At 69.4% G+C, this 113676-nt stretch carries 104 protein-coding genes, 1 tRNA gene and 1 pseudogene (2 of these 106 cut by a window edge); 57 read left to right on the top strand and 49 right to left on the bottom strand.

Going from position 1 to position 113676, the window contains the following annotated elements:
- Both POL67_RS15215 and POL67_RS15210 read right to left on the bottom strand, forming a co-directional pair.
- Positions 1-427, bottom strand: partial view of a pyridoxal phosphate-dependent aminotransferase gene (locus tag POL67_RS15215; RefSeq protein WP_271918080.1) — the beginning only. 776 nt of this gene lie to the left of the window's left edge; the window shows 427 of its 1203 coding nt (coding positions 1-427); it begins with the start codon at positions 425-427; its stop codon lies beyond the left edge, outside the window.
- A 129-nt stretch (positions 428-556) separates the two neighbouring features.
- Positions 557-1093, bottom strand: coding sequence for a chalcone isomerase family protein (locus tag POL67_RS15210; protein WP_271918079.1), 537 nt, complete (start codon positions 1091-1093; stop codon positions 557-559).
- Between the two features lie 240 nt (positions 1094-1333).
- Between POL67_RS15210 and POL67_RS15205 the strand changes: the two genes are divergently transcribed.
- The 3 genes from POL67_RS15205 to POL67_RS15195 are packed head-to-tail and all read left to right on the top strand — an operon-like array spanning position 1334 to position 4947.
- The gene (locus tag POL67_RS15205) at positions 1334-1594 is read left to right on the top strand and encodes a MoaD/ThiS family protein (RefSeq protein ID WP_271918078.1); all 261 of its coding nucleotides are present in this window, start codon (positions 1334-1336) and stop codon (positions 1592-1594) included.
- A 9-nt stretch (positions 1595-1603) separates the two neighbouring features.
- Entirely contained in the window at positions 1604-3442 is a 1839-nt protein-coding gene (locus tag POL67_RS15200; RefSeq protein WP_271918077.1) for an aldehyde ferredoxin oxidoreductase family protein, read from the top strand.
- Positions 3439-4947: an alpha-amylase family glycosyl hydrolase gene (locus POL67_RS15195; protein ID WP_271918076.1), complete on the top strand. Its 1509-nt coding sequence runs from the start codon at positions 3439-3441 to the stop codon at positions 4945-4947. The genes POL67_RS15200 and POL67_RS15195 overlap by 4 nt, the downstream gene beginning before the upstream one ends.
- On the opposite strand, the gene POL67_RS15190 is transcribed toward POL67_RS15195, so the two are convergent.
- Complete coding sequence (locus POL67_RS15190; protein WP_271918075.1) at positions 4948-5754, bottom strand: hypothetical protein; 807 nt, start codon at positions 5752-5754, stop codon at positions 4948-4950.
- A 117-nt stretch (positions 5755-5871) separates the two neighbouring features.
- On the opposite strand from POL67_RS15190, the gene POL67_RS15185 reads away from it, so the two are divergent.
- On the top strand, positions 5872-6129 hold the full coding sequence (locus tag POL67_RS15185; protein ID WP_271918074.1) for a hypothetical protein: 258 nt from the start codon (positions 5872-5874) through the stop codon (positions 6127-6129).
- 183 nt (positions 6130-6312) lie between these two features.
- On the opposite strand, the gene POL67_RS15180 is transcribed toward POL67_RS15185, so the two are convergent.
- From POL67_RS15180 to POL67_RS15170, 3 genes are read right to left on the bottom strand one after another with little or no spacing between them, the layout of a single operon-like run.
- Positions 6313-7704, bottom strand: coding sequence for an ABC transporter permease (locus POL67_RS15180; protein WP_271918073.1), 1392 nt, complete (start codon positions 7702-7704; stop codon positions 6313-6315).
- A complete protein-coding gene (locus POL67_RS15175) occupies positions 7701-8399 on the bottom strand; it encodes an ABC transporter ATP-binding protein (protein WP_271918072.1) in 699 nt (232 codons plus the stop codon). The genes POL67_RS15180 and POL67_RS15175 overlap by 4 nt, the downstream gene beginning before the upstream one ends.
- A complete protein-coding gene (locus POL67_RS15170) occupies positions 8396-9286 on the bottom strand; it encodes a ferritin-like domain-containing protein (RefSeq protein ID WP_271918071.1) in 891 nt (296 codons plus the stop codon). Before POL67_RS15170 ends, POL67_RS15175 begins: the two co-directional genes overlap by 4 nt.
- 176 nt (positions 9287-9462) lie before the next feature.
- Here POL67_RS15170 and POL67_RS15165 point away from each other — a divergent pair, with 176 nt between their 5' ends.
- Complete coding sequence (locus tag POL67_RS15165) at positions 9463-10983, top strand: HAD-IG family 5'-nucleotidase (RefSeq protein WP_271918070.1); 1521 nt, start codon at positions 9463-9465, stop codon at positions 10981-10983.
- 128 nt (positions 10984-11111) lie between these two features.
- Here the strand turns inward: POL67_RS15165 and POL67_RS15160 are convergent, their stop codons facing one another.
- On the bottom strand, positions 11112-11867 hold the full coding sequence (locus tag POL67_RS15160) for an SUMF1/EgtB/PvdO family nonheme iron enzyme (RefSeq protein ID WP_271918069.1): 756 nt from the start codon (positions 11865-11867) through the stop codon (positions 11112-11114).
- A gap of 116 nt (positions 11868-11983) precedes the next feature.
- Between POL67_RS15160 and truD the strand changes: the two genes are divergently transcribed.
- The 8 genes from truD (at position 11984) to POL67_RS15120 (ending at position 19382) form a co-directional block, all read left to right on the top strand.
- Positions 11984-13087, top strand: a complete 1104-nt coding sequence (truD, locus tag POL67_RS15155) for a tRNA pseudouridine(13) synthase TruD (RefSeq protein ID WP_271918068.1) — start codon at positions 11984-11986, stop codon at positions 13085-13087.
- A gap of 98 nt (positions 13088-13185) precedes the next feature.
- Entirely contained in the window at positions 13186-13992 is an 807-nt protein-coding gene (locus POL67_RS15150; RefSeq protein ID WP_271918067.1) for a MotA/TolQ/ExbB proton channel family protein, read from the top strand.
- Entirely contained in the window at positions 13992-14453 is a 462-nt protein-coding gene (locus POL67_RS15145; protein WP_271918066.1) for an ExbD/TolR family protein, read from the top strand. The genes POL67_RS15150 and POL67_RS15145 overlap by 1 nt, the downstream gene beginning before the upstream one ends.
- Before the next feature lie 75 nt (positions 14454-14528).
- On the top strand, positions 14529-15452 hold the full coding sequence (locus tag POL67_RS15140) for an energy transducer TonB (protein WP_271918065.1): 924 nt from the start codon (positions 14529-14531) through the stop codon (positions 15450-15452).
- A gap of 61 nt (positions 15453-15513) precedes the next feature.
- On the top strand, positions 15514-15984 hold the full coding sequence (locus tag POL67_RS15135) for a cyclic nucleotide-binding domain-containing protein (protein ID WP_136933370.1): 471 nt from the start codon (positions 15514-15516) through the stop codon (positions 15982-15984).
- A 74-nt stretch (positions 15985-16058) separates the two neighbouring features.
- Entirely contained in the window at positions 16059-16784 is a 726-nt protein-coding gene (locus POL67_RS15130) for a cytochrome c3 family protein (protein WP_271918064.1), read from the top strand.
- A 114-nt stretch (positions 16785-16898) separates the two neighbouring features.
- A complete protein-coding gene (gene purF / locus POL67_RS15125) occupies positions 16899-18362 on the top strand; it encodes an amidophosphoribosyltransferase (RefSeq protein ID WP_271918063.1) in 1464 nt (487 codons plus the stop codon).
- Between the two features lie 60 nt (positions 18363-18422).
- On the top strand, positions 18423-19382 hold the full coding sequence (locus tag POL67_RS15120; RefSeq protein ID WP_271918062.1) for a hydroxymethylglutaryl-CoA lyase: 960 nt from the start codon (positions 18423-18425) through the stop codon (positions 19380-19382).
- A 4-nt stretch (positions 19383-19386) separates the two neighbouring features.
- Here POL67_RS15120 and POL67_RS15115 read toward each other — a convergent pair whose 3' ends face one another.
- From POL67_RS15115 to POL67_RS15105, 3 genes are all read right to left on the bottom strand, one after another.
- Positions 19387-21012: a putative metal-binding motif-containing protein gene (locus POL67_RS15115; protein ID WP_271918061.1), complete on the bottom strand. Its 1626-nt coding sequence runs from the start codon at positions 21010-21012 to the stop codon at positions 19387-19389.
- Complete coding sequence (locus POL67_RS15110; protein WP_271918060.1) at positions 21003-21554, bottom strand: hypothetical protein; 552 nt, start codon at positions 21552-21554, stop codon at positions 21003-21005. The genes POL67_RS15115 and POL67_RS15110 overlap by 10 nt, the downstream gene beginning before the upstream one ends.
- A 66-nt stretch (positions 21555-21620) precedes the next feature.
- On the bottom strand, positions 21621-22448 hold the full coding sequence (locus POL67_RS15105) for a peptidylprolyl isomerase (protein ID WP_271918059.1): 828 nt from the start codon (positions 22446-22448) through the stop codon (positions 21621-21623).
- Positions 22449-22526: 78 nt separating this feature from the next.
- Here POL67_RS15105 and POL67_RS15100 point away from each other — a divergent pair, with 78 nt between their 5' ends.
- The gene (locus POL67_RS15100) at positions 22527-23153 is read left to right on the top strand and encodes a DUF192 domain-containing protein (RefSeq protein ID WP_271918058.1); all 627 of its coding nucleotides are present in this window, start codon (positions 22527-22529) and stop codon (positions 23151-23153) included.
- Positions 23154-23495: 342 nt separating this feature from the next.
- On the opposite strand, the gene POL67_RS15095 is transcribed toward POL67_RS15100, so the two are convergent.
- Complete coding sequence (locus POL67_RS15095; RefSeq protein WP_271918057.1) at positions 23496-23981, bottom strand: hypothetical protein; 486 nt, start codon at positions 23979-23981, stop codon at positions 23496-23498.
- 167 nt (positions 23982-24148) lie between these two features.
- Here POL67_RS15095 and POL67_RS15090 point away from each other — a divergent pair, with 167 nt between their 5' ends.
- From POL67_RS15090 to POL67_RS15075, 4 genes and pseudogenes are all read left to right on the top strand, one after another.
- Complete coding sequence (locus POL67_RS15090; RefSeq protein ID WP_271918056.1) at positions 24149-25054, top strand: lysophospholipid acyltransferase family protein; 906 nt, start codon at positions 24149-24151, stop codon at positions 25052-25054.
- A complete protein-coding gene (locus POL67_RS15085; RefSeq protein WP_271918055.1) occupies positions 25051-26427 on the top strand; it encodes a hypothetical protein in 1377 nt (458 codons plus the stop codon). The genes POL67_RS15090 and POL67_RS15085 overlap by 4 nt, the downstream gene beginning before the upstream one ends.
- Before the next feature lie 104 nt (positions 26428-26531).
- Positions 26532-26717 (top strand): annotated as a pseudogene (locus POL67_RS15080) (Rdx family protein); the annotation flags it as partial.
- A 64-nt stretch (positions 26718-26781) separates the two neighbouring features.
- Positions 26782-28362: a hypothetical protein gene (locus tag POL67_RS15075; protein ID WP_271918054.1), complete on the top strand. Its 1581-nt coding sequence runs from the start codon at positions 26782-26784 to the stop codon at positions 28360-28362.
- Between the two features lie 357 nt (positions 28363-28719).
- Here POL67_RS15075 and POL67_RS15070 read toward each other — a convergent pair whose 3' ends face one another.
- Positions 28720-31230, bottom strand: coding sequence for a DUF5916 domain-containing protein (locus tag POL67_RS15070; protein WP_271918053.1), 2511 nt, complete (start codon positions 31228-31230; stop codon positions 28720-28722).
- Positions 31231-31307: 77 nt separating this feature from the next.
- Positions 31308-32360, bottom strand: a complete 1053-nt coding sequence (locus tag POL67_RS15065) for an NAD-dependent epimerase/dehydratase family protein (RefSeq protein ID WP_271918052.1) — start codon at positions 32358-32360, stop codon at positions 31308-31310.
- Between the two features lie 98 nt (positions 32361-32458).
- On the opposite strand from POL67_RS15065, the gene POL67_RS15060 reads away from it, so the two are divergent.
- Positions 32459-33391, top strand: a complete 933-nt coding sequence (locus tag POL67_RS15060; RefSeq protein WP_271918051.1) for a lysophospholipid acyltransferase family protein — start codon at positions 32459-32461, stop codon at positions 33389-33391.
- A 33-nt stretch (positions 33392-33424) separates the two neighbouring features.
- Here POL67_RS15060 and POL67_RS15055 read toward each other — a convergent pair whose 3' ends face one another.
- The 4 genes from POL67_RS15055 to POL67_RS53605 form a co-directional block, all read right to left on the bottom strand.
- Entirely contained in the window at positions 33425-38566 is a 5142-nt protein-coding gene (locus POL67_RS15055; RefSeq protein WP_271918050.1) for a hypothetical protein, read from the bottom strand.
- Positions 38553-39701, bottom strand: coding sequence for a serine/threonine-protein kinase (locus POL67_RS15050; RefSeq protein ID WP_271918049.1), 1149 nt, complete (start codon positions 39699-39701; stop codon positions 38553-38555). Before POL67_RS15050 ends, POL67_RS15055 begins: the two co-directional genes overlap by 14 nt.
- Positions 39701-39976: a hypothetical protein gene (locus POL67_RS15045; protein ID WP_136971488.1), complete on the bottom strand. Its 276-nt coding sequence runs from the start codon at positions 39974-39976 to the stop codon at positions 39701-39703. Before POL67_RS15045 ends, POL67_RS15050 begins: the two co-directional genes overlap by 1 nt.
- A gap of 67 nt (positions 39977-40043) precedes the next feature.
- Positions 40044-40982 (bottom strand): thioredoxin family protein, encoded by a 939-nt coding sequence (locus POL67_RS53605; RefSeq protein ID WP_271918048.1) that lies wholly within the window; start codon positions 40980-40982, stop codon positions 40044-40046.
- Between the two features lie 127 nt (positions 40983-41109).
- On the opposite strand from POL67_RS53605, the gene POL67_RS15035 reads away from it, so the two are divergent.
- Complete coding sequence (locus tag POL67_RS15035; RefSeq protein ID WP_271918047.1) at positions 41110-42288, top strand: AAA family ATPase; 1179 nt, start codon at positions 41110-41112, stop codon at positions 42286-42288.
- Positions 42289-42378: 90 nt separating this feature from the next.
- On the opposite strand, the gene POL67_RS15030 is transcribed toward POL67_RS15035, so the two are convergent.
- Together POL67_RS15030 and POL67_RS15025 are read right to left on the bottom strand one after the other, a co-directional pair.
- On the bottom strand, positions 42379-43725 hold the full coding sequence (locus tag POL67_RS15030; protein WP_271918046.1) for a hypothetical protein: 1347 nt from the start codon (positions 43723-43725) through the stop codon (positions 42379-42381).
- A gap of 143 nt (positions 43726-43868) precedes the next feature.
- Positions 43869-43952, bottom strand: a tRNA-Leu gene (locus POL67_RS15025).
- A 366-nt stretch (positions 43953-44318) separates the two neighbouring features.
- Between POL67_RS15025 and POL67_RS15020 the strand changes: the two genes are divergently transcribed.
- From POL67_RS15020 to POL67_RS14975, 10 genes are all read left to right on the top strand, one after another.
- Positions 44319-44696 (top strand): response regulator, encoded by a 378-nt coding sequence (locus POL67_RS15020; protein ID WP_271918045.1) that lies wholly within the window; start codon positions 44319-44321, stop codon positions 44694-44696.
- Positions 44696-46975 (top strand): amylo-alpha-1,6-glucosidase, encoded by a 2280-nt coding sequence (locus POL67_RS15015; protein ID WP_271918044.1) that lies wholly within the window; start codon positions 44696-44698, stop codon positions 46973-46975. The genes POL67_RS15020 and POL67_RS15015 overlap by 1 nt, the downstream gene beginning before the upstream one ends.
- 139 nt (positions 46976-47114) lie before the next feature.
- Positions 47115-47948, top strand: coding sequence for a hypothetical protein (locus POL67_RS15010; RefSeq protein WP_271918043.1), 834 nt, complete (start codon positions 47115-47117; stop codon positions 47946-47948).
- Positions 47949-48010: 62 nt separating this feature from the next.
- Complete coding sequence (locus POL67_RS15005; RefSeq protein ID WP_271918042.1) at positions 48011-48697, top strand: tetratricopeptide repeat protein; 687 nt, start codon at positions 48011-48013, stop codon at positions 48695-48697.
- Positions 48698-48749: 52 nt separating this feature from the next.
- Entirely contained in the window at positions 48750-51140 is a 2391-nt protein-coding gene (locus POL67_RS15000) for an efflux RND transporter permease subunit (RefSeq protein ID WP_271918041.1), read from the top strand.
- A 13-nt stretch (positions 51141-51153) separates the two neighbouring features.
- Positions 51154-51858, top strand: a complete 705-nt coding sequence (locus POL67_RS14995; protein WP_271918040.1) for a dienelactone hydrolase family protein — start codon at positions 51154-51156, stop codon at positions 51856-51858.
- A 546-nt stretch (positions 51859-52404) separates the two neighbouring features.
- On the top strand, positions 52405-52647 hold the full coding sequence (locus POL67_RS14990; RefSeq protein WP_271918039.1) for a hypothetical protein: 243 nt from the start codon (positions 52405-52407) through the stop codon (positions 52645-52647).
- A gap of 138 nt (positions 52648-52785) precedes the next feature.
- Positions 52786-53832, top strand: a complete 1047-nt coding sequence (locus tag POL67_RS14985) for a type III polyketide synthase (protein ID WP_271918038.1) — start codon at positions 52786-52788, stop codon at positions 53830-53832.
- A gap of 68 nt (positions 53833-53900) precedes the next feature.
- Positions 53901-54854 carry an aldo/keto reductase gene (locus POL67_RS14980; protein WP_271918037.1) on the top strand — a complete coding sequence of 318 codons (954 nt, stop codon included), beginning with the start codon at positions 53901-53903 and terminating at the stop codon, positions 54852-54854.
- A complete protein-coding gene (locus tag POL67_RS14975) occupies positions 54851-55288 on the top strand; it encodes a nuclear transport factor 2 family protein (RefSeq protein WP_271918036.1) in 438 nt (145 codons plus the stop codon). The genes POL67_RS14980 and POL67_RS14975 overlap by 4 nt, the downstream gene beginning before the upstream one ends.
- A 28-nt stretch (positions 55289-55316) precedes the next feature.
- On the opposite strand, the gene POL67_RS14970 is transcribed toward POL67_RS14975, so the two are convergent.
- Positions 55317-56012 (bottom strand): hypothetical protein, encoded by a 696-nt coding sequence (locus POL67_RS14970; RefSeq protein WP_271918035.1) that lies wholly within the window; start codon positions 56010-56012, stop codon positions 55317-55319.
- A 145-nt stretch (positions 56013-56157) separates the two neighbouring features.
- Here POL67_RS14970 and POL67_RS14965 point away from each other — a divergent pair, with 145 nt between their 5' ends.
- On the top strand, positions 56158-57444 hold the full coding sequence (locus tag POL67_RS14965) for a hypothetical protein (RefSeq protein ID WP_271918034.1): 1287 nt from the start codon (positions 56158-56160) through the stop codon (positions 57442-57444).
- Here POL67_RS14965 and POL67_RS14960 read toward each other — a convergent pair.
- The 3 genes from POL67_RS14960 to POL67_RS14950 are packed head-to-tail and all read right to left on the bottom strand — an operon-like array spanning position 57434 to position 60557.
- Positions 57434-58564, bottom strand: coding sequence for a dipeptide epimerase (locus POL67_RS14960; protein ID WP_271918033.1), 1131 nt, complete (start codon positions 58562-58564; stop codon positions 57434-57436). The two genes, POL67_RS14965 and POL67_RS14960, sit on opposite strands and share 11 nt — an antisense overlap.
- 23 nt (positions 58565-58587) lie before the next feature.
- A complete protein-coding gene (locus POL67_RS14955) occupies positions 58588-59874 on the bottom strand; it encodes a HAMP domain-containing sensor histidine kinase (RefSeq protein ID WP_271918032.1) in 1287 nt (428 codons plus the stop codon).
- Positions 59871-60557 carry a response regulator gene (locus POL67_RS14950; protein WP_271918031.1) on the bottom strand — a complete coding sequence of 229 codons (687 nt, stop codon included), beginning with the start codon at positions 60555-60557 and terminating at the stop codon, positions 59871-59873. Before POL67_RS14950 ends, POL67_RS14955 begins: the two co-directional genes overlap by 4 nt.
- 402 nt (positions 60558-60959) lie before the next feature.
- Here POL67_RS14950 and POL67_RS14945 point away from each other — a divergent pair, with 402 nt between their 5' ends.
- The 3 genes from POL67_RS14945 to POL67_RS14935 all read left to right on the top strand — a co-directional run bounded on the left by POL67_RS14945 (position 60960) and on the right by POL67_RS14935 (position 63648).
- On the top strand, positions 60960-61439 hold the full coding sequence (locus POL67_RS14945; protein ID WP_271918030.1) for a hypothetical protein: 480 nt from the start codon (positions 60960-60962) through the stop codon (positions 61437-61439).
- 134 nt (positions 61440-61573) lie between these two features.
- Complete coding sequence (locus POL67_RS14940) at positions 61574-62089, top strand: hypothetical protein (RefSeq protein ID WP_271918029.1); 516 nt, start codon at positions 61574-61576, stop codon at positions 62087-62089.
- On the top strand, positions 62086-63648 hold the full coding sequence (locus POL67_RS14935; protein WP_271918028.1) for a GMC family oxidoreductase N-terminal domain-containing protein: 1563 nt from the start codon (positions 62086-62088) through the stop codon (positions 63646-63648). Before POL67_RS14940 ends, POL67_RS14935 begins: the two co-directional genes overlap by 4 nt.
- Before the next feature lie 67 nt (positions 63649-63715).
- On the opposite strand, the gene POL67_RS14930 is transcribed toward POL67_RS14935, so the two are convergent.
- From POL67_RS14930 to POL67_RS14915, 4 genes are all read right to left on the bottom strand, one after another.
- Entirely contained in the window at positions 63716-64675 is a 960-nt protein-coding gene (locus POL67_RS14930) for an alpha/beta fold hydrolase (protein WP_271918027.1), read from the bottom strand.
- 100 nt (positions 64676-64775) lie between these two features.
- Positions 64776-67103 (bottom strand): hypothetical protein, encoded by a 2328-nt coding sequence (locus POL67_RS14925; protein ID WP_271918026.1) that lies wholly within the window; start codon positions 67101-67103, stop codon positions 64776-64778.
- A 200-nt stretch (positions 67104-67303) separates the two neighbouring features.
- Positions 67304-68149 (bottom strand): nucleotidyltransferase family protein, encoded by an 846-nt coding sequence (locus tag POL67_RS14920; protein ID WP_271918025.1) that lies wholly within the window; start codon positions 68147-68149, stop codon positions 67304-67306.
- 180 nt (positions 68150-68329) lie between these two features.
- On the bottom strand, positions 68330-68878 hold the full coding sequence (locus tag POL67_RS14915) for a hypothetical protein (RefSeq protein ID WP_271918024.1): 549 nt from the start codon (positions 68876-68878) through the stop codon (positions 68330-68332).
- A 60-nt stretch (positions 68879-68938) separates the two neighbouring features.
- On the opposite strand from POL67_RS14915, the gene POL67_RS14910 reads away from it, so the two are divergent.
- The gene (locus POL67_RS14910) at positions 68939-69259 is read left to right on the top strand and encodes a PilZ domain-containing protein (protein WP_136971527.1); all 321 of its coding nucleotides are present in this window, start codon (positions 68939-68941) and stop codon (positions 69257-69259) included.
- Positions 69260-69302: 43 nt separating this feature from the next.
- Here the strand turns inward: POL67_RS14910 and POL67_RS14905 are convergent, their stop codons facing one another.
- The 3 genes from POL67_RS14905 to POL67_RS14895 form a co-directional block, all read right to left on the bottom strand.
- The gene (locus tag POL67_RS14905; RefSeq protein ID WP_271918023.1) at positions 69303-70529 is read right to left on the bottom strand and encodes a FecR family protein; all 1227 of its coding nucleotides are present in this window, start codon (positions 70527-70529) and stop codon (positions 69303-69305) included.
- Positions 70526-71323 carry an RNA polymerase sigma factor gene (locus POL67_RS14900; protein ID WP_271918022.1) on the bottom strand — a complete coding sequence of 266 codons (798 nt, stop codon included), beginning with the start codon at positions 71321-71323 and terminating at the stop codon, positions 70526-70528. The genes POL67_RS14905 and POL67_RS14900 overlap by 4 nt, the downstream gene beginning before the upstream one ends.
- Before the next feature lie 289 nt (positions 71324-71612).
- Positions 71613-71966: a hypothetical protein gene (locus POL67_RS14895; RefSeq protein ID WP_271918021.1), complete on the bottom strand. Its 354-nt coding sequence runs from the start codon at positions 71964-71966 to the stop codon at positions 71613-71615.
- Between the two features lie 204 nt (positions 71967-72170).
- On the opposite strand from POL67_RS14895, the gene POL67_RS14890 reads away from it, so the two are divergent.
- Positions 72171-73034 carry a purine-nucleoside phosphorylase gene (locus tag POL67_RS14890; RefSeq protein ID WP_271918020.1) on the top strand — a complete coding sequence of 288 codons (864 nt, stop codon included), beginning with the start codon at positions 72171-72173 and terminating at the stop codon, positions 73032-73034.
- A complete protein-coding gene (cdd, locus tag POL67_RS14885) occupies positions 73031-73477 on the top strand; it encodes a cytidine deaminase (RefSeq protein WP_271918019.1) in 447 nt (148 codons plus the stop codon). Before POL67_RS14890 ends, cdd begins: the two co-directional genes overlap by 4 nt.
- 21 nt (positions 73478-73498) lie before the next feature.
- Here the strand turns inward: cdd and POL67_RS14880 are convergent, their stop codons facing one another.
- From POL67_RS14880 to POL67_RS14865, 4 genes are all read right to left on the bottom strand, one after another.
- Positions 73499-76291: a response regulator gene (locus tag POL67_RS14880; protein WP_271918018.1), complete on the bottom strand. Its 2793-nt coding sequence runs from the start codon at positions 76289-76291 to the stop codon at positions 73499-73501.
- A gap of 84 nt (positions 76292-76375) precedes the next feature.
- Positions 76376-77299 carry a PEGA domain-containing protein gene (locus tag POL67_RS14875; RefSeq protein ID WP_271918017.1) on the bottom strand — a complete coding sequence of 308 codons (924 nt, stop codon included), beginning with the start codon at positions 77297-77299 and terminating at the stop codon, positions 76376-76378.
- Positions 77296-78441 (bottom strand): 6-phosphofructokinase, encoded by a 1146-nt coding sequence (locus POL67_RS14870; RefSeq protein ID WP_271918016.1) that lies wholly within the window; start codon positions 78439-78441, stop codon positions 77296-77298. Before POL67_RS14870 ends, POL67_RS14875 begins: the two co-directional genes overlap by 4 nt.
- Before the next feature lie 19 nt (positions 78442-78460).
- A complete protein-coding gene (locus tag POL67_RS14865; protein WP_271918015.1) occupies positions 78461-79426 on the bottom strand; it encodes a DMT family transporter in 966 nt (321 codons plus the stop codon).
- Between the two features lie 134 nt (positions 79427-79560).
- On the opposite strand from POL67_RS14865, the gene POL67_RS14860 reads away from it, so the two are divergent.
- Positions 79561-80031: a hypothetical protein gene (locus POL67_RS14860; RefSeq protein ID WP_271918014.1), complete on the top strand. Its 471-nt coding sequence runs from the start codon at positions 79561-79563 to the stop codon at positions 80029-80031.
- 13 nt (positions 80032-80044) lie between these two features.
- On the opposite strand, the gene POL67_RS14855 is transcribed toward POL67_RS14860, so the two are convergent.
- Entirely contained in the window at positions 80045-81526 is a 1482-nt protein-coding gene (locus POL67_RS14855) for a 2OG-Fe(II) oxygenase (protein WP_271918013.1), read from the bottom strand.
- 49 nt (positions 81527-81575) lie between these two features.
- On the bottom strand, positions 81576-83099 hold the full coding sequence (locus tag POL67_RS14850; protein WP_271918012.1) for a Do family serine endopeptidase: 1524 nt from the start codon (positions 83097-83099) through the stop codon (positions 81576-81578).
- 188 nt (positions 83100-83287) lie between these two features.
- On the opposite strand from POL67_RS14850, the gene proC reads away from it, so the two are divergent.
- Both proC and POL67_RS14840 read left to right on the top strand, forming a co-directional pair.
- On the top strand, positions 83288-84142 hold the full coding sequence (gene proC / locus POL67_RS14845) for a pyrroline-5-carboxylate reductase (protein ID WP_271918011.1): 855 nt from the start codon (positions 83288-83290) through the stop codon (positions 84140-84142).
- Between the two features lie 164 nt (positions 84143-84306).
- A complete protein-coding gene (locus tag POL67_RS14840) occupies positions 84307-85350 on the top strand; it encodes a Ca2+-dependent phosphoinositide-specific phospholipase C (RefSeq protein WP_271918010.1) in 1044 nt (347 codons plus the stop codon).
- A gap of 54 nt (positions 85351-85404) precedes the next feature.
- Here the strand turns inward: POL67_RS14840 and POL67_RS53600 are convergent, their stop codons facing one another.
- Entirely contained in the window at positions 85405-86970 is a 1566-nt protein-coding gene (locus POL67_RS53600; RefSeq protein WP_271918009.1) for a DUF2961 domain-containing protein, read from the bottom strand.
- Positions 86971-87181: 211 nt separating this feature from the next.
- Here POL67_RS53600 and POL67_RS14830 point away from each other — a divergent pair, with 211 nt between their 5' ends.
- The 4 genes from POL67_RS14830 to POL67_RS14815 all read left to right on the top strand — a co-directional run bounded on the left by POL67_RS14830 (position 87182) and on the right by POL67_RS14815 (position 91940).
- A complete protein-coding gene (locus POL67_RS14830; RefSeq protein WP_271918008.1) occupies positions 87182-89107 on the top strand; it encodes a serine/threonine-protein kinase in 1926 nt (641 codons plus the stop codon).
- A 21-nt stretch (positions 89108-89128) separates the two neighbouring features.
- A complete protein-coding gene (locus tag POL67_RS14825) occupies positions 89129-89959 on the top strand; it encodes a metallophosphoesterase family protein (RefSeq protein ID WP_271918007.1) in 831 nt (276 codons plus the stop codon).
- Positions 89956-90714, top strand: coding sequence for a 4'-phosphopantetheinyl transferase family protein (locus tag POL67_RS14820; RefSeq protein WP_271918006.1), 759 nt, complete (start codon positions 89956-89958; stop codon positions 90712-90714). The genes POL67_RS14825 and POL67_RS14820 overlap by 4 nt, the downstream gene beginning before the upstream one ends.
- A gap of 173 nt (positions 90715-90887) precedes the next feature.
- Complete coding sequence (locus POL67_RS14815) at positions 90888-91940, top strand: hypothetical protein (RefSeq protein ID WP_271918005.1); 1053 nt, start codon at positions 90888-90890, stop codon at positions 91938-91940.
- Here POL67_RS14815 and POL67_RS14810 read toward each other — a convergent pair.
- The 3 genes from POL67_RS14810 to POL67_RS14800 are packed head-to-tail and all read right to left on the bottom strand — an operon-like array spanning position 91909 to position 94858.
- On the bottom strand, positions 91909-92841 hold the full coding sequence (locus tag POL67_RS14810; protein ID WP_271918004.1) for an alpha/beta fold hydrolase: 933 nt from the start codon (positions 92839-92841) through the stop codon (positions 91909-91911). The genes POL67_RS14815 and POL67_RS14810 overlap by 32 nt on opposite strands.
- A 1-nt stretch (position 92842) precedes the next feature.
- The gene (locus POL67_RS14805; RefSeq protein ID WP_271918003.1) at positions 92843-93232 is read right to left on the bottom strand and encodes a hypothetical protein; all 390 of its coding nucleotides are present in this window, start codon (positions 93230-93232) and stop codon (positions 92843-92845) included.
- Positions 93233-93286: 54 nt separating this feature from the next.
- Positions 93287-94858 carry a L,D-transpeptidase gene (locus POL67_RS14800; RefSeq protein WP_271918002.1) on the bottom strand — a complete coding sequence of 524 codons (1572 nt, stop codon included), beginning with the start codon at positions 94856-94858 and terminating at the stop codon, positions 93287-93289.
- A 998-nt stretch (positions 94859-95856) separates the two neighbouring features.
- Here POL67_RS14800 and POL67_RS14795 point away from each other — a divergent pair.
- A complete protein-coding gene (locus POL67_RS14795; RefSeq protein WP_271918001.1) occupies positions 95857-96495 on the top strand; it encodes a sensor histidine kinase in 639 nt (212 codons plus the stop codon).
- A gap of 85 nt (positions 96496-96580) precedes the next feature.
- Complete coding sequence (locus tag POL67_RS14790) at positions 96581-97213, top strand: ribosome-inactivating family protein (protein WP_271918000.1); 633 nt, start codon at positions 96581-96583, stop codon at positions 97211-97213.
- Positions 97214-97215: 2 nt separating this feature from the next.
- Here the strand turns inward: POL67_RS14790 and POL67_RS14785 are convergent, their stop codons facing one another.
- From POL67_RS14785 to POL67_RS14775, 3 genes are all read right to left on the bottom strand, one after another.
- Positions 97216-98475 carry an outer membrane protein assembly factor BamB family protein gene (locus POL67_RS14785; protein WP_271917999.1) on the bottom strand — a complete coding sequence of 420 codons (1260 nt, stop codon included), beginning with the start codon at positions 98473-98475 and terminating at the stop codon, positions 97216-97218.
- 2 nt (positions 98476-98477) lie between these two features.
- The gene (locus POL67_RS14780; RefSeq protein WP_271917998.1) at positions 98478-100334 is read right to left on the bottom strand and encodes a zinc ribbon domain-containing protein; all 1857 of its coding nucleotides are present in this window, start codon (positions 100332-100334) and stop codon (positions 98478-98480) included.
- A 149-nt stretch (positions 100335-100483) separates the two neighbouring features.
- Positions 100484-101737, bottom strand: coding sequence for an alkaline phosphatase PhoX (locus tag POL67_RS14775; protein ID WP_271917997.1), 1254 nt, complete (start codon positions 101735-101737; stop codon positions 100484-100486).
- Between the two features lie 307 nt (positions 101738-102044).
- On the opposite strand from POL67_RS14775, the gene POL67_RS14770 reads away from it, so the two are divergent.
- The 10 genes from POL67_RS14770 (at position 102045) to POL67_RS14725 (ending at position 109108) form a co-directional block, all read left to right on the top strand.
- Complete coding sequence (locus POL67_RS14770) at positions 102045-102977, top strand: LysR family transcriptional regulator (protein ID WP_271917996.1); 933 nt, start codon at positions 102045-102047, stop codon at positions 102975-102977.
- Between the two features lie 206 nt (positions 102978-103183).
- On the top strand, positions 103184-104248 hold the full coding sequence (locus POL67_RS14765) for an NAD(P)-dependent alcohol dehydrogenase (protein ID WP_271917995.1): 1065 nt from the start codon (positions 103184-103186) through the stop codon (positions 104246-104248).
- A gap of 192 nt (positions 104249-104440) precedes the next feature.
- Entirely contained in the window at positions 104441-105136 is a 696-nt protein-coding gene (locus tag POL67_RS14760; protein WP_271917994.1) for a dihydrofolate reductase family protein, read from the top strand.
- 81 nt (positions 105137-105217) lie between these two features.
- The gene (locus POL67_RS14755) at positions 105218-105997 is read left to right on the top strand and encodes an SDR family oxidoreductase (protein ID WP_308789531.1); all 780 of its coding nucleotides are present in this window, start codon (positions 105218-105220) and stop codon (positions 105995-105997) included.
- Between the two features lie 106 nt (positions 105998-106103).
- Positions 106104-106652: a cyclophilin-like fold protein gene (locus tag POL67_RS14750; protein WP_271917992.1), complete on the top strand. Its 549-nt coding sequence runs from the start codon at positions 106104-106106 to the stop codon at positions 106650-106652.
- A gap of 419 nt (positions 106653-107071) precedes the next feature.
- Positions 107072-107302 carry a hypothetical protein gene (locus tag POL67_RS14745; protein WP_271917991.1) on the top strand — a complete coding sequence of 77 codons (231 nt, stop codon included), beginning with the start codon at positions 107072-107074 and terminating at the stop codon, positions 107300-107302.
- Positions 107299-107625 carry a hypothetical protein gene (locus POL67_RS14740; protein ID WP_271917990.1) on the top strand — a complete coding sequence of 109 codons (327 nt, stop codon included), beginning with the start codon at positions 107299-107301 and terminating at the stop codon, positions 107623-107625. Before POL67_RS14745 ends, POL67_RS14740 begins: the two co-directional genes overlap by 4 nt.
- Entirely contained in the window at positions 107622-107894 is a 273-nt protein-coding gene (locus POL67_RS14735) for a hypothetical protein (RefSeq protein ID WP_271917989.1), read from the top strand. The genes POL67_RS14740 and POL67_RS14735 overlap by 4 nt, the downstream gene beginning before the upstream one ends.
- Entirely contained in the window at positions 107891-108487 is a 597-nt protein-coding gene (locus POL67_RS14730; protein ID WP_271917988.1) for an RNA polymerase sigma factor, read from the top strand. The genes POL67_RS14735 and POL67_RS14730 overlap by 4 nt, the downstream gene beginning before the upstream one ends.
- A 177-nt stretch (positions 108488-108664) precedes the next feature.
- A complete protein-coding gene (locus POL67_RS14725) occupies positions 108665-109108 on the top strand; it encodes a hypothetical protein (RefSeq protein WP_271917987.1) in 444 nt (147 codons plus the stop codon).
- Between the two features lie 281 nt (positions 109109-109389).
- Here POL67_RS14725 and POL67_RS14720 read toward each other — a convergent pair whose 3' ends face one another.
- A complete protein-coding gene (locus tag POL67_RS14720; protein WP_271917986.1) occupies positions 109390-110142 on the bottom strand; it encodes a hypothetical protein in 753 nt (250 codons plus the stop codon).
- A gap of 112 nt (positions 110143-110254) precedes the next feature.
- Between POL67_RS14720 and POL67_RS14715 the strand changes: the two genes are divergently transcribed.
- Complete coding sequence (locus POL67_RS14715; RefSeq protein ID WP_308789530.1) at positions 110255-110560, top strand: helix-turn-helix domain-containing protein; 306 nt, start codon at positions 110255-110257, stop codon at positions 110558-110560.
- Here POL67_RS14715 and POL67_RS14710 read toward each other — a convergent pair.
- The 5 genes from POL67_RS14710 to POL67_RS14690 form a co-directional block, all read right to left on the bottom strand.
- Complete coding sequence (locus tag POL67_RS14710; RefSeq protein ID WP_271917985.1) at positions 110533-111666, bottom strand: IS1 family transposase; 1134 nt, start codon at positions 111664-111666, stop codon at positions 110533-110535. The genes POL67_RS14715 and POL67_RS14710 overlap by 28 nt on opposite strands.
- A gap of 251 nt (positions 111667-111917) precedes the next feature.
- Positions 111918-112310: a hypothetical protein gene (locus POL67_RS14705; RefSeq protein ID WP_271917984.1), complete on the bottom strand. Its 393-nt coding sequence runs from the start codon at positions 112308-112310 to the stop codon at positions 111918-111920.
- Positions 112311-112347: 37 nt separating this feature from the next.
- The gene (locus POL67_RS14700) at positions 112348-112581 is read right to left on the bottom strand and encodes a hypothetical protein (protein WP_271917983.1); all 234 of its coding nucleotides are present in this window, start codon (positions 112579-112581) and stop codon (positions 112348-112350) included.
- A 43-nt stretch (positions 112582-112624) separates the two neighbouring features.
- Positions 112625-113017: a hypothetical protein gene (locus POL67_RS14695; protein WP_271917982.1), complete on the bottom strand. Its 393-nt coding sequence runs from the start codon at positions 113015-113017 to the stop codon at positions 112625-112627.
- A 147-nt stretch (positions 113018-113164) separates the two neighbouring features.
- A protein-coding gene (locus tag POL67_RS14690) for a M4 family metallopeptidase (RefSeq protein ID WP_271917981.1) crosses the window boundary here: on the bottom strand, positions 113165-113676 show its final stretch. Its footprint extends 1840 nt past the window's final position; only the last 512 of its 2352 coding nucleotides appear in the window; the start codon falls outside the window, past its right edge; it ends in the stop codon at positions 113165-113167.

Below are 113676 nucleotides of genomic sequence, written 5' to 3'. Positions count from 1 at the left end.
GGTACGTGGCGAGCTCGACGTCTTCGAGCCGGGCGAGGAACTCGAAGAGCGGGTACGAGGGCGCCGGGACGAGCACCCGATCGCCGCGCTCGCAGAGCAGCTTGAAGAGCCACGTGTACGCCTCGCTGGTGCTCGCGCTGAGGACGACGCGGTCCTCGCGGGCAGGCAGGCCGCGCTCGTGGAAGGAGGCGGCGACGGCCGCGCGGGCCTTCGGGTGGCCGAGCGGAAGCGGCGCGTACGTCGCGCCGCGGGGATGGCCGAGCAGGGCGACGAGCGGCGTGGTGTCGACGATCCCGGCGCGCGTGGGGTTTGACTCCGTGAGGTCGATGAGCTCGCGGCCCGAGCGCGCGGCGGCGGCGAGCAGGGTGGTCAGCGGATTTTCGGTGCGATCCCAGTCGGTTCGTCGGGTGAAGGGGGCGGGGGCCATGCGAGGCGCGGAGCTTGTCGCCGGGGGCCGTGGCGGGCAAGGACGCCAGGAAAAACGAAGGCCGGCGTCGTCCTTGTCGTGACGAGCAGCCGGCCTATGCGTGCGGAGCCGAGGGCGCCGCGTCTTCGTTCACAGCTTGCTGATGAGCGCGTCGCCGAGCTTCGGCTGGTCGATCTTGCCGAACCAGATGCTCCAGACGCCCTTCATGAAGTCGACGCCCTCGACCGACGCGCTGCCGCCGCCGCCCACGCTGACCGTCGTGGTCTTCTTCGCGGCGTCGTAGACGATCGAGATCTTGGAGTTCTCCTTGAGCTCGCGGGAGAAGGCGGCGAGGAACTTGTCGATCTTGCCCTTGTCCGCGTAGCCGTTCATCGCGAACGCGTCGCGCAGCGTCTGCACGACCTTCTCGTGATCCACGTCGCGCTTCATCGACCACTCGAACTTCTTGTCGATGTCCGCGTCGATCACGGCCTTCTTCGACTTCTCGACCGCGCCCTTGATGAAGTGCGAGATCTGGTAGACGTTCACGTCGACGAGGACCACGGTCTTGACCCGGATCCCGCTGCCCGTGAGTTTCCAGTCCTCGGCGAAGGCGCTCCCGCCGAACAGGAAGAGAGCCGCGAGGATCGAGAGGAAGAGGGGAAGCTGTCGCCTACGAAGTTGCATCGCGCTGACCTCCGCCGATGGGGGTGGTGGCTTTCATGACCGCCCCGGCCCGCGAAAACGCGTGCGCGGGCTGCCGGAATGACCCACGGCCTTCGTTTGACGTGAAACCATGAGAAGCCACGCACCGTCAAGCGACGAATTTCAAAGGATGTTCGTGACGGGATGCGTCAAAGGTCTAGGCGAGGAAAAACCTCGTGGGATTCGAGGGGCGCGCGTGCAGTGTGCTGGTAGGTTTGCCGCGTGGTGACCATCGAGCTTTACGGCGTGGCTCGTCTGCGCGCTGGACGCGCGGCGATCGAGGTCGCCGCGTGCTCGCTCGGCGAAGCGCTCGCCGCCCTGGGCGTCGCGTGCCCAGCGCTCGAGCCCCTCATCGTCGCGGGCGGACGCCTCGCGCCGGGCTGGCTCGTGGCTCTCAATGGGGCGCAGATCACGGCCGATCCGGAGATGGCGCTCGGCGAAGGGGACGTCGTGGTGCTGGTGTCCGCGGACGCAGGCGGTTAGAAACCGTGCATGGGGCGCGGCGGTTTCTTCGAGCGATATCTGCGCGTCGACCTCGGCCGCCGGACCGCAGAACACGTGCCGCTCGACGAGGCGACGCGGCGCGCCGTCGTCGGCGGGGTCGGGCTCGGCGCGCTGCTCCTCACGCGCGAGACGAAGCCGCGCTTCGATCCGCTTGGCCCCGAGGCCGCGCTCGTGCTCGCGTTCGGTCCGCTCGTGGGCACGCCGCTCACGACCTCGGCGAAGCTCGCATTCGTGGCGAAATCGCCGCTCACGGGGCGCATCTCGGACGGGCTCTCGTCGTCGTCGTTCGCCATCGCGGGCAAACGCGCGGGGGTCGATGCGATCGTGATCGTCGGGGAGGCCGCGGAGCCGTCGATCGTGCTCATCGACGAGGAAGGCGCGGAGGTCGTGCCTTGCCCGGATCTATGGGGGCGTGATTTTCAAATTTCAGAGGCGAGTGAGCGCCTCGGGAAGGAGTATCCCGAGCATCGATTCGCGGTCATCGGGGTCGCGGGCGAGCGGCTCGTGCGATACGCGGGCATCGCGAACGAGGGGCGTCACGCGGGGCGCGGCGGGCTCGGGGCGGTGCTCGGCGCGAAACGCGTGAAGGCGATCGGCGTGCGCGGCAGCCGGGCCGTGCCGCTCGCGGACGCGGAGGCAACGTTGCGCATCGCGAAGGACCTCGCGCGCCGCTCGCTCGGGCCCGCGACGGAAAAATACCGCTCGCTCGGGACCGTGGCGAACCTCTCGACATTCAACCGGCTCGCGGCGCTGCCGACCCGCAATTTCCAGGCGAGCACGTTCGAGGAGGCGCGTCGGATCGAGGGCGAGGTGCTGCACGAGACGCGCGAGCGGGGCCGGGGTTCGTGCAAGAATTGCACGATCGGCTGCGAGCATTTTTACGAGGTTCGTCCGGGGCAGCGGCCCGTCAAGATGGAGTACGAGAACCTGTTCGCGCTCGGGCCGCTCTGCGGGATCGGCGACCCGGAGGTGGTCCTGCGGGCGTCGTCAGCGTGTGACGAGCTTGGGATCGATACGATCTCCTCGGGCGGGACAATCGCGTTCGCCATGGAGTGCGCGGAGCGGGGTCTCTTCCCGGCGGGTCCGCTCGCCGAGGAGGCGCGGGATCTGCGGTTCGGCGCGTGCGAACGGATGCTCGCGCTGCTCGGCGACATCGCGCGGCGGCGCACGGCGCTCGGGGATTTGCTCGCGGAGGGGAGCCGGCGCGCGGCGGAGATGTTGGGCGGGGACGCGCCGTCCTTCGCGCCGCACGTAAAAGGGATGGAGATCCCGGGCTACGAGCCACGCGCGCTGCAAACGATGGCGCTCGGCTTCGCGGTGGGGACACGCGGCGCGGACCACAACCGGAGCGGGGCGTACGAGGCTGATTTTTCGGGGAAGGTGAATCGATTCGAGGCGAGCGAGGAATCGGCCGCGCACGCCGTGGCAGCGGAGGATCGGGCAGCGGTGATGGATGCGCTGATCCTGTGCAAGTTCTTGCGCCGGGCGATGGAGAATTTTTTCGGGGAAGCGGCGGAGATGCTGCGGGCCGTGACGGGATTGCCATTCGAGGCGGAGGAGCTCGAGCGCGCGGGCGGGCGGATCACGCTCGTGCGGCGGCTGTTCAACGAGCGCGAGGGGTGGACGCCGGCGGAGGACACGCTCCCCGCGCGGTTCTTCGAGGAAAAACTCCCCGGCGGCGCGGCGAAGGGCGCGGGGATCGATCGCGAGGGGTTCGCCCGGTCGATAAAGGCGTATCATGCGCGGCGCGGCCTCGACGAACAGGGGTACGTCCCGGCGGACATCGCGCAGGAAATGGCGTCCCTGCTCGGGGGGAGAAAACGATGATCCTTGGTGATACGAGCGTCCACAGCCCGGCCCTCTACGAGATTTTCGCGCGCATGTGGCTCTACGATCTCGGACGCGTGAAGGGCGCGCGCGTCACGCTCGCGGACGTGCCCGACGAGGAGCTCGATCGGCTCGCGCGGCTCGGCTTTGATTACGTGTACCTGATGGGCGTGTGGACCCTCGGCGAGGTGGGGCCGAAGATCGCGCGGGAGATGCCGTCGCTCCACGCCGAATACGAGCGGGCGCTGCCCGATCTCGAGCCGGCGGACGTGATCGGCTCGCCGTTCGCGGTGGCGCGGTACGCGGTCGATCCTTCGCTCGGCGGGGACCAGGCGCTCGCCGTGCTGCGGGAGAAACTTCGGGCGCGTGGAATCGGGCTCCTGCTCGATTTCGTGCCGAACCACCTGGCGCGGGATCACCACTGGATCACGGAGCGACCGGAGCTCTTCGTGCGGGAGGCGAACGGGCAGATCGCCTGCGGGAAGGATCCTTATTTCCCTCCGTGGACCGACACGGCGCAGCTCGATTTCCGCGCGGCCGAGACGCGGCAGGCGTCGATCGAGGCGCTGCTCGACGTCGCCTCGCGTTGCGACGGCGTGCGGTGCGACATGGCGATGCTCGTGCTCTCGGACGTGTTTCGGCGGACGTGGGCCCATGCGCAGCGGGCCGAGGGGACGCGGGAAGCCGAAGGCGAGTTCTGGGCCGACGCGATCGACGCCGTACGGGAGCGATATCCGAATTTCGTGCTGCTCGCCGAGGCGTACTGGGATCTCGAATGGCGGCTGCAGACACTCGGATTCGATTATACCTACGACAAGAGCATGTACGACCAGCTCCTGCACGGCTCAGCGCGCGCGGTGCGCGGGCACCTCTCCGGGTCGTTCGATTACCAGGCGCGCTCGGCGCGATTCTTGGAAAACCACGACGAGCCACGGATCGCGTCCGCGCTGCCGCCCGATCGGCGCAAGGCGGCGACGGTGCTGCTCGGGACCGCACCGGGGATGCGGTTTTTCCACGACGGGCAACTCGAAGGGCGAAAGGTCCGGGCGCCGGTGCAGCTCGCGCGGCGCGCGGACGAACGCGTGGACGAGGCGAGCCTCGCGTTTCACCACGCGCTGCTCGATGCGATGAAGCTCGACGTCCTCCGGCGCGGGCGCTTTGCGATGTTACCGCCGCGCGCCGCGGGGCCGGGGAGCACGAGCTTCGAATCGTTCGTCGCGTATCGCTGGGATGCGCGGACGAGCGCCGTGGTCGTCGTGGTGAACCTCGGCCCGTCCCGCGGGCATTGCAAGCTGACGCTGGATCTGGCGGGGATCGCGGGGAGGCAGGTGCGGCTCGTCGACCGCATCGGGGGCGAGGAATACCGGCGCAGCGGGGACGAGCTGCTCGACGATCGGCGAGGGCTCTACGTGGAGCTGCCGGCGTACGGCGCGCATCTGTTCGAGGTCAAAAAGAGGGAATCGATGGGCGCGTTCGTCCCGCCGCCCGACTCGCCCCGGCGGTAGTTACTGGGGTTTCGCGAAGATGGTGCCCGCGGCGCGGTGGGAGAGCTTTTGCCATTTGGCGTACGCGGCGACGGCGCGTTCACGAATGGTGGTGGGGGACGCTCGCTCGCCGATCGCGGTGACGACCGCGTCGAGAACGTACCCCTCGGGGGCCATGAGGGAGCGGGTCATGAGCCACGTCTCCGAACCCGCGGCGCGCAAGGCGGGGCCGAAATAAGGCTCGGAGTCACAGGCCAGGACGAACGAGGGAATGGCACGGGCGCGCTCCTCGGCGCCCGGCGGCGGCGAGAGGCGCACGCCATCCATGAGGCGGTTGTGGCCCGCGTATCCGGCGACCGAGATGCGCACGTCGCGCTCTTTGCCGCCGTCGCGGAAACGAATCCGCCCGCCGCGGGTGGCGAGGCGCCAGAAAGCCTCGACGGCGCGGTCGATGGAATCGCCGTGGTAAGCGTCGAGGACGATGATTTGCTCGATCGTCTCGCCGGATTTGCCGCCAAACGGCTCGGCCGAGACGTTGCGGCGATAGACCACGCGTTCGAGGCGCGCGCCCTCGGCGCTCATGACGTCGAGGCGAGTAAAACCGCTCTTTTTGCGGTCGAAGAAGCGGCGGTGGCCGAACGCAGCGCCCCAGTAGAGGTTCGTGTCGAGGCGGTCGGGATCCCCGGCGACGTTGCTGCCGCAATCGATCTGCTCATTCGAACAAAGAGGGACGATGACGTGGACGACGAGCGGCTCGGCGGCCTGGGCCGAGGTCGCCGTGAGGAGGATCGAGACGAGGAGGACGAGGAACCAGAGGGATCGAAGCATGGTGCTGTCCCCTCATCGGCGGAGCTCGGCGAAGTGTGACGGGGTCGCGTCGATTTACCTGCCGGCGAGCGCCCGCGCAGGGCGCAGGGCTAGGGCTTCGTGTACGCCCAGGAGACGTTGAGCTTCTCGTTCTTCGTCATCCCGTCGAGCCCCATGCTGAAGCCCCCCTCGCCGAAGTCGATGAGTTCGCCCGAGGACGAGAAAGGTCGCCTCCTCGCCGGGCAGCCGTCCGACGCCTCGTCGGGCCTCTCCCTCGTGAAGGCGCGCAATGGGCCCCTCCGCGACGCAGAGAAAAAGGCAATGCTCCGGGCGCGGAGCCCCCATGCCGCCAAGGAAACCACCGGCGAGGTGGATACGACCCCCGAGGCGCCCTGACGAAACCACCCGACGACCCGGTCCGGACCCCCTTCCAAGTGGTTTCGTGGCCCGACGACCCGGTCCGGACCCCGTCGCCGCGTGGTTTCGTGACTCGACCCTCGGTCCGGACCGCCTTCCGCGTGGTTTCGTGGCCCGACGACCCGGTCCGGACCCCGTCGCCGCGTGGTTCGAAGCAGCCCGCTAGCTGCCGGCGAGCGCCCGCGCCGGGTCGACCTTCGCGGCGGCCCGCGCAGGGCCGATGGCGCCGAGGACCGAAAACAGGATGGAAAAGCCCATTCCGAGGAGCCAGAGCCACCACGGGAACGCGAAGAAGGTGTCGGGCTTGAAGGGGAAGTCCGGGAGCTTCTCGGCCGCGGCCCAGTCGGCGAGGAACGCAAGGATCCGCGCGACGAGGAGGCCCGCGGCGCCCGCGAAGAAGCCCACGACGGCCGCGAGCGAGACCGTCCAGGCGCCGATCTCGCCCGCCGTGGCGCCGACCGCGCGGTAGAGGGCGATCTCGGCGCGACGCTCGAGGACGAGGGCGCGGAAGGTCTGCGTGATGCTCGACGCGCTGACGACGAGGACGACACCCGCGACGAGCGAGAGCAAGGCCATGACGCCGGAGACGAGGACGCTCACGTCCCGCGCGCGTGTGTCCTTCGGGGACAACCCCATGCGCGCGCCGGCATCGATGACGCCCGCGACCTCGGCGCCGGAGCTCGCCTCCACGACGGCGCTCGAATACCGCTCGGCCGCGCGTTCGCCGCCGAACTCGCGGTTCCAGCGGCGCACGACGCCGAGCGGGAACGTGAGGCCGAGGTCGGTGGCGCTGCCCGAGATGCCCACGATGCGCGCCTTGATGGTGCGAGGGCTGCCCTGCTTGGCGCGGCCGAGCAGGCTCTCGCCGAGGCGAATCGTGAAGGTGATGCCCTGCGCGCGGCCGAGGAGCGTCTCGCCGACGGCCGGAAAGCCGTGCGCAGGCGCGATGCTCTTGTCGAAGATCTCGACGAGGTAACGGCTGACGATCGCGGGCACGGGCGCGGAGCAACGGCCCTCCGCGGCGTCTGTTGCGCGCTCGCAGTAGGCGCCCCCGGTGCAGGCGGCGTCGTCGGTGCAGGCGGGTCCGGGCGTGTCGAGCGGATCCACGAAGAGGCCGGGCTTCACGTCGTTCGCGGCGAGCGCGGGATCGATGCCGTCACCGGGCAGCTCGCCGGCGCCAACGTCATGGCCGAGGATCTCGCGGCCACCGCGCGCGCTCGCGGGGAAGGCGAGGGAGAGCTTGGGGCGGACACGCGAGGCGCCAGGGAGCGCGGCGAGCTTGGCGACGTCGTCGGGCGAGATGCCCGGGGGCTCGCCGCCGCCGCCGAGGAGCAAGCCGAGCAGGCCCGGATCCTTGGCCTTCGGTGGTTCGAGCTCGATCCGATCGATGGGAAAGACCTCGCCGAGCAAGACGGCGCGCACGCCGAGGCCGAGGGCGAGGAAAAACACGAGCGTGGCCGTGCCCGCGGTGATGCCAAAGGCGCTGCCGGCGAGCGCGCGGCGCGCACGGGCGAGGTCGCGGCGCACGAGGCGGACCAGGGCGGCGAGCTTCATGCGGGCACCTCGTTCGAGGTGTCCACGCGGCCCTCGTGCAGGCGGAGGATGCGGGTCGCGGCGCGCGCGAGGCGCTCTTCGTGCGTGACGGCCACGATCGTGAGGCCCTCTTCGCGGTGGAGCTCCTCGAAGAGCTCGATGATGCGCGCGCCCGTGTCGGCGTCGAGGTTGCCGGTGGGCTCGTCGCAAAGGAGGAGCTTGGGTTTGCGGAGGAGCGCGCGCGCGATCGCGACGCGTTGTCGCTGTCCACCCGAGAGCTCGGCGGGGGTGTCGCCGGCACGATCGGCGAGGCCGAGCCGTTCGAGGAGCTGTTTCGCGCGGGCGAGGCACGCGTGTTCGTCGCCGCGCGGATCGAAGAGCGCGGGCGTCGTGATGTTCTCGATCACGGTGAGGTGATGCAGCAGGTGAAAGTGCTGGAAGACGAAGCCGATGCGCTCGCCGCGCAGCCGCGCGAGGGCGGCATCGCTCATGCGGCCGAGGTCCTGCCCGTAGAGCTCGACCTGCCCTTCGTAGCCACGATCGAGCCCGCCGATCACGGCGAGCAAGGTGCTTTTGCCCGATCCGCTCGGGCCGAGAACACAAACGAACTCGCCCTCTTCGATGACGATCTCCACGTCCACGAGGGCCCGGCGCGCGTCACGGCCGCCGTCGTGGACACGGCCGAGGCCGCGGGTGCGGATGGCCGCGACCTTCACAACGCCGAGACCACGACGCGCTCGCGATCCACGGCGGCCTCGGCGGCGCGTACGCTCACGGCCGACGTGTCCTCGGCCTCGCGGAGCGCTTCGTCCGTGAAGCCGAAGAGCCAGAGCAGGAGGCGCGGCGGCCGCAGGCGGAGATCGTCCTCCTTCACGAAGAGGCGCGCGAGGTGCTCGGCGTAGGCGCGGCAGAGGACGCGGAACGGGATGTGATCAAAGGCCTCGGCCCGGCGGCGGCTCGCGTAGGACGAGAGCAAGAGGGCGACGTAGAGCACGTCGTGAATCACCTGCAGGCGCAGGCGCGAGGTGCCGGGGTTTCGCGCGAGGGTCTCGCGGAGGAAGTGGACGTTCAGCGGGACGTGGAAGGACTCGTCGCGCGTGAGGATCGTGAGCATGTGGCGCACGGCCGGGTGGCGCGCGCGGCGCAAGGCGAGGCGGTAGGTCGTCGAGCCGATGGTCTCGAACATGAGGTTCGTGAGGACGATCGTCTCGATCCGCTTGGCCCGGCCGTAGAGGCGATAAAAGGTGCCGGTGACGCGGCCCATGGGGCGGACCTCGCCGCCGAGGTAGGCGAGGAACTCGGTGAGCAGCGCGCGATGCCAGCCCTCTTCGTCGCCGTAGAGGCGCAGGCACTCGGCGAGCTCGGGGTCCCACGTGGCGATCTCGTCGGCGAGCTCGTGGGCCTGGCGCAGGCCCGACTCCTCGGCGCGGAAGGCCGCGTTGAAGAAGGCGATGGCCGCCTGCCGCTCGGCCTCGGAGGCCCACACGATGGGCTCCCCGAGATCGAGCTTCTCCTCGTACATGCGCTCGGCCCGCTTGCGCAACATGCCGAGCCACCACGAGGTGGGGCGCCGCAGCGGGCCGCTCTCCCTGTTCTTCGTCATCGCTGCCTGGGACGGAGGGTGCCGGCGGACGATAGCGCACGCAGGCCGAGCGGGCACGGGCTCACGGAGAAGGCGGACGAGCAAGCGAGGAAGAGCGGGCTGGAACAAGAACGCACGCGTGCAACGTGGACGGCGCGCCTATGTGCTGCGGATGAGGTAGGATGGCTGCGGGTCCCGTGGCGTTCGAACAGCTCTCTCTACCGTTCGAGGGGCATCTCACCCCGACCGCGCCGGCGCGAATCCCGCGCACGCGGCGGGTGTTCGTGAACCGCAATCTGAAGATGGCGGGGATCGACTGGGTGGGGTTCGACATGGACTACACCCTGGCGATCTACAACCAGGTCGAGATGGACAAACTGTCCATCGACGCCGTGATCCCCAAGCTCGCCAAGCGCGGCTACGACGAGGACATCCTCCGCGGGATCACCTGGCCCATCGACTTCCCGATCCGCGGGCTCTTGATCGACAAGAAGGCCGGGAACGTCCTCAAGATGGACCGCTTCAAGGTGGTCCACAAAGGCTACCACGGCCTGCGCGAGCTCACGAAAGAGGAGCTGCGCTCGCTCTACCACCAGAAGCGCGTCAAGCCGAACACCGGCCGCTACCACTTCATCGACACGCTCTACGCGCTGAGCGAGGTCGCGCTCTACACGGGGATCGTCGAGGCGTTCGAAGCGCGACGGATCGAGCTCGACTACGCGACCTTGTTCACGGACATCCGCGAGTGCATCGACGAGGCGCACCGCGACGGATCCATCCTGGACGTGGTGCTCAGCGATCTGCCGCGGTTCATCGAGCGCGACCCCTTGCTCGCGCCGACGCTGCACAAGCTACGCTCGGCGGGCAAACGGCTGTTTCTGCTGACGAACTCGCGCTGGCCGTACACCGAGCGGATGATGACGTACCTGCTCGGCGACGCGATGCCGGAGTACCCGAGCTTCCGCCACTACTTCGATCTGATCATCGTGGCGGCGCAGAAGCCGGCGTTCTTCCAGGAGCGCAGGCCGCTGCTCGAGCGGGACGGAGAGAACCTGCGCCCCGCGACGTACCCGCTCGAACGAGGCGTGATCTACGAGGGCGGCAACCTGCACGATCTCGAAGCCGCCCTCGGCATCGGCGGCGACCGGATCCTTTACGTCGGTGATCACATCTACGGCGATATTTTGAGGTCGAAGAAAGAGTCGGCCTGGCGCACGGCGATGATCATCCAGGAGATGGAAGCCGAGGTGATCGCGCACGAGATGTGCCGCGAGGAGCACCAGAAGAGCGCGGAGCTCGAACAACGAAGGGACGAGCTCGAAGATCAGCTCCGGTACTACCAGCAGCGGTACAAGGACCTGACGCGCAAGATCGAGGACGCGGCGCAGGCGGCGAAGAACGGGCACGGAACCGGGAGCGGGAGCGGGAGCGGCATCTCGTACGAGGCCGAGCGAGGCCGGGCAAAGCGCGCCGTGGAGCGGATCCGCGGCATGCTGCGCGCGGTGGACGCGGAGGCGACGAAGCTCGAGCGCGAGATCGATCAACGCTTCCACCCCTACTGGGGATCGTTGTTGAAAGAGTCGATCGAGCCGAGCAGCTTCGGCGATCAGGTCGAGGAGTTCGCCTGCATCTACACGTCACGCGTGTCGAACATGCTGGCGTACTCGCCGCTGCAGTACTGGCGCAGCCCCCGGGACCTGATGCCGCACGAGCTCTGAGTCCCAGCAGGCTGTCGAGAAGCGCCGCGAGCGCCCTGGAGCTAGGGAGGAGGACGCAGGAATCCTCCAGGATTCCGAGGACGACGCGCCGACGATCCAGGGCGCGCAGCAAGCTTATCGGCAGCCTGCTACTGGCAGCAGCGGAAGCCGGTCGAGTAGTCGTGGTAGCGCGCGTTGTGCGCGGTCGTCTTGTAGTCGCAGCCGTCGCCGTTCTGGTGCGTGTCGAGGTAGTAGCCGCCGCGGAACGTGCCCGTCTTCGAGGCGGTCCACTCGTGCAGGTTGCCGACCATGTCGAAGGCGCCGTAGCTCGACCGGCACTTCTTGTGCGCGCCGCTCTTCGCGAGCGTCCCCTTCATCTGGTTGAGGCGCTCGTCGTTCATGTTCGCGAACGTGTACGCCTCCTGCGGCGGCGGGCCGCCGGCGACGCCGTAAAGCGCGTTGAACGAGGAAAAACCGCCGTCGTTGCAGACGCCGGAGACGTGATCGTTGCCGTACGGGAACGTCGTGGGCTTCTTGCCCTTGCAGGCGCCGATCCACTCGTCGTCCGCGCAGAGGCGTTTGCCCGCGTTCTTGCACGCCTCCTCGGCCTCATTGCGGCTGATGTACGCCTGCGGGGCCTTGCCCTTCTTGCTCACGGCCTTCATGCGCAGGCCCGCGACAGACTGGTACGGCGAGTGCGCCTTCGTCTTGTTTTTGCCGACGATCTCGACGACGTGCGCCTCGTACGTGTCGATGCAGTACTTGCCGGCGACGCTCACCATGCCCTCGGGGCACTTCTTGCCCTTGGCCTCCGCCTCCGAAGGTGCCGGCAAGGTCGCCGCGAGGAGCGCGACGGCCGCGAGGCCCAAAGCTTGAGGAGAGCGGAAAGAGACGATGGGCTTCATGGCGCCATGAAGGACGAGCGAGCCGCCTCTTCGACTCATACCGAAAGCTTCCGGCGAGGGCAAATGCGCCGTGGCCGCTTGGACGGGCCTCGGTTTTCGGTCAACCTCTGCCGCCCATGCAGGCGCCCCTCCCGATCGCCAAGATCCGTACGAGCCCCGAGGACTTCGTCGTCGAGGAGATCCCCGCGTACGCGCCGAGCGGCAAGGGCGAGCACCTCTACGTCACCCTGCGCAAGACGGGAAAAAACACGCTCGACGTCGTGCGTGACCTCTCCCGCGCCCTCGGCGCCGACCCCCGCAGCACGGGCTTCGCCGGGATGAAGGACCGGCACGCGATCACCACGCAGACGATCTCGATCCAGGTGCCGATCGCGGAGGACGCGGAGGCGAAGCTCGCGCAGGTGTCGCTGCCGGGCGTCGAGATCCTCGGCGCGAGCAGGCACGGGAACAAGCTCAAGCCTGGGCACCTCGTGGGCAACCGGTTCACGATCACGCTGCGAGGTCTCGCCGGCGACGACGCCGCCCGCGTCGGCGAGCGGCTCGCGGAGGCCGGCCGCGTGGGCGTGCCGAACTCGTTTGGACCGCAACGATTCGGGCGCGACGGCCAGAACCCGGCGCGGGCGCTCGCCTGGCTGCGTGGCGAGGAGCGCGGGCCGCGGGACCGGCGCGAGCAGCGGCTGTTGTTCTCGGCCCTGCAGTCGATGTTGTTCAACGACGTGCTCGCGCGGCGCGTGGCGGCCGGAACGTGGGCCGCCGTGCTGCCGGGGGACATCGCGAAGAAGCACGACTCCGGCGGGATCTTTGCCGTCCCCGCGGAAGGGCGGGACCTCGACGACGCGAAGGCGCGGGCCGAGGCTGGGGCCATCTCACCAACCGGACCGATGTTCGGCGCGAAGATGCGCTGGCCCGAGGGCGCGCCGCGGGACATCGAGCGTGAAGTGCTCGCCACGGTGCTGCCCGACGCGAGCCGGCTCGAGGCCTTCCGCGCCCTCGGCGAGGGCACCCGAAGGCCCCTGCGGCTCATGGTCGCCGACCTCTCGGTGCGTCCGATTGACGCATCCGGCGGGCTCACCGTTTCTTTTGTGCTACCGAAGGGTGGCTACGCCACAACGGTCCTCGCCACCGCTTGTCAGATCGCCGATGCGACGTTCCGCGCCAGCGACGCGGACAGTGGCGAAGAAGGCGACGAGTCCTCCTCCGAGCCTTCCGATTCCGCTTAGCGCCACTTCGCGCCCGCCTCGAGCCTCGTCGAGAGGGCGTGTAAACCAGATCAAAAGCCGGGCTGCAACGGCCCACGATTGAAAGGCACAACCGGAAGATGAATCTCATCGAGTGGCTGCAGCGCATCATGGTCGGCTTCGGCGCTGCCTGGGTCATGTGGCTCATGATCGGGCTCTCCGTGGTGAGCGTCGCGATCATCCTCGAGCGCGCCTGGTTCTTCTGGTCGCTGCGAGACGACGTGGTCGTGCTGGCGCGGGATCTGCGGAACACGTTGAAGGACTCGATCGAGGCCGCGCAGAAGCGCATGGAGGCCTCGCCCTCGGCCGAAGCGGCCGTCGTGAAGGCAGGCCTCGTCGAGGCCGATCGCGGGCCGAAGGCCGCCGAGGAGGCGATGGCCGGCGCGCTCGCCCTCCAGCGCATGAAGCTCGAGCGGCGCCTCGCCTACCTCGGCACCCTCGGCAACAACGCTCCGTTCATCGGCCTCTTCGGCACCGTCATCGGCGTCGTCGGCGCGTTCGACGCGCTCGGCAAGGCCGCCGAGAAGCCGCTCGCGCAGGCCGCCTCCGCGGCGATGGCACCGCAGCAGGTCATGTCGAGCATCGCCGAGGCGCTCGTCGCCACGGCCGTCGGCCTCGCGGTCGCCATCCCGGCCGTCGCCGCGAACAACTACTTCCAGCGGCTCATCCGCTCGACGATCGCGAACACCGACGCGCTCACGCGCGTGCTGCTCGCGCACCTGCATGGCGAGAAGGAGAGCGCGCTCGAGGAAGCGGTCGAGGACATCGCCCTCGCCGTGTCCGCGAAGAAGGCCGAGGCGAAGCCCGCGAAGACGAACGGCGCGCAGAACAAGAAGGCCGCCAAAAAGGGCGAGGACGAGGACGAGTCCAGCGAGGAGAACGGCTGATGGCCGGGTCGAGCTCCAACAACGAGGAGAACATGGTCGAGGGGATCAACGTCACCCCCCTCGTCGACATCACCCTCGTGCTCCTCATCATCTTCATGGTGACGGCGAAGATCATCGTGTCCCAGGCCCTGCCGCTCGACCTGCCGAAGGCCGCATCGGGGCAAGAGGTGCAGATGGTCTTCAGCGTCGAGCTCCGCGCGAACGGGGACATGGTCATCGACGGCAAGAAGCTGCCGACCGACGACGCCGCGCTCCCGCTCGCGAAGGAGGCGCAGGCGAAGACGCCCGATCTGCGCGCCGTCATCCGCGCAGAGCAGACGGTTCAGCACGGCCGCGTGCTTCACGCGCTCGATCTCCTGAAGCGAGCCGGAATCACGAAAATCGCCTTCGGCGTGACGCCCGTGCCCGCCGAGGACGGCAAGGCGGCCCCGGCCCCGCCGCCCACGCCCGTGACGCCGTGATACCTTCGCTTGGACTTGAGGGGCTCCGCTAGGCCACGCGGAGCTCCACGCTAGAACCTTGGAGATACATCGATCATGAGCTCGGCGGCGAACAGAGTCGTGATGGGGGGAAGCCAGTTCCACCACACCGCCGGGCGCGACCGTGATCCGCTCGCGCCCGTCGTCGCGCTCGGAGATCGCGCCGCGAAGACGGGCACGGCGATCGGGCTCGTGCTCGCGCTGCTCTCGCACGGCTACGCCTCCGCGCAGGCGATGACGGCCCTCTTCGACATGCGCCGCGCGGTCGGCGAGATGCGTCAAGGGCTGCACGAGTTCTTCTGGACCGAATACGACATCGATCTGACGCCGAAGAACGAAGACAAGCCGAAGCCCGAGGAAAAACCCCCGGAGCCGGAGCCGGAGCCCGAAGCTCCGCCGCCCGTGCCGCAGGCGAAGGCCGAGAAGGCGCCGGACGAAGAGGTCCCCGACAACGTTCCGCCGCCGCCGCCCTCGCAAGCCGCGAAGGTGATCACGCAGGAGCCGGACGAAGAAGAGCCCGTGGACATGACGGGGCAAGGCTTCGTGAGCGGCGACGGGAGCGGCCCGGGGTACGGGATGGTGAGCGCGCAGGGGACCGGAAAGACCCCGACGTACAACAAGGGCGCCTCGCTCGACGGGAAAGAAGGCGGCACGGGTACGGGCAAAGGCGGGCCGCCGCCGGCGCCCACGGGGCCGGACAACTCGAAGGCCGCGGGCCTCGTCGGCAGCTCCGCGTGGGATTGTCCCTTCCCGCCCGAGGCCGACGCCGAGCAGATCGATCAGGCCGTGGTGTCGATCATCGTGACGGTGCGTGCCGACGGTTCGCCGCAAACCGTGAAGGTCGTGAACGATCCGGGCTACGGCTTCGGCCGTGCCGCGCGTCTCTGCGCCCTGTCGCGGCGCTACACGCCCGCGCTCGACCGGACCGGGACGCCGATGGTGGCCGCGACACCGCCGATCCGCGTCCGCTTCACGCGCTGACGTTCAAAGGCCGCGGCCACGCTTCCTTTCCGCGCGGCGCCTCATTATCCTCGGCGCACCTGTGGACGTCGCCGAACGCATCGAGAAGCTCAGCAAGGTGCCCCTCTTCGAGGGGCTCACCACCCAGGCGCTCGAGCTGATCTCGCGCGTCGCCAACGAAGAGTCCCACGCGCTCGGGACGAAGATCTTCCAGCACGGAGATCCGGGCGACAAGCTCTACATCATCCTCGAAGGCAAGGTACGCATCAGCCGTGAGGTGCCGGGCATGGGCGAGGAGGCGCTCGCGGTGCTGGGCCCGGGCTCGGTGTTCGGCGAGATGAGCCTGCTCGACGAGGCGCCGCGCTCCGCAGACGCCCGCGTCCACGAGCGATGTCGCCTGCTCACGGTGCCCAAGGACGCCTTCGAGGACCTCCTGTTCTTGCACAAGGACCTCGCCTACGAGGTGCTCTGGAGTTTCGTCCGGATGCTGACGCAACGGCTCCGCGAGACGAACGACAAGCTCACGTTCCTCACCGTCACCGGCAAATTCTGACGGCGCCGGCGCGGGTTTCGCGCCTTGGACTTCCGTCCCGCGAGGCGGGTCGTGTAGTGTCTGGCCGAGACACCATGGTAGCCACGAAGCACCTCGCCCTCGTTTTTGCTCTCGCCCTGTCGGGCGTCGCCGCGGCCTGCGGCGGCGGTTCGACGCCTCCGCCCGACACCGCCAACGATCCGAAGACGGACGGGACCTCGACCGACAAGCCCGCCGATCCGGGCGGCGCCACCGACGCGAAGCCCGAAGGCGGCGACGCGAAGCCCGGCGACGCGAAGCCCGCGGACACGGGCACGGGCGGGACGGCCGCGACGCCGCCGGCCGCAGCGGGCAAACCGTCGACGAACCTCCGGCAGAGCCAGATGCTCGAGGACATCAAGAAGATCGGCCTCGCCCCGGACAAGCTCCAGGACCTGCCGAAGATCGGCCTCGCGCAGAAGAAGAAGCTGATGCCGCTCTTCCAGAAGGCGCTCGGCTACAAGGACTGCAACGGCTGCCACGTCGAGGGCGACTTCAAGGCCGAGACGCGCAAGATCAAGATCACGCGCGGCATGTGGAAGAACTTCGTCGTCGCGCTCCGCGACGAGAAGGGCGGCGCGGTCTTCTGCGACACGTGCCACGACGGCAACGAGCACAACCTCAATCACTCTGACAAGAAGGCGCTCGAGACCTTCATGGACGAGCAGTACGAGGACAAGCTCACGCGCGCCGACAAGAAGGACATGGAGTGCGGCACGTGCCACGGTGACCCCTTCGAGGGCGACATCATCACGAAGGTCTGGGGCATCGCGAAGAAGTAGCGCTCGCCCGCAAGCGCGGTTTTCTCCGCGCCTTTCCGCCCTCTCCACACCTCCCCGCCCCGCAAGGGCCACCTCGCGTGGCCGGCTCCTGCTTTCGTACTAAAGAGACGCCGCATGTGCGGTGTGTTCGGCATCTATGGCCACCCCGAGGCCGCCAACATCACGTACCTCGGGCTGCACGCGTTGCAGCACCGAGGTCAGGAGGCGGCGGGGATCGTCACGAGCGACGGGGAGCGGCTCACGCCGCACAGGTCGATGGGCCTCGTGCAAGCAGGGTTCTCCCCGACGGATCTCGCGGCGCTGCCCGGCGACCGGGCGATCGGCCACGTGCGGTACTCGACCGCCGGCGGCTCCCACATCCGCAACGCACAGCCGTTTGCCGTGGATTACGCGCGCGGGTCGATCGCGGTCGGGCACAACGGCAACCTGACGAACTTCGAGGCGCTGAAGGATCGGCTGGAGGCGCGCGGGAGCATCTTCCAGAGCGCGAGCGACACGGAGGTGATCGTCCACCTCATCGCCGCGAGCACGCAGGCCACCGTGGAGAGCCGCGTCGCCGAGGCGCTCGGGCAGGTCGAAGGTGCTTACTCGATCCTGTTCCTCACGGAGCGCGAGCTCATCGCCGTGCGGGATCCGATGGGCTTCCGCCCGCTCTGCATGGGGCGCCTCATGCATGGGAATGCCGAGGCGATCGTGATCGCCAGCGAGCCCACGGCGTTTGATCTGATCGGCGCGATGTACGTGCGAGACATCGAGCCGGGCGAGATGCTGATCGTGGACGCGAACGGGACGCGCTCGCTCCGGCCTTTCGCGCCGCGCACGCGCAAGCTCTGCATCTTCGAGCACGTGTACTTCGCGCGCCCCGACTCGCTCATCGAAGGCGCGAGCGTGTACGAGGTGCGCAAGGCGCTCGGCCGCAAGCTCGCCGAAGAAGGGCCCATCCCAGGCGGGAATGACGCGGGCGACGTCGTCGTGGTGCCCGTGCCCGACTCCGGGGTGCCCGCGGCGATTGGTTTTGCCGAGCGCGCGGGCGCTCCGTTCGAGATGGGCCTCATCCGCAGCCATTACGTGGGCCGGACGTTCATCGAGCCGCAGCAGTCGATCCGGCACTTCGGGGTGCGGCTGAAGCTCTCCCCGAACCGCGCCGCGCTCGCGAACAAGCGTGTCGTGGTCGTGGACGACTCGATCGTCCGGGGCACGACGAGCCGGAAGATCGTGAAGATGGTGCGCGACGCCGGGGCACGCGAGGTGCACCTCAGGATCTCGAGCCCGCCGACGCGCTGGCCCTGCTTCTACGGGATCGACACGCCGACGCGCGCTGAGCTCATCGCCGCGACGCACACCCTCGACGAAATCTGCAAGTACGTGACGGCCGACTCGCTCGGGTACCTGTCGCTCGAAGGGCTCGTCACGTCGGTGCGCAACATCGAGCGGGCGGCGTCCCCGAGCCCTCCGCCCTCGCCGAACAGCGGGGAGGCGGCCGAGAACGGATACTGCGCCGCCTGCTTCTCGGGTGTCTACCCGGTGCCCTTCTCCCCGAGCCCGAAATCGCGGCATCTGAGGCTCGTCCACGGCTAAGATCACGGCGCGCGCGCAGCGCGTTGACGGCGCGCGCGCATGCCGAACAATGGTCACCCCATGACGGATCGCCCCTCGAGCTCGAGCGCCGCCCCGCACGATCTGTTCGCCCACACGCCCGATCGGGTGTCGCTCTACGAGGTGAGCCCGCGCGACGGCCTGCAAAACGAGGCGGTCGTGGTGCCGCTCGAAGCGAAGAAGCAGCTCGTCGCGGCGCTCGTCGCGTCCGGCGTGAAGCGGCTGGAGATCACGAGCTTCGTGTCGCCGAAGTGGGTGCCGCAGCTCGCGGACGCCGAGGAGCTCGCGCGCGGGATGCGCCCGCCCGAGGGCGTGACGTTCAGCGCGCTCTGTCCGAACGCAAAAGGCCTGGAGCGCGCGCTCGCCACGGGGCTCAGCGAGATCGCGGTCTTCATGAGCGCGAGCGAGACGCACAACCAGAAGAACATCAACAAGTCGATCGACCGGACGCTGGGGGTGTTCTCGGAGATCGTGCCGCCGGCGATCGAAGCGGGCCTGCGCGTGCGCGGGTACGTGTCGACGGTGTGGGGATGTCCGTACGAGGGCCCGGTGTCGGCCGAGCGGAGCGTCGAGATCACGAAGAAGCTGCTGGAGCTCGGCTGCTACCAGGTGTCACTCGGCGACACGATCGGGGTCGGGACGCCGAAGCAGACGCGCGACATCGTGCTGCGATGCCTCGACGCGATGCGGGTGGATCAGTTCGCGCTGCACCTGCACGACACGCGCGGGACGGCGCTGGCGAACATCCTGGTGGGGCTCGAGCTCGGGGTGCGGGACTTCGACGCGTCGGTGGGAGGTCTCGGAGGTTGTCCGTACGCGCCGGGCGCCGCGGGGAACGTGGCGACGGAGGACCTCGTGTACATGCTGCACGGGATGGGGATCGAGACGGGGATCGACCTCGACCAACTCATCGAGGCGGGCAACGTGGCCGAGCGGGTGCTCGGGCGCCCCCTCCCCGGCAAGGTGCACAAGGCGGGAGCCTTCCGGCGACGGCCGAGCTAGCAGGCTAAGGCACGATGCAGCCGAGCCGCGTGAAGAACACGTGCTGCTCGCCTTGGCGGTCGTCGCGGAAGAGGATGCCGACGTTGCCGTCGGGGCCGAACGTCGCGATCGGGTAGATGCTGTCGCTCTTGGCGAACGTCACGCGTTGCTCGGGGCCGGACGGCTTGAGCTCCTGGTCGAGCATGAGCGCGTAGAGCTCGTAGCCGTCGTTCTGATCCCGATCGTCGGCGTAGACGAGCAGGACACGATCGCCGAGGGCCTTGAGGCTCGGGTAACGCGAGCGGAAGGAGCCAGGGTTCGTGAGGGCCTTGGGCGCGACGAGGATGTTCCCGTCCTCGTCGACGACGGCGCCGTAGATGGCCTTGGGGTTCGCCGTCCTGTCGAACCACGCGATGACGTACCGATCCTGGTTCCAGACGACGGTGGGGTAGACCGAGTCGGTGAAGCCGTCCGTGAGGGAGACGGGCTGCGAGCGCGGCGTGAGATCCTGGTTGAAGACCTGGAACTGGATGAAGTGCTGGAGCGCGTCGCCGGGCGCCCAGCCGACGCCGATCGAGGAGAGGCCGGCCGCCATCTGCGGCGCTTCGTTGCCCACGTTGATGGCCTGCGTGAGCTTCACGTTGCCGCCGATCGGCGCGCCGTCGATCGTGAGGCGCTGCGCGTAGAGGTCGAAGAGGCCCTCACGCTCGTCCTGCCACGCGACGATGAACTCCCCGCCGGTCCAGCCGAGCGAGACGTTGATCGAAAAACCCTCGGCGAAGGAGAGGCGCGTGTCGGGGAGGACCTTCGCGCCGTTCTCGTCGAGGAGCGTGAAGTACACCTCGTAGTCGCCGCTGCGGCGATCCTGCCATGCGATGCCGTACCGATCGCCGACCCACACGATCGGGCCGCCGGCGTTGTCGCCGTTCTGGAAGACGATCGGCGTCTCGGGACCGAGCGAGAGGCCCGTCGGCGCGAGCATGTTGAGGCGCATCGAGAAGCCGGAGATGGTGCCCGTGTACGCGGCCGCGTACGAGGAGCCGCTCCACGCGATGCCGCCCGGGCCCGCGGGCGCGATGTCGCCCGAGAGGCGGATGGGCTCGTTGAGCAGCGGGATGTACGTCGCGCCGTCGTCGACGATGCCGTTGCAGTCGTTGTCGACGCCGTCGCAGACCTCGGTGCCGCCCGGATACGCGAGCTCGCTCTTGTCGTCGCAGTCGTCGCCGCACGCGTTCGGCTCCCCCGGGAGCATGCCGGGCCGCGGGCCGCGGAAGCCGTCGCCGTCGTTGTCACGCGTGGCGATCTCGTACGTGCATTGCCCGGTCTTCGGGACGCACGCGTCGTCCGTGCAGGGATCGTTGTCGTCGCAGACGACGGGCGGCAGGTCGACGCAGAGCCCGCCGTTCCGCGGGGCCCCCGCCTCCGCGCCCGCCGCGAGATCGCAGTAGACGGGCTCGCAGAGGTTCTTGTGGCCTGGACAATCCGAGTCGACGAAACAAGGGGGCTGGGGCGGACCCACGTCGAGCGGCGTGCGCGCGCCGCACCCGCCCGCCACGATCCCTGCGGCCACGAGGGTGCCCGAGAGCGCGGCGAGCGAGAGTCCGAGCAGGCTTCGTCCGCCTTGCGCCTTCCGCAAACGCTTCACAGGCATCCGCCGAACCCTTCGACGTCGATGGGCTCGCACACGAGCCCGGACGGGCAGTCATCGTTGCCACTGAGCGGACAGAGCTTCACGCACTGGGTGCCCGAGCCGGTCACGACGCAGGCAAACCCCGCGGCGCACCAGAGGCCCGAGCCGCCGCCGCACGGATCCCCCTGCACGCCGGATCCCGCGGGCGTGCAGAACGCGCCGTAGACCTCCTGGCCGCAGGGTTCACTCGGGTACGAAACGAAGATGAAGCAGCCTTCGCCGGGGAAGCAGCCGCTGTTCAGTTGATCGAAGGGATCACACTGGAAATCCTCGATCGGCGGCGGCGTGGAGGGGCAGCCGGGATCGATGTACTCGTCGAACGCATCCTTGCCCGCATCCCATATCGGGCCCGTCGCGGTGCTGCTCGACGAATCCCCGCCCTCGCCGCCGCCCCCGCCCTGGCCCTCGGTCTCTCGCACAATCGAGCTGCCGCACCCGCCGAGACCCGCGGCCGGGACGACGAGGCCAAGCGCGGCGGCCACCAAGATAAGCCGCTTCTGCATGCCCGAAGCGTAACCGAATTTTTTCGCGCGCGCCGCGAGGACGACGAGGACTTCGCGCAGAAAAGATCACTTGCGGGTGATGGTGACCTTCTTGATGACGGGCGCGGTCTCCGGCTTCTCGCGGACGGTGGGAACGGAGGCGATCTTGTGGACGACGTCCACGGGCGCGCACTCGCCGAAGATCGTGTAGCCGTTGTCGAGGTGGAAGGCCGCCTCGTCCGTGATGAAGAACTGCGCGCTGTTCGTGTTCGGACCGCGGTTCGCCATGCACAAGAGGCCCGGACGATCGTGGTTCGCGTCCTCCCACACCTCGTCCGGGATGACGTATCCGGCCTCGCCCGTGCCGTTCTTCTTGGCGTCGCCGCCCTGGATCATGAAGCCCTTGATGATGCGGTGGAAGATCGTGCCGTCGTAGGCCGGCTTCTTCTCCCACTTGCCCTCGGGCGTCTTCCACGGGCGAACGCCGCGCGCGAGGCCGACGAAGTTCGCGACGGTGATGGGCGCCTTGTCGTCGAAGAGCGCGCACTCGAGGGTGCCCTGGTCCGTCTCGATGGTGGCCGTGAGCGCCTTGCCCTCGGGCAGGCCCTTCGTGGCGTCGGCGAGGGTCCACTTGCCCTTGACCGGATCGTCCTCGCTCGGCTTGACCTCGGCGACGGGCTTGGCCGAGACCTTCTTCTTCGTGGGCTTCGGGAGCTGGATGCGCGGCCGCGAGGTCTTCTCGGTCGGGAGTCCGTTCGTGTCCTTGCCCTGGGTCTGCGCCTCGGGCTTGCGATCGGGCGCCGCGGTGGGCTCGGGCGGGCTCGACTCACAGCCGCTCGCGAGGGCGGCGACGACCAGGGCAGATGCCGCGGTGAGAGCGGCGAAACGAGGACCTTGGAGCGAGGGAAGTTTCATAGGAGATGTTTCTCCTTGCGGCGAGGCGCGGCGAAGGTCAAGCGCGGGCGCGCGTCGTGCTACGAAGGGGCACGAGCCATGCCCGTCACGAAGCTCTTCGTCGCCCTGTCGCTCGGGTTTCTGGTCGTCGCCTGCGAGCCGCGCGTCGAGGAGCCCGTGCCGCCCCCACGAGACGCGCGCCCCGTGCCGATCGGGCAAGAACCCGAGGGCCTGGAGAATCACAGCGCCAAGGCGCGGTGCATCCACCCGACCGAAGACAAACCCAAGCGCACGCTTTCGCGGACGGGCGCCGATCCGGCGTGCCCGCCCGACGATCTCGCGAAGCCGCCCTTGCTGCGCGAGGGCAAGGTCGTGTTCGCCGACGCGAAGGACGAGGCGGTCACCGTGGAGATCGCGCAGCGGGAGCACGAGCGCGCCCGCGGGCTCATGTACCGCAAGCAAATGGACGAGGCGCGCGGGATGATCTTCGTCTTCGAGCGGCGCGAGGTGCACCAGTTCTGGATGCACAACACGTGCATCCCGCTCGACATGTTGTTCGTCGACGACGATGGGACGATCGTGGGGATCGAGGAGAACGCGCCGACGATGAACGACTCGACGTTCTCGGTGCCGTGCGCGTCGCGGTACGTGATCGAGGTGAACGCCGGATACTGCCGGCGGCACGGGGTGCGCGCCGGCCAGAAGGTGCGTCTCGAAGGGATCTAGAGGTCACGACGGCCTCCCGAGGGGGTCGACACGCGGCGACACCCGCCGGTCCTCGTGCACCGAGGGGGTCGACACGTGGCGACACCCGCCGGTCCTCGTGTACCGAGGGGGTCGACACGCGGCGACACCTGCGGGTCACCGTGTACCGAGGGGGTCGACACGCGGCGACACCCGCCGGTCCTCGTGTACCGAGGGGGTCGACACGCGGCGACACCTGCGGGTCACCGTGTACCGAGGGGGTCGACACGCGGCGACACCTGCGGGTCACCGTGTACCGAGGGGGTCGACACGCGGCGACACCCTCCGGTCATCATGGGCGTTGGAAAAACGAGGACACGAAGGCTAGATGCAGGAATCCGCGCCGTTGCAGCGCACGTAGCAGTCGTTGCAGATCACGCACGAGGCGTAGTCGTTGAAGATGCTGTACCCGGTCGGGTAGGCCGTCTCGCAGCTCGTGTAACAGGCCGAATCGCCGTCCGCGCACCCGTCGATGCACGTGAGGAAGTCGCCACAATCGATGCTGTTGTTGCAGGCCTGGGTCTCGGCGTTGCAGAGGCCGTCGGCGGTGGTGCCCGAACACGCTGAGCACGTGGAGCAGTCCATCGAGTTCATGTCGCAGGTGGTCATGGGGACGCCGCCGCCGCCGCTGCCGCCACTGCCACCCGAGCCGCTGCTGCTCGAGCTCGAGCTGGGTCCTGGACCCCCCCAGTCATCGCCTCCCTCACCGCCTCCGCCGCCCACGCCGCCGGTCGAGCCTGTGGCGCAAGCGAACACGTTGAGCGCGAGAAACGAGCAAGCGATGACGAAGATCGAACGCGCGGACATCATGTCTCCTCCTGCCGCGCGATGGGGCGCGGCGCCGGGGTATCGACGAGCCATCGTCGCATGAATTCGAGGAAAAATGGGCGAAGGGGCGAGGCGCGCGACGCCTTTCGAGCACCGAAAAGGGCGCGGGTCTTGGCACGCTTTTGTTGGTTTCGGTATACGAGGAATGCGTGGCTGCTTTCGTCGTTCCACATGAGCCAGTCCCTCCCGTCGACGTGTTGAAAGACGCGCTCGCCGCGCTCGCGGAGAAGGCGCGCGCGACCGTGCGCCCGAACGATCTCGCGAGCCGTGATCCGCACTTCATCAAGCGCGCGATGCCGCTCCTGGGGATGTTCTACGACCACTACTTCCGCGCCGAGACGGAGCTCGAAGAGCCCTTCACGGACGGGCCTGCGCTCGTGGTCGGCAACCACAACGCGATGACCGGCACGCCGGACATGTTCTGTCACATGCTCGCGTTCTGGAGGCTTTACTCGCCCGATCGAATCTCGTACGGGCTCATGCACGACGTGCCGTTCCGCTTCCCCGGCGCGGGCGCGTGGCTGAACGCCGCGGGCGCGATCGCGGCGAGCCCCGAGAACGCAGCGCGCGCGATCGATCGTGGCGCGGCGGTGCTCGTGTTCCCGGGCGGCGACATCGACGCGTGCAAGCCGTTCTCGCGGAGGTACGAGATCGAGTTCGGCAAGCGCCGCGGCTTCGTGCGCACGGCCCTGCGGCACCAGATCCCGATCGTGCCCATCGTGAGCGTGGGCGCGCATCACTCGCTCTACATCTGGACCGACGGGCGGCGTATCGCGGAGGCGCTGCGGCTGCCGCTGCTCGCGCGATCGAACGTGGCGCCGATCGGCGTGGCGTTGCCCTGGGGGCTCATCGCCGGCATCCCGCTGCCGCACCTGCCGCCGCCCGTGAAGATCCACACGCGCATCCTCGCGCCGATCCGCACCGATCTGCCGCCCTCCGCGGTGGATGATCCCGAGGCGGTGGAGGACCTCTTCGAACGTGTACGCAGCGCGATGCAACGGGCGATGAACGATCTGAAGCAGCAAGGGCGCCACGGCTGGTTTCCGGCTTCATGAAGGCGCTCGGCCCGCTCGTCGCGCTCTCGATCGTGGCGCTCGTGTCCCCGGCGGGCGCCGTGGCCGTGGGCGGTGCGACGCCGTCCCCGGTGGTGCACGAGGACTACCTGATCGTCAGCCACGACGAGGCGAGCGGGCGTGAACACGTGCTCTTCGCCGCGCGCCTCGCGCCCGCCGCGCCGCGCGTGCTCGTCGGCCTGCCGACGCCGAGCACGCCGACGATCGAGCCGCTGCCCAAGCTCGATCTCGCGGCGCTCGTGCACACGCTCGTCGAGCCGCACGAGCGACGCACCCGCGGCCGCGCGCCGGCGCCTCCTGCGGCGTGGGTGCTGGATCGATCGACGCTCTCGGGCTTCGTCGTCGCCCCCTCCGCGGGCGAACAGCCCTTCGACGCGGCGTGGACGAAGAGCTACGTCGATCGGAACTTTTCGTTCGCCGTGCTCGACGTGGTCACGCCGCCGGGAGGCTGGCTCGAGATCATGACGCCGGCCGTGCATGTCTCGTTCGCGTCGCCGCGCGTGATCCTCGCGCGCCGCGAGCCGCCGCGCGCGGAGCCGCCTGCGGACGAAGCACAGGAAGGCGCGGCGATCCCGCTCGTGGTGGAGTCGGTGCGCGCCGAACCGAAGGCCGTCGCGCCGAGCGGCGAGGCGATCGCGCGTGTGCTGCGGGCGCGCGTGGGTCCCTTGCTCGACTGCTACGAGGCGTTCCTGGAGCGCCGCCCCGGCGAGGCGACGAAGGTGACGATCGAGGCTTCGATCCGGCCGAAGGGCGACACGGCGTCGCTGCGATCACCAGGCGAGAAGGGCGACGAGGCGACACGCGAGCTCGCGACGTGTGTCGTGAAGATCCTGCGCGCACGGCAGTTCCCGCGGACGGACGAGGGCTGGAAGTTCTCCGCGGATCTCGCGTTCAAGCCGCCGCGCACGCCCGCGCGCCGCACGCACCTCGTGCTCGTCGGGCCCTCGCGGTATGTCTGGAAAGATCCGCCCGCGTCGGCGCGCCTCCTGCACGATTTCGAGGCGAAACCGGAGGACGTGGCGCGCGCCATGACGCCCGAGCTCCGCCGCGTGATGGGCCTGCCGGAAGGAAGACGCCTGTGGATCTCGCACTGGCTCGACCGGGACGTGCGACGCGCGCTCGCCGAGGACGCGCTCTTCGATCGCGAGGATCTGCCCGCAGACGGCGCGCCCGGCACGCTCTCGGCCCCCACGGGAAAGCCCGAGGTGCGTCCCGTGGCGGCGAGCCCACGCGAGAAGCCCCGCGCACGTGCACGCTCGAAGCGCACGCGGAACGCCGTCGCGGCCGCCGCGGCCCTCGCGTTCACGGTCGCCCTCGCTCTCTGGCTCGCGCGGGACGAACGCCCCTCGGCGTGAAGCGCCTCGCCCCTTGCGCTCGGCCGCGCCGGCATCCATGGACGTCCGAGGAGGCGTCCATGAACGTCGTGATCAAGTACTGCCACGTCTGAAACTACAAGCCCCGGGCCGTGAGTTTCGCGGCCGCCATCAAGGATGCGTTCGACGTCGACAGCAAGCTCGAGATCGGAAAGCCCAGTCAGTTCGACGTGATCGTCGACGGCGAGCTGATCTTCTCGAAGCAGTCGGCAGGTCGGTTCCCAGAGCTCCAGGAGGTGCTCGACGCCATGTCGAAGCGCGCGGCCGGCTGACCGCCGCGAGCGACAAACGGGCCGCAGCTTGACGGCCGTGCGTCGATGAGGTCCCCTATCCTGGATGCGCCGCTCCCTCGCGCTTCCCTTCCCTGCCCTGCTCCTCGCGCTCGCCGCCGGGTGCGGTGACCCCGACACCTTCGTCCCGGATATCCCCGGGTTCAGCGGTCCGGCGGGCGTCGTCGAAGGAACGCTGACCTACACGGGCCCGCCGCCGTGCACGGAGAACGGCAAGGTCGTCGGCGCGGCCCTCGTACTCGCGTTCGACAAGCGGCTCCTGCCACCGCCTTCGGGCCTCGGCACCGGCGCCGCGAGCCTCGACGCGATCCCGGCCGACGTGCTCTTCGCGAGCGTCCGCGACAAGCTCGTCTTCGACAAGGACGGCAAGCTCCGCTGCCCCGATGCCTCGGCGCCAAACATCACCGCGAGCGGGACGTGGACGATCGCGCCGCTGAGCGGGGGGACGTACCAGTTCCGCGGGTTTTACGATCGCGACGGCGACTTCAACCCGGCCTTCTCCATCTCGAACCTGCCGACGGCGGGCGACGTGGGCGGCGGCGCAATCGACAACGCCGCCGAGGTGCTCATGGGCGCGGCGCCGCGGTACACGGAGGTCAACGTCGGCGAGCCCGACGGGAAGGGCAACTTCGTGATCCCGGCCGTCGGCGTGCATGTGCCCGGCGTGGGCGTGACGCTCGGGCAGGTGCTCCCGCTCGAACGACCCGTGTTTTACCCGTCGGCCGTGGACGACAGCGTCGCGGGCAACACGGATCCACGCAAGGTCGTGGTGCCATCGGACTTCGAGTTCGAGACGTTCCCGCCAAAGGACACGTCGTTCATCCGCATCACGTTCTCGGCCGGCGTGGCGGATGCCGAGATCGACGCAGCCGCGCTCACGCCGTTTTTCCTGCCCGTGAAGGACCCGGCGGCGACGCTCTACATGGCGCTCGAGGACGTGAACGGCGACGGCCAGCTCACCCACGAGGATCACGTGGTCGAGTCGGCGGGCATTCCGCAGCTCTACCCGAGCTCGGTCTTCTCGAAGATCAACGCGCCGCGGCTCGCGAACGACAAGCGCATCGAGACGCAGTCGCGGCCGCGCGTGATCATGCAAGGCCTGACGCTCCTCAAGAACCTCCTGCTCACGTCGACGAAGCTGCCGCCCGCGATGCCGGATCCGATGAACCCGGTGCCCCCGTTCCAGTCGTTCGAGCCCGAGGTGACGGTCGCGGTGCGGCCGGCCGCGTTGTGCATCGATCCAGTCGATCCGTCGAAGAAGGGCGTGTTCGTCCTGAGCCGCAAGACGGCCGCAGACGGGGCGGCGATCATCGCCGACGAGGAGGCCTTGAAGCAGGGCCTCGCGGCGCGCTTCGGCCGCCCATTCGACATCGTCTACGGCTGCCTGCCAGAAGGGCAGTACTCGATGAACCTCGTCTATCCGACGGGGCAGGCGTGGAGCGTGCCGAACGAGGCCGGCGTGTGCGCGCTGGCCGAGCCGCAGACGTCCGACGGCAAGACCTGCAAGGCCGTGACAAACGCACGCCCGCGGCTCGTGTCGCAAGACGCGATGCTCATCGTGGGCGCACCGAAGGACGCGGCCTACTGCAAGGCGAACCCAACGCCCACAGCCTGCACGGCGCTCTGAGACGTAGCGCTGGGGCGTTGCGCTGGGGCGTTGCGCTGGGGCGTTGCCCCAGGCCCCAGCAGGGGCTGTCCGCCCCTGCACCCGGACCAGCCAGGGGCTGGACCCAGGGTTGAAAAACTGCGCTCCGCGCAGTTTTTCAAACAGGCCGACGAAGAAGCCGGGTTGCCAGTCGAACCAGCAGCGCGGCTGTCTTGGTTGGCAACGTCGCTGCTGGTCTTGACCGGGCCTGTTCGATGAACTGCGCGGAGCGCAGTTCATCGAGTTTGGGTCCAGCCCCTGGCTGGTCCGGGGTCGAGGGGGCGGACAGCCCCCCGCGGGGACCGGGGCAGCGCCCCGGGTGCGGGGCGCCTGTGGAAGCTAGCCCCACCAGTACGATAGTTTGGCCAGCAACGTTTCTTCGGAGGCGCGCGGGCCGAGCCATCCGAAGTCGAAGCCGGCGCCGCGACGGGCGAGGGGCGCGCGTCCGTCGCCTTGGGCGTGCGTGTAGACGAGGAACAACGTCGAGCCGAGCCGGTACTCCCAGCGCAGGACGATGTTTGCGTTGATCGAGCCGCCCTCCCAGTCTGGATCGTCGTCGAGCGGCGCTCCGAAAGGCGAAAGCTCTGCGAGGCGCGCGACACGGCCCGCTCCGCGCGCCTTCGAGAGCGTGAAGCCGTCGAAGCTCTGCGCTTCGAGGAAGGCTTGCGCGTAGGCCTGGAGCGAGAGACGCGGCGAGAACGTGTACGTCGCGCGCATCGTGAGCCCGAGGCTCTGCGCCCGCAGCCGGCCGAAGACGTGGCCTGCTCCGATCGTCGTGACGTACCGCGGCTCGCCGTGCGTGTAGAGGAAGGTCGGGATCAGATCGAGATCGAGCTGCGGCAGGATACGCACGGACAAACGGCCGTCGGCCTCCACGTTGAGGCCGGTCTCGATGCCCTGCACCATCACCCACGCCTCGCCGTTGACGACACGCCGGCCGTCGGTCGCGATCCAGAGCTCGCCGCCGAAGAGGGGCGCGCGTTCGAGCGCCGTGCCGTCACCGACCTCGCGGTCGTCGTACCGCGAGGGTTTGGCGTGGATCCCGACGAAGCTCTCCCAGAAGTTCGCCCAGCGCGTGTAGTTGCCGAGCAGGAGCATGCGCTCCTGCGTGAGCCAGTCGAGCGTGTCGCGCTCGACCACGTCGATGGTCGTCTCCGTTTCGAGCGTCACCCACCACGGATCGAGCGTCCGGTAGCCGACGGACGCGGTGAACGCGTGGAGGTTCTGCCGCTGCATGTAGCCGACATCGTTGTAGTCGACCTTGCGGCCATACCCGGCGTACTCGGCGTTGAAGGTCCAGTGCTTGCCGCCCTCCTTCGCGACACGCGCCTGCACCGCAGGGCCGATGTCGCCGGAGGAGAGGACGGTGCCATCGGGCAACGTGCGCGGCGGGCCGTCGTGCACGAGCGAGGCGACGGCTTGTCCGCTGATCACGTACTCGCCGCCCGGCGAACGCCAGCGGCCGTCGACACCTGCGACGTAGGCGTCGTGGAAGCAACGCGCACCGTGCGCGACGATCTGTTCCTTCGGGCAAAGCACGCGCTGGCGGCCGCTGCCGGGAGCGGCCTCGACGGTGGGGTACACGGACGGTGTTTCGAAGCGGCTCTTCGCGGTGGCCATGAAGCCGAGCGAGGCGCGAGGGCCGAAGTCCTTGCGGAGACGGAGGACCTTGAACGCGGCGAGGGGCTCGGCGACACGCGAGGCGAAGCTGCCATCGGCGCGCTTCACGTTCACGAGGACGGGCGCGGTGACGCCGAGCAGTTCGAACGCCGACACGCCCTCCACGAGCTCGCCCGAGAGCTTCGCCGCGGCGTACACCGTGGCCGGGGCCGACGATCCCACGGTCTCCTCGTCGTCCCGCACGGCCGGCATGCCCGGCGCGCGGCCGAGCCTGCGCGTGTAGACGAGCTTGAAGGGCGTCGCGAGGTTGTCCGAGCCCTCCAGGAAAAACGGCCTGCGCTCCGGGAAAAACTGCTCGAAGTTGCTGAGGTTGAGGATGACCTGATCGGCCTCGACCTGGCCAAAGTCCGGGAAGATCGTGGCGTCGAGCGTGAGGCTCTGCGAAGGATGCCACTTGAGATCGAGCCCCGCCGAGCCCGCGGGGAAGACGCTCGCGCCGCGGATCTCGGCCTCGCTCTCGCTGTAGCGGAGGGCGCCCACGACGAAAGGGCGCAGTTCGAGCGAGGCCTTGGGCCGGAGGCCGGAGAGGCCGTCGAGCTTGCCGTACCGCGACACCTCGCCGCCCGCGTCGCGAGGGATGAACGTCCACTCGTCGACCTCCTGCAGCATCGACACACGGCGCCGCACCTGGAGGCCAAAGCTCTGCGAGGGCAGATCACGAAAGCGCAGGATGCGGAGCGGGATCTTGAACTCGGCCGACCATCCGTGCGCCGTGCGCGTGGTGCGCGCGTCCCAGATCTCGTCCCACTCGCGCGAGAGCTCGGTGTCGTTGAAGCGGAGCGCGTCGGAGAGGACACCGGCCGCGTTGACCTCGAACTCGAGCGCGCTCCTGCCGTCGCCGCGCGTGTCGAGCGTGACCGTGACGGCGTCGGCCTCGACTTGCCTGTCACGCCGCGTGAGGCGCGCGATGATCTCGTCGTTCGTCTGCTCGCAGTCGATGCCGACGTAGACGGCCTCGTCGTCGTACACGACGCGCACGAGCGTGCGGTAGCGCGGCTTCTCGCCGGGCGTGGGGAGCTTCTGCGTGAAGGCGTCGCTGCCTTTGGCGTGCTTCCAGGGGAGCTCGTCGAGGCGTCCGTCGAGGACCGGCGGCGTGGAGACGCGCGTCGCGGTGAGGTGCGGCGTGGCCGCCTGGGTGGTCACCGCGAGGAGCGCGGGCAGCAGAGACATGGCGGGAGATGGACGCCGAGCGTACCACTGCGTGACACCCGGACGAACGACAGAAGCGTGCGCGCAGCCGCGGCGCATCAGAAGACGTCGTCGATCGCGGCCACCGTCTGCGTGATGTCGTGCGTGTGCGCGTAGCCAAGATCGGTTCGCGCGCGCGTGTCGTCGACCATGCACACGTAACGGATGTGATCGATCTCAGGCGCGGGGAACGAGGTGGCCCGGTACTGCCAGAGCTTACGGACGACGCCTTGCGCGATCCCGTGGGGAACGGCGACGCGCGTGCGTCCGGTCATGCCGACGAGGCGCGACAAGGGCAAAGGCGGCGGGCCCGCGATGTTGTAGATGCCACGCGCGCCGGGCATGAGCGCGCGGGCGATGGCGCTGACGACGTCGTCCTGGTGGATCACCTGCACCATCGGATCAAAGCCGAGCAGCGTGGGGATGACGGGCAGGCGCAGGTAGTTCGAAGGCGCGTTTCGCACGGCGCCGAGGATGTGGACCGGGCGGAGGATCACGGTCTCGGTGCGCGGCCTCTTCCAGAAGAACGACTGCGCGAGCATGTCGACCTCGATGAGATCGCGGATCTCGCTGAACGAGGCGCCGCCGAGCAGCGGCGCGTCCTCCGTGAGGAACTGGGGGTTGTCCGGGCGAGGGCCGTAGACGTTGGCGCTCGAGAGCACGACGAGCTTGGGGACGTCGTAGTGCGCGACGTACTCGAGCAGACGCTGCAGGCCGACGACGTTCCAGCTGTGGTGCTCGGCCTGGTCCACGCGCGGATCGTGCATGACGCCGAGGTGCACGACCGCGGCGAGGCGCTCGTGGCGGAAGACGTCCTGCGTCTTCTTGCGGCGGATGTCGACCTGATGGTGGACGATGTCCTTTGGTTTGTCTTCAAACGATCGACGATCGATGCCGATCACCGGCCGCTCGCGGTGCAGGTGCCGAGCGAGCCTGCGCCCGAGCCGTCCGCAGATGCCCGTGATGAGCACCGGCAAATGCGAACGATCACTCTCCACGCTCGGCTCGCGCGAAGAGTCCCCCTCCACACTCACGCTCGCCCTGCGCGGCGGCCGCATCGTGAGCCGCGGCGCGACAAACATCGCCTCGCCTCCCCCGTTCGTCACACGCATCCCCCCGATCCCCAACACTCACCGTGAAGCTCGGGAGCACGTCACGTCAAGCACTTCGCGCCGTGCTGCGATGCTCTCGGTTTGCTACGTTCGCATGCATGCTGGATGGAGCAGCGCGCACCCTCGGCAGGCTCTCGACCTTCACGACACGCGAGGCGATGCCGATCGCGCGCTCGGCCTTCAGCGTCGCCCGAGACGGAATCGACGAGCTCGGCATCAAGCTGCTCGGCCGCGACTTCGAAGAGCGCCTGCGTCGTGTGCCGATCCCCTTGGGCAGCGGCGGCGTCGATCCTTTTGGTCTCGATCCTTCCTGGGCGAAGTACGCCATCGGCGGCGCGGCGTTCTTCCACCGTTTCTACTTCCGCACGATCGTCAGCGGGATCGAGCGTGTGCCCGCGTCGCGCGTGCTCCTCATCGCGAACCACTCGGGGCAGATCCCGATGGACGGCGTGATCATCGCAGCCTCGATGTTCCTCGACGCGGAGCCGCCGCGCATCGTGCGGAGCATGGTGGAGAAGTGGTCGCAGACGTTGCCGTTCGTCTCGACGTTCTTCTCGCGCGTCGGGCAGGTCGTCGGCGTGCCCGAGAACGCGCGGCGGCTGCTCGAGCTCGGCGAGGCGATCCTCGTGTTCCCCGAGGGCGTGCGTGGCGTGACGAAGACGTTCGCCGAGCGCTACAAGCTCACGGACTTCGGGCTCGGCTTCATGCGCCTCGCGCTCGAGACGAACACGCCGATCGTGCCCGTGGCCGTCATCGGCGCCGAGGAGCAGTACGTCTCGCTCGGCAACCTCCACCGCGTGGCGAAGACGCTGCACTTGCCGAGCTTTCCGATCCTGCCGCAGCTCCTCGTGCCCGGCGGGGTCCTCCCCTTGCCCACGCGCTACAGGCTCTCGTTCGGCGAGCCCATGCGCTTCGACGGCGATCCCGACGACGACGACGCGATCATCGAGGAGAAGGTCCTCCGCGTGAAGGCGACCATCCAGTCGATGCTGAACCGCGGGCTGAAGGAGCGGAAGTCGGTCTTCTGGTGAGACGGGGGCGGCGGGACCGCCCCCTCGCGTGGATCAGGATTCGTCGTCGAGGAGCTCGGCCTCTTCGAGCTCTTCGCCCGGAGCAGGCTGCGCGACGGGCTGCTGCGCCTGCTGCGCGTACGCCTGCTGCTGCTGCGCGTATGCCTGCTGCTGCGCGTAGTACGCCGCGTACGCCTGCTGCTGCGCGTACGCCTCTTCCGGCGTCTGCGCGGGCTGCTGCTGCGCGGCCTGCTGCTGCGCGTAGGCTTGCTGCTGCGCGTAGTACGCCGCGTACGCCTGCTGCTGCGCGTACGCCTCCGGCGTCTGCGCGGGCTGCTGCGCGTAGGCCTGCTGCTGCGCGTGCGGATCGACGTACGCAGGGGCCGGCTCGGCCTGAACGTACGCGGGAGGCGCGACCATCGCCGGAGGCGCAGGCAGCTCCGCCGAGGGCGCGAGGGGCGTCGGCTCGGCGTCGGTCGGGGCCTGCCACGCCGGAGGCGCCGACGGCGTCGCGACCGCAGGCGGCGGCGCCGACGGCGTCGGGACCGCAGCAGGCGGCGGCACCGACGGAGCCGCGTACGCAGGCGGCGGCGGCGTGGACGTACGGGCGTACGCAGGCGGCGGCGGCGTGGACGTCCGGGTGTACGCGGGCGGCGGGGTGGACGGACCGGCGTACGCAGGCGGCGGCGCAGAGGGCCCTGCGCCGGCGGTCGGCGGCACCGAGGCCATCGTCGAGCGCGGCGGCGTACGCTTGAGCTTGCCGGTCTTGGCGCGCTCGAGGCCCGCGGTCGCCTCGGCGTCACCGGCCTTCATGCGCAGCACGCGACGCCAGGCGTCGGCCGCTTCGCGCGCGTCGCCGAGCTCCTCCTCCCAGATCCGCGCAACCTTGCGCGCGAGCTCGGCGCGGACGGCGGGATCACGGCCGCGGAGGATCTGATCCTCGTAGAGCTGGATCATGCCGCGGTGATCACCGAGCTCGGTGAGCAGGTTCGAGAGCTCGTTCATCACGTCCTGATCGGCAGGCGACAGGTCGTGAAGCTTCTTGAAGTCGACGCCGGCGCCCTTCTTGTCGTTCAGCGCGTCGCGGCGGAGGCGTGCGCGGCGCTGCAGGAGCTTGCGGACGAGCGGGCCGTCGAAGACCTCTTCGAGCGCGCGCGTGAGCGTGGCCTCGACGCGGGGAAGATCATTGAGCTCGCGGCCGAGCGCTTCGAGCGCGTCGAGCGAAGCGTCGTCGACGTGCGTGACGATCGCGTCGCCGAGCCATTTGAAGGCACGCTCGACGTCGCCGAGCGCGCGGTGCGCGATCGTCGCGGCGCGCCGGAGGAGCGCGCTCTTCGTGCGCCCGCCGTCGCGCGAGCCCTGACCGCCGCCGGCGAGCGCCTCGGCCAGGATGCCGCGCAAGCTCGTGCCACCCGCGCGTTCGTCACCTGCAGAAGCCGCCGCTTCGAGCGCGCCGAGCGTCTCTTCCTGGACGCCCGCGCTGAGCGCGAGCTCGAAGAAGCTACGCGCGCGATCGTTCGCCCCGCGCTCAGCCGCGACCTGCGCCGCGCGTGCGAGCGCCGTGAGCCGATCCGCCGGCAAACGGCAACGCCCAACCTGACGCTCGTACACGTCGATGAGCTGCGTGACGTCGGGCGCGAGCGCCGCGAGCCGCGCGAGCAAGGGCTCCACCTCGCCCGGCAGGACGCTGGCCAGCGCGCCCTCGCCGTGCTGGATGGCCTCGTTCGCGGGCACGGAGGCAGCGATCTGCACCTCGGCCTGCCGCACCATCTCGGCCGCGCGGCCCGCGCCCGAAACATCCTTCGCGAGCAGGTCGTGCGCGACGCCGAGGGCGTCGAGATCCTTCAGCTTGATCGCGAGCTGCTCGAGCTGCTCGGCGAGCGCGCGATCGGCGCCACGTGAGCGCGCGAGCTCCATGGCCACGCGTGCCGCGTCCGCGTCGCGCCCGACCTCGATGAACCGTTCGAACGCGCCGCGGAGCGCCTCGTTCCGGGCCGGGCCCGTGCCCGACTCGTTCCACGAGACGAGCTTCGACGCGACGAGGCCCTTCCACCCGAGTTTGTCGCCGAGCTCGACGTACGCGCGCCGGCACGGCTCGTCGCCCGTCTCGGCGACCTTGTCGAGCGCCGCGAGCGCCTCGTCACCTCGGCCGAGTTTGTCGAAGAGGATGTCCGCGACCCTCCGGGTCATGCGGGACAGCTCCTCCTCGTCGCCCTCGACCTCGATGAGGATCTGGAGGAAATGCGCGACGCGCGGCCAGTCCTCGACCTCGGCGCAGAGCCTTTCGAGCCGGCCAATCGCGTCGAAGTCCTCCGAATCGGCCGCATGCACGATCTCGAGCGCGCGGATCGCGCCGCGCGGATCGGAGAGCTGGGACTCGTAGATCTGCGCGAGGCGCTGCGCGAGCTCGACCTTCTGCTCGCCCTCGGCAAGCGCGACCTCGCGCTCGAGCGCCGCAGCCGCGCCTTGCGGGTTGTTCCGCCGCTCCTCGAGGTTCGCGATCGCCGCGAGCGCGACGCGGCTCTTCGGATCGAGCGACTTCAGGATCCCTTCGTACCGCTCGATCGCGCCGTCCACGTCATCGAGCCCCTCGGCCAGGATGCTCGCTTCACGCAGCGCGTGGTTCAGTTTGTCGGCCGGCGCCTTCGTGATCCCGCCGAGCCTCCGGAGCAGCTCCACGCACTCCTGATGATCGCCGCGCTGCGCCGCGTCCTCGACGAGCAGCGCGAGCGCGCCCTCGTCGTCGCCGTCGGACAGCACGAGCAGGAGGCTCTCGCGCGCGCCCTCGTTGTCGCCGAGCGAGCGTTGCACCTCGGCCGCCGCGCGCCGCGAGCCCACGCGTTTGCCGCGATCGGAGAGTTTTTCCGCGCGCCCGAGCAAGAGGTGCACGAGATCCGGCAGTCGCCCGGCCGCGCGGTATTGCTCCTCCAGCGCCTGCACGTACGCGTCGTTCGTCGGATCGATCTCGGAGGCGCGCTCCAGGCGGATCACCGCGCCCGGCGCATCACCCGCCTTGAGGTAGAGATCCGCCGCCTGCGCGAGCAACGTCGCTTGTTGCTTGCCGTCCGCGAGCTCGGCGCGCTGCTCGATCGCGTTCGCAGCGTCGGCCATGCGGCCCGCGGCCGTATACGCCTTCTCGGCCTGCTCCCAGGTCTTCGCCTGCTTGCTGAGCTCCGCGGCCTCGGCGAACGCGTCGCCCGCGGCGCCGGCATCGTTCAGCTTGAGCCGCAGCTCGCCGAGCTTCTGCAAGAGCCCGGCGCGCGTGTTCGGGTCCGTGAACCCGGTCATGTTGTCCGCGATGGCCTGCGCCGCGAGGTCGAGCCGCTCGCCCTTCTCGTAGAGCTTGACGGCCGTGTTCACGGCCGCTTCGTCCTCGGGCACGAGCGACGCGATCCGCGTCCACACCTCGGCCGCGGCCACCGGATCCTTGCGCTTCGTCTCGTGCAGGCCCGCGAGCTTCTTCTCGATCGCGAGCTTCTGCTCCGTGTCGGGCGTGCTCATCGCGTCCTGCTCGAGCACGGTCGCGAGGTCGTCCCACTTCGTCGCGCGCTCGAGCAACCTGCGGAGCTGATCACGCGCCTGCTCGTCGCCGCGATCGATCTGGCAGAGCTGCTTCCACGCCGCGATCGCCGTGTCGATGTCGCGGAGCTGTGACTCGCACATGCCGGCCACGTCGCGGAGCTGCGCCTTGCGCGTCTCGGGCGAGACCGTCGGCACGCGCGACGCCGCGAGCAGCACGTCGCGGAGATCCGCGAACATGCGCTTCTGCCGCAGGTACTCCTCGACCCACGAGAGCGCCTCGGAGTTCGCCGGATCGATCTTCAGCGCCTCGCGGTACTTCGTGTACGCCTGCGGCTTGCGGCCCTTCTGCGCCTCGGCCGAAGCCTCCTCCAGGAGCGCGTGCACATCCCCCGCCGGCACCGCCGGCTGCGCCTGCATCGCGACGACCGAAGGCGAAGGGCCACGTGCATCGGACGCGGGTGCCGCCGCGGGCGCGGCCGCCGGGGGCTGCGCAGGCTGCGCGGGTTGCGCGGCCGCGGGCGGTTGCGAGGGCTGCGCGACGGACGCGGGCTGCGTGGGTTGCACCGGCTGCACCGGCTGCGGCGCGGCGGGCGCGGCGGGCGCGGCTTGCGCCGCGGGCATCGGCGGCGGCGGGGGTTGCGCGTTCCCCACCTTCATCCGCGCCACGTTCGCCATGAACCCGTTCGGGTTCGCCTTCAGGTACGCCGCGTACTGCGGACCGAGCTCTCCCGTACGACCGAGCAGCGCCCCGAAGTGATCCGCGAGCTGCATCGCGCGATCGTGACCCGGCGACGCGCCGAGCGCCGACAACGAGTACGACAGCCCGTACTCCCCATCGTACGTCTCCGCGAGCTGCACGAAGATCGCGGCGGTCTCGTCGCGCTCCGGCTGCGGCACGTTCTCGCCCGCGTTGATGCGCTCGAGCACGCTCACGCCGAGCTCCTGCGTCAACGCAACGTCGGTCGGACGCACCGCGCGCGCCGAACGCAGCGCCTGCGTCGCGCCCGGCATGTCACCCACGCGCTTGCGGATGTCGGCCTCGTCCCTGTAAAGCGCGAGCTTACGCTCGGGATCCTCGGCGATGGCCTGCTCCATCGCGAAGAACGGGATCGCCTCCGCGTACTGCTGCTGCGCCTTCAGGATCTCGCGCGCCGCGTAGATCGCATACACGTTGCGCGGATCGAGCTCGGCGACCTTGCGCCAGTTCTCCACCGCGCGCTCGGGCCGCGCGAGCTGCGGCTCGCTCCACATCCGTCCAAGCTCCTCGTGCAGCTTGAGGAGCATCGCCCGCACCTCCGGCTTGGCTGCCGCGGGCGCGAGCCCTTTCGCTTGCCGCTCGTAAAGCTGGACGAGCGACATCACGTCGCCCTTCTCGCGAAACATCTGCGCGAGCCGCTCGGCCGAGCGATGCATCGGATCCTTGTCGACCGCGAGCATCAACGTGCGCACGGTGTTGTTCATGTCGCCGAACGCTGCTTGCCAGACGTTCGCGGCCTCGCTCAGCCAATGTGCGCCGTAGGCGGGATCCGGCGTCTGCGTGCCGACGCGCTCGAGCAGCATGGCGTACGAGCGAGGGTCCTGCGCGCCTGCGCGATGCGCGTACGCGAGCGCCTCCTGATCGTGAGGGTTCGCGAGCAGGCGCTGGACGAGCATTTCGATTTCACGAGGATCCATCGTTGTCCGTGCGCGAAGGTACACGGCTCTCCGGGCGCCGTACAACCGCTTCGCGCCCGTCCACTGCATACCGCGCCGCGCCGGGCCCCGGGCCTTGGGCGCACGCCTCCTCGAGGGCCTCGATGAACGCCCGCGCGCTCTCCGGCCGATCCTCCGGCCGCTTGCAGAGCGCCCGCACCACGAGGTCCGACAAGGCCCACGGGATCCCCGCCTCCGGCGCGGCCTCGCGAGGCGCGATCGGCGGCTCGTGCACGTGTTTGGCCATCACCCGCGCCGCGTCCCGCTCGACGAACGGGGGCCTGCCCACGAGCATCTGGTAAAGGAGCGCGCCCACTGCATACAGATCGCTGCGCGCATCCACCGGCTCACCCAGCGCCTGCTCCGGCGACATGTACCGCGGCGTACCGACGGGCCCCCCGCCCCACCCGAGCGCGTCGTTCGGATCGCGCGGCGAGCGCCGGAGGTCGGCGAGCCCAAAATCGAGCAGCTTGGCCACCTCGGCCCCTCCTCCGAGGCAGGCGATGAACACGTTGTCCGGCTTCAGATCCCGATGGACGATCCCCTTCTCGTGCGCCTCGGAGAGCGACGTGAGCGCATGCGTCGCGAGCCGCGTCGCCTCCGCGATCGAGAGCCGCCCTTCCCGCCGCAGCCGGACGCCGAGCGGCTCGCCTTCGAGCATCTCCATCACGAGGAACCGCGACACCGTGGGCGAGACGAGCGTGTCCTCCCCGCCGTGCACGACCTCCCCCCCGTCGAGCACCTGCACCGTATGCGGGGATCGCAGCATCGCGAGGACCCGCGCCTCCCGATCGAGCCGCGAGAGCGCCCGCGCGCCGAGCCCTCGATCCCCACGAAACACCTTCACCGCGACGTCCTGCCCCCGCGTCGCGTCCCGCGCCCGGTACACCGCCCCCATCGAGCCCGCGCCAATCCGACCGAGCACCACGTACCGCCCCGCGATCATCGTCCCGAGGAACGGATCCCCATCCGCATCGGCGAGGACCGCCGCAGCGACGAGCGCGAGCCCATCGCGCGGGCAAAACACGAGCGCTGTCGTCTCGACGGACGCCGGCTTCGGGTCGCGGCAGCGCGGGCAAACGAGCCCGGTCGAAGACCGAAGCGCGGGCCTTCCCATCAGCGAAGCTTGCAGGCGTAGTCGCCCACCATCACGAACGCGCGCCGGCAGACCACGTCCACCGTCCGCTTCGGCGTCACCATCTCGAATGTCTGCCCAAACGGCGTCCGCTCGAGCCGCGTCACCTGCGCGCGGCAGTTCGGCCCCTGCTCCCCACACGCCACCGCCGCGGCCGCGCGCTCGACCTCGCTGTTGTCCGACATCACGTTCACCGCGGCAGAGACGCTGAACAAGACGCAAAGGACGAAGATCGAGATCTGCCCGGCGCGCTTCATGGCGGCGCATCCTAGCAGCGGAGGTGCACGCCGCGCCCGAGATCGGAGCCCGTGGCGCGCGCCTGCCTCAAAGCTTGATCCCGCCGTTTTGAATCGGCTCGAAGCTCTGCCGGCGCGTCTCGTATTTTCCGCGCACGAACGCGCCGAGCACGGGCGCCATGTTCGCGGGCACGTCCTCGTCCCACTCGCCGCCGTCGATGGCGTCACGCGGGTAGAGCTCTGGCGCCAAGAGGAAAAAACTCGGCACCCGCTCGTGCGGCATCTTCAGCCCCGTGAGGTCCTCGTCGAACGCGTCGATGTCCACACGCACGAGCCGCACCCGCGCGAGCGCCGTCTGCATGAGCGGATGCGCGAGCGACGTCGACAGGCTGCGGCACGACACGCACTCGCTCTTCGTCGTCATCACGACGATCGTCTCGCCCGCCGCAGCCGCGGCCGCACGTTGCTTCGCGAGCTCCTGCGAGAGCGACGACACCGAGACCCCAACGTCCACGATCGTGACGTTGCCCTCCTTGTGAACCGCCGTCTCTTTCTGAAAAACCGGCACGGCCTTCGACGGCGGCGACGCAGGCTCCGCGGCCTCGACCGCGCCCTCGGGCGGCCTCGGCGTGTCCCCGACCGTCATGACGTTGGCGATCGAATCGAGCTGCGCCTCGTTGCGCCGCTCCATCGTCCACACCCCGAAGGCGATGGCCGCGCCCCAACCCACCGTCAGGCAAATCCCGAGGCCCATTCCCAGTGTCGCCAGGACATACCCGCGGCGTTGTGTGCCCACACTGTCGAGCTCACGACGCGCGGCCCAGCCGAAGACGATGGCGGCGACCGAGCCCAGCGGTCCGCCCAGGAACGGCGCCAGGATCGACGTCAACGCCAGCGTCGAGAGCGGCTTTTTGTGCGGCGACCTCGGCCCCCACAGGTACGGGTCCGAGAGAGGAGGGAGCTCCGTCGGGCCCTCGGCTCGGGCGACGCGCGAAAGCGCGGACCTCGGGGAAATGGCCTCGCTCACCCACGAATTCTAGCGCCTAATCTCGCTTACGCTCGCAAACCAAGGATGGACGGAATGAAGCGTCCCGCTCGTGCAGAAGGGATACGCCAATCCCCCACGCAGCGTGGTAGGAGGAAGGTGCCCTGTCATGATCGAACCGGCCCGCTCCTCCGTCTTTCCCCGAGCCCTGGCCGCCCGGCTCGTGTCCGTGACGATCGGCGACTATCAGGCGATCGGGAGCAGCACGATCGAGCTCTCCATCGCCCCGCGCCGCACCGTGCTCGTCGCGAAGGGCGGGACCCTCGCGTCGCTGCTCGTCCAGGGCATCGCCGAAGGCGCGCACATCGCGGTCCACGCGCTGAGCGACCCGGAAAAACCGCGCCACTTCCGCTGCGAGTTCGAGGGCGACGCGGGCGAGCACCTGGTCTACGGCTACGATCGGCGTTTCCAGGATCTCGACGACGACGACGAGCCCTTCCCGCCCTCGATGCGCTGGGAAGAACACGCCGCGAGGACCGACGAGGCCAACGTGGATCTCTGGACGGTGCGCGATCGACGCGCCGTCTTCGGCGACGGCAGCCGCATCTCGCTCCCCTCGGGCGTCGGCGCGCTCGCGCTCGCAGGTGACTCCGCCGATCGCGTCCCCGAGGATGCGCGCCGCATCCGCGCCTACCTCGAAGGCATCCGCTGGCTCGGCCTCGCCCTCGCGCGCCCTCCGTTCGAGGATCGCACGGGCGTCACGCTCACCGGCCGATCGGGCGTCCTCTGGACCTCGCGGGGCCTCGACGCACGCCTGCTCTCGCTCGCGTCGACGCTCGTCCTCTGGTTCGATCTCCACCGCGATCGCTACAACAAGGTCGTCGAGCTCTGCCAGCGCATCGGCGCGCCCGGCGAGCTCGCCGTCCAGATCACGCGCGACACCTCCGCGCGCGCGGACGTCGCGCCGCAGGACCGCGCCAGCATCACGTTCGAAGGCGTGGACTTCGGTCGTTTGTCCGACGCCGTGATCCGAAGGCTCGAGCTCCTCGTCGCGCTCGTGGATCCGGAGGCGACGGCGCTGCTCATCGAGGAGCCCGAGATCGCCGCGGTCCCCGGCAACATCGTCGCGCTGCTCGACGTGATCGAGGCCTGCGCCGATCACCGGCAGCTCATCATCTCGACGAAGTCGCCCCACGTGATCGACTGGGCGCGCCCCGACGAGCTCCGGTTCGTCGAGAAGAACCGGCACCGGGATCTCTCCGTGCGCGGCCTCGACTTCAGCGAGCTCGGCGCAGCCCAGGCCCACGTCGCGGCCGGCGGCAAGCTGTCGGCGTTCCTCGCGTCCTGATCACGCGGCGCGACGGGCCGATCGTTCGTCACGCGCGCGGGCAGGACGACGCTCGCTGCGCGCGTGCTCGAACGACACGTTCTTCCGCGCTCAGGGGACGCAGCTCGACTCGAGCGTCCGCAGGATCGCGCGCTTCGTGCTCACGCCGTTGCTCATGGGCTCGGCCCACAGGAAGCCCAACCGCGGGCCGGCAGGCGTGACCGCCGCCGCGTCCTTCACCGGGCCCGTCCCGTCGCTGATCCGCATGCCCGTGGCCGACGGCTCGCCGCTCTCCGAGAGCTTCACCGCGAGAACCTGATCGTCCTTGCCGCCCTCCTGACCGAGGAACACGACGAGCGCGCCGTCGCCGATCGGCGCGAGCGCCGGAGCCCGGCCGCGCCCGACCAGCCACGTCTTTTCGCCGGGGTGCGCCGCGGCGTCGACGGCACGCGCGAGGATCTTGTCGCCCTCGATCCATACGGCCATCGCGCCTTTCGTCGTGGCCACGAGGTTCACGCGTTCGCGCGTGGGCGCGCCGGCCGGCGGGGCCGCCGCGAGGGTGTAGGCCTCGTCGATCTCCTTGCCTGCGAGATCGAAGCGCGACACGACGATCCGCCCGTCCCCCTCGTGCCAGGCGAGCGTGTAGCCAGTTCCATCCGCGGCGACGGCGGGCCTGCGCGGCTCGTGGGCGTGGTGCGTCGCGCCGAGCGCCTGCACGGCAGGCGCGGCTGCGTCCGTCGGGGCGAACTGGAACAGGCCGAGCTGCGCCTTCTCCATGTTGAACGGCGCCACCGCGACGATCGCCCCGGCGGGCGTCGCAGCGAGGGCCACGTCGTCCGCGTTCGCGGCGTTCACCGTGCTCAGGTGCTCGATCACCGGCGCTGGCGCGGTCTCCCAGCGCGGCTTCGTGTACGCCAGGCCGGTCTCGTCGAACCACACGAGCGTCCAGCCGGACCCGTTCGCAAAGATCCGCGGCGCCGTCTCGTTGGCCGTCCCGATGCCGCGCGCGCGCGCCACCTGCTTCGCGTCGAGGGCGAACCCTGCGAACGCGAGCTGCGCGCCCGGCTTGTTCGCGGCGAGCTTGATGAGCCAGGAGGCGGCGAGCGCCCCCTCGCGCCCCGCGACCGTCACCTCGCCGCGTTGCAAGTACGTCGCGATGTCCCCGCTCTGCGCCTTGCACGCCTCGGTCTGCGCGGCCGCGACGAACGACGACACGCCCGAGCCCACGGGCTCGCTCGGCGGAGGCGGAGGCGCTTGCACGGCGCTCGCCGAGGTCGCGGGCAGAGCCGCGGCTGCACTCGTCGCAGCCGACGCGCTCGGGGCCGGCGCGGCACCGCCTTCCGTCTTGCGTTGCCCACACCCGGCGCTGACGAGACCGAGGACCAGGCCCGCCGCGAGACTGACGACCCCGAGGGTCCACGTGCCGGCCGCGACCTCTGGGGAGTGAACCTGCTTCATCCCCGTCGAGCCCCCCGGCACGCCTTGCGACATTGGATCGTCCTCGTCAAGGCTGGCACCTGATCCACAAGGGATCACGGCTGCCTACCTCATCCAAGCGAAGTCGCGAATCCCTCGACGACGTGTTTGTCCAACCTAACCAGTGCGAAGAAGAGGACTTGAACCTCCACGCCCTTGCGGGCACTGGAACCTGAATCCAGCGCGTCTGCCAATTCCGCCATCTTCGCGTGATGCCTTCCCGTGAAGGACATCGTTCCGCCGGCCGTCGGCCAGCGGGGGCGTATAGATAGATCGGCCGAAGCCCCGCGCGCAAGGACGATTTTCGCTTTTCGTCTCCTTCACGGTCGTCCCCCGGAAGCGCCGCGAAAAACCGCGCCGCGTGCGCCTCCTCGCGCGCCGGAGCCCTCGTGCCTCGCCGAGCACGCCTGCACGTGCGCGTCCGCCACACGGGCGCGGCACCGTACGTGCTCCGCGAAACCCTGATGGCGAGGCGCGAGCACCTTGGGTCTCTGGTGGTCGCTCGTGCAGCGACCGGCCGCACGCTCGACGCTGCGAGTGCGTTTGCCTTCCCCACCGATTGGAGGAGCCTTTTCGTGCCGAGGAAGAAGATCGTCGTCGTGGAGGACGACCCCGAGCTCCGGGATCTCGAGACCTTCCTGCTCGGCGCCGAGGGCTACGACGTCGTCGGCGTCGCCGATGGCATCGAGGCCGCCGCGATCGTCAAGCGCGAGCACGCCGACCTCGTCCTGCTCGACCTCATGCTGCCGGGCAAGGACGGCAACGCGGTCCTCGAAGAGCTGTCGGATCAGCCGGAGACGCGGCTCACGCCCGTCATCGTCGTCTCCGCGTTCCTCGCCCAGCTCAGGCTCACGCCGCAGGTCCGTCGCGTCCTCTCGAAGCCGTTCGACGTGAGCGACCTCCTCGACGCCGTCGCGCGCGAAGTCGAGCGTCCCCACGAAGAGGTGGCCTGATGAATGGCCCTCCCGACGACGACCCTGCGCGCGGCGCCCCTCCTCCTCTCCCCGTCGACCTCGCCCCGCCTGCGCCACAGGCGAACACGCCCGCCGGCATCGTCTCGCTCGACGCGCCGCCGTCCGCGCGCGACATCCGCGAGGCCACCCTGCTCAAGGAAGGCGATCTTTTCCTGCTCACGGACGCCGAGGGCAACGTCCCGCGCAAGAACCGCGAGGGGTACGGCCTCTACCTCGGCGACACGCGCTTCCTGAGCAGCTACGAGCTCGCCATCCAGGGCCTCCGCCCGACGATCCTCCTCTCCAGCGACCACGCGCATTTCCTCGGCGCGCAGGTGCTCACAAACCCGAACCTCGTCACGCCCGAGGGCCAGGCCGTCCACGAGCAGACCATCCAGATCCGCCGCTACCGCCTGGTTCGTCCCACCGAGGTCAACGAGTCGCTCACGTTCCAGAACTACAACCGCTTCCCCGTCACGCTCGACGTCGAGCTCCACTTCGAGGCCGACTTCTCCGACATGTTCGAGGTCCGCGGCATCGTGCAGGGCGCGCGCAAGGGCAAGCCGCACGCGCCCGAGCACACGCCGACCGTCCTGCGCTTCCGCTACGACGGCGCCGACGGCCTCGCGCGTCGCACCGAGGTCCGCTTCGATCCCACGCCCGACCGGCTCGCGACGTGCACCGCGAGTTACCGCATCGAGCTCCGCCCCGGCGGCTCCACGTGCATCACCCTCGGCGTCAGCGTCGACGCCTCGCCGCTGACGAACACGAACGGCCCTCCGATGCCACGCCGCGCGCTCGCGGGTTACAAGCAGTGGCTCGCCGGCCAGGTCGGCGTCGAGACGAGCAACAGCCTCTTCAACGCGATCTTCGCGAAGGCCCGCAACGACCTCCGCGTCCTGCTCTCCGGTGATCCCGACGCGCCCTTCATCGCCGCGGGCATCCCTTGGTACGCGTGCCTCTTCGGACGCGACACCATCCTCACGGCGCTGCTCTACCTCTGGATCTCCGCCGAACCCGCGCGCCAGGCGCTCCGCTTGCTCCACCACCACCAGGGCACGCGCGACGATCCCATGCGCGACGAGGAGCCTGGCAAGGTCATGCACGAGCTCCGCCGCGGCGAACTCGCGCGCCTCGGCGTCGTCCCCTTCTCGCCGTACTACGGCACCGTCGACGCCACGCCGCTCTGGATCATCCTCCTCGCCGAGTACCACCGCGCGACCGGCGATCTCGACCTCGTCCGCGAGCTCCGCCCGAACCTCGACGCCGCGCTCCTCTGGATGGAACGCTACGGCGATCGCGACGGCGACGGCTTCCTCGAGTACGCGTGCCGCTCGGAGGCGGGCCTCGTCAACCAAGGCTGGAAGGACTCCACCGAGGCGATCACACATCCCGACGGCACCCTCGCCGAACCACCGATCGCGCTCGTCGAAGTGCAGGCCTATGCCTACGCGAGCCGCCGCGCCGCGGCCCGCATCTACCGCGCCCTCGGCGATCCTGCGCGCGCCGCCTCCGAGGAGCTACGCGCCGCCAAGCTCCGCGACGCCATCGACGTGGCCTTCTGGATGCCTGCGGAGAACGCCTACGCCATCGCGCTCGACGGCGACAAACGGCAGGTCGCCACGGTCTCTTCGAACCCCGGCCACGCGCTCTGGGCCGGCGCCGTCCCGCACGCGCGTGGCGAGCTCATGGCGCGACGGCTCATGGAAGAGGACCTCTTCTCCGGCTGGGGCATCCGCACGCTCTCCACGCGCGCGGCTCGGTACAACCCCACGGGCTACCACCTCGGCACCGTCTGGCCGCACGACAACGCCCTCATCGCCCTCGGCTTCAAGCGCTACCGCCAGGAGCCCCTCGCCCTCGAGCTCGTCACCGCGCTCTTCGAGGCTGCGCAGCATTTTCCCGCCTACCGCATGCCCGAGCTCTTCTGCGGCTTCGCGCGCAGCGCGTTCGGCGTCCCCGTCCGTTACCCCGTCGCTTGCAGCCCCCAGGCCTGGGCCGCTGCCTCGTGGGCCACCCTCCTCGCCTCTCTCCTTGGCCTCTCGCCCAACGCGCCGGGCAACGAGCTTCGGATCGTCCGCCCGACCCTTCCGCGCTGGCTCCACTGGGTCGAGATCAAGCGCCTCCCCGTCGGCCGTGGGGAAGTCGACCTTCGGTACCAACGTGTGGAGGAGCATACTGCCGTAGACGTCGCTGCGATGCGGGGAGATGTGAAGGTGACCTTCGTGGACACCTGGGAGGAGGACGGGACGTACCCACCCAACCTCACGAATCCATGACGGTTTCTTGGCCCTGGCGCCGCCCGTCCCACCTTTACGTACCCGAGCAAGTCTCTCCCCTCATTTTTTCCGATGTCCGTACGGCTCTCGATGCATACCTTCCCGGCTCCCTCGTCCAAGTCAGCCAGGAGGTCTACCCGTGCGAACGACTGTCATTCGCTCCCTGCTCGCCACCGCCGTGATCGCTTCCGCCTCTGGTTTCTTGTGCGCGGACGCGGCCGCGGAGGGGACGGTCGGGGTCCTCGTGCTCCGGGAGCATGGGGTGGGGAGCGCGGCGCAAGCCCAGCCTTATGTCGACAAGTTCGTGTCCGTCGCGGCCAAGCAGAACGGCTGGGGCGGGGCGAAGGGCGAGTATCACACGAGCCGCAGCAACGCCGAGGCCTTCATCTCCGCGCAGAAACCTCAGTACGGCATCCTCTCGCTCGGCGCCTTCCTCGGCCTCAAGGCCAAGCACAACCTCGACATCATCGGCCAGGTCGCGGTCAATCGCGCCGGCGGCCAGCAGTATCACCTCATCAGCAAGACCGCGTCGGACCTCGCAGGTTGCAAGGGCAAGGCGCTCGCCAGCGACCACGCCGACGATCCCAAGTTCATCGACAAGGTCGTCTCGAAGGGCGCGTTCAAGCTCGGCGATTTCACGTTGGTCACGACGACCCGCCCGATCCAGACCATCAAGAAGGTCGTGAGCGGCGACGCGGCTTGCGCGCTCGTCGACGACGCGCAGCTCGCCGAGCTCGGCAAGATCGACGGCGCCGCCGGCATCAAATCCGTCTGGTCGAGCGACAAGCTTCCACCCATGGTCGTCGTCGCCTTCCCCTCCGCGCCCGCGGACGCACGCAAAGCGTTCCAGGCAAACCTCGGCAAGATTTGCGAGGGCGACGGCAAAGCGACGTGCGGCGAAGTGGGCATCCTCGCCCTCAAGTCCGCGACGTCCGCCGATTACGCCGGCGTCGTCACTGCGTACGACAAGTAGCGCCTCCTCGCTCGCCTGCGCGGGGGCGCTTCTCCCCGCCGACGATGTTATTTCTCCCGCCCGTGCGCTGGTCCTTTCTCCTCCTCGTCGCTGCCCTCGCGGCTTTGCCCGCTTGCTGGGGCGGCGTGACCGGCGCGCAGGGCCCCGCCGTCAACGCTGCGCTCAGGACCGCCGTCGCCACGAAAGACGCGCTCGTCATCGCCGACACGCTCGAAGACCTCATCGCCGCGGGCGTGGACACCCCGGAAGATCGCCAGCTCGCGTACGCGGAGGTGCGTGCGCACGCGGTCGACACGGCCGCGTACACGTACGCGCGCGCCGTCGTCACGGGGCGCCTCGTGCAGCTCAAGGGCTTGCTCGGCGCCGACATGGTCGGCGAGGTCGAGCACTACGCGCGCCGCAGCCGCGAGCTCGATCCGAGCTTCCGCGACGGCGCCGCGACGCGCATGCTCGGCACGCTCTACGTGGTCGCGCCTGCTGCGCTCCTGCGGAATGGCGACTCGGAGACCGGGCTCGAGCTGCTCGAAGGCCTCGTGCAGAAGGCCCCCGACGTCATCGAGAACCACCTGCGCGTCGCCGAAGCCTACATCGCGCTCGGCGACGTTGATCCTGCCAAGCCCCACCTCTGCCGCTGCTCGGCCGACCGCGGCAAGCTTCGCCGCGACGATCAGGCGCTCCTCGCGCAGCTCCTCAAGGACGCGGGCAACCCTACATGTCCGAAGCCTGCCGCGACCGCGCCCACGCCTTGAAACGCCGCGGGATCGACGGGCGGCCTGCGCGGGATCGTGATAGCAGCGTCCCGTGTCGACTTCTTCGAGCCCTCCGAACGGCCCCGCGAGCCCGAGCCACGACGCGCCCGGGTGGCTCGTGCGGCTCTTCTCCCGCATCATCTCGGCCCGCTGGATCATCATCGCCCTTTATGCGCTCGTCCTCCCGCCCGCGGCCTGGTTCGCGGCGCGTGTCCAGCAGGACAACGCGATCGAGCGGCTCATCGCGACGAGCGACACCGACTACGTCAAGACACGCGAGTTCGAGCAGGTCTTCGGCGCCGGTGAGTTCGCCGTCCTGCTCGCCGAGGCCGACGATCCCTTCGCGCCCGCGGTGCTCGATCGTCTCGACAAACTCGAACGCGCGCTGAAGGAGATCCCGCGCGTCGAGCCGAACTCTGCGCTCTCCATTTACCGTCGCGCCAAGGCTGGCTTCGATCCGACCCCCGAGCAATCCGAGGCGCTTCGCAAGTTCGTCTCGGGCACCAAGCTCTTCCAGGATCAGGGCCTCGCCGGCGACGGCTACCTCGCCATCGCCCTCGTGCTCGACGTGCACACGAGCCAGGAGCGCCGCGAAACCCTCTCGGCCGTGCGTCGCGCCATCGAGGCGACGGGCGGCGACGGCGCCCCGCTGAAGACCTTGCGCCAGGTCGGCCAGCCGTACGTCAACATCTACCTCGACGAGGACATGCAGAAGACCGGGCCGAAGTATTTCGGCCTCTTCGCGGCCTTCATCATCGGCCTCTGCCTCTTCCTCTATCGTTCGGCGCGCACGCTCGCGGCCTTCTTGATCACGCTCGGCGTCTCGATCGCCCTCGCCATGGGCTACATCGGCCTCACAGGCGGCATCCTCACGATCGTCTCGCCGATGGTGCCGATGACGATCCTCGTCACGACCACGGCGACGCTCGTCTACTTGCAATCGCGTTTCGTCGAGCGCCCCGCGGATCGCAGCGTCGACGAGCACCAGGTCTTCGCCTTCGCCAACAAGTGGCTCGCTTGCACCGCCTCGGTCTTCGCGACGGCCGTGGGCTTCGCGGCGCTCGTCGTATCGAGCATCCAGCCGATCCGGCAGATGGGCATCTGGGTCGCGGTGGGCCTCGCGCTCAGCTACATCGTCTGTTTCACGCTCTTCCCCGCGCTGCAGAAGATCCTGAAGACCCCGACCGCGATCGAGCAAAAGGTCGCGGCCGCGTGGTTCGTCCGCCTCACGGAGGCGCTGCCCCGGTGGAGTTATCGTTATCGCTGGCCGCTCGTCCTCGGCTCGATCGCGCTCTCCATTGCGGGTGGCGTGGCGCTCTTCGGGCTGCCCGGCGTCGTCAAGCCGATGCGGCTGCTCACCGATCCCGTCGAATACATCAACTCGGGATCACGGCTCTACGCGGACACGAAGGCGATCGAGACGAAGATCCCCGGGCTCTCCGTCACCGAGGTCTGGCTCAAGGGCGGGGTCGGCAGCGTCTCCGAGCCCGACGCGCTGAAAGGGTTTCAGGCGTTTCACGAGGGGCTCGTCGCCGATCCTGAGGTCGGCGCGGCGATCGGTCCGACCACGATCCTGCGCATGATGCAGTACCTCGGCGGCGCGGGCGACGCGTTCCCCACGGACGCCGAGGCGCTCGACGAGCTCGCGGGCACGCTGGAGTCCCTCGCGCCCGTGGATCCGCTCCTCGGCCGGTTCGTCCAGAAAAACGGCCTCGGCCAGACCCATTTCACGATCATCTCGAAGGCGACCGAGCATGAAGCCTTCGAGCGGCTCCAGGCGAGCATCGACAAGCACTGGAAGAGCGCCGTCGAGAAAAACCCTGCCTTGAAGGAGTTCGAGCTCCGGACCGTAGGCATGGCGCCGCTCCAGGCGCGCGTCTCGCAGAGCCTCGTGCCCACGCTGGTCGAGAGCTTCGAGCTCACGGTCGGGATCATCTTCGTCACGTTCCTCGTGGTGTTCCGGAGCGGCGCGGCGCGGCTCATGGCCATGATCCCCTCGCTCTTCGCGATCCTCGTCATGTTCGGCGTGATGCGCATCTCCGGCATGACGCTGAACGTCGCGACGATCCTGATCGCGTCGACCGTGCTCGGGACGAGCGAGAACGACCAGATCCATTTCTTCTATCACTTCCAGGAGGGCCGGAAGGAAGGCTCGGTGGAGCAGGCGCTCCGGCACACGCTCTTCGTCTCGGGCCGGGCGATCTTCTTCGCGACGCTCATCAACGCGGGCGGCTTCGTGGCCTTCGGCATGGCGGATCTGCCGCCGATCCGGCAGTTCGGCCTCCTCTCCGCCGTGGCCTTCGTCCTCTCGATGATCGCGGACTTCACCGCCCTGCCCGCGGCGCTCTGGCTCGTCCTCCGCGCGAAGCCCGACGCCGAGCCGTCGCCGGCGAAGCAGCCGGGCCGAACTCCTGCGACGAATTCGTCCAGCCAAACCAATTGAAGGAGAGACCCCGATGACCATTCGCACCGAGCGTGTCCAGATCCCCGTCGCCGACGGCACCACGATGGACGGCTATCTCTGCCGGCCCGAGGGCGACGCGCCCCGCCCCGCGATCCTCGTCCTGCAGGAGATCTTCGGCGTCAACGCGCACATCCGCGACGTCGCCGAGCGCTTCGCGCGCGAGGGGTACGTGACGCTCGCGCCGGATCTCTTCCACCGCACCGCGCCCGGCTACGAGGGCAACTACGCAGACTTCGCCCCCAGCCTGAAGCTCGCGGGCCAGTACAAGGGCGAGCAGAGCGAGGCCGACGTGCGCGCCGCCGCCGAATACCTCGCCAAGCACACGGCCGTCGCGGAGGGCCGCGTCGCCGCGCTCGGGTTCTGCATGGGCGGGCGGCTCTCGTTCGTGACGAACGGCGTCGCCCCGCTCAAGTGCGCGGTCTCCTTTTACGGGAGCATCGCGCCCGACAAGCTCCCTTATGCCGCGACGCAATCGGGGCCCATCCTGCTCCTCTGGGCCGGCAAGGATCCGTTCATCCCGCAGGAAGCGGCGCAGAGCACGGTGGACGCGCTGCGGAAGCACGGAAAGCCCTTCGTCAACGTCGAGTTCTCCGAGCATGATCACGGCTTCTTCTGCGACGCGCGCAGCAATTACAACGCGGCCGCCGCGTCCCAGGCCTGGGCGCTCACGCTCGCGTTCCTGAAATCGCACCTCTGATCGACCCCTTCGGCAGGTTGCCGAGCGTGGGTGAAAGCGGCCCTCCTGGAGCATCGGCCGAACCGCTTCGGGCGGAGCGCCCATATGTGCGCGCGTGGCGCCTCACGACGGCGGCGGACGCGGCGACGTATCTGCGACGCGGACGGACGATCGCGCGGCTCCTGACGCACGCAAGGGCGACCGGCCCCGTGGAGCATGACGGCGCCGTTCCATGCGGCTGAGGGGGCGCGCGTAGTGCAGAGGGGCCACTCCCGACCCGACATCTGCATTCGAATATGGCCACGGCGGCGGGGCGAGGCCGGGCAAGGCGCACCCATATGCCGCGAATGAAACGCGCAGCATTTACCCGGCCGCCTCGCGTGATATCCCACAATGCCGCACAAGACGTAGTCGAGGTCGCTCCTATCGATTGAATGAGCGACAACGGTGGAGTCCGGCGACCGTAATTTCATCCACGCCCGGGGCGCGCTCGCCTGGTCTGGAGCTTGCTCGCTTCCGTTCAATCGATGGGTCTTCCCACGAGCGGAGAGATCGGAGAGCAGGGCCATGCCGCCGGAAGACAGCGACAAATCGCGCTCCGTACGGGGATCGATGCCGGGCGCGGAGATCCACGTCCTCGCGAAGACCATGTTCCGCGATTTCATGAATGCTGGGTACCAGGCTCGCGATGTCATCACCTTCGCGACCGAACTCCTGGACCTGGTCATCGCGAGCCTGCGACAGACGAAATCGGATACGGCGGCGGGCATCAGAAAATCACGACCCCCCCCAGGGGAAGAGGGAAAATGACGTCGTCGAGAGCGACCCTTCACGGCGGCCCATTTTCATAGGATCTTGTTCTCGTCATGGCAGTGAATACCATCGCCGGCCACGCGATTATTTTCTTCGACCGGACCTTTCTCGGGCATCGAACACATGGAGGGGATCATGGCCACCTTGTGCAAGCCGGAAGTCGCGGTTCCGGAGAACATCGTCACGATGGCAGACACGCTGAAAATGGCTGAGCGGCTCCACGCGGGCAAACCGCAGTTGAGGCTCGCGATGCGGCTCATCAGCAGCACCGGGGTACAGAAGCGGCACATCGTACAGCCGCTCGAGCAGACCCTCGAGCACAATGGCTTCGAGAGCCGCAACAAGATTTACGAGAGCGAGGCCAAGCGCCGGGTACCTCCGGTGATACAAAAAGCGCTCAATCATGCAGAACTGACGGCGCGCGACATCGACGCCATCATTTATGTCTCGTGCACGGGCTTCATGATGCCGGCCATGACGGCTTGGCTCGTGAACGCCATGGGATTCCGTCACGACACGCGGCAGATCCCGATCGCGCAGCTCGGGTGCGCGGCCGGGGCGGCGGCCATCAGCCGCGCGCACGACTTCTGCGTGGCGCATCCCGGCAGCAACGTGCTCATCGTGGCCTGCGAGTTCTGCTCGTTATGCTACCAGCCGCCCGACGACGACGTCGGCTCGCTCCTGTCCGACGGGCTCTTCGGAGACGCGGTGGGCGCGGTCGTCGTCCGGGGCAGCGGAGGCAAGGGCATCCGGCTGGAGCGGAATGCGGCGTACCTCATCCCGGACACCGAGGATTGGATCTCGTATCTCGTGAAAGAAACGGGGTTCCATTTCAGGCTCGACAAGCGGGTCCCGGGGACGATGAAGCCCCTCGCGCCCGTGCTGCGGGAGCTCGTCGAGCGCCACGGCTGGGACGTAGGCAATCTGGATTTCTACATCATTCACGCCGGCGGGCCGCGCATCCTCAACGATCTGTGCAAGTACCTGGGCGTACCGCAGGAGTCGTTCCGGTACAGCAGGGCCACGTTGACGGAATACGGCAACATCGCCAGCGTGGTCGTGCTCGACTCCATTGGACGGCTGTTCGCGGACAACCACGTTCACGACGGCGGGCATGGAGTGATCGCAGGGTTCGGCCCCGGAATCACGGCGGAAATGGCCGTTGGTTCCTGGAGGGCCTAGGACGGCCGATAGGGACGGCGAGCATTCGGCCGCCGTCGTGCATCGAGAAGACAGCAGGGGGAACTGCCATGAATACTGCGCTGAAAGCTCCGTCGTCGACGTTCCGTCTCGGCGGCGACCTTCCCGTGCGGCGCCTCGGCTATGGTGCCATGTACTTGACCGGTCCCGGCATGTGGGGACCGCCGACCGACCCGGACGCGGCCATCCGGCTCCTGCGCCGCGCGGTCGACCTCGGCGTCAATTTCATTGACACGGCCGATTCCTACGGCCCGGACGCCAATGAGCAGATCATCCGCCGCGCCTTGCATCCCTATCCTGCGGGGCTCGTGATCACCACGAAGGGCGGGCTTTTGCGCTCCGGCCCGGAGGATTGGACGCGCCGCGACCAGCCGTACATCGTCCCTTGCGGGCGCCCGGCCTACCTCCGCCAGCAGGTGGAGATGAGCCTGCGCAACCTCGGGCTCGAGCGTATCGAGCTCTATCAGCTCCACCGCATCGACCCGGCCGTACCGCTGGCCGATCAGCTCGGTGAGCTCGTCCGGCTCCGGGAGCAGGGCAAGATCCGCCATATCGCGCTCTCCGGGCAACCCGAGGTCTCGATCGAGCAGCTCGAAAAGGCGCTCGCGATTACCGAGATCGTCGCCGTGGAGAACCTCTACAACGTCGCGGATCGCGCCGGCGAGCCGGTCCTGCGTTATTGCGAGGAGCGCGGAATCGCCTTCATCCCGTGGTTCCCCATGGGACATGGCGCCCTCGCCGGGCCGGGCAGCATCCTCGCCGGGTTTGCCCGCAAGCGTAGCCTCACGCCCGCCCAGCTCGCCCTCGCCTGGCTCTTGCACAAGTCCCCGGCCATTCTCGCGATCCCTGGCACCTCGTCCCTCACCCACCTGGAGGAGAACCTCCGCGCCGCGCAAATCAAGCTGGACGAGAAGGAGATGAGCGAAATCGCGGACATCGCCGCGAGCGTGCCGACGTGGCGTCCGACGCCGCCTGCCGAGTCTCCCACCCAGGAGAAGTCATGAACAATTCCGCCATGCATCCGAACGTCCGATCCCTGCGCGCCATTTACGCCGATCTGACGCGCATCGGGGAGTACGCGGCCGACGATATGGTCCTGCACAAGGCCGAGCGGGCGTTCGTCCGGGATGCCGCCGCCGGCCGCGCCGTCGGCAAGGAAGCCGCCGTCGCGCACGAGCGCGAGCTCGTCCGCATGACCGGCGGCACCCTGGTGATGGACGTGGAGCACATCACCGCGAATGACCACTTCGGCGCGGTCTTCGGCGTCCTGCGGGCCCACCGCGACGGGGCGACGCTCGCGGTGCCATTCTGCGGGGTGTGGCGCTTCCGCGGCGGCCTGGTCACCGAGCACTGGGAAAACGCCTACGACGTGCTCACCGTCGAGGCCTTCCTCAGCGGCAAGCCGAGGACCGACCCCGTGCACGGCAACGAAGACTGACCGGATTCCGCGCCTCGGGCCCCGCCGTTTAATGGCCGGCGGGGCCGAGGTCCACCTCGCCCCCGGGGTATACGAACGAGTCGCTCGGCGAATAAAAACACGCGCCGGGCACGACCTGGAGCGGCGACGCGGGACGCAGCGCATACACCGGGTGATCGGGGGCGAGCATCTCGATCGAGAGCACCTCGAACGGGGTCACGAGATCCCCGATGTACGGATATCGCCCGCCCAGGATGCGATGCCCGAGGCGCGTCAGATAAAAAAGATGGCCGCGGGCGACCATGCCGATCTCCTTGCCGACGCGGGCGCGGGAGCGGATCACGGGGACGCCGTCCACGGAGGTCGTGGCCGTCAGGATGTCGTTCTCGATTTCGAGCGAGGTCTCGCCGGACGAGGCCGGCACACCGCGCTCGCGCGCGTAGGTGCGAACGCGCTCGGACGAGTTCAGGTAATGCGTGAAGAACCGGCCCGGGGTCACGCCGTCAGGCGCGACGTGGCCGTCGAGGTCGAGCCCGAGGTACGTGAGCGAATACGCGCCGAAGCCCGTCGTCTGCTCGGGCGAATCGACCACGTATTGGTTCATGTAGATCGCGTGGTTCTTCGCCGGGCGGAGCGTCGCCGGCAAGAGGCGCGCACAGGCCTTGGGATCGGCGGGGATCCAGCTCGTGTAGAGCATGCGGCTGTGAATGACGAGCTGCGGCGAGACGAGCGGTCCTTCGGACATTCATACCTCCCTGAACGAGATCAAGGTGAGCGTACACAGGCCGCGCGGCCCCACAAGACGCCGCGGAGGGCGGAAACCTGCCCGAACGGCGCGCCTCCGCGCCCCTCGCGTGTCACCCGTTCAGGGCGGTAGACTGACGCATCACGTGCGCAACGATCTCGACAAGGCCTGCCTCGGCTGCAAGCTCCGCCTGCCGGCGACGGATTCGGTTTGCCCGCGCTGCCGCGCCGCGACTCAGCCCGCCGCGGACGCGCTCCGGACCCTGCGCGGGCGCATCGAAATGGACAGGTGGCTCGACGTCCCGCGCACCCTCGCGCTCTACGTGCCCGCGGCCCTTGGCCTCTTCCTCTCGGTGATGGTCGACGCGTTGTTCCTGTGGGATCAGGTGATCCACGTGCCGAGCTTCGAGCAGAACGCCCTCGGGGTCGGGCTTTTGCTGCTCGCGGGCCTGTGCTTTTTCGGCATCTGGTGCCTGCTGCTCGCGCTCCCGTGGGGCGTATGGGCAGGGCTCGTCCTCCTCACGTTCGCCATTTACCGCCGCTTTCGCTACAAGCCCCTGCCTCCGCCGCTCCTTGTGCCGCTGCCCGTCCCCACGCCCCTTCGCCGGAGCTTGCTGCGTCGAGCCACCGAGCGCTTCGATGCCCTCCACGTGAAGCTCGACGCGTGGCACAAGGGAACACAGAAGCCGAGCCTGCGCATCCCGCTGCTCGTGCTCGTGGCGGCGATGGTGATCGCCGAGGTGACGGCGTCGAAACCCGCGGTCGAATTCACCAGCTTGAAGGCCTTCGCGAACTCCGTCGGCCCCCTGTTCGTCATGATGATCCCCGTCGCCGCGGTGGCGATGATCGCCCTGATGTTCCCGCTTTATGCCGCCACCCGCATCACCGAGCGGCTCGTCGCGGCCCTGCGGCTCCTCGACGCACGCAGAAGCGCGCGGATCGAGGACACGCCTTCGGTCGAACCGCTCCGCGCCGCGCGTACCTCGGCGCGAGGGCGCGTGTCACGCGGCTCGAAGCCCGCGCTCGTCGCCCCGCTCTCGGGCAAACCCTGCCTCGCGTTCCGACTCGTGGGCCGCATCGACGATCTCCTCCTCGACGACAGCGAGGCCGTTGGCATGACCCTCGTGGACGGCGCCGAATCGGTGGAGGTCCGCGGCGAGCGTTTTGCCCTTGTGCTCGGAAAACCCAAGGAGAGGGCACGGTCGCTCGCTCCCGAGGCCGCCGCGCGGATGGCTGCATTTCTCTCCGCGCGCGGACTTCGGGCCGAACCTCAATGGGTCGATCTCGCCGAGACCTGCCTTCGAGAAGGCGACGAAATCGAGGCCTGGGGGGCGGCGCGGCAGGAGAGGGTGGCAGGCGAAGGGTATCGCGACGTGGTCCTCGGCCGCGTGCTCGACGACGGGGATGGTTTGCCCGTCCTGATCACGCGATAGCCGTCACGCCGAGCCCCGGCTCCGCCGAAAGCTCGTACCGCGGGCCGTCCGCTTCGTAACCGCCGCGGTAGGGATCCCCGTCGAGCAGCCACGCCGTGTCGAGATCGACGAAATCCACGCCCCCGAGCGCCGCCGCCACATGCGCGCCCGCCGTCATGCCGAGCCGCGTCTCCACCATTCCGCCGATCATGATCGGCATCCCCGCCTCTTTTGCCGCGCGCCCGATGGAAAGCGCCCCGAGCGGCCCGCCCGATTTCACGAGCTTCAGGTTCACCCCGTCCGCGGCCCGCGCCGCGCGCACCCGCCCGAGATCGGCGAGCGTCTTCACGGACTCGTCCGCAATCACCGGCGGCGCGAGCGCCGCGGCCACCTCCGCCATTCCTTCGAGGTCGTCCGCGGCGCAGGGCTGCTCCCAGCATTCGACAACGAGCCCTCTCGCCTCCACGGCGCGCCCCATCGTGATCGCCTGCGCCGCGGAGAACCCCGCGTTCGCGTCGATCCGAAACCTCGCATCGGGCACGGCGTTTCGGATCGCGAACAGCGCCGCGAGGTCCTGGTCCATGTCCTTGCCGACCTTCACCTTGAAATGACGAAAGCCCCGCGCCGCCCAGCCCTGCGCGAGCTCGGCCATCCGCGCGGGCTCGGCGATCGGGATCGTGATGTCCGTCTCCAGCCTGCGCGTCGCCTCGCCCCGCGATCCGCCGAGCAGGCGCCGAAGCGGCATCCCGAGGAGCCGCGCCCACGCATCGAGCAGCGCCGTCTCCAGCGCCGCCCGCGCCACCGGCTTGCCTGCGAGCACGTCGTCGAGCGCCGCCCCGAGCTCCACGAGGCCCGCGAGCGAGACGCCGAGCGCTTCGTCCACCTGCGGGAGCGCTATCGACTGGCCGGACAAACGCTCTCTCGCCGCACCGAGCGCCGCGAGCACGTCCGGCTGGTCCTCGACCGTCACCGGCCAGAGCGCCGCGCCCTCGCCGAGCCCCTCGGCCCGCGCGCCTGCCGCGGCGAGCGTGACGCGCACCTCCGCCGAGCGCGTCACGGTCACGCGCCCCGTCGCGATGACGAAGGGATCGTGCAGCGGGACCGACAGGGGGCGAACCGAAATGGCCTCGACGTGGAACATCGGCGCCACGCTTAGCACAGACGTCACGCCGTTTGGCGCGGGGCAGCGGGCAACTCCAGCCCGATCCGCGCGCCGCCTTCCTCCCGGTTCGCCGCGCGCGCGCGGCCGCCGTGCGCCTCGGCGATCCGCAAGACCAGGGCGAGCCCGAGCCCGAGCGAGCCCTGCTCCCGCGCCTTCTCGTCCGGACGCCGGTAAAACGGCTCGAAGATCCGCTTCTCTTCACCCGGATCGAGGCCACGGCCCGCGTCCTCCACCTCGAACGCGACCGCGCCGGGCGCCCCGGTAATCCGCAGCGCGACCACGCCACCGCCGTGCTTCTTCGCGTTGTCGAGCAGGTTCGCGAGGGCCCGCGCGAAGAGCGTGGGGTCGGCGAGGACGGGCTCGGGGGTCCCCTCGACGACGAGCGCCTCCGCGCCGATCCCCGCGCGATCGAGCGCGCGCAGGCCCATCTCCACCGGATCGAGCTGCTCCTTCGCGAGGGCCGTGAAATCGAGCCGGCTCTGCGCGAGCAGATCCCCGACGAGCGCGTCGATCTCGAAGATCTCGCGATCGAGCTCGTCGAGGTTCTTCTGCACGTTCACCCCGTCCCGCGTGAGCTCCGTGAGCAGGCGGATCCGCGCGAGCGGGGTGCGCAGCTCGTGCGAGACCGCCGCGAGCAGCTCGCGCTGGTCGCTGATCTGCCGGTCGATCCGCGCGGCCATCTCGTTCATCGCCATCGAGAGCACGACCGCCTCGCCGTGGACGTTCCGACCCATCCGCGCCCGCGCGCCATAGTTGCCGCGACCGATCTCGCCCGCGACGCGCGCGAGCTCTTCGAGCGGGCGCGAGAGCCTGCGCGCCACCGTGCCCGAGAGCGCCCACAGGATGATGCCCGCCGCCACGAGCGGCGCGAGCCAGCGCAGCGGGCCGGCGATGCGCGGACGCTCGGCGCAGATCGTCACGAACCCGAGCCTGTGCCCTTCGCGCACCGCGGGCGCTTCGAGCGTCCACGCCTTCCGCCCGCAGCCGTGGCCGAACGCCTGGAGCTCGGCGCCGCTCGTGTTCCGCAGGATCACGCTCACTTCGAGGTCGTCTGCGATCGCGCGGGCGAGCGCCTCGCGGGCGCGGTCGTCGTTCCACACCTCGCCGAAGCGCGCGCCCAAAAACACACGCGCGCGGCCCATCTCGCGCGCCCAGGCCGGGCCGCCCGGGGCCGAGACGAGCAGCATCACGATCGAGAACGCCACGCCTGAAAGGAGGATCGCCACGCCGAACCACAAGAAGAGGCGGCGCTGCAACCGGTCGCGCACGTAACACGACAGACGATTCACGACTTTTCTTTCGCGAGTACGTAGCCCACGCCGCGCACCGTCTTGATGAGCCGCGGCGAGCGTGGGTCGTCGCCGAGCTTCTGCCGGAGGTGCGAGATGTGCACGTCGACCGTTCGTTCCCCAACGATCACGTCCCCACGCCCCGCCTCCGAGAGCAGCGCGTCGCGGGCCACGACGCGTCCCGGGCGGCGTGCGAGCGCGCAGAGCAGATCGAACTCCAGGCCCGTGAGCTCCACGAGCTCCCCCTCACGCGTGACGACCCGGCCGGGCACGTCGATCACGATATCGCCCGCGACGATCCGCTCGCCGGCGACCTCGGGGCGGGCCCGGCGGAGCACGGCCTTGATGCGGGCGACGAGCTCGCGCGGGCTGAAGGGCTTGGCGACGTAGTCATCGGCGCCGATCTCGAGGCCGACGACGCGATCCGTCTCGTCACCGCGCGCCGTGAGCATGAGGACGGGGATCGTGTTTTTCTGTCGGATCCGGCGACAGACCTCGATCCCATCCATCCCGGGCATCATCACGTCGAGCAGCACGACGTCGAACGTGCCGGCTTCCAGCGCGGCGAGCCCGCGGGGTCCGTCCGGGGCTCCGGTCACGTGGAATCCATTCTGGTCGAGGTAACTCGACAGGAGGTCGAAGAGCCGAACGTCGTCGTCGATGAGGAGCACGCGGAGCGCCATGGCGATGACAGAGTACCAGGGCCATGAAACCGGCCGTCATCCAAGCTTGCGCGCGCTTCGTGAAGGCCCCGCGAGGCCGGCCGTGAAGAACTGCAAAGAAGCCGCAGGGACGAGAGCCAAATTCTTCATGATGCCCGCGGACGGTCCCATTACGGAAGTTCAAACGTGCGGAACGGCGTCAGCGGCGCATTCCTGCTCACCTGTGCGAATCGAGAGCGCTGGAAAACGAAAGTCCTTGCTCTTCCGGGAGGGGAGCTGGTAAGAAGAAGAGTCATCGCGGAACTCCGAATTGGGCTCCGCAGGTATTCGGATTCACGGCTCGCTGCGTGACTGTGCGGGGAACGTGTATCCGAGGTTTCTAGTTCTCATGACGCGCGAGAGAATGCGCGTAGGAGTCGTCTCATGAATACGCTTCGTTCGATCACCGGGCTCTTTGCGATGGCTTCTCTCTTCGCGTTCGCCGCTGGGTGTAGCGTGAGCGAGACGGAGGAGCGGGTCGGGCAGAGCGAGCAGTCGCTCGCCGAGCCTCCCTGCGAGTGCCCGTCGGTCGTTGGCAGCGCGTCGAACATCGTCGCGCCGCCCTGCGAGTGCGAGCCCCCGCCGGAGGAGCCGCCGGTCGAGGAGCCGCCGGTCGAGGAGCCGCCGAGCGACGATCCGTGCCCGCCTGGCGAGCACGAGGAGTGCAGCGTGAAGGCGCCGGGCGGCGTTCAGTCGATCATCGCCCCGCCGGAGTGCGTCTGCGTTCCGGATGAGGAGCCCCCCTGCCCGCCGAACGCCGTCGAGGTCACGACCTGCGGCGGTATCCTCGCCCCGAAGGGCACGGTGAGCATCTGGGGCGGCAGCGGCGGTAGCTGCGTCACGCAGTGCGTCCTCTCCCACTGATCGCCTGATCTCGGCGAGTACACCCCGCCGAACGCCCCGGGACATCCCGGGGCGTTTTGCGTTTGTCCCCCCGCCGCATGGTTTCGTCGGCCCTTTAACCTGTATTCTCTCGAACAAGTGCTAGGCTTCGCCCGATGTCGGACGTCGCTTCGGGACAGCCGTCGGGGACCGAAGTCGCGCTCGATCGGCTCGATTGGCCCGTGCGGGGCCTGTCGCCCCGGGCGCGTCGGGTGGTCTTCGCCTACGCAGAGGCCATGTATGCGGACGAGGACGAAACGGGCGCGATCGTGCCTGCGAGCTCGGCCGTCTGCGAGCGCGCGGCGACGTGGCTCGACCATTCCGTCGGGCGCGCGAGCGGCGATCTGCGTCGTGGTTTCGCGGTGCTCACGTGGCTCCTGGAAATGATGCCGCTCTTCGTGATCGGCGCCTTCTCCCGCATGAGCCGGCTGCCCGTCGAACGGCGGGTCGGTTACCTGGAGGCGCTCGAACGGAGCCGGTTCGGGCTCTTCGCCATGCTGCTCGTGGCCTTCAAGGTGCCGATGAGCGTGGCCGTGTTCGAGGAGGGCGAAGAGCTCACCTCGACGGGGTTCGATCGGCCGAGCACGACGGCACGACGGCGGCTGCCCACCGCGCCGGAGCAGGCGCCATGAGCGACCTTCCATCGGGCGAACCCGTCGTCCACGGGCGTGATTTGTCGGGGCCCTTCGAGGCGTCGTGTGACGTGGTCGTGGTCGGGTCCGGCGCGGGCGGCTCGGTCGTGGCGACGCTGCTCGCCGAAGCGGGCCTGCGGGTGATCGTGCTCGAAGAGGGGCCGTATTACCGGCCCGAGGAGTACCAGCGGTTCCGGCCGAGCGAGGCGCTGCGCCGGCTGTTTCGCGAGTCGGGGATGGCCACGGCGTTCGGCCTCGGCCAGACGCCGATCATCGCGATCACCATGGGCCGGGCCGTGGGAGGTTCGTCGCTGCTGACGGGCGGCGTCTGCTTCCGGATCCCGAGCGACGTGCATCATCACTGGGCCGCCGATCTCGGGCTCGACGCGCTCTCCGAGCGCGCGCTCGAGCCAGCCTACGAGGACGTCGAGCGGAGGCTCTCCGTGCGCGAGGTGCCGGCCGCGCTCCGCTCGCGATCGACGCTGAAGTTCGTCGAAGGCGCCGAAAAACTCGGGATCACCATGAAGCCCATGCGCCGCAACGCCGAGGCGTGCGAGGGCAACGCGCGGTGCAACTTCACCTGCCCCGCAGGCGCGAAACGATCGGTGGACATTTCCTATCTGCCGAGCGCGCTCGCGCGCGGGGCGCGGATCGTGTCGGACGCGCTCGTCACGCGCGTGCTCGTCGAGGGCGGGCGCGCGGCAGGTGTCGAGGGACGGCTGCTCGGCGGCGCGGGCGGGCGGCCGTCATTCCGGTTCGTGGTGCGCGCGCCGGTGGTCGTGGCCGCTTGCGGGACGCTGCACACGCCGCTCCTGCTCGGGGCGAGCGGCGTCGGACGGGCGAGCGAGAAGCTCGGGCGACGGGTGACGTTGCACCCGGGCGTGCGCTGCGTGGCGATGTTCGACGAGGAGATCGGCGGCTGGGACGGCGCGATGCAAAGCGTGTACTCGGACGATTTCGCGCCCGAAGGGATCAAGCTCGTCGGCGTGTACAGCTCGGTGAACGTGCTCGCGGCGGGCATGCCGGGCGTGGGCCCGCGGCTCCGGCGCATGGCGCGCGAGGTCCGCAGACTCGCGGTGTTCGGCGCGATGGTGCACGACGAGGGCGGAGGTACGGTGCGCGCAGGGCCGGGGCGCGAGCCGATCCTGACGTACGCGATGGCGCCGCGCGACCTCACGCGGCTGCGGCGCGGGATCACGATCGTGTCGGAGATGGCGCTCGCAGCCGGCGCGCGCGAGGTCTACACGTCGGTGACGGGCGCCGATCCGGTGCGCACGATGGACGACGCGCTCGCGCTCGAACGATCGAACTACGACGCGCGCCGCCTCGAATGCATGGCGTTCCACCCGCTCGGGAGCGCGCGCGCCGCGAACGATCCGCGGCGCGGGGTCGTTGATCCGGACGGCCAGACCTACGAGCTGCCGGGGCTCTTCGTGGCCGACGGATCGATCCTGCCGACGAGCATCGGCGTGAACTCGCAGGTGCCGATCATGGCCATGGCGACGCGCATCGCATGGCGCATCGCGGAAAGATTCCGGCGAATCGCGCGCTCGGCCTGAACACGGCGCGTCGCCTCGCGGGCGACGCGCGCGGATGGTTTCTGCACCAACGAACCTGGGTTCGCCGTCAGTCCATCGCGGGATCGCGCAGGTCGCCGAAGAAGTCGATGAGCAGACTCGCGACCTCGCCGGGCTTCTCCTGCTGCGTCCAGTGGCCGCAGTCCGCGATGCGCTCGATGCGCAGGTTCTTCACGTGCGGCCTCGAAAGCTCGGCCATCTCGGGCCGCAGGACCGGATCCTTGTCCGTGACCACGAGCAGCGCGGGCAGGTCGATCTCCGACGGGAGCTCGCGTTCCTCCTCCCACGAGAGATCCATCGCGCGGTACCAGTTCAGGCCGCCCCGGAAGCCGGTGCGCTTGTAGATGCGTACGTACGTGTCGAGGTCGATCTTCGAGAGGAACGTCTCGCCGGGGCCGATCTTGTCGAGCAGCGAGGAGCCATTTCCCACGGTCATGAACGACGCCAGGGAGTCGGCATACTTCGCAGGGCGCATGAGCTTCTGGAACGTGTCGCGCACGTCGGCCTCGAGCTCGCGCTCGGCGACACCCAGCTCCTGGAAGTGCCGCATGTAGAACGTCTTGTCCGTGAGGCCGAAGGCGTCGCGGTACATGAGGCTCGGAGCCTGGGGGCCCGGCGGGATGTACGGGGTGTTGAGGCTCGCCACGCGCTCGGTGCGCTCGGGATGACGCAGCGCGAACTGCCACGCGAGCGCGCCGCCCCAGTCATGCCCAACCACGCCCGCCTTGTCGATGCCGAGCGCGTCGAAGAGGCCGTGGATGTCCTCGACGAGCTCACGCATCACGTAACTCTCGACCTCCTCGGGCGCGTCCGTTCCCCCGAACCCGCGCAGGTCCGGGCAGAGGACGCGGAAGCCCGCCTCGGCGAGGGCGTGGATCTGACGGCGCCAGGAGTACCAGAGCTCCGGAAAGCCGTGGCAGAGGAGGATCGGATATCCGCGGCCCGCATCGGTCACGTGCATGCGGATGCCGTTCGAGTCCAGGAAGGTGTGGCGGATGATCGTGCCCATGCGGTGAAGACTCCGGTTTCGCGCTGCTCGGTACGGGTCTCGCCCGGGACCGAGCGCGCGTCAACGCAGGGCAGTGACGGGAAGGTGCGTCCGGGTCCGCTCAGGGGCTGGAGTCGCCCGAGCAGGTGACGAAAAGGGTGGCGCCCTGGGAGGGTTCGCCCTCACCGACGAGGCGGATCATGCGGCGCTCGGAGTCGGCGCAGCGGGCGACCAGCGCGGGGTTGCCGACGGGCGGGTCGGTCGAGGCATCCACGTAACAGAAGCCGCTGACGGGCTTGCCGGCGGGCGTGACCGGGTCATCCGAGACGTCGTTCTGGCAGATGGTGAGCTCCTCATCTGCGAGCTGCGGGATCTGGCAGAAGCAGTCCCAGTTCGACTCGGGCGAGCGGGCCTTGGCCTCGTCGATCGCGGCCGCGTGCTCGGGAGCGACGGGGAGGCGGGCATGATCGGAGTCACACGAGCAAGCTCCGCCGGTCGGGCGCGCCTCGATGAGCAGGCAGTTCACGGCGTCGTCGTCGTTGCGGTCGAGCGTGCGCGGCAGGCACGGGCCGCCGATCTTGCTCTTCAGCCGATCGATGAGCGCGCCGATCGCAGGGCGGTAGCCGTAGTCGGACGAGGTGCGGTCCTCGACCTGCTTCGGGCAAACCGAGCCGACGATGCCCTGATCGCCGAGGCCGCGGAGAACGCCGAGCTGGCGCAGGCCGGGGTAGGCCTTGGCGCGGACGCGCATCGTGGGGGCGGCCGGATCGCAGAGCGGGTTGTTCGCCGTGCCGTCGCGGCACTCGGCGCACTTCGCATCGTTCGAACAATCGGTCGCCTCGGGCAGCTCGAAGATGCAGGCGTACTGGAGATCTTCGCCCAGCGTGTCGTACTCGTGCCCGTTGATGGTGTTGCCGAGCGGCGACTCCGGGGTCATGTCGGTCTGCTCGCCCGTGATCGGGTGCTGGCCGTGGCGCGCGGCGGTCGACTCGTGCATGAGCGGATCCGTCGGCAAGGTGCCCTTGGCGGGGTCTCCGAGGATCACGTCCCAGGTCCCGTCCTCGGCGAGCTGGCGCGAGTTCTTGAGGCCCTTCGTGAGGTCCGCGGGATCACGGGCGATGTCCTGCCACGGCACGCCGACGATGCCGGCGAGGAAGACGAGGTCCGGCGTGCGCACGACGGGCACGCCCTCGGCGGGGCGCGCCTTCGGGAAGAGCGGGTTCTCCACGATCTCGCCGCTGCGGGTCGTGATCTCGGGGCTCGAGAACGCCTTCACGTAGCGGTCCGTCGGATAGAGGAAGTCCACGCCGAACCGGTGCTTCTGGTCGAAGCAACGCAGGTCGACGGGATCTTCGGACTTCGTCAGCAACATGACGTTTCCTTGGGCGTCAAAGCATCCCGGATCCGGGGGACAACCCTCGGGGGCTTTCAGGCCGCAGGAGGTGCAGCATTTGTCGTTCGGATCGGCCGCGCACTCGGCGCGCGGGCGCGGCATCGCGTCGGTGTGCGAGGCGCGGTAATAGAAGCCGGTCTCCTTGATCGAGCAGTCGTTCTCGTCGCTCAGCATGAGGATCGCGACGAGCGAGTCGGGGCGGAGGAAGTCCTTGCGCTGATCGAGCAGTGTGTCGTCCCTGCCGCTCACCTTCACGTAGCCCGACGACGCCTCGATGGTGTCGTACGGCTCGGGGTCGACGAGGAAGCGGTAGATGCTCTCGAGCTGGGACTCGTAGCCACAGCCGACCTGACCGGTGCCGCTGACCATGTCGGCGAGCGCGGGCACGAGGCCGGGCTCGACGCCGTCGAGGGTGCCGAGGTTCGTCTCGCCCGGCGGGTTCAGCTTCTCCTCGGGATCCCACGCGAGGAAGCCCTTGTCGGCGTACGTCGGGACAACCTCGCCGGCGACGCAGGGATCGGCGCGCGAGACGAGCTGACCCCGATCGTTCTTCGAAACCTTCTCGTTGGCGCAGCTCAGGTCGGACTGGAGGTCGGGGCAATGCCCGCCGCCGTGACCACCGAGGCTCGACGAGACGATGCCGATGTGGATGTCAAGCACGGGCTCGAACTCGCGACGCGAACCCTTGGGGCAATCCTCTTTGGGGCTCTTCGGCTGCGCCGCCTCCGCGAGGGGCAAACCAGCTTCGTCGATGCACGGCGGGTTCACGAGGCTCTCGACGAGGTCGGGGACGGCCTGGGCGAGGATCTGCTGCTTGTCGGCCATAGAGGCCGAGTTGTCGATGCCGAGGACGATGTCGATCTTGTCGACGCCGCTGTGCGGGACGACCTCGACGATGGTCGAGGTGATGCGCGGATCGACGGTGTCGATGGGTCGGTCCAGGCAACCCATGGCCACGAACCCGGAGACGGCGACGGTGACGAGGCCGGGGAAGACGAGGGCGGAGGTGGCAGCGAAGACGCCCGGAAGACCTGGACGAAGAGGACGGCGGTTCATGGGGGCTCCCTTTCTCACTTGCGAGGTGCCTGGCGGTTGGCTGCCTCAGCAGCAGCGCGCCCACCCTCTTCGCAAAAGGGATGCCGTCCTATTTTGTCGGTTTTGGGTGCTATTTTTCAGTTACACGGAACTTTTGGCAACATGGTTGGCAGATCGCTCGAAACAAGCCAACCGAAGTCGTGCTCACCCGTTCGCGAGGCTCAGGGGTGCGGCGGCGGCTGGTCGATCGCGGCGGTCCAGCGCGCGATCTCCTCGGACGTCATGCTGCCCGCGGGCCAGAGGCGCGCGTCGTCCCAGCCCTCGCTCACGTCGGCGAGGTACTGCGCGCGCGAGAGGAGCGTGCCCCGGCAAAGGCGTCCCGCCTCGGGCGGCGACGCATGTTCGGCTTCGAGGCGCGCGAGGAGCTCGCGCATGACCCACGACGGGATGCGTCGCTGCTCCGCCGGATAGATGAAGCCGAAGAGGATGAGCTGGCTCAGGAGCACCCGCCAGTGAGCGCCGAAGCGCGCGACGAGCCGAGGCCAGTCGAGCTCCCCGCAGCGCGCGCGCAGCACGTGGGCCACGTCGGCGCCGTCGTAACGTTCGCGCTCCTGAATGAAGGCTTTGGCGAAGATGGTCTCCTCGGCCGGGCAGAGGCCCACGTCGACGCCGAAGACATCCCCATGGCCCGCGTGCTCGAACCAAGGATCGTCGACCTCGGCGAGGCCGTTGCCCGAGCTCCAGATGACGTCGACGTGCTCGCTCCCCGCGTACGCCTTGGCGAGCCAGTGCGGGAAAGCAATGCACGTCGGATACCCCGCGTGTTCGAGGACGAGGAGCGCCGCGCCGACGTCACGGCGGCGGACGAAGACGTCGAGGTCACGGGTGCGTCGCCGCATGCCGGCGTGGTGCGCGAGCGCGTAGGCGCCGCCGACGAGGAAAGGAACGTCCGACGCGGCGAGCGCGCGGAGCGCCGAGGCGAAGAAGTCGCGCGCCTCGGGGGTCATGTCGAGCGCGAGGATCGCGTTCGGATCGGCGTCACGAGGCAAGGCGATCGTGGGCTCCACGGGCGCGCTCGGCGCGGGTGCGCAAGGGACCACGGGTTGGGGGAGCGGGAGCCGCGTCGTGTCGAGCGAGCGTGGCGTCCCGGAGGACGGAATTGCATCAACCGTGCGGCGGAACATCACGGCACGACGTGTTGCCAGGCAGTGCGTACCGCAAGGGGCGCGAGGCCAGAAATCGGGGGGCTAAGGAGAGTCGGCGAGCGAGCGCTCGAGCGCCGCGCGCAGGTGGTTTTGCGCGCGGAGCGTGTACGGTCCGTCGGGCGAGAGCTCGAGCTCGACGAGCTCGTCCGAGGTTTCGCCGGTCCGAACGAAGCTTTGGACCTCGCGCAGGAAGGCGCGGAGCTGGTAGGCGCGGAGGGCGAGGACGGCGGCGTCCCCTTGGGCGAGGGCGCGGGCGGCAGCGGGGCCGATCTGGCGGCGGAGCTCCGCGAGCATGGCGTCGTCGCCACGCGCGTCGGCGCGTCCGAAGGCGCGGAGGAGCGAGCCGAGCGCGCGGACGTCGGCGTCGAGGGGTTTTGCCTCGACGGCGCGGGCACGGTCGTCGTCGTTTGCCGCGGTTTCGGCGAGCTTTTTGGGTTCGACGAGCGGGAGGGGCAGGCCGTCGGGCGGGACCGACCGAGGGACGGCGAGCAGCGCCGCGGTGCCGGCGAGGAAGACGGCGACGAGGCCCGGCTGCCAGCCCTCGAAATGCCGGCCGAACCCCCTGCCGACGCGCGTCTCGTTTTTTGCCACCGCGCTCCGACCTCCGACCGTTTATTGTAGGACGCCGTCGGGGCACGAGGAGAGAAAGTGTTGCTCGATAAGCGAAGACACCCGCGCAGGGTCGTTCGATTGGCAGTCGCGTTCCAGATGGGGGATGGTCCGCGCGTCGATGCTTTCTCGCGCGACCTGAGCATCGGCGGCATGTTCATCGTCACCGACAAGCCCGCGCCCTTCAACGCGAGCGTGAACCTCTTCATGCAGCTACCGGGCGTGAAGCAAGAGGTGATGGTGAAGGCGACCGTGCGCTGGACCGAGCCCGATGGAATGGGCGTGCAGTTCGGTCTGATGGGCGCACGCGAGACGCACGCGATGATGCAGCTGCTCACGGGCGCGCCGCCGTCGATCCGCTGAGCAGGGAAGGTTTGTCAAGGCCCGGGTTCTGCCCGGGCAAACCTCACTGACCGAGCTGGAACGGCACGGAGACGGGCCCGCTCGTCCCGACGAACTTGCCCGGGCGCAGCGAGGCGAAGACGCACTGCATGAACCGAGGTTCGAGCGGCGGGTCGAAGCGCACGGAGGAGACGGCGCCTTCGGGGTCGAGCGAGACGGTCACCGTGGCCGCGACCGAGAGGCGAACGGAAGGGTCGCCGCCGCGGTAGTGCGTTTCGAAGCAGCCCGAGAGGCCCGCATGCACGGAAGCGCGCGTGAGGACGGGCGCGGGCGCAGGCGCAGGCGGCGCCTCGGGCACGACAGAGGGCGCCTCCACGGGCGCAGGCGACGCAGGGGGTGCGTCCGGACGATCGGGGACGTGCGGCAGCGGGCGCTCCGCGACGCTCGGAGGTGGCAGCGGCGTGATCGCGGGCTTCGGCGGAGGCGTGGTCTCCACGGGCGCAGGCGGCGCGGGGGGCGCGTCTTCCACAGAGAGCATGCGAGCGCTCTCGCCACCGTCGAGCGAGAAAGAGGCGCGCGCGCGGCCGACGAGGAGGCGGCCCGTGGTGACGCCGGGGCGACCCGCGGGGCCGACGGCGACCGCGCCATGCTCGAGATCCACGAGGACGTCGTCGCTCCCGCGGACGACGGTGAACGCGGTGCCATGCGCGGCGACACGCGTGCGGCCAACGTCGACGGCGAACGTCTCGACGAGGCCCGCGGAGATTTTTCGGGGCGTGACGTCGGCGCGCAAGGAGCCTCGTTCGAGGCCGAGGACGAGCGCATCGCCGGCCTCGGTGGCCGCGGCGACGACGGTCGCGCGCGCGCCGGGCGCGAGCGTGACGCGGACGATGCCACGTTGCACGAGCGTGAGCGGCGCCTCGCCGGCCTCCACGCCGTCACCGGGCCGAAGGTGCGAGAGATCCCGCTCGGACTCGCTGCCCGCGAGAAACGCGATCGTCTCGGGCGCGCGCCACCGGACGGCAAACCCCGCGGGCGCTTCGTTCTTCGATCGCGCGCCAAAACTCGCGACGGCGATCACCGCTGCAGCGGCCGCGCAAAGCGCGAGGCCGATCCGCGCGCCGCGCCCGATGCGAGGGAGCGCGCGGGATGCGCGCGCTTGCTCGTCCTGATCGATGCGCTCGTGGAGCTTCTGCTCGATCGCATCCCAGGGCAGCTCGGGCGGCATCTCGTCGGCGAGCGCGCCGCGCATCACCTCGAGGGCGCGCGTGCCGGGGTCGTTGTCGCTCACGTGGCTTTCCCCTCCGCCGGCACGTGCCGGCCTTCCTCGAGCGGCGCCGCCGCGGATCGAGCGCTCCGCTCGGACGCGCCGAGCTGCGCCCCCAAACCCCCGATTTCATCCACGAGCTGCGCGAGCGCAGGCTCTTCCCGCATGAGCTCGGCGAGCTCGCGCCGCGCGTAAAACAACCTCGTCCGGACGGTCAACACGGGCGCATCCACGATCGTCGCGATCTCGGCCGGCGCCAAGCCTTCGATGTCGTGCAGCACATACACCGTACGTTTCTTCTCGGAGATCCGATCGAGCAGCCGCTTGAACGCGGCGAGCCGACGCCGCAGCGTGGCCTCCTCGTCGGGCAAGAGGCCCGCGTCCCGCTCGTGCTCGGTCGCGAACGGCTCGTCGGCGAACACCGGACGGCTGCGCTCGGCCCTGCGGAGCATGAGCACCACATTCACCGTGATGCGGTGAATCCAGGTGGAGAACTTCGACTGCCCGCGGAAGTCGCCGAGGCTCCGGTGCACCTGCAGGAAGACCTCCTGCACCACGTCCTCGATGTCGCTGGCGCGGCCCAGCATGCGGAACACAAGCCGCGCCACAGCCTCCCGGTGCATCCGGTAGAGCGCCGAAAACGCGCCCCTGTCCCCGCTCCGGGCACGCCGGACGAGCTCGTCTACGTCGTCGACGGTGTCCACGAAGGCCCGGGTGGCCAGGCTCGCGCTCGGCCATGCGAAAAACGACGCAGAGGGGATGATGCGGCGCGCCGAGACCAGCGAGGGGATCGCGCGCGGCAGCGCCACGGGGTACACGAAGGGCTCCGTTGCGCGGCGGCGGGGCCGCATTCACCCGCCCGCCCTTTTGCACGAAATTTGTCCATTTCCCGCGGTCGGCCCCAACGTCGGCCCATGCTTTACATCGCCGTGGGATTGACCGTCGCCCTCGTCGCCGCCGACCTGCTCGACCTCTCTTCGCGCAAGCCCGCTCGGAGGCGCCTGGGCGATCTGTAACGGACGGCCCGAGCGCCGTCCGCGACGCACCCTTCGAAAAAGATTCGGGGGCGAAGCTTCGTCTCCCGAAGCCTCACCCCCGCCTCGTCACTCAGGCCGCGGCGGCCTTCTTCTCGCCGGGGAAGATCGCCTTGAGGTCGACCTTCTCCTGCTTCTTCTGCTCGAGGATGTGGTTCACCGCGCGGAGGATGCGCGTCTTGCTCGGGCCGCTGACGGGCTTGCCCGCGAGCGCCGACGCGATCGCGCGATCCGTCACGGGGCGGCCGCTGCGGGGCTTCTTGAGCCCTTCCTTCTTCTTCGCGCCGTCCTCGCTCTTGCGGGCGAGGCGCTTGGTCAAACGGATCGCCCGATCCTCGGGGCGCAGCTTCTCGATCTTCTGGGACGCCGCGATGATCCTGCGCGGGTCGATCGCCTTGGCCTTGAGGAACTCTTCGAACGTGCTCATCGGATTCACCTTGGAAGCTTCTGGAGAAGCGGGCTACGCGCGAGGTTGGGCGCTTTAGCCCCTCAACGACGCAGGAGGGCGCGCACCCTATCACGGTCGCTCGAACCCTGCACCCTTCTCGAAGCGACGAAGGAAAGGACGGACGGCCCGACGGGCGCGGGCAAACGTTTCCCCCGCCCGTCGCCCTGTACTAACCTCCGACAGATGAGCCTGATCTCCCACCTCGACGAGGCCGTCGCCGTCATCCGATCGAAGAGCCCGCTCACCCCGGTGGTCGGCGTGGTGCTCGGTTCGGGGCTCGGCGCGTGGGCCGAGCGCCTCGAGGAGCACGTGGTGCTCCCCTACAGCGAAATCCCGTTCATGCCCGTGTCGACCGTGATCGGACACGCGGGCAAGCTCTGGATCGGCCTCGCGAACGGAGTGCCGGTCGCCTGTCTGCAAGGCCGCGTGCACCTCTACGAGGGCCACGCGCCCGAGCGCGCGGTGTTCGGCGCGCGGCTGCTCGCCCGGCTCGGGTGTCGCGCGGCGCTCTTGACGAACGCCGCCGGCGGTACGAGGCCCACGTTCCAGCCCGGGGACCTGATGCTCCTCCGTGATCACTTGAACCTGACAGGCCAGAACCCGCTCGTCGGGCCGAACGAGGCCGGCCTCGGCCCGCGCTTCCCCGACATGACGCACGCCTACGATCGGCGGATCGCGGCGCTCGCGCGCGAGGCGGCCGCGGACGCGGGCGTGTCGATCCACGAGGGCATCTACGCGGGCCTGCTCGGTCCGTCGTACGAGACGCCGGCCGAGATTGCGATGCTGCGGACGCTCGGCGCCGACGCGGTCGGGATGAGCACGGTGCACGAGGTGATCGCGCTCCGGCACATGGGCGTGCGCTGCGGGGCGATGTCGTGCATCACGAACCTCGCGGCGGGCCTGAGCCCGACGCCGCTCGATCACGCCGAGGTCGAGGCGACCGCGCGAGCGTCGCGCGAGCGGTTCACGGCGCTGCTCTCGGGCTGGGTGAAGAAGGTCGGCGCGGCGATCACCGGCGGCGGGAGCTGGCGAGGAGGAGCAGCTTGACCGTTCTGCAGACGAACATCGATTGGGCGGTGCTCGAGCGCGCCGCGCTCGACGTGCAAACACGCGCGCATGCGCCGTACTCGGCCTACCAGGTCGGCGCCGCGGTGCTCACCGCGTCGGGTCGGATCTTCACCGGTTGCAACGTGGAGAACGCGTCGTACGGGCTCTCGATCTGCGCGGAGCGATCGGCGATCGTGCAGATGGTGGCTGCGGGTGAGCGGGCTCCGATCGCGCTCACGGTCGTGACGCCGGGGACGTCGAAGCTCGGGCCGGGCGTGGAGAGCCCGGCGATCGGCGCGCCGTGCGGGATGTGCCGGCAGACGCTCGCCGAGTTCGCGGAGGACCTGCCGATCCGGATGTCGGTCGCCGATCAGGAAGGGCTCTCGCGGATGACGTCGCTCGCGGCGCTCCTGCCGGAGGCCTTCCGCGCGAAATCGAGCTGAGCGGCCGCGCGGCCGCTCGGCTCACTCCGCGTCGATCGAGCGCGACTCGACTTCCTGGATTCGCTGCACGGCATGGAGGAGCGATTCGCGCGCGCGTTCGAGCGCGAGCTTGTCCTCGTCCCACCGCGCCCGGACGCGCGTGAGGCGCGACGCGGCGTTCACGGCGTCGGCCACGAGCGTGGCCTTCTCCGCGGCGAGCGCGTCGCGCTCCTCCTCGCGCTTCTTGAGCTCCTCTTCGAGCCGCACGACGTCGGCCACGCGCGCCGCGAGCTCCGCGCGGACCGTGCCCTCGTCTCGGCGCGCCGCGTCGGTCGCGCCGCGCGCCTCTTCGAGTTCGGCCCCGAGCGCGGTGATGCGTGCTTCGAGCTCGGCTGCGGCGGCGCGCAAGGTCGTCTCCTGCTCGGCGAGCGCGCGCTTTCGGACCTCGCGCTCTTCCTCTGCCTCCGCAGCGCGCGCCGCCTCGATCGCGCGCGTTCGCTCCTCCTGCTCCGCGACGGCCTTCTGCATGGCCTCTTCGGCGCCCTTGATCGCCGCGGCGTGCCGCGCTTCGAGATCTCCCACGGCGTGGGCGTGTTCGTCCTCGAGCTCTTGCACACGCGCCGCGAGCCGCTCGTCGGCCGCGCGTGACGCTTCCACGATCGCCTGCGCCTTGTCCGCGCTCGCCGCTTCGAGGGCCTTCGTGTGCTCCTCGCGCAGCTTTGCGATCTCCTCTTCTCGCGCGCGCTCCGCCTCGCTCGCGCCCGCCGTGCGCAGCGCCTCGATCGCCGCCGCGTGCTCGTCGCGCAGCTTCGTGATCTCCGCTGCGTGCTCCTCGCGCGCCTTGCCGAGCTCCGCGCCCTGCTCCGCGCTGAGATCGCCGATCTCGGCCGCGTGCGCGTCGCGCAGCTTCGCGATCGCGGCCGCGTGCTCCTCGCCGAGCTTCTGGATCGCGGCCGCGTGCTCCTCTCCGAGCCGCGTGTTCTCCGCCGCGTGCTCCTTGCCGAGCCGTTCGACCTCGCTCGCGCGCGTCCGCGCCTCCGCATCGGCGACCGCTTGCGAGAGCGTCTCGCTCGACGTCCGGAGTTGCTCCTCGCGCATCGCGATCGCGGCCTCTCGATCGAGCCGCGCTGCTGCAAGCTCCGCATCGCGCGTCGCGAGCTTCTCCTCGACACGTTCGAGCAGCATCTGGAAGTTCGTCACGCGTTGCTCGAGCGCCGCGCGATCGTCGCGCAGCTTGCTCAGCTCGGCGTCGCTCTGCTCGCGCGAGCCTTCGAACTCGATCATGCGATCGAGCTGATCGGCCTTCTCGCGCTCCAGAGCGAGCCCCTGATCGCGCAGCTCGATGATCTCCTTGTCGCGCTGCGAGACCTGCTCGCGCAGGGCGAGGATCTCCTTGTCCTTCTTGTTCAGGGCCTCGCGCAGATCGAGGAACTCGCGGCTCGACACGCCGCCGAGGCGCGAGGTGGCGGTGAGCGCCGCCGTGCCCGTCAAGCCGCCTCCGCCTTGCATGGTCGCCGTCGCCGCGATGGCCGCAGAGAGCTTTGCTTTGAGCTCCTCAGCCTCGCGCTTGAGCCGCACCACGTCGGCCGATCCCTCGCTCGCCTTGGCGAGATCGGCCTCGAGCCGCGACGTGCTCGCGCGCGAGGTTTGAAGCTCCTGGTCGAGGCGCGTGCTCTCGTCGCGGGCCCGCGCGAGCTCGGCCCGGAGCGACTCGACCTCTTGCTGGAACTGCGGCAGATCACCTTCGCGACGTGCGGACTCCCCCTGCGCGCGCGTGAGCTCGTCCTTCGTTTGTGCGAGCTCATCCTTGCTGCGCGTGAGCTCATCCTTGCTGCGCGTGAGCTGGTCCTTCGTTTGGTTGAGCTCGTCCTTGCTACGCGTGAGCTCGTCCTTGCTGCGCGCGAGCTCCGCGCGGAGTCGATCGAGCTCCGCCGTGTCCGCCGCTTGCGGGGCCGGCGGGCGCTCGCTCGCGCGGAAAGGCGCTGCGGGCGGGGGCACGGATCGCGTCGTGGCCGGCGCGGGCGCCGCGGTGGGACGTGGTGGAGGCGTGCCTGCCGTGGAGCCTCCGGGACGCGGCGGCGCAGCGGGAGGCGGCGCAGCAGCAACAGGCGGCGGCGCAGGCGGCGCGGCAGGCGGCGGTGGTGCAGGCGGCGCGACCGCAGGCACAGGCGGCGGCGCAGGCGCGACCGCCGCGACGGGCGCAGGCGGCGGCGCAGGCGGCGCAGGCGGCGCGGCCGGGGCCGAAGGTGCAGGCGGCATCAACGGGAACACTTGCGCCCGCGTCTTCTCCTCGTCGTCGTCGGCCATCAGCCGATCGAAGGCGCCGCCCAGGAAGTCGTCGATCTCGCGCTCGCCCGCAGCCCCGGCAGGCGCGTTTGCCTCCTCCTCCTCGACCTCCTCGACGTCTGCCTCCTCGATGACCTCGGCGTCGTCGATGACGATCGCGTCCGGCTCGATCGTCGCGTCGATCGGCACGAGGGCGCGGATGTGGCCGAGCAGCTCGCCGATGGCGATCGGCTTGTGCACGTAGTCCTCGGCCCGCGTGCGGAGCTTTCGGTGCTGCTCGAAGGTCTCGTCGGTCGACTCGCTCGACATGATGACGAGCGGCACGTCCTTGAGCTGCGGATCCTTCTTCAGCTTGTTGCACACCGAGAAGCCGTTCATACGCGGCAGCTCGATGGAGAGGAGGATCAGGTCCGGTCTGTCGTTCGCGGCGAGCGAAAGCCCGGCGTTGCCGTCGTCGACGACCTGCACGGTGCAGCCGAGACGCCCGAGCTCGGTACGGAGCTCTCCGGCAAACGCGTGATCGCTCTCGAATACGAGGACTTTGGTCATGTTTTCGGGCCGTTTCGACAGGCTCGGGGCCTGGCTAGCCAAGATATCGATCTCGTTCGAGGCCTGTCAAACTCCGCTCAGCGCTCAGAACCGCCCGACGATCGAGACGGTCCCCGGGCCCACGATGATCCGCGCTGACGCCTCGTCCTTCGCCTTCTTCGGCGCGAGCGCCCAGATCCCGACCGCCGCGCCCGCCGCAAGACCCGCGCCGATCCAGGCTCCGAGCGCGAGGCCATCGAAGGTGCGCACGCTGTCGATGCGATCCTCGCCACACTGCACCCGCTTGCGACACTCGATCGCGCCCGCCTCGGCATGCGCGCCCGCCAGAAGGTACGCCGCCACGCCGCCGCCGAGGAACGCGACCGCCGCGCCCCCCGCGATCCACGTGCCGAGCGGGAGGACACTCCCCTTCGACGCCGAAGCGCCTGATTTGGGAAGCCCCGGAAAGTCGATCTCGACCGTCAGCTTGGCCTCGTCCTCGGCCTCGACCCTCCTCGAAAAAGGGTCGTATCCCGGCGCCTTCGCCTCGATCTGATGCGCGCCGGGATCCACCTGCACGGGTGCGCGGAGGCTCGCCTCCGGGAGGGCCTGGCCGTCGATCGTCACGACGACGCCGCTGACGCCCGCAGGGACCTTCAGCAGGATCGTGGGGATGCGCGCCTCGATCTCCTTGCGTTTTTTCTCGATGGCCTCGCGGCGCGCCTTGTCCTTTTGCGCCTCCGCGATCTCTTCCCCGTGCTTCCACGTGGCCACGGCCGTGCGCAGCTTGCCCATCGTGGCCTGGCAATCGCCGAGCGCGAGGAGCGCCTCGGCCGTCTCGTGGATCGCGATCGCTTGCTCCAGCATCGGGATCGCGTCGTTGCAGCGCCCCGCCTTCGCCTCGACGACGGCGTCCCTCACCATCTCCTTGGCGAGCTGCATCTCGGGCTTGCTCGGCTCCTTCGCGAGCGCCGCGGGCGCGCCGAGCGCGAGCGCTACGCCGAGCGTGATCCCCCACGGGACCTTCACGACGCCGCCGTGCCTCCCGGCGCGAACTGGCCCGGCGCCTCGTCGCCGAAGCAGATGCCCATCTCGCGCGCGGTCGTCACCGTGTCGCCGTCGAGGTCCACCGTCTTCGTGCGCCCCGCGGTCTCGGAGAGCGGGATGAGTTCCACGCGATGGCAACGCAGCGCGACCATGCCGCTCTCGCAGCCCTGCACGAGGAACCGCACGGCCCCCGCGCCGAAGCGCAGCGCGAGCAGCCGATCGAAGGTCGTGGGCCCGCCGCCGCGCTGCAGGTGGCCGAGCACCATCGAGCGCGTCTCCTTGCCCGTGCGCGCGCCGATCTCCTTGGCCACGCGCTCGGCCACGCCGCCGAGCACGGCCACGCGCCGGAACTCGTCGCCCGTGTCGCGCACGATCACGTCGCCGTCCTTCGGACACGCCCCCTCGGCCGCCACGATGATCGAGAAGCGACGCCCGCGCGCCTCACGCTGCAAGACCTTCTCCACGATGGGCTCGTACGAGAACGGGACCTCCGGCATCAGGATCGCGTCCGCGCCGCCCGCGATCCCGGCCCGCAGCGCGATCCATCCTGCATGCCGCCCCATCACCTCCACGACCATGACGCGCTCGTGCGCCTCCGTCGTCGAGTGCAGCCGATCGATCGCCTCGGTCGCGATCGACACCGCCGTGTCGAAGCCGAACGTGAGCTCCGTGCCGTAGACGTCGTTGTCGATCGTCTTCGGCACGCCGACGACGAGCGGCAAGCCGCGCTCGAGCAGCGCGTTCGCGATCCGCATCGAGCCGTCACCGCCGACCGCGACGAGCGCGTCGAAGCCCTCGCGACGGAACCGCTCGACGAGCTCGCCAGAGCGATCCTTGGGGACGACCTTGTCGCCCTCCTGCGTCGGGTAATGGAACGGATCGCCGCGGTTCGCCGTGCCGAGGATGGTGCCGCCGATGTGCATGATGCCGCGCACGGCGTCGCGATCCAGCCGCACGAGGCCGCCGGGTTCGTTCTCGAGCAGCCCGCGGTAGCCATGCTTGATGCCCCAGACCTCGATGCCCCGCTCGATGGCGGCGAGCGTGACGGAGCGAAGCACGGCGTTCAGCCCGGGCGCGTCGCCGCCCCCGGTGTTGATGGCGATTTTCCGAATGGTGCGCGGCATCCCGACGGGAGGATCGCGGTCATCGGCCCGTTTGGCAAGGGGTCGACGCGAGCGCGGCCGCCGCCTTCGCCTCGCGCAAGCCGGACCAGGTGAGCCCTAGCCCCGCCACGATGACCAGCGCCGAGCCCGCGAGCCCGATCGGATCTTCGCTCTCCCCGAGAATCCCGATCGCCGCGAAGTGCGTCAGGACGACGCCGAGGTAACTCCACACGCCCACGCGGGCCGCACGATCGAGCGCGTACGCTCGCGTCATCGCGATCTGCGCGAACGCGCCGCTCGCACCCGTGCCGAGCAGGAAAAGCGTGCCTTCGAGGTCCGGCACGCGCAGCGTCGGGAGCGCGACGAGCGAGAGCGTCACGCCCGCCACGACCGAGAAATGCGCGACGATCGCCTCGGGGCTCTCGCGCGGCGTACCCGAGCGGCCCGTGCCCAGGCGACGCAACCAGATCATGGCGAGCGCGGTCGCGACCGCGCCGAGCAGCGAGACCAGCGAGAGCCGGCCGGAGAGCCGGAAGCTCGGGCCGGCGACGAGCGCCACGCCGGCGAACGCGACCGTCGTTGCAACCCAAACGATCCGGCCGCTTCGCTCGCCGAGCAGCCACGGCGCCAGGATCGCGATGAAGATCGGCGACGTCGCGCCGAGCGTCACGGCGTCGCCGAGCGCGATCGCCGGCGCGCCGAGCGTGTAGAACGTGCAGATCATCGCGACCGTCCCGCAGATCGTTCGGGCCCACGCCGTCCGCCGATCGTGGATTACCAGCGGTGCGCCGCGCATCCGCGCGACCGCGATGGCGACCGCGGCCCCGAGCACCGCGCGCACCGCGGCGACCTCCGACCACGGGAGCCGCTGCGCGCCGAGGCGCGTGCAGACGCCCATGATCGTGAACAGGACCTGCGCGGTGACCATCCACGCGAGCGCCCTCCGCGGGCCGCTCGTGGCCTCCGGGGTGCTCCTCTCTCGGCCCCCCGGCTCGACGCGGTTCACGCGCGCCCCGTACCACGCGACGAGCTTTCGTGCCCGCGCCTCGCGCCGAACCGTTGGTCTCCCCTGTGCGCGCTGGCCCTCCGTGATATGAATCGTCACGTTTGGGACGAACCTTACCTACGCAGGAGATCTGCATGACCCCGAAAGCCCGCAGCGCTTCGATCGACGCTGGCTCCGTGCCCGCGCTCTCGCCCCTCGCCGCGTTCGCCCTCGCGCACGCCGACGGCACCCGGACCGTCGCGGACCTCGCCTCCCTCGCGGCCGCCACCGGAACCGACGGGTGGACGCGCGACGCGATCTTCCGCGCGCTCGACGAGCTCGCCGATCTCGGCCTGCTCGAAGCGCGCGTGACGCCGCCGGCCGGGGGTCCTCGGGTTCGCCGCGGCCCGACGGTCGAGAGCGCGCCGGCCCTCGGCGTCTCCCCGGGCATGCCACTCTCGGCTTCCGACGACGACACTTCGCGGAAGAACCAGGAGGAGAGGGAGAAGCGGCAGGCCGAGCAGAGCGACAAGAAGCGGGCCGACAAGGGCGACAAGGACAAGAGCGCCCGCGGCGGCGAACAGAGCGACAAGCGCGGCGGCGAGCAGAGCGACAAGCGCGCCTGAAGCGCGGCCGCCGCTACCGGCCTGCCCCTCGCTCCGCTTTTCGCACGAGCCAATCGATCATCGCGCCCCCCACGTCTTGCCCGCCGACGAGCCGGGCACGCGCGAAATAACAGGGGAAGTTCACTTCCAGCACGTAATGGCGTCCGCTCGGATGTTCGAGCACGTCCACGCCGCCGAGCTCGACGTCGAGGGCCGCCGTCGCGGCCACGGCGCTCGCCAGGATCTCGGGCGCGGGCGGCGTCTGGTAATCGGCCGGATCGTCGGTCGCGTGGGTCCGGAAATCGTCCTCGTCTGTTCGATTGCGCCAGGACCCGACGACGCGGTCGCCCACGACGATGCAGCGGTGGTGCGTCGCGTCCGGGATGTAGGCCGAGAGCACCGGCATCCGGCCCGACGCGCGCGCGTGATCCATCGTGGAAAACAGCCCCGCCAGGCTGTCGATGCGCAACACCCCGACGCCCCCCGATCCACCGGCGAACTTCATCACGATCGGCAGGCCGCCGAGATCGTCCACGTACCGCCGCAAGAGCCCCCGGTTCGTCGTGTTCCCCCAGATCCAGCGCGGCACCGAAATCCCGCGACGCTCGAGGACCGCGCAATCGGGGCCTATCTCCCGAAAGACGCCGTCCGGCTCCCGATGAAACGTCACGACGCCCGGCCCGTAAAGCGCCTGCTCGACGCGCACGGCCGAAGACGAGACGGCCGGCCGGAAGAGCAAGGTCCCCGGCGGGAGCGGCTCGGCCGCCGTGAAATCGAAATCCGCCGCCTGCACCTCCTCGTAGGCGACCCCGCGCGCCGCGCAGGCCTCGCGCAGCACGCGGATCGTCGCCTCGGGTACGCCGTCGTTCACGCAGACGAACCGCCGCGAAGCAGGCTCCTTCCGCGCCGGCGCCTCGTCGGCCACGACGCCCGCGCGGGCCGCCTCGACGGGGGCATAAACGAAATACGTGATCGTCGCCTTTTCGCCCTCGCGGAGCGGGTTCGACTGGTGCAACGCGGCGCGATCGACGCTCCCGTCGGGCCGGTGGTTGAACCAGAGCGCGAGCCGGCCTTTTTGCGCGGCGACGGCCCTCGGATGCGGCTCGGCGCGCGGGAAAAACGTCTCGCCGCCGGACGCCGCGTCCGTGAGATACACGATCGCGGTCGCCACGAGGCACGCGCCGCCGATCGTGTATTCGTCGAGGTGCGGCGGATGCGCGTCGCCTCGCTCGTACCGGCGAAACCGGAACGTCGGCTCGACGAGCGTGCAGGAAAAACCGAGCACCGCCTCGATCCGCGCCGCGATCGCCGCGAGGACGGGGTCGGCCTCGACGGGGAGCTCGCTCGAGAGCCCCGTCTCGTTCGCCTGCCACGGGAGCCCCCGACGGGTGAGCGCGTCGCGATCGCCGTACGAGGCGAGCACGTGGCGCACCTCCTCGTCGGAGGCGAAGCCCTCCTGCACGTAGAGGCGCGGCGCCTCGGAAAGGTGCCGCAACGAGGACGGGGCAGGGTTCATGGGCCCGACAGCACCGCGCAGCGCGGGCGCTGTCAAGCCCGGTGGAGGCTCAGCGGATGGGGACCGCGGCGAACCGCGTGACCTTGCCGCGGCGAATCTTGGCGACCGCCACGGTGCCGGACTTCAGCTTGCCGAGCGTGGCTTCCAGCGCCTTGGCGTCACGCACGGGCGTGCCGTTCACGTCGAGCAACACGTCGCCCGGCGACAGCTCGCTCTCGGCATCCGTCACGCGATCGACGCGCACGCCGCCGCCCCCGAGATCCGAGAACTGGAAGCCGAACTTGTTCGCCGATGCGGCCGGCGCCTTCGGCCCGCGCGTGGGCTTCGCGTCGTCGTCGCCGACGTCGGCGTCGCTCAGTTGATCGAGCTTCGCCGTCACCTCGACCGGCTTGCCGCCGCGCAGGAGCGAGACCTTGATCGTCGTGCCCGGCGCGTGCCGCGCGACCTTGCGGGGCAGGTCCTCGGCGTGGTGGATCGGCGTCCCGTTCACCGCGACGACGATGTCGCCGGGCTTGATGCCCGCGCGCGCCGCCGCGCCGCCCGGCTCGAGATCCGAAACGAGCGCGCCCTTCGGTGTATCCATGCCAAACGCCTTGCCGAGGTCGGCCGTGAGCGGCTGGAAGAGCAGGCCGAGCTTGCCGCGCTCGACGTGCCCCTTCTCGCGGAGCTGCGGCAGGATGTCCTTCAGCGCGTCGACCGGCGTCGCGAAGCCGATGCCGTTCGCGCCGGCGCGGATGGCCGTGTTGATGCCGATCACCTCGCCGCGCCAGTTGAACAGCGGGCCGCCGCTGTTGCCCGGGTTGATGCTCGCGTCGGTCTGGATGAAATCGTCGTACGGGCCGGCGCCGATCGAGCGGGCCTTGGCGCTCACGATCCCGAGCGTCACCGTATGCCCGAGCCCGAAGGGGTTTCCGACCGCGAGCACGTGCTCGCCGACACGCAGCGCCTCGCTCGATCCGAGCGCCGCCGTCGGAAGGCCGCTCGCGCCGCGCAGCTTGAGCAGCGCGAGATCGAGCTTGGGATCCCGCCCGACGATGTCGGCCGCGAACTCGCGCTCGTCCGCGAGGCGCACCTTCACCTCGTCCGCGCCCTCGATCACGTGCGCGTTCGTCACAATGAACCCTTCCGCGTCGATGATGAACCCGGTGCCGAGCGCGGTGCGCGCGAGCGAGCGCCCCGGGTTCCGCGGCGAGCGCTCCCCTCCCCCGCCGCCCCCTTGGGGCCCGAAAAAGAAGTCGAAAGGATCGATTCCGCCGAAGCCCGGACCCCCGGAGGCGGAGGCGACCTTCTGCGTCGTCGTGATGTTGACGACCATGGGGGTCACGCGCTGGGCGAGGTCGGCGACGTCGAACGTCGCGGGCACGGGCGCGGGCGCGGCGGGCGCGGCCGTGTAGCCAGCGGCGGCCTCGGCCGAGACCTGCTGCGCGATCTCTTGCGTAGAGGGCGGCGGCGGGGTCGCGTGGGCCTCATGCCCGCAGCCGGCGGAGCCGAGCATTCCCGTGGCGAGCAAAAGGGCGAGCGCCGAACGCGATACAAATGAAGATGCACGCTGGGACGAACGGACGGACATCATGAATTCTCCCCTCGAACCTCCGGGCGAGCGAACCGGCCGAGGCTCCACTTCATTCCGAGCCTAACGGATGAATCGCGATACCGCGTTGCGCAACCCCTCGCCATGCGGTTTGGACGATCGCAGCACGCCCCGGATCCGCTGTCCCCTGCCGGAGCGCTCTGGTAGGGTGCGTCGCCGGAAGGGACACGATGAACGATCTGCGCAAGCGCATGGAAGGACGGCGAATCGGATTTCTGGGTGGCGGCAGCATGGCGTCCGCGCTCATCCGAGGGCTGCTGCATTCGGCCACCGTCACGCCCGATCAGATCCGGGCGAGCGATCTGAAGGAGCAGCGGCTCGCCGAGCTCCGGCAGACCTACGGAATCGAGACCACGGACGACAACGAGGGGCTCGTCCGCTGGGCCGACGTCGTCGTCATCGCCGTGAAGCCGCAGATCGTCGACCGCATCCTCGGCGCCATCGCGGCCGGCCTGAACGAGGGTGATGTCGTCATCTCCGTCGCCGCCGGCGTGCCGATCGAGGCCATCGAGGCGCGCCTGCCCGACCGCGCGCGCGTCATTCGATCGATGCCGAACACCGCGGCGATCGCGCTCGCGGGGGCCACGGCGATCGCGCCCGGCTCGCACGCCACGAAGGACGACCTCGAGGTCGCCCGTGCGCTCTTCGAGGCCGTCGGCCGCTGCGTCGTGCTCGACGAATCGCTGATCGACGCGGTCACGGGCCTCTCGGGCAGCGGTCCGGCGTACGTGATGCTCATGATCGAGGCCCTCGCGGACGGCGGCGTGAAGGTCGGCCTCGGCCGCGACACCGCGCTCCTCCTCGCGGCGCAGACCGTCTACGGCGCGGCCAAGCTCCAGCTCGAAACGGGCGAACACCCGGGCAGGCTCAAGGACATGGTCACGAGCCCCGGCGGCACGGCCATCGCGGGCCTGCACACGCTCGAAGCCGGCGGCCTGCGCCGCACGCTCATCGACGCCGTCGAGGCCGCCACGAACCGCGCCGGCGAGCTCGGCGAGCAGATGGCGAAAAAGCTCCGCCGGTAAACCCTCACCTTTCCGTCCGCCCCGCCGATCGAGCGACCCGGGCCTTCGGCCGCGCTCTTGCTCGTCCGCACGGCATGTCCCTGCCGTGCTCGATGCATTCCCCACCGCCGTCCGATTCTCCAGGCCTTGACGGTCCCCGCCAGCGGAGCTGTCATACCGGGATCATGCATTCTCGCCTTTCGCTCGGCTTATCCTTGCTTTCGCTGGCCTTCTCCCTCTGCGCGTGCGGCGGCACCGAAGGCCAGGGCGTCCTCGAAACGAAACCTTCGTTCACGTATCCGCTCGACGACGTCCTTCGCCTCCACCACGTGCAGGCGAAGGCCACGCACAACAGCTTCCACGTGGCGAACCCCGATCTCTCGGGGCCCGAGTACGCCATCGATCACGCGCCGCTCGACGTGCAGCTCGCGGAGCAGGGCGTCCGCAGCGTCGAGCTCGACCTCCGCTACGACGAAGGGCTCGGCGATTACAAGGTCGCCCACGTGCCCTTCCTCGACGAAGGGAGCACGTGCGCCACGTTCCGCGAATGCCTCGGCATCCTCAAGCGCTGGTCGGACGCTCATCCGGCCCACCTGCCGCTCACGATCCTGCTCGACCTCAAGGACCTCGCGCCCGGCGCGGACGCGATCGAGGCCTATTTCGGCACCCTGCACGAGATCGTCCTCGGCGTTTGGCCCGAAAAGCGCCTCGTGACGCCCGACGATGTGCAAGGTGATTCCGCGACGCTCGGCGAGGCCGTGAGGACCGAGGGGTGGCCCACGCTCGGCAAGCTGCGCGGTCGCGTGATCTTCACGATGTACAACCTGAACGATGGGTTTGGCACGGCCTATTCACGTGGTGGGACGAGCCTCGCGGGCCGGCTCGCCTTCACCCGCTCCGTGCCCACGGATCCCCACGCCGCGTGGACCCTTTACGACGATCCCACCGTGACGAAGGTGCTCATCGACGAGGCCGCGGCCGCGAACATGCTCGTCCGCACGCGCGCCGAGATCGACCTCGACGTGGTGCTCGCCGGCGACACGTCCTTGCGGGACGCCGCGCTCGCCGGCGCCGCGCATTTCATCACGACCGATTATCCCGCGCCGATCGACGGCACCACCTATCACGTGGACATCGAGGGCGGCACGCCCGCGCGCTGCAATCCAGTGACGGCGCCCGCGGAATGCACGTCCGAAGCACTCGAAGATCCCGCGTTCATGAAGCCCTGAAGACGGTTGCTCCGAACCTCACCCTCGCGTCTCGAAGCCGAGCCGCGCGCCGGTTCACCGATAAAGAAACGTCACGCTCCGGTACCGCTCCAGCGTCTCCGGCAGGCCTGGACCGATCTCCAGCGCGATCTCCGCGCTCTTCTGGAAGTCGATCCGGTCCGTGAGGACGTGGAACCGGCACGCGCTCGTGCGGGCCGAGGGCGGCGTGACCACGGTGCCCCACCATTGCGCGAACGGCGAGGCGTGGGGGCCAGCCTCGAAGTAGAAGGCGCCGTTCAGGTAATCCTCGGTGCCCGTCCCGACGACGGATGTCACGCCGTCGAGCACGGCGCGCTCGTCGCCCTCCAGGAAATTGAGCGGTTCGTCGAAGAGGCTGCCGTCGCCGATCCCGCGGCCCTCCAGCATCAGGCACGTGCCGGCCCAGCGCCCGTGGCCCGTGACGCTCGCGAGCGGATGTTCGGGCCCCGGCGCAGGCGCCACGGTCTCGTTGCGGACGACGTGGAGGCGGCCGAACGCCTCGCTCGGGACGGCCTTTTCGCCGCGGATCGAGAGCGCGAATTCGACCGGCGCCGCCGCCGCGCTCGTCGCCGAAAAGACCGCCTTCTTCTGGAACGGCATCGGGAGCCGCAAGGCCAAGCGCACCGTGCCCCCGTCCTTCGTCCCCGAGAGCACGAGGCTCGTATTCTCCGGCGGATCCAGCGTCGCCGCGAAGAGGTCCGAGAACGGCAGCGAAATGGCCGGCGCCGCATCGTCGTCCCAGCGGACGGACAACGTGACGTCGCGGAGCGCGGCGAGCTGCGCTTCGGCCACCTCGATGGACAATGCGTGAATGGTGGATGGTCCTGCCATCTCGGCCAGCGAGGTCGTTTGCCCCGGCTCGATCGTCACGGCCCCCGGCGCCACGAGCGGCTCGCCCGGAATCGCCCCCTCCGCCGTGGACGAGAGGACCGCGATCGCCTGATCCCGCGCGGCGAGGCGCGTCGGGGCCGCCTTGCGCGGCGCAGCCTCCGGGGAGAGGACCGCCCCTGCCTGGTGATAATAATATTCCAGCGGTCCCAGCCCATCCAGCGCAATCACGATTTTCTTGGAGAAGACCACGGGGTAATACCACGCGAGGTGGTTGCCCGGCCCGTCCCCGAACGGCGGCGCGAACATCTCCCCCGCCGTGCCGTCGATCACCGCCGCGAGCGGCTCCTCGACGACGGGGTTCGCCTCGTCGTCGACCCAGATCCGCAGCACCTCGTCGTTCGCCACGAGCCCGTTCCGGAGCGAGCTCGCCGTGAGCCAGAGCCGCGAAAGGTGACCCGAACCCGAAAAACGCGAGAGCACGACGCCCCGCACGTAGGGTTCGGGGCATACGGCCTCGTCGTAAATCGGCGGGATGAGCTGGTTCTCGCTGACGGAGGCCTCGCGGCCGCGGCACACGAAATGGTTCATGTCGCGGTTTCCGCGCTCCACGAAATCGGCCGGCGCGGGCGCGCCGCTCAGGCGATCCTGGCTCCCCGTCTGGACGTATCGATCCTCGCCCAGGACGGGCAATGCCCCGAAATCCGCGAGCGCTTCGAGCGCGGCCTCGTCTGCGAGCTCCTCGCGCGTGCCCGGCGGCGGGGGCGGCACCACGGGACGGGGATCGTCGCTGCAACCGGCGACGGAAGCGACGGCAAGAACGAAAAGGAGGGTGCGTGCGCGGTGGATCGTGCGGCCCATCGTCCGTTCAATGTGTGCCGATGCCGCGCCGGAGGCGAGCGCATTTTTCGTGCGCGACACAGGAGAAAAGTCGGAACCCGCACTTCTCCGGGCGGCAGGGATGGGGCATCCTTCGAGGCGCGCAATGGAATGGACCATCTCCGACACGATCCGCGTGGAAGACCTCCCGGCGGACGCCCTCGGCACCACGACCGTGGGCGCGGTTCCGCCGCGGAGCCGGCCCGCGGACGCCGAGCCTCCGGTGCTGCCGCGCCTGTCGCTCTCGACCGGGGCGATCGAGGGCAAGCCGCCCGTGCTTTCCTCGCCGGGCGTCGATCTCACCCTCGTGCGGCAGCTCGGGCAAGGCGGCATGGGGGCCGTCTACCTCGCCCATCAGCGCTCGCTCGATCGTCATGTCGCAGTAAAAATACCGCACGACGACGCGCCCCGGAGCGCGTCGCTGGCGATCATCCGCGAAGGCCAGGTCGCCGGCGCGCTCGAACACCCGAACATCGTGCCGGTCCACGCGCTCGGGCTCGACGAGACCGGGCGGCCGATTCTGGTCATCAAGCGGATCGAGGGCGTCTCGTGGAGTGATCTGATCGCGGATCCGCGCCATGCGTTCTGGGAGCGCGCGAGCCTCGGGGCCGAATCGCGCCTCGTCGCGCACCTCGACATCCTGATGCAGGTCTGCAACGCATTGCATTTCGCCCATACCCGCGGGATCGTCCACCGGGACATGAAGCCCGACAACGTGATGGTCGGCGAATTCGGCGAGGTGTACCTGCTCGATTGGGGCGTGGCGCGGAAAATCGATACGACGCCAGGCAGGGAGGCCGAGCCGCTCGTCGGGACACCAGCCTACATGGCCCCGGAGATGGCCTGCGGCGAGCCCCACGAGATCGACGCGAGGACCGACGTGTACCTGCTCGGCGCGACGCTCCACGAGATCCTCACGGGTAGCCCGCCGCACGCGCGGCCGAGCCTCTACGACGCGCTCCTCTCGGCGAGCGCGGCGGCGCCGCAAGATTATCCGCCCGAGGCCCCGGACGAGCTCGTCGCGCTCTGCAATGCCGCCATGTCACGCGATCGGGACGAGCGCCCCCCGAGCGCCGCGGCCTTCCGCGAGCGCGTGGCCGACTTTTTACGTCATCGCTCCTCGCTCGGAATCGCGAACGCGGCGAGCGAGCGCCTCGCGGCGCTGGAGGAGGCCATCGACAAGGGCGGGCCCGAGCTCGTCGCCAGCGCGGAAATCCTGGGCGGGCTCAGCGAATGCCGCTTCGGCTTCCTGCAAGCCCTGCGTGAATGGCCCGAGAGCACGCACGCCAAGGAGGGCCTCACGCGGAGCCTCTCGCTCCTCGTCGAGCGCGAAATCGTCCTGGAAAACCCCGCGAATGCCCGCGCCCTGCTCGAACGAATGGAAGGAGATCACGCCGCGCTCGAAGCGCGGGTCGCCGCGCTGGAGGAGAAAATCGAGGAGCGCCGGCGGCTCGAACGGAAGGCCGCGGAGATGGTCAAGGATATGGATTCGAGCGTGAGCCGGGGCGCGCGGACGCTCTTCGTCAGCGCCGTGGTCGTGACCGGCGCGGTCGCGATGGGCGCCCTCTCGATCCGCGAGGCGAGCACGCGCCATCCCTCGCCCTGGGCCGACGTCCTCGTCTTCGACGCGGTGATCCTCTCGCTTTTCCTCGCCGGCCTGTTTTTCGGTCGCAAACGGCTGCTCACGAACCTCTTCAACCGCCGGCTGCTCTTCACCGTCACGGCCTCGTTCGCCCTGAATGCCTTGCACGACGTGCTCTCCTATGTCCGCGGCGAGCACGTCTGGACCTCGGGCGCGATGGGCCAGCTCATCATCGGCTCCTGCCTCGTGGTCACCGCGATCAACAGCACGCTCGTGCTCCTCTGGCCGGCGGCGATCCAGCTCGCGGGCGGCCTGCTCTCGTTGTACGTCCCCTGGGCGACGGGCGCGATCAGCACGATCGGCACCCTCATCACGGCCGCGCTCGTCCTCGGGGCTTCGAGGTCGAGCCACGCGGCGGAGACGGCTGACGCGCGGCGCGACCCCGTGTAGAGTGCGTGCGCGCCTGCCCTCATGAAGCTCCTCGCCATCAGTGATCTGCACGTCGGATTTCCCGACAATCGAGCCGCCGTCGCGTCCCTCGGCGCGCGGCCCGACGATTGGCTCATCCTCGGCGGAGATCTCGGCGAGACATTCGAGCACGTACGATTCGTGCTGGATACGCTCGCGCCGCGGTTCCGCAAGCTCGTGTGGGTGCCGGGCAACCACGAGCTCTACGTCGATCTCCACGCGCCGCCGGGCGAGCCGCGCGGCGCCGCGCGGTATACGCGGTACGTCGAGCTCTGCCGCGAGCGGGGCGTGCTCACGCCGGAGGATCCTTATCCCGTGTGGGAAGGCGAAGGCGGGCCGCACCTCCTCGTGCCCATGTTCCTGCTCTACGATTACACGTTCCGCCCGGACAACGTGCCCGTGAGCGAGGCCGTCGACTGGGCCGCGGAGCAGGGCATCGCCGCGGCGGACGAGGTCTTGCTCGATCCCACGCCGTTTCCGAGTCGCCCCGCGTGGTGCCACGCGCGTGTGGCCGAGACCGAAGCGCGCCTCCGCGCAGCGCCCGCGCTGCCGAAGGTGCTCATCAACCATTTCCCGCTGCGCCAGGACCTCGTGTTCTTGCCGCGCGTGCCGCGCTTCTCGCCGTGGTGCGGCACGCGAAAAACCACGGATTGGCACGTCCGCTTTGATGCGCGGGTCGTCGTGCAGGGCCATTTGCACGTCCGGAGGACGGTGCACGTCGACGGCGTCCGCTTCGAGGAGGTCTCGTTCGGATACCCGCGCGAGCGCCGGAGCGACCGCACGATCGACGCCTACGTGAAGCAAATCCTCCCGACGCCGGAGCCCACGCCTTGAGCCTTCTCTCCTTGCCGCCGGGCGCCGCGCACCTCTGGTACGTCGATCCCGACGCGGTCGACGACTGGTACCTGCGCGCGGCCTACCATTCCGTCATGTCCCCCGAGGAGGCCCGACAGCAGGCGCGTTTTCGGTTCATCGAGGGCCGGCACGAATACCTCGTCACGCGCGCGCTCGTCCGCGCCGTGCTCAGCGCGTATGCGCCCGTCGCCCCGCGCGACTGGGTCTTCGTGCGAAACAGCCACGGCCGCCCGGAGATCGCGGGCCCGAACGGCGCGCCGCGGCTCCGCTTCAACCTCTCGAACACGCGTGGCCTCGTCGCTTGCCTCGTCGCGCGCGGCCGCGAGGTCGGCCTCGACGTCGAGGACACCCACAGGCGCGGCGAGACCGTGAGCATCGCCGACCGCTTCTTCTCCCCGTTCGAATCCGCCTCGCTGCGCCGGCTGCCCGCGTATCGCCAGCGGGATCGATTCTTCGATTACTGGACGCTCAAAGAGGCCTACATCAAGGCGCGTGGCATGGGCCTCGCCATCCCGCTCGATCATTTTTCGTATCACCTCGACGAGGGCGGCCCCATTCGAATCTCCTTCGAGCCCGCGCTCCCGGACGATCCGTCGCGCTGGCAGTTTTCGCTCACCTCGATCGGCGGACGTCACCGCGTGGCGACCGCGATCGAACGAAGGCCGGACGAGGGAACAATCGCCGTCGAGATGTTTCGGTGTCTTCCGTTCGAGGACGTGCCGCCGAAGGCCTGACGTTCGGCCCAAGGACGGCCGCGCCTCGCCCGTTTCCCCCGTCGCACCGAGCATCGACCGGTTCGATGCTCGGAAGATCGCGCAGCGATCTTCCCTCGGGGGGGTGAATCGTCCGGGCTTTGCCCGGACGAGAGGGGGACGCGAGGCGTCCCCCTCGGGACAAGGAGGCACCGATGGCCGACGGATCCCGTTTTCCGAAGCTCGCTCCCCCGTTCGCGATCGCCGGCGCCGCTGCCGGATGGCTCTCCGCGGGCCTGCTCGCGAACCCGCTCCTTGGCGTCACGTACGACGAGGTCAAACCCCTCGCGGCCCTCGGCACCACGCTCATCGCCGCCGCCACCGGCGTCCTCCTGAAGAAGCTTTGCCTCGGATGGCGTTATTGGTACGAGCTCGAAGCCTCCGACCCGGAGAGCCGCTCGCGGACGGACCGGCTCGGGTACCACGTCTTCATCGTGCTCCTCGCGGGCGCCGCGGCCGGCGCGCTCGTCGCGGGCCTCGACGACGCGCACGGCGGCACGCTCGGCGGCGCCGTGAGCGGGGCCTTTTCCGCGGTCCTCTTCCTGCCTGTTTGCCTGCTCGTCCTCGCGTCCGCGCGCCGCGCCCAGCGGGCCCGCCTCGGCTCGATCGTCGCGGACAGCGATCGCCGCGCCGTGTGGGGGATCCTCGCGGCCGCCCTCTCCGCGGCCACGCTGCTCGCGGCCCTCGACTGGCCTGCGGCGCGAATGGCCGAGAGCGCCCCCCCCTTCCCGGCGCTCTTCATCCTGCTCGCGACGGCCCTCGTGACGCTCGCCGTCCTCGCTGCCGACCTCCGCGCTTTGAAGCGGGCGCAGGTGGCGCTCGCGCCGGGGCTCCAGACCGACGAGGACGGCGCCACGCCGCTCGTGGATCCGATGGTACCGCGCGTTGATCTCGGCCTCGGCGACGACGTCGCCTCACGCCTCGCGCGGAGCGCCGCTGCGTATCGAAGCCGCGATCGGGCCGTCGAGCTCGTGCAGGGCAATCCCGCGCAGGCCCTCGGCGCGCTGCGCCGCGCGGTTCGGCGTGGGGTCACGAGCTTGGCGCTGATGGGCGTGATCCTGGGCGCGCACGGCGTCGCCCATTCGAACTTCGCGATCGATGTCTACGTTCAGGCGCGGTGCGGCGTCGGGTATCCGGCGTTCACCTGCCGAACATCCAAGTACGAGGCCTACCAGGTTAACTGGAGGCATCCTCTGGAGAAGCCGTAGCCGTCCCCTTTCCGAGCCACGAGAGCAGCAGCGCGTTGAAGCGCTCCGCCTGGGCGAGCGTGACATCGTGCCCCGCGTTCGGCACGAGCTCCGTCTGGATGTGCGGCGCGACGCGCTTCACCCGCGCGATCGCGTCCTTCGCCGAATAGATCGTCTCGTTTTCCCCCACGATCAGGAACGTCGGCCGGGGCAACGACTGGAGCTCCTCGTCACGTAACACCGTCGGCTGCACCACGGGCTTCGACGCGAAACATCGCGCGGCCAGGTAGGAGTCTCCGGACACCTCCTCGACGAGCTTCCGGCCCACCTCGCCCTGCGCCGCCGTGTCCGCGAGCATCCATTGCATGAAGCTCCGTGTGAGCCACGGAATGGGCAGGGCGGTCAAAATGGCACGCGCAATCCAGGTCCCCACGATGGGCAACACGGTGTTCGCCGGCGCGACGAGCACGAGCCCTCGCACCCGCTGGGGATATCGCAGCCCATACTGGCTCGCGATCCACCCGCCGTACGAGAGCCCCGCGAGCGCGAACTCGGACCGGATCCCAAGACCCGTCACGACCTCGTCGAGCCAGGACGCGTACTCGTGCCCCTCCTTCGCGAACCTCGAATACACGCTCCGGCCGCAGTCGTGAATGCCGTCGACGGCGAAGACCTCGAATCGCTCGGCGAGCTTGGCGACGTTCGGACCCCATTGGAGCGAGCTGCCCGAGATCCCGTGCAAGAGCACGAGCGGCGGGGCCCCCGCGCGTCCGCTCACCCGGACGAACGTGCGTCCGAGGGATGTATCGACCTCGCGGCCTTCGCAGGGGACGGGCCAGCGCGCGGCGCGCTCGTCGTAACGGGCGAGGAACCGTTCGCGGGCCTCGGCGGAGCGGAACGGGTGAAACGCGGGGAAGCTCATCTCAGGACACCCGCGAGGCGATCCGGCGCCGGACCTCGGCGACGAACGCGTCCGGATCCTCGACCGAGACATACAGCGTCTCGGCCGGCACGCGCAGGAGCACGCGCATCGGCTGGGCCTGCGCGAGCCGGATGCGCACCACGTCGTCGTACGACCCGACGACCGCGACGGTATCGACGAAATTGGTCCGCCAGCCGAGCCCGCCGAGCAGCGGCCAGCGCGCGCGCTCGACCGAGGTGACGCGCGAGAGCGGGATCCGCTCGTCGAAGAGCCAGCCGAACCGAACGTGGATCTCGTCGCCTTTGATGTCGACGTACGATCGCTCGGCCGTTCCGCCGAATACGGAGAGGAGGGGCTTGACCCAGGTGCTGCGTCGGATCTCGGTTCGCATGAGGCCTCACGATGGCCATCGGTTCCACGTGACGCAAGGCAGCAAGTGACGATCCTACCTCGAAATCACGACCGCCGTTGTCGGCCCGTTCTCCGGGGCGCCGGCGCCCGCGGCGCCCTGCCAGCCGGGGGGCACGGGCGGGTCGCTCCAATGAAACAGCGTTTCGGCGTCGATCGGCGAGAGGTTCACGCAGCCGGCGCTCGTCGGTTCGCCGAAACGCTCGTGCCAGTAGGCCGCGTGGAGCGCGAAGGGCGGGTGGAAATACTGCGTGTGAGGGACGTCGGCGATCCAGAACGAGCGATCCTCGCCTTTTTCGGGCGACATCGTGGCAGCCTTGTCCTTGAACGTCACGTAAAACGTCCCGGTCGGCGTCGTGCTCGCCTTCACGTTGTCGATCCCCTTCACCGGCACGCCGCCCGATCCCGGCGAAATGAGCGTGGCGAACACGGGCGTGAGCCCCTCGTACGCGACGAGCGTGCCTTGCGTGATCCGCACGTGCACCCACTTCGTCCCGTCGCGCACGCCGAACGGCAGCTTTTGCCGCGGCTCGACGACGGTCGCATCACCTTGCTCCACCCACACGGGTTGCCCGCCCTCGCGCTCCTTCGTTTCGAGGTACGTGGCCCCCGCGTGCTCCGTGGAATGACCCGTCAGCATCACATACGAGCGCGCGGGGTACGACGTCCCGGTGCGCTCCAGGGCGCCGTCCGGGAGCTTGCGCCATTTCGCGCGCGGCGATTTGCGGAACCAGGCGAGGGGCAAGGAGACGTCCTCGCCGAGGCGGACGCCGTGGAACGTGCTCGGGCGGAACGGGCGCACACGGTCGGCGGGCACGACCGTGAGGTCCACCGAGAGCAGGAACGTGCGTCCCTCGGCGGAGAACGCCTTCGTGTACGAGAGCATGGACCCATGCGGAATGTTCTGCCGCACGAGATCGAAACGACCCGGACGCACCATTTTACCGCCTTCGAGGAACACGGGCAGCGCGTCGGCGGGGCGGATCGGCTGGGGATCGGCGAGGTCCTCGTGGGCGGAGAGGAACTTGGAAAGCGGCTCGAACTTGCCCGCGGGGCCGAGGAGCCGCTCGATGCGCGCCTGCTCGCGCGGCGTGGGCACGCGGTTGTACATGGGCGCGCCATTGGAGATGGCGTATTTGTAGGGGAAGGGCCCGGCCGCGGGCAACGTCGCGTCGAACGCGGGCCGGACCTCGGGCGGAGGCTCGCGCGAGACGAGGGGGTCGTTGCAGACGTACCCGCGCGGCTCGATCGCCCAGAACCCCCGCGCGCACCCGGCCCCGCGCACGGGCTCCGGCTTTTTCAACGCGACCGATTCACCGACCCGGATGTACCCGAGGTAGCGCTCGCCCTTTTTCTCGGGCGTGGGGAAAATCCAGGGAATGCCCTCGACGGCATAAAGGCGCGGGCCGGAAGGAGCCACCGGCGCGGGTTCGGCCACCGGAGCGGAAGCGGAAGCGGCAGCGGAAGCGGAAGCGGGAGCGGCAGCGGCAGCGGCAGCGGGCGCGGTCGCGACCACGGCGACGGGCGCCTCCCGCGGCGGCGCGAGCGCGGGCTCCGCCGGGCCACATCCGAACGCGAGCACGAACGGTGCGAGAAGGTAGCCGCGCATCCTGCCCCCCAGCTATGCCCCGGATTCGCCCGCCGGCGCAACTCCGCCGCGCCGAAAAACCCGTAGCATCGCTCCACGCTCCATGGCTCCGCAGCGCCGCACCCTCCCCCCGCCCTCCACCATCCGCCCTCCGAAGGCCCCGAGCCACCTGCAGGCCGAGCTGCTCGCCGCCGCCTGGGAAGCCTTCTCCGCGCTCCTCTTCGTCTGGACCGTCGTCCCCGACGCCCTCTCCGCGGCCCTGCCCCTCGCCATCACCGTCGGCCTCGTCTCCCTCTCCCTCTCCGCCCTCGCCGGCCCGGCCCTCGTCCGCCGTGGCCCCCGGGGCCTCTTCGTCGCCGCCCTCGTCCGCACGCTCTCGTGGCCCCTCGCGGTCAGCCCCCTCGTCCCGCACATCGGCCCCCGCGTCCTCTTCGCCGCCGCCGGCTTCGGCCTCATGGCCGGCGGCATCCGTCGCGCCTTCTATCGCCGCCTGATTCCCGCGGAGACGACGACAGCGACGCTCGGCCAAACCCCCCACACCGAAGCCTCCACCGACATCGGCAACCTCCGCGACAAACTCGCCGAGTCCGCCATGGTCGCCGGCATCGTCGGCGGCCACACCCTCATGCTCTTTTGCGTCGCCTTCCTCCGCACGCAGAGCCCCGTCCTCTTCAAGGCCTGGCTCGAATTCGTCCCGGCCCTCGCCCTCGTCGGCACCATCGGCTTCACGTTCGCCATCCGCCCCGCCACCCGCCGCGTCGCCCGCGCCCTCGCCGCCGGCCCGACCGGCGACCGCGCCCTTCACGAGCGCGCCCTCGCCCAGGCCGAGGCCCTGCCGAGCACCCTCTCCTACCTGAACTTCACCGTCTGGTCGGCCTTCATCACCATCGGCGTCTTTTATGCCCGACCCGGCCGCGCCGCCTGGACCCTCGCCGACGCCGCCATGCAGATCTGCCTCGGCATTCTCTTCGCGTTTGGCGTCTCCTTTTATCAGCGCGCCTGGGACCGCGGGCGCGGCCTTGCCCGAGCTCTCTCCTGCGCGGCGGCTCGAGCTCGAACGCACCATGAAAGAGCTCGACGTCGACGCCGCCCTCGAAGACCTCATCGGCATCTCGCACCTGCTCCGCCGCGCCAGCGACCGCGCGGTCCGCATCGTCGGCAACCTCAAGAGTTTTTCCCGGACGCCCGGCGAGGTCGTGCCCACGGACCTCGTCGCCGGCATCGAGGAGACCCTCGTCCTGCTCGGCCGCCGCCTGCGCGACGCCGGCATCGAGGTCGAAAAACGGTACGGCGACGTGCCCGAGGTCCTCTGCCGCTCGGGCGAGATGAGCCAGGTCTGCATGAACCTGCTCGTCAATGCCCTTCAGGCCCTCGAAACCGACGGCCGGCCCGACAAACCGACGCCGCGCATCCTCATCGAGGCCCGGCGCGACGGCGGCGCGGCCCTCGTCGCCGTCAGCGACAATGGCCCGGGTGTCCCCGACGACCTCGCGAGCCGCATCTTCGAGCCCTTCTTCACCACCAAACCCCGCGGCCAGGGCACGGGCCTCGGGCTCTCCATCTCGAGCGACATCGCCCGGCGCCACGGCGGCGCGCTCACCCTGGAGCGCGCCGACGGCGGCGGCGCGCGGTTCGTCTGTCGAATCCCGATCGCCTGAGCGCGCATCTTGCCAGCCGCCACGAGCGTCGGGTAGCCTGGCATCCCCCCCTCTCCATTTCGCGCTCCTCGGAGGACGCCCCGCGATGGCCAACTACGACCTCGACATCTCGAACTACCATTCCAGTCACATGGCGATGTGGCATTCGCTCACGAAGACCAGCCACGCCGGGTACCGGTTTTGCGACACCTCCTCCACCCAGCAGCACACCATTACCGTCAAGGATGGGCTGACCGGCCCGAGCTGCGTCCTCTACCTGCGCCAGAGTGATCTTTATCTGGTCGGCTTCAAGAACGCGGCGAACCACGTGTTCGCCTTCCACGACCAGGCCCCCTCGACGTACAACACCCGCCTCACCATGTCGGTGAACTATGCGCACGTGAGCACGACCGCGAAGGGTGCGGCGATCACCCGGCAGACGCTCGTCGACGCCATCACCGCCTTCGATGGGCACACGGGGACGAGCTGGAACACCCTCTCGCTCCCCTTCCTCTCGATGGCCCTGCTCGTGAGCGAGGCCATGCGCTTCAAGAACATCTACGAGACGATGCGCGGCGTCGCGAGCGATCGAGCCAATGGCAGGTACACGACCTTCAACGTCTGGGCCTCCCTCGTGACCTCGTGGAATGCCAACACCACGAACCTGCACGGCTTGCACAAGCTCATGCAGCGGCCCTCCCAGGTCAACGTGAAGACCTGGCACCACTTCACGCGCTGAAATCAGATCCCCAGCATCCAGACGCTGCCATCGCGGCAAACCACGACCAGCTTGTCATCGCCTGCCGGCTGCATCGCCACCGGCGCCGGGCAGAGCCGCTCGCTCGCGAGCGCCACGTTCCCATCCGGCCGCGCCACCCCCACCCGCCCATTGTGCCGCGCGAACGCCACGCGCCCCTCGGCATCCACGAGCAGCGCCGGGCTCGACCGTGCGTCCGCCGGCGCATTAAAAAACCCCGTCGCCGCCGCGGTCCCTGCCGCCGCCGCCGGATCCGGCCCCGTCGGCTGCGCCCCCTTGTCCAGCACCATCCGCAGCCGCTCGTTGCCTGCGGCATCGATCCCGAAGAGCAGCCCCGTCGACGTCGACACCATCGCGAACCCGCGCGGATGGATCGCCACCGGCTCGTCGTACGTCCCGAGCCCCACGTCCCCGGCCCGCACGTGCGTGAGCCCCGTCTTCAGGTCGAGCCCTACGAGGCTCTTGCCGCCCACCACCGCGAGCAACGTCCGCCCGCCTTCGAGCGCGGCCCCGCGCCGCAGCGGCCCGCCGAACGTCCCCACCTTCTTCGGCGGGTTCGGCGGCCGGAACACGTACACCCCGCCCGCCTCGCCCGTCGCGATCGTCCCGTCCGGCCCCTCGATCAGCGCGCCCACCGCGCGCTCCGGCAAGCTCGCCCGCGCCCGCACGCCGCCGTTCGGATCGAGCTCCACGAGCGCTCGCCCGCCGATGACCACGCTTCCATCCGAACGCGCGAGCGGCGCCACGTCGAGGTCGCGGCCTCGTTGCCCGAGCGGCGTCGCGAAGCGCACGCGACCGTCGCGCCCGAGGCCCACCGCCGTGCCTGCGCTCGTCACGAGCAGGAGCGTCCCGTCGCTCGTCAGCACCGGCGGCGCGATGGCCGGCGCGCTGCCGAGCCGCGTCCGGAAGACCTCCTTGCCGTCGGGCGCGTACGCGACCACCTCCGGCAGGCTCATGGCCACGTAGATCCGACCCGCCTCGTCCACGACCGGCGGCACCTCGATCGTACCGCCGGCGTGCCTGCGCCACTTGTCGACCGGCGGGAACGGCAGCCGCGACTTGCTCTGCCCCGTCCGCCGCGCGTCCACCCGCTCGCTCGGCGCGTGCCCCCGCGGCGGACCCACGACCACCGTGTACGGCCGCGTCGTGTCGATCCCCTCCGCGCGCGCGCTCTCGGGCGCGGGCTGCGCGAGCAAACCTGCGACCACGGCGAGCGCCGTCCCCAGACGCGACGGTGTCTTCATGCTCATCTCCGCTCTCCGGGCATCGTGAACGCCACCTGGATCTCGGGCACCACGCTGCTGCCCGGCGCGCTCCACGGCTTGCCGAGCTGACCGTACGCCGTGATCACGTCGCCTGCCTTCGCCGGGTTCGGAAACCCGTGCACGAGTCGCACGCGGCAAGGGCCTTGCCCCTTCGGACAGCCCTCCTTCGCCGGCACGTCGAGCAAGAAGATCGTCTGGTGGTTCTGCGTCCGCGCGTCGACGATCTCACCCGACACCACCGCGGGCTTGCCCACGTCGCTCGCCTGCGCCGCCGCGAACGCCGTGAAGCCGAGCGGTTTGTCCGCCATGAACTCCTGCGCCGCCGCCGCGAGCTTCTCCACGCGCCGCACCGCGATCGGCACGATCCGCGGCGCCATCCCGGGCGCCTTCGCGCGCACCTCGATGTTCGTCGATCCCACCGACGACACGCTCATCCGCTGCGCGAACGATCCATCCGCCGACACCTGGATCGGCTTGCCCGCGGCGAGCACCTCCGCGCCCTTCATCGTGCGCCCCGCGAGCACGAACGTCTCGCCCTCCACGATCACGCGCGCGCCCGGCGCGTCGATGTGCAGCGGCACGATCCCCACCGCGACGTCGACCGCGCCCTCTTCACGCGTGCCGCCTTCCGTCTTCACGATGTACGGCACGCGCCGCTTCAAGGTCGCGGGTTCGTCGGCGGGGCCCGTGCAGTCCGAGGCCACGTCGATCACGTGCACCGCGGGCCCGTCCTTCACCGCTGCGGGCTTGCCGTCGATCGTGATCTCCGTCCCGCCCACGGCCTCCACGGCCACGTGCACCGACGGTTTTTCGTTGGCGAGCCCCGTGAGATCGGGCCGGAGCCGATAACTCACGTGCACCGTCACACCCACGGACTCGTCGCGCCCGCTGCCGGGCCTGTCGAGCGAGACCTTGAGCCGGTTCTCGCCGAGCGCGAGCGGCGCGGGCAGGGTCACGAGCGCCGTCTGTTTCTTCACGTCCGCGCTCGCCGCGTTGATCTGCACCTTCGTGCCGTCGGGGCAGCTCGGACACTCGATCTCCACGGCCTCGCGCCCCTCCGGCGTCGCTTTTACGCGCGCCGTGAGCGGCGGCGGGCTCGTGTAGAACACCGCGAAGATCCCGGCGAACACCACGAGCAAGCCAGCCGTGACGATCACCGGCAGCGCGCGCCTTCGGTTCTTGCGCACGCGCTCGCGTGGAATCTCGCCGCGTGGCTGCACGGGTGGCAGGACGAGGCGCTTGCGCGCGAGCTTGTCGCGGACGTTCGGCCGCGGGTTGCCGCTGCGGAGCCGCTCCATCACGTCGGGCACGATCGTCGCGCCGAGCTCGTGTGGCATCTCGCGCGCGCGACCCTCCCGCGCGGGACCGGCGCTTGGATCCGTCGCGCGGAGCGGCGCGATCCCCGGCCGCGCCACGCCGAGCAACGTGCCCTCCGCCGGCGGCGGCGCCTTGACGGCAGGCGAAGCGCCGGAGGCCACGGCCTTCGGGGCGGCCACGCCGAGCAGCGTCTGCGCGGGGGCTTGCGCGGGCGTGGGCTTCGCGTCGCCGGACGGCGCGAGCGCGGGCATGCCGACGATCGTGCGGTTCTCGGGCGGCGGCGGGACGACGGGCTTCGCTGGACCTTTCGCGCCGGGCTTGATGAGCGTCGGCGCGTCGGGATCGACCTCCTGGGCTGCGTTCGGGCCCTTGGCGAGGTCCGAGAGCGACACGCCCATCATGGTGCGCGCGACGGCGGCGCCTTTCTGCGCCGGCTCGAGCGTGGCCAGCACGAAGCCGCACGCGCCACAGGTGGCGGCGCCGGGGCTCCTCTTGGTCCCGCACTCGGGGCAGTGCATCACGGCGGATACTACCGGTTAAGCTCGCCAGGGGAAGCCCCCCTGGCCCGACCTCCGCCGGTCGGAGCACGACCCCTGCCCCGTCTCCCGCCCCACCTCCCGCGTCCGCGTCCGACGTCCGCCCCCCCGGGCCCTCGCAGACGCTCTTGCCGTCATGCAGGCGCGTGGAACGGCCCCGTGATCTCGTACGTCACGCCGCCGCTCCCATCGCCGCGCTGCGAGCTGAAGTAGAGGCGCGTCCCCGAAGGATCAAAGGCCGGCCCCGTGATCTCGCTCTTGTCGTGACCCATCACCTGCACGAGGGGCAGAAGCTCGCCGCTCGGCAGGATCGCCACGATCTGCATGTCCCCCGAATCCTCGGCCACGAGGACGTCGCCGCAACACGAGACGGTGATGTTGTCGACGCCCGTCAGAATGGGGTTCTCCGCTTCCTTCGCGTCATAGATCACGGCGAGCGTCTCGGTCATCGTGTCATAGGCGTACACGCGTCCCTCGCCCTTGGCCGAGAAGTACACGATTCCCTGGTGGAACCAGATTCCCTCTCCGCCGTCGAAGAGCGTCGCGCTCGCGACCTGCTTTCGCGTGGGGGTCAGGCCTTCGAAGAGCGGATCCGGCACGTCGAGCCACTTCACGCTCCCGTCCATCCCGACCTCGGCCACCTGGAGCTTGCCGCTCGAGAGGTCCGAAAAGCCGAATCGATTGAGCTTGTCCGGTACGAATCGATAAAAACACCCGTCGCCCTCGTCCTCGGTCAGGTAGACGTGGTGCTTGACCCGATCGATCGCGGCCGCCTCGTGCTTGAAGATGCCGAGGGCCGGGCGGACGATCGCCTCGTGTTCGCCGCGGGGATCACACTCGAAGACGCGCCCTCGCGAGGCCTCCTCGCACGAGAGCCACGTGCCCCAGGGCGTCGGCCCTCCGGCGCAGTTGATGTTCGTCATGCTCAGGATCGGATAAGCGTCCACGAGCTTTCCCGCAGCGTCGAAGCGGAGCGCGCCCACGCCGCCGGCAATGGGGACCTCCGAGTTCGAGACATACACGTGACCGCCGTCTTCGAGGAGGAACGTCGCCCCGCCGTCCGGCGCGATGTGCCAGATGTAATCGGAGCTCTCGAGGGGTTTCTTGTTGGTTTGCGCGACGATCCGCGCGGAGAAGCCCGGCGGCAGCTTGACCCCATTCGCGTCCGGATCGCCGAGCGTCCCGATCTCCGCGATGCGCGACACGAGCTTGGGCCCGTCGAGGGGGGGACCGCCAAACGGCGGCTCGCCGACGGTCGCGGGCGGAGGGGGCGCGCCGCCCTCCGAGGAGCAGCTCGCGAGCAGGGAGGGGCTCATCATCGCAGCGAGGCCCGCGAGGCCTCCACGCAGGACGACGCGTCGAGAAAAGCGAGGGGGGATTTTGTTCATGGGCGGAGGATACCCCGGTTGGGAAGCGCATCACCATCCCGTGGACGAGTCGTACGGCTCCGGGATCCGCCAGTTCGTCGATGTCCCGCGAGGGCGGTCACGCAGCTCGGACTCAAAGCTTTGCATCTGGCAATCCATCGAGAGCTTCGGAGACGTCGTCCCCGGCGTGAAGCAGGCCCGGGGCGATCGAGTCTGCCCGTGCGAAGAGCCGCTCCAAGCAAAGGCGGCTATTGGGCGCAGCCTGTTACCGACGCGTCTGTTTGAGCGCTCCTTGACAATGTCACATCGGTGAGGCGTGCTTCCTCGCGTGAACACGCTCCCTTTTCCGCAGCTCCAGGCGTTCCTCGCCGTCGCCCGCGCGAAGAGCTTCAGCGGCGGCGCTCGCGAGCTCGGTATCTCGCGCTCGGCCGTGAGCCAGAGCATTCGCCAGATCGAGGAGGAGCTCGGCGTGGTTCTCGTCGCCCGGACGACGCGGAGCGTGTCCCTCACCGACGCCGGCCGGCGGCTGCTCGAGCTCGTGGGTCCGGCGTTCGCGCAGGCCCGCGCGGCGCTCGACGAGGTCTCCGCGAAGCCTGGAGAGGTGGTGGGTCGCGTGCGGCTGACCGTGCCAAGGGCGGCCTTCTCTTTCGTGATCGAGCCCGTGCTGCCGACGTTTCGAGAGCGCCACCCCCGCATCCAGCTCGAGTTCGTGTTCGAAGATCGACGCGTCGACATCGTCGGCGAGGGCTACGACGCGGGGATCCGGCTGAGCGAGTTCGTCGAGCGCGACATGGTGAGCGTTCGGCTCACCGACGCCTTTCGCTTCGTCGTCGTCGGCGCTCCGAGCTACCTCGAAAAGCGCGGTACTCCGCAGCGCCCCGAGGATCTCCTCCAGCACGAGTGCCTCACGTTCCGGTCCGACACCACGGGCTCGCTCTACGCATGGGAGTTCGAGCGCGGTCGAAAGACCTGGCGCGTCCCGGTTCGAGGCTCGGTGGTCACGAACGACGGTCTGTTCTGCATCAAGTGGGCTGAGCAGGGGCTCGGGCTCTCGTACATGTTCGAACCGCTGGTCGCCGATCAGCTCCGCTCGGGGCGACTACGGCGCGTGCTCGAACCCTACGCCGCATCCGTTCCCGGCTTCTTTCTTTACTACCCAAGTCGAGCGCAGCGTTCCGAGCCGCTTCGCCTGTTCATCGAGACGGTCCGCGAGCACGCCGCTCTGCACATGGCGTCCGCGAAGAACCAACCGTCGCGCTGAGGGCGGTTGCCGAGCGCGAGGGCGTTTCTCGAGGCGTACTCGCGCTCGGCGAGCCCCGGCCACTGTCAAGCGCAGCTTCACGGCTCATCCACCCACCGACCTCTGTTCCGTCGATGGCGCCGAGCGCATGTTGGGGTTGCTGAAAGCCAAGGGGTCGCGGAGCGGCGGCCTTGCGGCGAAGACCTCACGGCCCCTCGGAGCACGACATGACCGTCAAAGCATTCGGCGCCTACGCCGCCAACAAGCCGCTGGAGGCGCTCGAAATCACCCGCCGAGCGCCGGGCGACCACGACGTGCAGATCGAAATCGCGTACTGCGGCATCTGCCACTCGGACCTGCACACCGTCCGGAGCGAGTGGGCAGGTACGCTCTACCCCTGCGTGCCAGGCCACGAGATCGTGGGGCGCGTGTCCGCCGTCGGCGCGCACGTGACCGGCTTCAAGATCGGCGATCGGGTGGGCGTCGGCTGCATCGTCGATAGCTGCGGCCAGTGCTCGGCCTGTGCGGCCGACTTGGAGCAGTATTGCGAGGCGGGCATGACCGGCACGTACAACTTCGCGACGCCCGATGCGCCCGGACACACGCTCGGCGGCTACGCCCAGCGGATCGTCGTCAAGGACAAGTACGTCCTCCAGATCCGTCACCACGAGGAGCAACTCGCGGCCGTCGCTCCGCTGCTCTGCGCCGGCATCACCACCTACTCTCCGCTCAGGCACTGGAACGCGGGGCCCGGCAAGAAGGTGGGGGTCGTCGGCATCGGCGGGCTCGGCCACATGGGCATCAAGCTGGCGCACGCGATGGGCGCACACACCGTCGCGTTCACGACGTCGGAGTCCAAGCGGAGAGCCGCCGTGGCGCTCGGCGCCGACGAGGTCGTCGTGTCGCGCAACACGAGCGAGATGGACGCGCACGTGGAGAGCTTCGACCTGATCCTGAACACGGTCGCGACGAGCCACGACCTCGACGCCTTCACGCGCCTGCTCAAGCGGAACAGCGCCTTGGTGCTCGTGGGCGTTCCGGAGCATGCCCACCCGTCGCCCAGCGTCTTCCACCTCGTCTCCAAGCGCAGGACGATCGCTGGCTCGATGATCGGCGGCATCGCCGAGACACAGGAGATGCTCGACTACTGCGCGGAGAAGGGAATCGTCGCGGACATCGAGTTGATTCGCGTTCAGCAAATCGAAGAAGCCTATGCGCGAATGCAGAAGAGCGACGTGAAGTATCGCTTCGTCATCGACAATGCGAGCTTGGGGGCCGCGTCGCAGGTGTAGAGCTGGGGAGACGAGGTCATGGCCGACACGCCAACGACGACGAAGACCATGAAGACCATCAAGCTGTCCCCCGCGACCCACCGACGTTGCTTGCTACGACATGGGCGCCGCGGCGCGCAACGGCCTGCGGCATTCCATTCGACCGGCTGACCACCTTCTTCCGCAGCAACCTGCGGTGAGCGAGCCATCCTCATGAAACCCCACGTCATCGTTCACATGTCGACGAGCATCGATGGTCGAACGCTGCCCCCTCGATGGCGCCCGGAACGTCCGAATCCGACGCCGTTCTACGACCGCCTCCACGAAGAGCTCGGCGGCGACGCGTGGCTCGTCGGACGCATCACGGGACAGGAGTTCGCCAAAAAAGACGCCTACGCGACACACACCAACGAGACGTTCCCGCGTGCGCCGTGGTTCGCGCGGCGTGATGCGAAGGCGTACGGCGTCGTGCTCGACGGGCACGGCAAGATCGCATGGGGCCGCTCGGACATCGGCGGCGACCCTATCGTCGTCGTTCTCACCGAGCAGGTCTCCGATGCACATCTCGCGGGGCTGCGCGCCGACGGCGTGTCCTATTTCTTCGCCGGCAAGGCCGAGCTCGACATTCGTCTCGCGCTCGAGACGCTGAACCACGAGCTCGGCGTGAAGCGCCTCCTGCTCGAAGGCGGTGGCATCACCAACGGCATCCTGCTGCGCGCCGGCCTCGTGGACGAGGTGAGCCTCCTCGTCTGCCCATGCATCGACGGCGCGCCCGGCGCGCCGAGCCTCTTCGACGCGGCACGCGAGGAGGAGGGGCAGCGTGCGCGCGTGCAGAGCATCGAGCTGATGAGCAGCGAGGCGCTGGAGGGGGGCGTCGTCTGGCTGCGGTACCAGATCCGAAACCGATGACGTTGGACGATGCACGATCGGCAAGGAAAGCGAACACATCACGCAATCACCTGAGAGAGCCGCCGAAGGAGACATGCAGTCATGGTTCCGATGAACGAGAAGAGAAGCTTCGCGGGAAAGGTCGCGTTCGTGACCGGGGGCGCGAGCGGCATTGGCCGCGCGGCGGCGCTGGCGTTCGCCGCCGAGGGTGCGAGCGTCGTGGTCGCCGACGTGTCGGAAGAGGGCAACCAGGAAACAGCCCGCATGATCGAGGAACGAGGCGGACGGGCGTTCGCCGTCCGCTGCGACGTCACGCGAGCCGAGGACGTCGAGGCGGCGCTCGACAAAACCGTCGAAGCGTTCGGACGATTGGATTTCGCGTTCAACAATGCCGGCGTCGAGCCGAAAGGTCTGGTCCCGACCGCGGAGATGCAACCGGAGGAGTGGGACCGGATCATGAACATCGACCTTCGTGGTGTCTTCCTGTGCATGAAATACGAGATCCCGCGAATGCTCGAGCACGGTGGCGGCGCGATCGTGAACACTTCGTCCGGTGCCGGGATCATCGGCATCAAAGGCAGCCCCGCATACACCGCCGCGAAGCACGGCGTGATCGGCCTCACCCGAGCGGCGGCCCTCGACTACGCCGCGCAGAACGTTCGCATCAACGCCGTCTGCCCCGGATACATCGACACGCCGATGATGGCTCGCTACACCGGCGTCACCGCCGAGGGTCGCTCGAAGGTGATCGCCGAGGAACCTATCGGAAGGATGGGCCGGCCCGAAGAGATCGCCGCGACGGTCGTTTGGATGTGCTCGGACGCGGCGGCCTTCATGATCGGGCACGCGCTGGTCGTCGACGGCGGCCAGACGATCACCTAGGCCGATCTCGGCGAGATCGATGGCTCCACCGCGGAAATCACGGTGCAAGGGGCTCGCTATCCCGAACAACGGGAGCGAATGACGGGACTCTGAGGGAGGAACGCACATGAATTCTGACAAACCTGCCACCGCCGCACATCATGAAGGCAAATGTCATCCGAGCCCTCACGACAGCGCTGGCCTGTGTGCCGTGGTCGTTGCGTTCCTCCTTCAAGCCTCATGCGGCGTTGACGCCAGCACGACCCATGGAGTCCCTTCGCCGCAACCTGCCGAGACATCAACGGAGCAACCCCGCGCCATGAAACTTCGAATCAAGATCAACGACAGGCTCGTCTCCGCGACCTTGAATAACAGCAGGACCGCCAGCGACTTCGCTTCACTGTTACCGCTGACGCTCGAGATGAACGACCTCTTTCAGCGAGAGAAGTACGCCCACCTGCCCAGGGCGCTCTCGGAGGATGCGCCGCGGACGCGGTCGTATGAGGTCGGCGACATTGCTTATTGGTCGCCCGCTCACGATGTCGCCCTTTTCTACCGCAAGGATGGCCAGTCGATTCCGACGCCCGGCCTCATCACGCTCGGAAAGCTCGACGCTGGAGCCGATGCCTTTGACGTGTCGGGATCCGTGAGCGTGACCATCGAGCGCGCCGAGTAGGCGCATACCGCAAAGGATACACTGGCCGCTTCCCCCCATCGGACAGGCCGCCACCCCCGTCCGCTGCGGAATCCTTTGGCTGCATACGACACTGCCACTCGCGCCAAGGACAACGACGCTCGCGCCAAGGACAACGACGCTCGCGCCAAGGGGTGCCGATCAACTTAGGCCGCGACTGATCAAGATTGGCGATCGGCCGTAGAAATCAGCGATTTCGGCGCGTAGGTTCGGCGGGCCTGAACAAGGCGCCGCCCCGAGGGACTTAGGCATCCCCCGGGGCGACTTGGCCGCAACCCCGTAGTCCGGAGTCGCAACCCATGCTTCGTTTAGTCCACCCCGCCCCGCGGGGCCAAGGGACTCGTCCGCCTTCTGGTCGGAAGAGCCCCGCCCTCTACCCCTCCCCCGAAGAGCGCGCCCACATGCGGGCCGCCGAGCGCAACATCGCCCGGGCCTACGGCGGTCGCGCCGTGCTCGCGTCCGTGATGGGCGTCGCCGTCGGCGCCCTCCACAACATGCGCCGCGGGACGTCCTACGCCGTCGCCGTGCTGCTCGCGCGGGCGGGCGGCATTCCCGTCGAGCAGGTCCTCTCCGGTCGTCCCCACGTCGCGGGCGCGTGCGCCCTCTGCGGGCGGAAGGGAGGCGCGTCGTGATGGCCGCGTCCCGCTTCCGCGATCGGCCCCTCCGCGGGGCCGACCTCATCGAGATCCAGCGCTCGAACCTCCGCGCCCTCCTGCGTCATCTGCATCGGGAGCACGGCACGTGGACGAAGGTCGCTCACCTCGTGAGCTTCCGCCGCTCGTTCGTGCTCGCGTTCTGCGACGGGTCGGAGCCCGGAAACATCGCCCTCGCGCGGAGCATCGCGCGCGCCGTCGGTCTCTCCGTCGACGATGCCCTCGCGGGCAAGGCGCCGCCCCGCAAGGCCCCGGCGCTCTCCCTCGTGACGCCCCCCAAGCGGAAGGGAGGCGCCTCGTGACCGAGCACGACCAGGACCACGAGCCGCCGAGCATTCCCGGCGCGCTCACGGCCGACCAGCAAGCCCGCGTGCGCAAGGCGCTCGCCTCTTATGCGTGCTCCTTCACGACGAGCGAGGTGGCGGTGTCCCTGGGGTACGCCCGCCTCTACGTCCTCGGCTTCCTCCGCGCCGAGATCGCGTGCTCCGTCCACTTCGCCGGGCGCGTCGCCGATGTCGTGGGCGTGGATCTCGCCGCCCTCCTCGGGCTCGTCCCCGGAGGTGAGCCGTGAGCCGGTACCATCGACCCGCGGGCGGCGGCGCGCCGGTCGTCGTGGCGGACGCGGATGAGGTGGTTCGGCTTCGCCCGACGCTGACCCGTTACCTGCGAAAGATCGGCGTGGACGAGCTGTACATCCCAGACCTCATACAGGAGACGATCGCCACGACGTGGGAGGCCCTGCACGAGGGACGCGTCCGCGGCGCCGACAACCTGAAACCCGAGCAAGCCCTTCGCGGGTTCGCGCGGCAGACGGCGTGGAATCACGCCGCGAACCTCATGCGGCGCGCCTCGATGCGGTTCGAGATCCCCATGTCCGCGATCCGGTCGCCCCCCGACCTCGTGACGCCGGATCCGATGTCCGAGATCGAGGCGCGGGATCTGCTCGCGTGGGTCATGAAGTCCCGCCCGAAGCTCGCCTACATCGTGCTCCTCGCCGCGCGTGGGATCATCGGCCCGGAGGCGGCGCGGGCCATGGGACATGGCCTCACGGCGCATTACGCCCACGTCCAGAAGCTCCGCGCCGCCCTCCGCACGGTCAGTACGGCTCCCGCTCCGAAGCAGGCTCCACGCCCGGGGTGGAAGCAGCGCAAGGCCAAGCGCTGAACGCGCGAGCGCTGCCTACTCCGGTGGCGCCCGCCTGCTCTCCCGTCCAGGACCGACCCGCCCAAGGCACCTTTCACGGCGCATTGCACATCTGAAAGCCCGTCACGCGTGCACGCTCGCCCCCGGCGCATACGCTCCGGATTGCTGCATACCGCACACGTTATGTAGTTGTGCGCAATGACGGACGGGACGGGCCTTCAAGCGGACATCATGTCGCTGGTCGATGATGTCGTAAAAAACACGCATCGCGACGTGTTGCCAATTCTAATTGAATACGACTACACCGTATCATTTAGATGGGAAGCGTCAGAGTACGCACGCTTTACTGGCATCCCAGACGTGCACTCGTACGTTATCGTGATGCAGTGGCGTCACCCTGCGAAGAAAGAGATCGGCGAAATCGGTTTCATGGTTGCCGGCGGTAGCCCGGGCAGCCCACGGGTACTTTACGGGTTCACCCGCACCGATGTAACCACCGCAGCCCACTGGATCGTCCTACGATCCGTCATTGATGGGTCGCGTCCGTTTGATGCGGAGACAGTGCGCGACACGATAAACAAGGCCTTATCGTTCATGGGCGCCGGCCAACGGCCACCTACCACCCCCCAAGGTAATCGATAACTGCCAGGTGGACACTGTTGCGCTTATATTCGCATATCAGCACCTCGTCCACCGTCGCTTGTAGCCTTTGGCTGCGCGTGCCCGGGAGCCAACGCAAAACATATCTGCCGACTAGGATAGTGGACAGATTCCTCTCGATAAGAGGAGCACCGGACGCAAACGGGCTATTGATATCGTATGTGGGGACGTGCGCCATGCCGATATCGCGCATGCACGAATTGGGCCATCTACCTGTCTGGGAACAGCGATAATTGCCGTGTGTTCGTGCGCGTGCTGCGCAGTTACTTCGGCGCCGCCCGGTTCGCCGGTAGGTCGAACATCCCGACCATCTGAATCCCCTCCGCCGTCCCGTGCTCGTTCGAGAACGTGAGGTTTCCGGTCACCACGCCGCAGAAGCGCGTCCTGCCATCCTCGACGAGCGCCCCCGTGTCCCGCAGCGCGAAGAAGTGGATCAAGGTCTCGCCGTCCGTCAGGAGCGAGCCGGATGCCACGGCGCCCCACTGAAGGCGCTCGACCTTGATCCGAATGATCTGCCCCGGCGCGCACAAGCGTTTCCCCCGCTCCCCGTCGGAGTCTTTGCGCACCATGCCGACGCTCGTCTCGTCGCGTGCCGGGGCGACGTCCGCCCACGTGGGTGGATGAGCAAGCGCCCAAAGGGCGAGCAGCGTTGCGCCTTCGCTTGGCGTGTTCATTCGATCGGCCATCAGCGGACGCGTTCGCTGCACGGCTCGAATGAAGGTAGGTTCGGCCATGAGCGCCCGCATCATGTCCCCTTCGGGGTCGATGTCGGGCAGCTTGCGCGGCTCCGTGTACCACGACGTCCCTGGCTTCGGCGGTGTTGTCACCGCGATCGGCGTCCCTTTTGGCTTCTCCTCGCGAAGGAGGCGCACGACGACAACAACCGCGACGCCGGCGAGGCTCGTCACGATGGCGGCGGCGAGCCAGGTAGGAACCTTCGGTTCGGGCGCGGTCACCCGCACGATCGGCGGTTGCCCCTGCACGGGTTGCTGCCCCGGTTGATGCTGCGCGTTCACGGCTGACCCTCCTCGCGAAGCGATCACGGTAGAGCCGAGGGTTCGTCGAGGTCAACGAAACACGGTCTATCGACCGTTATTCCGCCGAGGACGAAGGCGTAGACCCGCGAGGGTGACGGACCGTTCCGCCCGCGTCGTCGAGGTTCTCGGCTACATCGGGGCGAACGTGCGCCGTTTGCGACTCTCGCGCGGACTCACCCAAGAGCAACTCGCCGAAGCCGCAGAGCTTGACCTGCGCTTCCTACAGCGAGTCGAGCGCGGCCAGACGAACGTCGGCGTTGCTGTGGTTGTGGCGCTCGCGGACGCGCTCGCCGTGGCCCCCGGGGTGCTCTTCCGGAAAGCGAGGCTGCCCGAGGCCAAGCCCGGGCGACCGCGGAAGACGACGCGCTCTCAGGGTGGATCGAATAAGCCGAGTTGACGTGGCCGCGGCCGCCACGCGAAGAGGTCAAGCTGCGTCCCCGGGGGCGGTAGCGGCTCGCGCGGAGCCTCCCCCGTCCCAACCCTTGCCGGGGGCGCGGGTGGCGGCGGCGTAGGAGCCCGCGGGGCGTCGCTCGGCTTGCCCTTCCCGCCGGGCAGGGCGCGGAGCCACCCCTTGCCGTTCGGCAGCTCCCGCGCCGCGCTGGGCTTCTCGCCCGGGGCGGACGCTGGCGGCGCGAGTTTCTTCGGCTCCGGGGGTGCGCACGGCTCCGCAGCGAGGGCACGCTCGACAAGCTCCTGCACGGACCACACGTGATCCGTGATGCCCGCCTCCATGGCCGGCGTCACCCGAAGGGACTCGTGCACGCGGCAGAAGTTGTACCAGGCGACGTGGAGCGAGACGGCCGCGCGGTGATTCTCGATCTTCTTCGAGAAGCCGTTGCAGAGCCGCGTGAAGCGGCGGACGTGCATTCGGACTGTGAGGTTCGCGCGCTCCACGTGAGACGTGCTCGCGCGGTCGAGGTTCGGCGCGCCGTGCGCGGTCTTCTTCGTGATGAACGGGTCCCGGGGCGGCTCGTAGCGGTGGTCCGCCGGTCCCTCGCGCCGCCCCTTCTTCGAGTAGTCCTTCTGGATCACGGCGTGGTCGACCGCGCCGCCGAAGCTCTGCCCCACGGCGACGGGGTAGCTCTGCCAGCCGTCCGTGGAGATCTCGGGGATCGTCACGAGCCGGGCCCGGAGATCGGCGACGAACGCCCGCGTGTTCGCCTCGTCGCGCTTCCCCACGCGGTAGGCGATCATGAGCTTCTTCGTGCGCGACATGGCGAGGTAGGCGTACGCGTCGCCGAACTCCGCCGGATCCTCGGCGGTCACGCGGGCCTGCTTCTTCTGCACGTAGGACCAGATCTCATCCAGTTCGATCTCGCGGATGTCCAGGTCCCTCACGAGCAGGTTGTGCAGGTGGTCGCAGCCGTCGCCCATGCGGAGCAGGGTCGAGAGCACCGTCGGAAGCGAGACGTCCGTGAGCCGCGACGTCGAGCGCACGCTCGCGCCCTCTACGAGGTGGCGCACCACGTCGACGCGCTTCTCGATGGGCAGGACGTTCGCCACGACGCGGCACCCCGACGAGCACCGCCACGGGCGCCGCGTCGCGCCCCATGCGCGTCGTCGACTCGACCGTTTCAGCGGCTCACTCGATGGGATGAATCTATCACGAATCGTCGGGTTTTCGTGGTTATTCAGCAATGGCATCGGACACGTAATGTCCGAGGTAGGACCGTTTGCCCGCGGAGATCGGGGCGCCGATCCAGAGGTCAACCGTGCCAACGCGAGGGCGGACAAGCTCGGTCCGCGCCACGCGTTCAGGCGTCGCCGATCGGCTTGCCGATCGAATCGAACAGTTGGGCTGGGTTGTTCAGGCGCCCGATGAACTGGGTGTAGAAGTCCAGCGTCTTCGCCACGAACTGACGCAGATCGACGCGCTGCGCCTCGGGCCATCCGCGTTCGGCCATTGCGCGCTCAAGGCTTGGCGCCAGCTCGGCCGTGATGGCCCTCAATTCCGTCACGATCGCCTCGAACGGCTCTTTGGCAGCCGCGATCCGTTGCGCGTCGCCAGAGCCGATGGCTTCGTTCAGCGGCTTGGAGTCATGCAACAGGGCCACCAGCCGCATCATTGGCGTCGAGATGTCGTGGTAGGTGGCGCGGTGTTCTTCGTCGTCGATGAGCTCAGACAGCAGACGTTCGATCGGTGTCATGTTGCCCACGAGCGTGCAGCGCCGCCCCGCGGTGGGCCTAGTTTTTGACGGGAGAGGACGGGAGATCGGCGACGTGACGCCCGACCGCCTCCAGCGCCGCGCACGTCTCCTGGAACGCGACGAGTGCTTCGTGTAGGGCCGCCGCGGTCCACGGCTCGCCGCTCAACAGCCGCTCCGCGGCTTTCTCGCTCCGGGCGAGCGCGGTCGAGGCTTCGCGGCTTGCAGCACGGACATCCGAGTAGTCCGTGACCGTGAGACGGTCATCGCTCATGGTCGCCTCCGTTCGGCCGGACGAACTGGCTGATCAAGTTTGATCAGGACCCGCCAAGGACAACGACGCTCGCGCCAAGGACAACGACGCTCGCGCCAAGGACAACGACGCTCGCGCCAAGGACAACGACGCTCGCGCCAAGGACAACGACGCTCGCGCCAAGGACAACGACGCTCGCGCCAAGGACAACGACGCTCGCGCCAAGGACAACGACGCTCGCGTCAAGGACAACGACGCTCGCGTCAAGGACAACGACGCTCGCGCCAAGGACAACGACGCTCGCCGCAAGGGCGGGGCGGCGTTCCGCGACGGCGGGGCGCTGTTCCACAACGGCGGGGCGCTGTTCCGCGACGGCGGGGCGCTGTTCCGCGACGGCGGGGCGCTGTTCCGCAAGGGCGGGGCGCTGTTCCGCGACGGCGGGTCGAGCGAGCAGCACGACGGAGGAAGTGGTGTCGGGGTGACGTCGTACACGCGCGTCCCCGCCTCGCTCGCAAAACCGCCGTGACCGACTGCCGGGCCTGCGGAGGGATCCATGCCTTCCAGGCAGGCCCAGCATCACCCCCCGAACCGCCTCGCCACCTGTTCAGTTGGGAGCGCCCGGGGTGAGGCTCGAACAGGTGCCCCAGTCGACCGAGGCGTTGTCCGTATCGGCGCCGTTCGGCAAGCGGCAAAGCGAGCGGGTCACGGTGTTGCTATCCGCGGTGGCGAACGCCGTCCCCTCCACCAGGCTCACGGTGCCCACGCCCGGAAGGATCGCTGCGGTAACGTTGCCCTCGTAGGAGAGCTTGTCGACGACGCTCGAGCCGCACACCAGTGCCACGCCCTCCGTATCGTTCTGAATGACGTTCGCCGACGTCGCGAAATTGATCTTCTTCGCGCTGGCGGGCACCGTCACCGCGCTCGACCCGACCACGAGGTATTGCCCGGCGGCGAGGGAGCCGGCCGGGCTCAGATCGAACGTGCTATAGGCGGCGCCGTTCGCGCCGTTGACGAGGACCAGCGAGCACCCGGAGAGGCTGACGGCGCCGCCGGCCGGGTTGTAGATCTCGACGTATTCGGCGCCATCGGTGCCGACGGTGTCATAGTCGATCTCGT

Source organism: Polyangium mundeleinium, assembly GCF_028369105.1.
Lineage (GTDB): Bacteria > Myxococcota_A > Polyangia > Polyangiales > Polyangiaceae > Polyangium > Polyangium mundeleinium.
Note: the sequence above shows the minus strand (reverse complement) of the source record. Positions and strands in the feature narration are given on the sequence as shown.

Bases quoted from the DNA above. Each gene is read 5' to 3' on its own strand.
- POL67_RS14825 (WP_271918007.1), top strand. From the start codon at position 89,129: ATGAAGCTCCTCGCCATCAGTGATCTGCACGTCGGATTTCCCGACAAT.
- POL67_RS15035 (WP_271918047.1), top strand. From the start codon at position 41,110: ATGATCGAACCGGCCCGCTCCTCCGTCTTTCCCCGAGCCCTGGCCGCC.
- POL67_RS14970 (WP_271918035.1), bottom strand. From the start codon at position 56,012: ATGTCCGAAGGACCGCTCGTCTCGCCGCAGCTCGTCATTCACAGCCGC.
- POL67_RS15160 (WP_271918069.1), bottom strand. From the start codon at position 11,867: ATGAAGCCCATCGTCTCTTTCCGCTCTCCTCAAGCTTTGGGCCTCGCG.
- POL67_RS14925 (WP_271918026.1), bottom strand. From the start codon at position 67,103: ATGAACCGCCGTCCTCTTCGTCCAGGTCTTCCGGGCGTCTTCGCTGCC.
- POL67_RS15055 (WP_271918050.1), bottom strand. From the start codon at position 38,566: ATGGATCCTCGTGAAATCGAAATGCTCGTCCAGCGCCTGCTCGCGAAC.
- POL67_RS15200 (WP_271918077.1), top strand. From the start codon at position 1,604: ATGGGGCGCGGCGGTTTCTTCGAGCGATATCTGCGCGTCGACCTCGGC.
- POL67_RS15120 (WP_271918062.1), top strand. From the start codon at position 18,423: ATGACGGATCGCCCCTCGAGCTCGAGCGCCGCCCCGCACGATCTGTTC.
- POL67_RS14700 (WP_271917983.1), bottom strand. From the start codon at position 112,581: ATGAGCGATGACCGTCTCACGGTCACGGACTACTCGGATGTCCGTGCT.
- truD (WP_271918068.1), top strand. From the start codon at position 11,984: ATGCAGGCGCCCCTCCCGATCGCCAAGATCCGTACGAGCCCCGAGGAC.
- POL67_RS14890 (WP_271918020.1), top strand. From the start codon at position 72,171: ATGAGCCTGATCTCCCACCTCGACGAGGCCGTCGCCGTCATCCGATCG.
- POL67_RS15180 (WP_271918073.1), bottom strand. From the start codon at position 7,704: ATGAAGCTCGCCGCCCTGGTCCGCCTCGTGCGCCGCGACCTCGCCCGT.
- POL67_RS14895 (WP_271918021.1), bottom strand. From the start codon at position 71,966: ATGAGCACGTTCGAAGAGTTCCTCAAGGCCAAGGCGATCGACCCGCGC.
- POL67_RS15105 (WP_271918059.1), bottom strand. From the start codon at position 22,448: ATGAAACTTCCCTCGCTCCAAGGTCCTCGTTTCGCCGCTCTCACCGCG.
- POL67_RS14800 (WP_271918002.1), bottom strand. From the start codon at position 94,858: ATGCGCGGCTACCTTCTCGCACCGTTCGTGCTCGCGTTCGGATGTGGC.
- POL67_RS15150 (WP_271918067.1), top strand. From the start codon at position 13,186: ATGAATCTCATCGAGTGGCTGCAGCGCATCATGGTCGGCTTCGGCGCT.
- POL67_RS14775 (WP_271917997.1), bottom strand. From the start codon at position 101,737: ATGAACAAAATCCCCCCTCGCTTTTCTCGACGCGTCGTCCTGCGTGGA.
- POL67_RS14830 (WP_271918008.1), top strand. From the start codon at position 87,182: ATGGAATGGACCATCTCCGACACGATCCGCGTGGAAGACCTCCCGGCG.
- POL67_RS14980 (WP_271918037.1), top strand. From the start codon at position 53,901: ATGAATACTGCGCTGAAAGCTCCGTCGTCGACGTTCCGTCTCGGCGGC.
- proC (WP_271918011.1), top strand. From the start codon at position 83,288: ATGAACGATCTGCGCAAGCGCATGGAAGGACGGCGAATCGGATTTCTG.
- POL67_RS14975 (WP_271918036.1), top strand. From the start codon at position 54,851: ATGAACAATTCCGCCATGCATCCGAACGTCCGATCCCTGCGCGCCATT.
- POL67_RS14995 (WP_271918040.1), top strand. From the start codon at position 51,154: ATGACCATTCGCACCGAGCGTGTCCAGATCCCCGTCGCCGACGGCACC.
- POL67_RS15145 (WP_271918066.1), top strand. From the start codon at position 13,992: ATGGCCGGGTCGAGCTCCAACAACGAGGAGAACATGGTCGAGGGGATC.
- POL67_RS15190 (WP_271918075.1), bottom strand. From the start codon at position 5,754: ATGCTTCGATCCCTCTGGTTCCTCGTCCTCCTCGTCTCGATCCTCCTC.
- POL67_RS14945 (WP_271918030.1), top strand. From the start codon at position 60,960: ATGAATACGCTTCGTTCGATCACCGGGCTCTTTGCGATGGCTTCTCTC.
- POL67_RS14755 (WP_308789531.1), top strand. From the start codon at position 105,218: ATGGTTCCGATGAACGAGAAGAGAAGCTTCGCGGGAAAGGTCGCGTTC.
- POL67_RS15085 (WP_271918055.1), top strand. From the start codon at position 25,051: ATGAAGGCGCTCGGCCCGCTCGTCGCGCTCTCGATCGTGGCGCTCGTG.
- POL67_RS14930 (WP_271918027.1), bottom strand. From the start codon at position 64,675: ATGGGCACGATCATCCGCCACACCTTCCTGGACTCGAACGGCATCCGC.
- POL67_RS15065 (WP_271918052.1), bottom strand. From the start codon at position 32,360: ATGCGTGTGACGAACGGGGGAGGCGAGGCGATGTTTGTCGCGCCGCGG.
- POL67_RS14880 (WP_271918018.1), bottom strand. From the start codon at position 76,291: ATGACCAAAGTCCTCGTATTCGAGAGCGATCACGCGTTTGCCGGAGAG.
- POL67_RS14960 (WP_271918033.1), bottom strand. From the start codon at position 58,564: ATGTTCCACGTCGAGGCCATTTCGGTTCGCCCCCTGTCGGTCCCGCTG.
- POL67_RS15045 (WP_136971488.1), bottom strand. From the start codon at position 39,976: ATGAAGCGCGCCGGGCAGATCTCGATCTTCGTCCTTTGCGTCTTGTTC.
- POL67_RS15030 (WP_271918046.1), bottom strand. From the start codon at position 43,725: ATGAAGCAGGTTCACTCCCCAGAGGTCGCGGCCGGCACGTGGACCCTC.
- POL67_RS15130 (WP_271918064.1), top strand. From the start codon at position 16,059: ATGGTAGCCACGAAGCACCTCGCCCTCGTTTTTGCTCTCGCCCTGTCG.
- POL67_RS15100 (WP_271918058.1), top strand. From the start codon at position 22,527: ATGCCCGTCACGAAGCTCTTCGTCGCCCTGTCGCTCGGGTTTCTGGTC.
- POL67_RS14705 (WP_271917984.1), bottom strand. From the start codon at position 112,310: ATGACACCGATCGAACGTCTGCTGTCTGAGCTCATCGACGACGAAGAA.
- POL67_RS14985 (WP_271918038.1), top strand. From the start codon at position 52,786: ATGGCCACCTTGTGCAAGCCGGAAGTCGCGGTTCCGGAGAACATCGTC.
- POL67_RS14850 (WP_271918012.1), bottom strand. From the start codon at position 83,099: ATGATGTCCGTCCGTTCGTCCCAGCGTGCATCTTCATTTGTATCGCGT.
- POL67_RS14790 (WP_271918000.1), top strand. From the start codon at position 96,581: ATGGCCAACTACGACCTCGACATCTCGAACTACCATTCCAGTCACATG.
- POL67_RS14870 (WP_271918016.1), bottom strand. From the start codon at position 78,441: ATGCCGCGCACCATTCGGAAAATCGCCATCAACACCGGGGGCGGCGAC.
- POL67_RS15050 (WP_271918049.1), bottom strand. From the start codon at position 39,701: ATGGGAAGGCCCGCGCTTCGGTCTTCGACCGGGCTCGTTTGCCCGCGC.
- POL67_RS14840 (WP_271918010.1), top strand. From the start codon at position 84,307: ATGCATTCTCGCCTTTCGCTCGGCTTATCCTTGCTTTCGCTGGCCTTC.
- POL67_RS15115 (WP_271918061.1), bottom strand. From the start codon at position 21,012: ATGCCTGTGAAGCGTTTGCGGAAGGCGCAAGGCGGACGAAGCCTGCTC.
- POL67_RS15110 (WP_271918060.1), bottom strand. From the start codon at position 21,554: ATGCAGAAGCGGCTTATCTTGGTGGCCGCCGCGCTTGGCCTCGTCGTC.
- POL67_RS15070 (WP_271918053.1), bottom strand. From the start codon at position 31,230: ATGTCTCTGCTGCCCGCGCTCCTCGCGGTGACCACCCAGGCGGCCACG.
- POL67_RS15210 (WP_271918079.1), bottom strand. From the start codon at position 1,093: ATGCAACTTCGTAGGCGACAGCTTCCCCTCTTCCTCTCGATCCTCGCG.
- POL67_RS14805 (WP_271918003.1), bottom strand. From the start codon at position 93,232: ATGCGAACCGAGATCCGACGCAGCACCTGGGTCAAGCCCCTCCTCTCC.
- POL67_RS14935 (WP_271918028.1), top strand. From the start codon at position 62,086: ATGAGCGACCTTCCATCGGGCGAACCCGTCGTCCACGGGCGTGATTTG.
- POL67_RS15075 (WP_271918054.1), top strand. From the start codon at position 26,782: ATGCGCCGCTCCCTCGCGCTTCCCTTCCCTGCCCTGCTCCTCGCGCTC.
- POL67_RS14815 (WP_271918005.1), top strand. From the start codon at position 90,888: ATGGCCGACGGATCCCGTTTTCCGAAGCTCGCTCCCCCGTTCGCGATC.
- POL67_RS14725 (WP_271917987.1), top strand. From the start codon at position 108,665: ATGACGGACGGGACGGGCCTTCAAGCGGACATCATGTCGCTGGTCGAT.
- POL67_RS15195 (WP_271918076.1), top strand. From the start codon at position 3,439: ATGATCCTTGGTGATACGAGCGTCCACAGCCCGGCCCTCTACGAGATT.
- POL67_RS15095 (WP_271918057.1), bottom strand. From the start codon at position 23,981: ATGATGTCCGCGCGTTCGATCTTCGTCATCGCTTGCTCGTTTCTCGCG.
- POL67_RS14860 (WP_271918014.1), top strand. From the start codon at position 79,561: ATGACCCCGAAAGCCCGCAGCGCTTCGATCGACGCTGGCTCCGTGCCC.
- POL67_RS14940 (WP_271918029.1), top strand. From the start codon at position 61,574: ATGTCGGACGTCGCTTCGGGACAGCCGTCGGGGACCGAAGTCGCGCTC.
- POL67_RS14765 (WP_271917995.1), top strand. From the start codon at position 103,184: ATGACCGTCAAAGCATTCGGCGCCTACGCCGCCAACAAGCCGCTGGAG.
- POL67_RS14745 (WP_271917991.1), top strand. From the start codon at position 107,072: ATGCGGGCCGCCGAGCGCAACATCGCCCGGGCCTACGGCGGTCGCGCC.
- POL67_RS14750 (WP_271917992.1), top strand. From the start codon at position 106,104: ATGAATTCTGACAAACCTGCCACCGCCGCACATCATGAAGGCAAATGT.
- POL67_RS15140 (WP_271918065.1), top strand. From the start codon at position 14,529: ATGAGCTCGGCGGCGAACAGAGTCGTGATGGGGGGAAGCCAGTTCCAC.
- POL67_RS14760 (WP_271917994.1), top strand. From the start codon at position 104,441: ATGAAACCCCACGTCATCGTTCACATGTCGACGAGCATCGATGGTCGA.
- POL67_RS15060 (WP_271918051.1), top strand. From the start codon at position 32,459: ATGCTGGATGGAGCAGCGCGCACCCTCGGCAGGCTCTCGACCTTCACG.
- POL67_RS15170 (WP_271918071.1), bottom strand. From the start codon at position 9,286: ATGACGAAGAACAGGGAGAGCGGCCCGCTGCGGCGCCCCACCTCGTGG.
- purF (WP_271918063.1), top strand. From the start codon at position 16,899: ATGTGCGGTGTGTTCGGCATCTATGGCCACCCCGAGGCCGCCAACATC.
- POL67_RS15015 (WP_271918044.1), top strand. From the start codon at position 44,696: ATGAATGGCCCTCCCGACGACGACCCTGCGCGCGGCGCCCCTCCTCCT.
- POL67_RS14785 (WP_271917999.1), bottom strand. From the start codon at position 98,475: ATGAAGACACCGTCGCGTCTGGGGACGGCGCTCGCCGTGGTCGCAGGT.
- POL67_RS14950 (WP_271918031.1), bottom strand. From the start codon at position 60,557: ATGGCGCTCCGCGTGCTCCTCATCGACGACGACGTTCGGCTCTTCGAC.
- POL67_RS14990 (WP_271918039.1), top strand. From the start codon at position 52,405: ATGCCGCCGGAAGACAGCGACAAATCGCGCTCCGTACGGGGATCGATG.
- POL67_RS14810 (WP_271918004.1), bottom strand. From the start codon at position 92,841: ATGAGCTTCCCCGCGTTTCACCCGTTCCGCTCCGCCGAGGCCCGCGAA.
- POL67_RS14855 (WP_271918013.1), bottom strand. From the start codon at position 81,526: ATGAACCCTGCCCCGTCCTCGTTGCGGCACCTTTCCGAGGCGCCGCGC.